This window comes from Streptomyces sp. NPDC046759 (assembly GCF_040645475.1).
In the GTDB taxonomy this organism is placed as follows: Bacteria; Actinomycetota; Actinomycetes; order Streptomycetales; family Streptomycetaceae; genus Streptomyces.
The window spans coordinates 111,834-225,411 of record NZ_JBEYYJ010000009.1; the positions used below are offsets into that span (position 1 = coordinate 111,834).

99 protein-coding genes and 10 pseudogenes (2 of these 109 only partly in view) are annotated in these 113,578 nt (G+C 72.2%); 58 read left to right on the forward strand and 51 right to left on the reverse strand.

Annotated features, from left to right (window positions below; genetic code table 11):
- Positions 1-525 carry the 3' portion of a LacI family DNA-binding transcriptional regulator gene (locus ABZ919_RS14880; protein ID WP_361247612.1) on the forward strand. 525 nt of this gene lie to the left of the window's left edge, so the window shows 525 of its 1,050 coding nt (coding positions 526-1,050); its start codon lies off the left edge, out of view; it ends in the stop codon at positions 523-525.
- A 100-nt stretch (positions 526-625) separates the two neighbouring features.
- Here the strand turns inward: ABZ919_RS14880 and ABZ919_RS14885 are convergent, their stop codons facing one another.
- The 6 genes from ABZ919_RS14885 to ABZ919_RS14910 all read right to left on the reverse strand — a co-directional run bounded on the left by ABZ919_RS14885 (position 626) and on the right by ABZ919_RS14910 (position 5,258).
- Positions 626-1,924, reverse strand: a complete 1,299-nt coding sequence (locus tag ABZ919_RS14885; RefSeq protein WP_361247390.1) for an aldolase — start codon at positions 1,922-1,924, stop codon at positions 626-628.
- 184 nt (positions 1,925-2,108) lie between these two features.
- Positions 2,109-3,071, reverse strand: coding sequence for an electron transfer flavoprotein subunit alpha/FixB family protein (locus ABZ919_RS14890; protein ID WP_361247393.1), 963 nt, complete (start codon positions 3,069-3,071; stop codon positions 2,109-2,111).
- A 53-nt stretch (positions 3,072-3,124) separates the two neighbouring features.
- Complete coding sequence (locus ABZ919_RS14895) at positions 3,125-3,910, reverse strand: electron transfer flavoprotein subunit beta/FixA family protein (protein WP_361247396.1); 786 nt, start codon at positions 3,908-3,910, stop codon at positions 3,125-3,127.
- Between the two features lie 217 nt (positions 3,911-4,127).
- Entirely contained in the window at positions 4,128-4,637 is a 510-nt protein-coding gene (locus ABZ919_RS14900) for a flavin reductase family protein (protein ID WP_361247399.1), read from the reverse strand.
- 44 nt (positions 4,638-4,681) lie between these two features.
- On the reverse strand, positions 4,682-4,762 hold the full coding sequence (locus ABZ919_RS14905; RefSeq protein WP_361247614.1) for a putative leader peptide: 81 nt from the start codon (positions 4,760-4,762) through the stop codon (positions 4,682-4,684).
- Positions 4,763-4,844: 82 nt separating this feature from the next.
- Positions 4,845-5,258, reverse strand: coding sequence for a thioredoxin family protein (locus ABZ919_RS14910; protein ID WP_361247616.1), 414 nt, complete (start codon positions 5,256-5,258; stop codon positions 4,845-4,847).
- A gap of 75 nt (positions 5,259-5,333) precedes the next feature.
- Here ABZ919_RS14910 and ABZ919_RS14915 point away from each other — a divergent pair, with 75 nt between their 5' ends.
- Together ABZ919_RS14915 and ABZ919_RS14920 are read left to right on the forward strand one after the other, a co-directional pair.
- Entirely contained in the window at positions 5,334-5,750 is a 417-nt protein-coding gene (locus ABZ919_RS14915; protein WP_361247402.1) for a DUF4395 domain-containing protein, read from the forward strand.
- 190 nt (positions 5,751-5,940) lie between these two features.
- Complete coding sequence (locus tag ABZ919_RS14920; protein WP_361247405.1) at positions 5,941-6,669, forward strand: lysophospholipid acyltransferase family protein; 729 nt, start codon at positions 5,941-5,943, stop codon at positions 6,667-6,669.
- A gap of 64 nt (positions 6,670-6,733) precedes the next feature.
- Here ABZ919_RS14920 and ABZ919_RS14925 read toward each other — a convergent pair whose 3' ends face one another.
- From ABZ919_RS14925 to ABZ919_RS14940, 4 genes are all read right to left on the reverse strand, one after another.
- A complete protein-coding gene (locus ABZ919_RS14925; protein ID WP_361247407.1) occupies positions 6,734-7,327 on the reverse strand; it encodes a transglutaminase family protein in 594 nt (197 codons plus the stop codon).
- Between the two features lie 78 nt (positions 7,328-7,405).
- Positions 7,406-8,476: a low specificity L-threonine aldolase gene (locus ABZ919_RS14930; RefSeq protein ID WP_361247410.1), complete on the reverse strand. Its 1,071-nt coding sequence runs from the start codon at positions 8,474-8,476 to the stop codon at positions 7,406-7,408.
- A complete protein-coding gene (locus tag ABZ919_RS14935; RefSeq protein ID WP_361247617.1) occupies positions 8,473-9,219 on the reverse strand; it encodes an SDR family oxidoreductase in 747 nt (248 codons plus the stop codon). Before ABZ919_RS14935 ends, ABZ919_RS14930 begins: the two co-directional genes overlap by 4 nt.
- A gap of 44 nt (positions 9,220-9,263) precedes the next feature.
- Positions 9,264-10,661: a DUF6421 family protein gene (locus ABZ919_RS14940; protein WP_361247413.1), complete on the reverse strand. Its 1,398-nt coding sequence runs from the start codon at positions 10,659-10,661 to the stop codon at positions 9,264-9,266.
- 390 nt (positions 10,662-11,051) lie between these two features.
- On the opposite strand from ABZ919_RS14940, the gene ABZ919_RS14945 reads away from it, so the two are divergent.
- A complete protein-coding gene (locus ABZ919_RS14945) occupies positions 11,052-11,735 on the forward strand; it encodes a glycerophosphodiester phosphodiesterase family protein (protein ID WP_361247416.1) in 684 nt (227 codons plus the stop codon).
- A 17-nt stretch (positions 11,736-11,752) separates the two neighbouring features.
- Here the strand turns inward: ABZ919_RS14945 and ABZ919_RS14950 are convergent, their stop codons facing one another.
- Positions 11,753-12,292 carry a GNAT family N-acetyltransferase gene (locus tag ABZ919_RS14950; RefSeq protein WP_361247419.1) on the reverse strand — a complete coding sequence of 180 codons (540 nt, stop codon included), beginning with the start codon at positions 12,290-12,292 and terminating at the stop codon, positions 11,753-11,755.
- A 70-nt stretch (positions 12,293-12,362) separates the two neighbouring features.
- Between ABZ919_RS14950 and ABZ919_RS14955 the strand changes: the two genes are divergently transcribed.
- On the forward strand, positions 12,363-12,755 hold the full coding sequence (locus ABZ919_RS14955; RefSeq protein WP_361247422.1) for a VOC family protein: 393 nt from the start codon (positions 12,363-12,365) through the stop codon (positions 12,753-12,755).
- Between the two features lie 349 nt (positions 12,756-13,104).
- Here the strand turns inward: ABZ919_RS14955 and ABZ919_RS14960 are convergent.
- A pseudogene (locus ABZ919_RS14960) lies at positions 13,105-13,386 on the reverse strand (transposase); the annotation flags it as partial.
- A 161-nt stretch (positions 13,387-13,547) separates the two neighbouring features.
- On the opposite strand from ABZ919_RS14960, the gene ABZ919_RS14965 reads away from it, so the two are divergent.
- Complete coding sequence (locus ABZ919_RS14965) at positions 13,548-14,246, forward strand: SDR family oxidoreductase (protein WP_361247425.1); 699 nt, start codon at positions 13,548-13,550, stop codon at positions 14,244-14,246.
- A gap of 18 nt (positions 14,247-14,264) precedes the next feature.
- On the opposite strand, the gene ABZ919_RS14970 is transcribed toward ABZ919_RS14965, so the two are convergent.
- The 3 genes from ABZ919_RS14970 to ABZ919_RS14980 form a co-directional block, all read right to left on the reverse strand.
- Positions 14,265-14,390, reverse strand: coding sequence for a hypothetical protein (locus ABZ919_RS14970; RefSeq protein WP_361247428.1), 126 nt, complete (start codon positions 14,388-14,390; stop codon positions 14,265-14,267).
- 60 nt (positions 14,391-14,450) lie between these two features.
- A complete protein-coding gene (locus tag ABZ919_RS14975) occupies positions 14,451-15,014 on the reverse strand; it encodes a MarR family transcriptional regulator (protein ID WP_361247619.1) in 564 nt (187 codons plus the stop codon).
- 515 nt (positions 15,015-15,529) lie between these two features.
- Positions 15,530-17,200, reverse strand: coding sequence for an FUSC family protein (locus ABZ919_RS14980; RefSeq protein WP_361247430.1), 1,671 nt, complete (start codon positions 17,198-17,200; stop codon positions 15,530-15,532).
- Positions 17,201-17,376: 176 nt separating this feature from the next.
- Between ABZ919_RS14980 and ABZ919_RS14985 the strand changes: the two genes are divergently transcribed.
- The 4 genes from ABZ919_RS14985 to ABZ919_RS15000 all read left to right on the forward strand — a co-directional run bounded on the left by ABZ919_RS14985 (position 17,377) and on the right by ABZ919_RS15000 (position 21,134).
- Positions 17,377-17,958 carry a DUF5134 domain-containing protein gene (locus ABZ919_RS14985; protein WP_361247432.1) on the forward strand — a complete coding sequence of 194 codons (582 nt, stop codon included), beginning with the start codon at positions 17,377-17,379 and terminating at the stop codon, positions 17,956-17,958.
- An 87-nt stretch (positions 17,959-18,045) separates the two neighbouring features.
- A complete protein-coding gene (locus ABZ919_RS14990; protein WP_361247434.1) occupies positions 18,046-18,981 on the forward strand; it encodes a M56 family metallopeptidase in 936 nt (311 codons plus the stop codon).
- 470 nt (positions 18,982-19,451) lie between these two features.
- Positions 19,452-20,141 carry an HAD-IA family hydrolase gene (locus ABZ919_RS14995; RefSeq protein WP_361247436.1) on the forward strand — a complete coding sequence of 230 codons (690 nt, stop codon included), beginning with the start codon at positions 19,452-19,454 and terminating at the stop codon, positions 20,139-20,141.
- Between the two features lie 324 nt (positions 20,142-20,465).
- Positions 20,466-21,134 (forward strand): helix-turn-helix domain-containing protein, encoded by a 669-nt coding sequence (locus ABZ919_RS15000; RefSeq protein WP_361247438.1) that lies wholly within the window; start codon positions 20,466-20,468, stop codon positions 21,132-21,134.
- Positions 21,135-21,163: 29 nt separating this feature from the next.
- On the opposite strand, the pseudogene ABZ919_RS15005 reads toward ABZ919_RS15000, so the two are convergent.
- Positions 21,164-21,376, reverse strand: a pseudogene (locus tag ABZ919_RS15005) (DUF6214 family protein); the annotation flags it as partial.
- Between the two features lie 276 nt (positions 21,377-21,652).
- Positions 21,653-21,925, reverse strand: a pseudogene (locus ABZ919_RS15010) (DUF6214 family protein); the annotation flags it as partial.
- 188 nt (positions 21,926-22,113) lie between these two features.
- On the opposite strand from ABZ919_RS15010, the gene ABZ919_RS15015 reads away from it, so the two are divergent.
- Both ABZ919_RS15015 and ABZ919_RS15020 read left to right on the forward strand, forming a co-directional pair.
- Entirely contained in the window at positions 22,114-23,448 is a 1,335-nt protein-coding gene (locus tag ABZ919_RS15015; RefSeq protein WP_361247440.1) for an FAD-dependent oxidoreductase, read from the forward strand.
- A 140-nt stretch (positions 23,449-23,588) separates the two neighbouring features.
- Entirely contained in the window at positions 23,589-24,923 is a 1,335-nt protein-coding gene (locus ABZ919_RS15020) for a nucleobase:cation symporter-2 family protein (protein WP_361247441.1), read from the forward strand.
- Here ABZ919_RS15020 and ABZ919_RS15025 read toward each other — a convergent pair.
- The gene (locus ABZ919_RS15025) at positions 24,897-25,250 is read right to left on the reverse strand and encodes a helix-turn-helix domain-containing protein (protein ID WP_361247443.1); all 354 of its coding nucleotides are present in this window, start codon (positions 25,248-25,250) and stop codon (positions 24,897-24,899) included. The two genes, ABZ919_RS15020 and ABZ919_RS15025, sit on opposite strands and share 27 nt — an antisense overlap.
- A gap of 132 nt (positions 25,251-25,382) precedes the next feature.
- Here ABZ919_RS15025 and ABZ919_RS15030 point away from each other — a divergent pair, with 132 nt between their 5' ends.
- Positions 25,383-26,462 carry an NADH:flavin oxidoreductase/NADH oxidase gene (locus ABZ919_RS15030; RefSeq protein WP_361247444.1) on the forward strand — a complete coding sequence of 360 codons (1,080 nt, stop codon included), beginning with the start codon at positions 25,383-25,385 and terminating at the stop codon, positions 26,460-26,462.
- A gap of 9 nt (positions 26,463-26,471) precedes the next feature.
- On the opposite strand, the gene ABZ919_RS15035 is transcribed toward ABZ919_RS15030, so the two are convergent.
- The 5 genes and pseudogenes from ABZ919_RS15035 to ABZ919_RS15055 form a co-directional block, all read right to left on the reverse strand.
- Positions 26,472-30,791, reverse strand: a complete 4,320-nt coding sequence (locus tag ABZ919_RS15035; RefSeq protein WP_361247621.1) for a cation-translocating P-type ATPase — start codon at positions 30,789-30,791, stop codon at positions 26,472-26,474.
- A 502-nt stretch (positions 30,792-31,293) separates the two neighbouring features.
- A pseudogene (locus ABZ919_RS15040) lies at positions 31,294-31,545 on the reverse strand (hypothetical protein); the annotation flags it as partial.
- 357 nt (positions 31,546-31,902) lie between these two features.
- A complete protein-coding gene (locus ABZ919_RS15045; protein ID WP_361247623.1) occupies positions 31,903-32,115 on the reverse strand; it encodes a DUF6221 family protein in 213 nt (70 codons plus the stop codon).
- Positions 32,036-32,323 (reverse strand): annotated as a pseudogene (locus ABZ919_RS15050) (DUF6221 family protein); the annotation flags it as partial. The gene ABZ919_RS15045 and the pseudogene ABZ919_RS15050, both read right to left, overlap by 80 nt.
- The gene (locus tag ABZ919_RS15055) at positions 32,320-33,078 is read right to left on the reverse strand and encodes a PaaX family transcriptional regulator C-terminal domain-containing protein (RefSeq protein WP_361247446.1); all 759 of its coding nucleotides are present in this window, start codon (positions 33,076-33,078) and stop codon (positions 32,320-32,322) included. The pseudogene ABZ919_RS15050 and the gene ABZ919_RS15055, both read right to left, overlap by 4 nt.
- 72 nt (positions 33,079-33,150) lie before the next feature.
- Between ABZ919_RS15055 and ABZ919_RS15060 the strand changes: the two genes are divergently transcribed.
- Complete coding sequence (locus ABZ919_RS15060; protein ID WP_361247448.1) at positions 33,151-34,848, forward strand: DNA alkylation response protein; 1,698 nt, start codon at positions 33,151-33,153, stop codon at positions 34,846-34,848.
- Positions 34,849-35,025: 177 nt separating this feature from the next.
- Complete coding sequence (locus ABZ919_RS15065) at positions 35,026-36,999, forward strand: HEAT repeat domain-containing protein (protein WP_361247450.1); 1,974 nt, start codon at positions 35,026-35,028, stop codon at positions 36,997-36,999.
- Between the two features lie 792 nt (positions 37,000-37,791).
- Here the strand turns inward: ABZ919_RS15065 and ABZ919_RS15070 are convergent.
- Positions 37,792-38,382, reverse strand: a complete 591-nt coding sequence (locus tag ABZ919_RS15070; RefSeq protein ID WP_361247452.1) for a hypothetical protein — start codon at positions 38,380-38,382, stop codon at positions 37,792-37,794.
- Between the two features lie 288 nt (positions 38,383-38,670).
- On the opposite strand from ABZ919_RS15070, the gene ABZ919_RS15075 reads away from it, so the two are divergent.
- Both ABZ919_RS15075 and ABZ919_RS15080 read left to right on the forward strand, forming a co-directional pair.
- Entirely contained in the window at positions 38,671-39,759 is a 1,089-nt protein-coding gene (locus tag ABZ919_RS15075) for a sialidase family protein (RefSeq protein ID WP_361247454.1), read from the forward strand.
- 597 nt (positions 39,760-40,356) lie between these two features.
- Positions 40,357-42,363, forward strand: coding sequence for a hypothetical protein (locus ABZ919_RS15080; RefSeq protein WP_361247456.1), 2,007 nt, complete (start codon positions 40,357-40,359; stop codon positions 42,361-42,363).
- A gap of 56 nt (positions 42,364-42,419) precedes the next feature.
- Here the strand turns inward: ABZ919_RS15080 and ABZ919_RS15085 are convergent, their stop codons facing one another.
- Positions 42,420-43,064 carry an SMI1/KNR4 family protein gene (locus ABZ919_RS15085; protein ID WP_361247457.1) on the reverse strand — a complete coding sequence of 215 codons (645 nt, stop codon included), beginning with the start codon at positions 43,062-43,064 and terminating at the stop codon, positions 42,420-42,422.
- A gap of 214 nt (positions 43,065-43,278) precedes the next feature.
- Positions 43,279-43,956, reverse strand: coding sequence for a uracil-DNA glycosylase (locus tag ABZ919_RS15090; protein ID WP_361247459.1), 678 nt, complete (start codon positions 43,954-43,956; stop codon positions 43,279-43,281).
- Between the two features lie 245 nt (positions 43,957-44,201).
- Between ABZ919_RS15090 and ABZ919_RS15095 the strand changes: the two are divergent.
- The 3 genes and pseudogenes from ABZ919_RS15095 to ABZ919_RS15105 form a co-directional block, all read left to right on the forward strand.
- Positions 44,202-44,546, forward strand: a pseudogene (locus tag ABZ919_RS15095) (hypothetical protein); the annotation flags it as partial.
- Entirely contained in the window at positions 44,543-45,517 is a 975-nt protein-coding gene (locus ABZ919_RS15100) for a BadF/BadG/BcrA/BcrD ATPase family protein (protein WP_361247461.1), read from the forward strand. The pseudogene ABZ919_RS15095 and the gene ABZ919_RS15100, both read left to right, overlap by 4 nt.
- 175 nt (positions 45,518-45,692) lie before the next feature.
- On the forward strand, positions 45,693-46,619 hold the full coding sequence (locus ABZ919_RS15105) for a hypothetical protein (RefSeq protein ID WP_361247463.1): 927 nt from the start codon (positions 45,693-45,695) through the stop codon (positions 46,617-46,619).
- Between the two features lie 103 nt (positions 46,620-46,722).
- Here ABZ919_RS15105 and ABZ919_RS15110 read toward each other — a convergent pair whose 3' ends face one another.
- Both ABZ919_RS15110 and ABZ919_RS15115 read right to left on the reverse strand, forming a co-directional pair.
- Positions 46,723-47,769, reverse strand: coding sequence for a lactonase family protein (locus ABZ919_RS15110; protein ID WP_361247465.1), 1,047 nt, complete (start codon positions 47,767-47,769; stop codon positions 46,723-46,725).
- Between the two features lie 171 nt (positions 47,770-47,940).
- Complete coding sequence (locus ABZ919_RS15115; protein ID WP_361247467.1) at positions 47,941-49,470, reverse strand: FUSC family protein; 1,530 nt, start codon at positions 49,468-49,470, stop codon at positions 47,941-47,943.
- 230 nt (positions 49,471-49,700) lie between these two features.
- On the opposite strand from ABZ919_RS15115, the gene ABZ919_RS15120 reads away from it, so the two are divergent.
- The 3 genes from ABZ919_RS15120 to ABZ919_RS15130 all read left to right on the forward strand — a co-directional run bounded on the left by ABZ919_RS15120 (position 49,701) and on the right by ABZ919_RS15130 (position 52,655).
- Entirely contained in the window at positions 49,701-50,177 is a 477-nt protein-coding gene (locus ABZ919_RS15120; protein WP_361247468.1) for an Lrp/AsnC family transcriptional regulator, read from the forward strand.
- Positions 50,178-50,197: 20 nt separating this feature from the next.
- Complete coding sequence (locus ABZ919_RS15125) at positions 50,198-50,893, forward strand: HAD family phosphatase (protein WP_361247470.1); 696 nt, start codon at positions 50,198-50,200, stop codon at positions 50,891-50,893.
- A 298-nt stretch (positions 50,894-51,191) separates the two neighbouring features.
- On the forward strand, positions 51,192-52,655 hold the full coding sequence (locus tag ABZ919_RS15130; RefSeq protein ID WP_361247472.1) for an MFS transporter: 1,464 nt from the start codon (positions 51,192-51,194) through the stop codon (positions 52,653-52,655).
- Between the two features lie 103 nt (positions 52,656-52,758).
- Here the strand turns inward: ABZ919_RS15130 and ABZ919_RS15135 are convergent, their stop codons facing one another.
- Positions 52,759-53,556 (reverse strand): LysR family substrate-binding domain-containing protein, encoded by a 798-nt coding sequence (locus ABZ919_RS15135; RefSeq protein ID WP_361247474.1) that lies wholly within the window; start codon positions 53,554-53,556, stop codon positions 52,759-52,761.
- 82 nt (positions 53,557-53,638) lie between these two features.
- Here ABZ919_RS15135 and ABZ919_RS15140 point away from each other — a divergent pair, with 82 nt between their 5' ends.
- From ABZ919_RS15140 to ABZ919_RS15160, 5 genes and pseudogenes are all read left to right on the forward strand, one after another.
- Positions 53,639-54,049, forward strand: a complete 411-nt coding sequence (locus tag ABZ919_RS15140; RefSeq protein ID WP_361247475.1) for a DUF5997 family protein — start codon at positions 53,639-53,641, stop codon at positions 54,047-54,049.
- A gap of 299 nt (positions 54,050-54,348) precedes the next feature.
- Positions 54,349-55,113 (forward strand): LuxR C-terminal-related transcriptional regulator, encoded by a 765-nt coding sequence (locus ABZ919_RS15145; RefSeq protein ID WP_361247624.1) that lies wholly within the window; start codon positions 54,349-54,351, stop codon positions 55,111-55,113.
- A gap of 272 nt (positions 55,114-55,385) precedes the next feature.
- Positions 55,386-56,483 carry a hypothetical protein gene (locus ABZ919_RS15150; RefSeq protein ID WP_361247477.1) on the forward strand — a complete coding sequence of 366 codons (1,098 nt, stop codon included), beginning with the start codon at positions 55,386-55,388 and terminating at the stop codon, positions 56,481-56,483.
- 130 nt (positions 56,484-56,613) lie between these two features.
- Positions 56,614-56,880, forward strand: a pseudogene (locus ABZ919_RS15155) (hypothetical protein); the annotation flags it as partial.
- Between the two features lie 91 nt (positions 56,881-56,971).
- Positions 56,972-57,616 (forward strand): protein-L-isoaspartate(D-aspartate) O-methyltransferase, encoded by a 645-nt coding sequence (locus ABZ919_RS15160; protein ID WP_361247478.1) that lies wholly within the window; start codon positions 56,972-56,974, stop codon positions 57,614-57,616.
- Between the two features lie 5 nt (positions 57,617-57,621).
- Here ABZ919_RS15160 and ABZ919_RS15165 read toward each other — a convergent pair.
- Positions 57,622-57,881, reverse strand: a pseudogene (locus ABZ919_RS15165) (hypothetical protein); the annotation flags it as partial.
- Positions 57,882-58,011: 130 nt separating this feature from the next.
- Between ABZ919_RS15165 and ABZ919_RS15170 the strand changes: the two are divergent.
- The 4 genes from ABZ919_RS15170 to ABZ919_RS15185 all read left to right on the forward strand — a co-directional run bounded on the left by ABZ919_RS15170 (position 58,012) and on the right by ABZ919_RS15185 (position 62,755).
- A complete protein-coding gene (locus ABZ919_RS15170) occupies positions 58,012-58,572 on the forward strand; it encodes a nucleoside-triphosphatase (protein WP_361247480.1) in 561 nt (186 codons plus the stop codon).
- A gap of 572 nt (positions 58,573-59,144) precedes the next feature.
- Positions 59,145-60,014, forward strand: a complete 870-nt coding sequence (locus ABZ919_RS15175) for an arpA protein (protein WP_361247481.1) — start codon at positions 59,145-59,147, stop codon at positions 60,012-60,014.
- A gap of 69 nt (positions 60,015-60,083) precedes the next feature.
- On the forward strand, positions 60,084-60,929 hold the full coding sequence (locus ABZ919_RS15180) for a class I SAM-dependent methyltransferase (RefSeq protein ID WP_361247483.1): 846 nt from the start codon (positions 60,084-60,086) through the stop codon (positions 60,927-60,929).
- Between the two features lie 59 nt (positions 60,930-60,988).
- Entirely contained in the window at positions 60,989-62,755 is a 1,767-nt protein-coding gene (locus tag ABZ919_RS15185; RefSeq protein ID WP_361247485.1) for a choline/carnitine O-acyltransferase, read from the forward strand.
- A gap of 173 nt (positions 62,756-62,928) precedes the next feature.
- On the opposite strand, the gene ABZ919_RS15190 is transcribed toward ABZ919_RS15185, so the two are convergent.
- The gene (locus tag ABZ919_RS15190) at positions 62,929-63,351 is read right to left on the reverse strand and encodes a YjbQ family protein (protein ID WP_361247487.1); all 423 of its coding nucleotides are present in this window, start codon (positions 63,349-63,351) and stop codon (positions 62,929-62,931) included.
- 511 nt (positions 63,352-63,862) lie between these two features.
- Here ABZ919_RS15190 and ABZ919_RS15195 point away from each other — a divergent pair.
- From ABZ919_RS15195 to ABZ919_RS15215, 5 genes are read left to right on the forward strand one after another with little or no spacing between them, the layout of a single operon-like run.
- Complete coding sequence (locus ABZ919_RS15195; RefSeq protein ID WP_361247489.1) at positions 63,863-65,791, forward strand: maleylacetate reductase and hydroxyquinol 1,2-dioxygenase domain-containing protein; 1,929 nt, start codon at positions 63,863-63,865, stop codon at positions 65,789-65,791.
- Positions 65,792-65,808: 17 nt separating this feature from the next.
- Positions 65,809-67,581 (forward strand): FAD-dependent monooxygenase, encoded by a 1,773-nt coding sequence (locus ABZ919_RS15200; protein WP_361247491.1) that lies wholly within the window; start codon positions 65,809-65,811, stop codon positions 67,579-67,581.
- A gap of 12 nt (positions 67,582-67,593) precedes the next feature.
- Positions 67,594-68,352, forward strand: a complete 759-nt coding sequence (locus ABZ919_RS15205; RefSeq protein WP_361247493.1) for a CoA transferase subunit A — start codon at positions 67,594-67,596, stop codon at positions 68,350-68,352.
- Complete coding sequence (locus ABZ919_RS15210; RefSeq protein WP_361247495.1) at positions 68,349-68,993, forward strand: CoA transferase subunit B; 645 nt, start codon at positions 68,349-68,351, stop codon at positions 68,991-68,993. Before ABZ919_RS15205 ends, ABZ919_RS15210 begins: the two co-directional genes overlap by 4 nt.
- Positions 68,990-70,180, forward strand: coding sequence for an acetyl-CoA C-acyltransferase (locus ABZ919_RS15215; RefSeq protein ID WP_361247497.1), 1,191 nt, complete (start codon positions 68,990-68,992; stop codon positions 70,178-70,180). Before ABZ919_RS15210 ends, ABZ919_RS15215 begins: the two co-directional genes overlap by 4 nt.
- Positions 70,181-70,237: 57 nt before the next feature.
- Here the strand turns inward: ABZ919_RS15215 and ABZ919_RS15220 are convergent, their stop codons facing one another.
- A complete protein-coding gene (locus ABZ919_RS15220; RefSeq protein ID WP_361247499.1) occupies positions 70,238-71,107 on the reverse strand; it encodes a helix-turn-helix domain-containing protein in 870 nt (289 codons plus the stop codon).
- A gap of 180 nt (positions 71,108-71,287) precedes the next feature.
- Entirely contained in the window at positions 71,288-71,416 is a 129-nt protein-coding gene (locus ABZ919_RS15225) for a hypothetical protein (RefSeq protein ID WP_361247500.1), read from the reverse strand.
- Between the two features lie 56 nt (positions 71,417-71,472).
- Here ABZ919_RS15225 and ABZ919_RS15230 point away from each other — a divergent pair, with 56 nt between their 5' ends.
- The gene (locus tag ABZ919_RS15230; RefSeq protein WP_361247501.1) at positions 71,473-72,552 is read left to right on the forward strand and encodes an NAD(P)-binding domain-containing protein; all 1,080 of its coding nucleotides are present in this window, start codon (positions 71,473-71,475) and stop codon (positions 72,550-72,552) included.
- 12 nt (positions 72,553-72,564) lie between these two features.
- Here the strand turns inward: ABZ919_RS15230 and mltG are convergent, their stop codons facing one another.
- Entirely contained in the window at positions 72,565-73,449 is an 885-nt protein-coding gene (mltG, locus tag ABZ919_RS15235; protein ID WP_361247503.1) for an endolytic transglycosylase MltG, read from the reverse strand.
- Positions 73,450-73,524: 75 nt separating this feature from the next.
- Positions 73,525-75,333 (reverse strand): ABC transporter ATP-binding protein, encoded by a 1,809-nt coding sequence (locus ABZ919_RS15240; RefSeq protein WP_361247505.1) that lies wholly within the window; start codon positions 75,331-75,333, stop codon positions 73,525-73,527.
- Between the two features lie 114 nt (positions 75,334-75,447).
- On the opposite strand from ABZ919_RS15240, the gene ABZ919_RS15245 reads away from it, so the two are divergent.
- The gene (locus ABZ919_RS15245) at positions 75,448-75,897 is read left to right on the forward strand and encodes a MarR family transcriptional regulator (RefSeq protein WP_361247506.1); all 450 of its coding nucleotides are present in this window, start codon (positions 75,448-75,450) and stop codon (positions 75,895-75,897) included.
- A 100-nt stretch (positions 75,898-75,997) separates the two neighbouring features.
- Here the strand turns inward: ABZ919_RS15245 and ABZ919_RS15250 are convergent, their stop codons facing one another.
- On the reverse strand, positions 75,998-77,608 hold the full coding sequence (locus tag ABZ919_RS15250; protein WP_361247508.1) for a peptide-N4-asparagine amidase: 1,611 nt from the start codon (positions 77,606-77,608) through the stop codon (positions 75,998-76,000).
- A gap of 123 nt (positions 77,609-77,731) precedes the next feature.
- Complete coding sequence (locus tag ABZ919_RS15255; RefSeq protein ID WP_361247626.1) at positions 77,732-78,496, reverse strand: L,D-transpeptidase family protein; 765 nt, start codon at positions 78,494-78,496, stop codon at positions 77,732-77,734.
- A 349-nt stretch (positions 78,497-78,845) separates the two neighbouring features.
- On the opposite strand from ABZ919_RS15255, the gene ABZ919_RS15260 reads away from it, so the two are divergent.
- The 4 genes from ABZ919_RS15260 to ABZ919_RS15275 all read left to right on the forward strand — a co-directional run bounded on the left by ABZ919_RS15260 (position 78,846) and on the right by ABZ919_RS15275 (position 83,851).
- The gene (locus tag ABZ919_RS15260; RefSeq protein ID WP_361247510.1) at positions 78,846-80,651 is read left to right on the forward strand and encodes an ABC transporter ATP-binding protein; all 1,806 of its coding nucleotides are present in this window, start codon (positions 78,846-78,848) and stop codon (positions 80,649-80,651) included.
- On the forward strand, positions 80,648-82,429 hold the full coding sequence (locus ABZ919_RS15265) for an ABC transporter ATP-binding protein (protein ID WP_361247512.1): 1,782 nt from the start codon (positions 80,648-80,650) through the stop codon (positions 82,427-82,429). Before ABZ919_RS15260 ends, ABZ919_RS15265 begins: the two co-directional genes overlap by 4 nt.
- 630 nt (positions 82,430-83,059) lie before the next feature.
- Positions 83,060-83,530, forward strand: a complete 471-nt coding sequence (locus tag ABZ919_RS15270; protein ID WP_361247513.1) for a DUF5709 domain-containing protein — start codon at positions 83,060-83,062, stop codon at positions 83,528-83,530.
- Positions 83,531-83,572: 42 nt separating this feature from the next.
- A complete protein-coding gene (locus ABZ919_RS15275; RefSeq protein ID WP_361247515.1) occupies positions 83,573-83,851 on the forward strand; it encodes a type B 50S ribosomal protein L31 in 279 nt (92 codons plus the stop codon).
- Positions 83,852-83,904: 53 nt separating this feature from the next.
- Here the strand turns inward: ABZ919_RS15275 and ABZ919_RS15280 are convergent, their stop codons facing one another.
- The gene (locus ABZ919_RS15280; protein ID WP_361247517.1) at positions 83,905-84,699 is read right to left on the reverse strand and encodes a metal-dependent hydrolase; all 795 of its coding nucleotides are present in this window, start codon (positions 84,697-84,699) and stop codon (positions 83,905-83,907) included.
- Positions 84,700-84,844: 145 nt separating this feature from the next.
- Here ABZ919_RS15280 and ABZ919_RS15285 point away from each other — a divergent pair, with 145 nt between their 5' ends.
- Together ABZ919_RS15285 and ABZ919_RS15290 are read left to right on the forward strand one after the other, a co-directional pair.
- A complete protein-coding gene (locus ABZ919_RS15285; RefSeq protein ID WP_361247518.1) occupies positions 84,845-87,358 on the forward strand; it encodes a DUF3516 domain-containing protein in 2,514 nt (837 codons plus the stop codon).
- 40 nt (positions 87,359-87,398) lie between these two features.
- Positions 87,399-88,268, forward strand: coding sequence for an acyl-CoA thioesterase II (locus ABZ919_RS15290; protein WP_361247520.1), 870 nt, complete (start codon positions 87,399-87,401; stop codon positions 88,266-88,268).
- Between the two features lie 493 nt (positions 88,269-88,761).
- On the opposite strand, the pseudogene ABZ919_RS15295 reads toward ABZ919_RS15290, so the two are convergent.
- Both ABZ919_RS15295 and ABZ919_RS15300 read right to left on the reverse strand, forming a co-directional pair.
- Positions 88,762-89,547 (reverse strand): annotated as a pseudogene (locus tag ABZ919_RS15295) (DUF6397 family protein); the annotation flags it as partial.
- 125 nt (positions 89,548-89,672) lie between these two features.
- Complete coding sequence (locus ABZ919_RS15300) at positions 89,673-90,086, reverse strand: roadblock/LC7 domain-containing protein (protein WP_361247522.1); 414 nt, start codon at positions 90,084-90,086, stop codon at positions 89,673-89,675.
- Positions 90,087-90,176: 90 nt separating this feature from the next.
- Between ABZ919_RS15300 and ABZ919_RS15305 the strand changes: the two genes are divergently transcribed.
- Positions 90,177-90,605, forward strand: coding sequence for a PPOX class F420-dependent oxidoreductase (locus ABZ919_RS15305; protein WP_361247524.1), 429 nt, complete (start codon positions 90,177-90,179; stop codon positions 90,603-90,605).
- Positions 90,606-90,614: 9 nt separating this feature from the next.
- Here the strand turns inward: ABZ919_RS15305 and ABZ919_RS15310 are convergent, their stop codons facing one another.
- The 5 genes from ABZ919_RS15310 to ABZ919_RS15330 form a co-directional block, all read right to left on the reverse strand.
- The gene (locus tag ABZ919_RS15310; RefSeq protein WP_361247526.1) at positions 90,615-91,217 is read right to left on the reverse strand and encodes an ATP/GTP-binding protein; all 603 of its coding nucleotides are present in this window, start codon (positions 91,215-91,217) and stop codon (positions 90,615-90,617) included.
- Positions 91,218-91,434: 217 nt separating this feature from the next.
- Positions 91,435-91,848, reverse strand: a complete 414-nt coding sequence (locus tag ABZ919_RS15315) for a DUF742 domain-containing protein (RefSeq protein ID WP_361247527.1) — start codon at positions 91,846-91,848, stop codon at positions 91,435-91,437.
- A gap of 19 nt (positions 91,849-91,867) precedes the next feature.
- On the reverse strand, positions 91,868-92,305 hold the full coding sequence (locus ABZ919_RS15320; protein ID WP_361247529.1) for a roadblock/LC7 domain-containing protein: 438 nt from the start codon (positions 92,303-92,305) through the stop codon (positions 91,868-91,870).
- Positions 92,302-94,842: a nitrate- and nitrite sensing domain-containing protein gene (locus ABZ919_RS15325; protein WP_361247531.1), complete on the reverse strand. Its 2,541-nt coding sequence runs from the start codon at positions 94,840-94,842 to the stop codon at positions 92,302-92,304. The genes ABZ919_RS15320 and ABZ919_RS15325 overlap by 4 nt, the downstream gene beginning before the upstream one ends.
- Positions 94,843-94,890: 48 nt before the next feature.
- Positions 94,891-95,664: an MHYT domain-containing protein gene (locus tag ABZ919_RS15330; RefSeq protein ID WP_361247533.1), complete on the reverse strand. Its 774-nt coding sequence runs from the start codon at positions 95,662-95,664 to the stop codon at positions 94,891-94,893.
- Between the two features lie 160 nt (positions 95,665-95,824).
- Between ABZ919_RS15330 and ABZ919_RS15335 the strand changes: the two genes are divergently transcribed.
- Positions 95,825-96,424: a class I SAM-dependent methyltransferase gene (locus tag ABZ919_RS15335; RefSeq protein ID WP_361247535.1), complete on the forward strand. Its 600-nt coding sequence runs from the start codon at positions 95,825-95,827 to the stop codon at positions 96,422-96,424.
- A gap of 25 nt (positions 96,425-96,449) precedes the next feature.
- Here the strand turns inward: ABZ919_RS15335 and ABZ919_RS15340 are convergent, their stop codons facing one another.
- Complete coding sequence (locus ABZ919_RS15340; RefSeq protein WP_361247537.1) at positions 96,450-97,205, reverse strand: alpha/beta hydrolase; 756 nt, start codon at positions 97,203-97,205, stop codon at positions 96,450-96,452.
- A 119-nt stretch (positions 97,206-97,324) separates the two neighbouring features.
- Here ABZ919_RS15340 and ABZ919_RS15345 point away from each other — a divergent pair, with 119 nt between their 5' ends.
- The 3 genes from ABZ919_RS15345 to ABZ919_RS15355 all read left to right on the forward strand — a co-directional run bounded on the left by ABZ919_RS15345 (position 97,325) and on the right by ABZ919_RS15355 (position 99,324).
- Positions 97,325-97,858, forward strand: a complete 534-nt coding sequence (locus ABZ919_RS15345; RefSeq protein WP_361247628.1) for a PadR family transcriptional regulator — start codon at positions 97,325-97,327, stop codon at positions 97,856-97,858.
- Between the two features lie 157 nt (positions 97,859-98,015).
- Entirely contained in the window at positions 98,016-98,312 is a 297-nt protein-coding gene (locus ABZ919_RS15350) for a hypothetical protein (protein WP_361247538.1), read from the forward strand.
- Between the two features lie 139 nt (positions 98,313-98,451).
- A complete protein-coding gene (locus ABZ919_RS15355; protein WP_361247540.1) occupies positions 98,452-99,324 on the forward strand; it encodes a hypothetical protein in 873 nt (290 codons plus the stop codon).
- A 552-nt stretch (positions 99,325-99,876) separates the two neighbouring features.
- Here ABZ919_RS15355 and ABZ919_RS15360 read toward each other — a convergent pair.
- Together ABZ919_RS15360 and xylA are read right to left on the reverse strand one after the other, a co-directional pair.
- Entirely contained in the window at positions 99,877-100,059 is a 183-nt protein-coding gene (locus ABZ919_RS15360) for a hypothetical protein (RefSeq protein WP_361247542.1), read from the reverse strand.
- A gap of 284 nt (positions 100,060-100,343) precedes the next feature.
- The gene (gene xylA / locus ABZ919_RS15365; protein WP_361247543.1) at positions 100,344-101,510 is read right to left on the reverse strand and encodes a xylose isomerase; all 1,167 of its coding nucleotides are present in this window, start codon (positions 101,508-101,510) and stop codon (positions 100,344-100,346) included.
- 133 nt (positions 101,511-101,643) lie between these two features.
- Here xylA and xylB point away from each other — a divergent pair, with 133 nt between their 5' ends.
- The 8 genes from xylB (at position 101,644) to adh (ending at position 111,603) form a co-directional block, all read left to right on the forward strand.
- Positions 101,644-103,095 (forward strand): xylulokinase, encoded by a 1,452-nt coding sequence (gene xylB / locus ABZ919_RS15370; protein WP_361247545.1) that lies wholly within the window; start codon positions 101,644-101,646, stop codon positions 103,093-103,095.
- Positions 103,096-103,130: 35 nt separating this feature from the next.
- The gene (locus ABZ919_RS15375) at positions 103,131-104,339 is read left to right on the forward strand and encodes an ROK family transcriptional regulator (RefSeq protein ID WP_361247547.1); all 1,209 of its coding nucleotides are present in this window, start codon (positions 103,131-103,133) and stop codon (positions 104,337-104,339) included.
- Positions 104,340-104,523: 184 nt separating this feature from the next.
- Positions 104,524-104,712 (forward strand): NUDIX domain-containing protein, encoded by a 189-nt coding sequence (locus tag ABZ919_RS15380; protein WP_361247549.1) that lies wholly within the window; start codon positions 104,524-104,526, stop codon positions 104,710-104,712.
- A gap of 388 nt (positions 104,713-105,100) precedes the next feature.
- Positions 105,101-106,585 (forward strand): APC family permease, encoded by a 1,485-nt coding sequence (locus ABZ919_RS15385; protein ID WP_361247550.1) that lies wholly within the window; start codon positions 105,101-105,103, stop codon positions 106,583-106,585.
- A 181-nt stretch (positions 106,586-106,766) separates the two neighbouring features.
- On the forward strand, positions 106,767-107,780 hold the full coding sequence (locus ABZ919_RS15390) for an acetamidase/formamidase family protein (RefSeq protein WP_361247552.1): 1,014 nt from the start codon (positions 106,767-106,769) through the stop codon (positions 107,778-107,780).
- A gap of 242 nt (positions 107,781-108,022) precedes the next feature.
- Positions 108,023-108,658, forward strand: coding sequence for an N-acetylmuramoyl-L-alanine amidase (locus ABZ919_RS15395; RefSeq protein WP_361247629.1), 636 nt, complete (start codon positions 108,023-108,025; stop codon positions 108,656-108,658).
- A 60-nt stretch (positions 108,659-108,718) separates the two neighbouring features.
- Positions 108,719-110,023 (forward strand): GAF domain-containing protein, encoded by a 1,305-nt coding sequence (locus tag ABZ919_RS15400; protein WP_361247554.1) that lies wholly within the window; start codon positions 108,719-108,721, stop codon positions 110,021-110,023.
- A gap of 56 nt (positions 110,024-110,079) precedes the next feature.
- Entirely contained in the window at positions 110,080-111,603 is a 1,524-nt protein-coding gene (adh, locus tag ABZ919_RS15405; RefSeq protein WP_361247556.1) for an aldehyde dehydrogenase, read from the forward strand.
- A 93-nt stretch (positions 111,604-111,696) separates the two neighbouring features.
- Here the strand turns inward: adh and ABZ919_RS15410 are convergent.
- The 3 genes and pseudogenes from ABZ919_RS15410 to ABZ919_RS15420 form a co-directional block, all read right to left on the reverse strand.
- Positions 111,697-112,428, reverse strand: a pseudogene (locus ABZ919_RS15410) (IS3 family transposase); the annotation flags it as partial.
- A 70-nt stretch (positions 112,429-112,498) separates the two neighbouring features.
- Positions 112,499-112,801, reverse strand: a complete 303-nt coding sequence (locus tag ABZ919_RS15415) for a transposase (RefSeq protein ID WP_361247557.1) — start codon at positions 112,799-112,801, stop codon at positions 112,499-112,501.
- Positions 112,802-113,022: 221 nt separating this feature from the next.
- On the reverse strand, positions 113,023-113,578 hold the 3' portion of the coding sequence (locus ABZ919_RS15420) for an MFS transporter (RefSeq protein WP_361247559.1). The gene runs 539 nt beyond the window's last position; only the last 556 of its 1,095 coding nucleotides appear in the window; the start codon falls outside the window, past its right edge; the stop codon is at positions 113,023-113,025.

Here is a 113,578-nt window from a genome sequence, read left to right on the forward strand (position 1 = left end):
TCCGACAACTACGGCGGCGCCCGGGGCGGCGTCGCCCATCTCATCGCGCACGGCCACCGCCGGATCGGGTTCATCGGGGACATGCCCCGCATCCACACCGCCGCGGAGCGGCTGCGCGGCTACCGGGCGGCCATGGAGGATGCGGGGATACCGGTCGAGGACGCCTGGATGTCGCTCGGGGTGACCAGTCCGGATCGCGTGCGCCGGGCGGCGGAGGAGATGCTCTCCGGGCCCGCGCCCGTCACCGCGATCTTCGCGGGCAACAACCGGGTGACGGTCACCGTGATCCGGGTCCTCGCCGAGCACTCCCGCCCGGTCGCCCTGGTCGGCTTCGACGACATCGAGCTGGCCGATCTCCTCCAGCCGGGCGTCACGGTCGTCGCCCAGGACGCGGCCGCGCTCGGCCGCACCGCCGCCGAGCGCCTCTTCCGGCAGCTGGACGGCGAACTCGTGGCCCCGGAACGCATCGAGCTGCCCACCCGGCTGATCACCCGCGGCTCGGGCGAGCTGCCACCGGCCGACTGAGCCACCGGACCCGCCACGCCCGGGAACACCGGGGGCCGCGCGGGGCGAGCGGTGCCGGCCCGGTCCGCCGGCCGGCGGGCCGTGACCGGTCCCGCGACCTCTACTTCGCGGAGGCGGTGAGGTCGCCGCGCCGGGGCGTGGCGAAGCCCTCCAGGGCGGAGCGTGTCAGACCGGTGAGGCGGGCGACCTCGGCGATGTCGAGTGCGCCGCAGTCCAGGCCGCGCAGCAGATACCCGCTGAGGGCCTTGGCGGTGGCGGGCTCGTCCATGACGTCGCCACCGGTGCGGTTGGCGTAGCGGGCGAGGCGGGCGGCGGCCTGCTCGAATCCCTCGCGGTAGAAGGCGAAGACGGCGGCGTAGCGGGTCGGGATGTGGCCGGGGTGCATGTCCCAGCCCTGGTAGTAGGCGCGGGCGAGGGCGCGGCGGGTGAGGCCGTAGTGCAGGCGCCAGGCCTCGTGGACCTTGGCGGTCGGGCCGACCGGGAGGACGTTGGTCGAGCCGTCCGAGACCCGTACGCCGGTGCCCGCCGCCGCGACCTGCATGACCGCCTTGGCGTGGTCGGCGGCCGGGTGGTCGCCGGCCTGGTAGGCGGCGGAGACGCCGAGGCAGGCGCTGTAGTCGAAGGTGCCGTAGTGCAGGCCGGTGGCGCGGCCCCCGGCGGCCTGGATCATACGGGCGACGGTGGCGGTGCCGTCGGTGGCGAGGATGGACTGGCTGGTCTCGATCTGGATCTCGAATCCGAGACGTCCGGCGTCCAGGCCGTGGACCTTCTCGAAGGCCTCCAGGAGGCGGACGAAGGCGCCCACCTGCTCGGGGTAGGTGACCTTCGGCAGGGTGAGGACCAGGCCGCCGGGCAGGCCGCCGGCCTCCATCAGACCGGTGAGGAAGACGTCGAGGGTGCGGATGCCCCGGTCGCGCACCGCCGCTTCCATGCACTTCATGCGGATGCCCATGTACGGCGCCGCCGTGCCGTTGTCGTACGCCTGCGCGATCAGCCGGGCCGCACGAGCCGCCGTCTCGTCCTCCTCGGCGTCCGGGCGGGGGCCGTAGCCGTCCTCGAAGTCGACGCGCAGGTCTTCGATCGGCTCGCGTTCCAGCTTGGCGCGGACGCGGGAGTAGACCGGCTCGGCGAGCTCGTCGCACAGGCCGAGGACCGCGGCGAAGGAGGCGGCGTCGGGGGCGTGTTCGTCGAGGGCGGCGAGGGCCTGGTCGCCCCAGGAGCGGATGGTGTCGGCGGCGAAGGCGTCACCGGGGACGTAGACGGTGTGGACGGGCTGCCGGGTGCCGGGGTCCCCGGGGTAGCGGCGCTCCAGCTCCGCGTCGACCGGCGCGAGGGAGGCGCTGATCTCCTCGCGCACGGCACCCGCGAGGCTCGTCGCCACCTTCTCCTGCTGACCCATCCCACACCCTCCAGTTTTCCGCTCTACGGAATCAACAATCCGTAGAATGAAGTTATCCGTGCGGTTGTCCGATGGTCAACACCCGTCCGGTCCCCGGTCGGCCTTCGACGGATCGCCACCAGGATGCACCGAGGCCCCGGTGACCGCGCGGGTCGCCGGGGCCTCGGAGGGGCCTGGGCCGGGATCAGCCCTTGCGGGCCTTGATCTCCTCGGTCAGCTGCGGGACGACGTCGAACAGGTCGCCGACGACGCCGTAGTCGACCAGCTCGAAGATCGGGGCCTCGGCGTCCTTGTTGACGGCCACGATCGTCTTGGAGGTCTGCATACCGGCGCGGTGCTGGATGGCGCCGGAGATGCCGTTGGCGATGTACAGCTGCGGCGAGACCGACTTGCCGGTCTGGCCGACCTGGTTGGTGTGCGGGTACCAGCCGGCGTCGACGGCGGCACGCGAGGCGCCGACGGCCGCGCCGAGGGAGTCGGCGAGCGCCTCGATGATCGAGAAGTTCTCCGCGCCGTTGACGCCACGGCCACCGGAGACCACGATCGCGGCCTCGGTCAGCTCCGGACGCCCGGTGGACTCACGCGGCGTACGGCCGGTGATCTTCGTGCCCGTCGCCTTCTCGGAGAACGACACGGACAGGGCCTCGACGCTGCCGGCGGCAGGAGCTGCCTCCACGGCCGCGCTGTTGGGCTTGACCGTGATGACCGGGGTGCCCTTGATGACGCGGGACTTGGTGGTGAAGGACGCGGCGAACACCGACTGGGTGGCCACCGGACCCTCGTCGCCGGCCTCCAGGTCGACGGCGTCGGTGATGATGCCGGAGCCGATGCGCAGCGCCAGACGCGCGGCGATCTCCTTGCCCTCGGCGGAGGACGGGACCAGGACGGCGGCCGGGGAAACGGCCTCGTAGGCGGCCTGCAGGGCGTCCACCTTCGGCACGACCAGGTACTCGGCGTACTCGGTCGCGTCGTGGGTGAGGACCTTCACCGCGCCGTGCTCGGCGAGCGTGGCGGCGGTGTCGGCGGCGCCGTTGCCGAGGGCGACGGCGACGGGCTCGCCGATGCGGCGGGCCAGGGTCAGCAGCTCCAGGGTGGGCTTGCGGACGGCACCGTCCACGTGGTCGACGTAGACGAGGACTTCAGCCATGGGATTGCTCTCCTGCGTAACGAAGTTGAGGGGCGGTCAGCGGGTGCGAGCCCTTAGATGAACTTCTGGCTCGCGAGGAACTCAGCGAGCTGCTTGCCGCCCTCGCCCTCGTCCTTGACGATGGTGCCGGCCGTGCGCGCCGGGCGCTCGTTCGCGGCCTCGACCTTGGTGAACGCCCCGTCCAGGCCGACCTCTTCGGCCTCGATGTCCAGGTCGGACAGGTCCCAGGACTCCACCGGCTTCTTCTTGGCCGCCATGATGCCCTTGAAGGACGGGTAACGGGCCTCGCCCGACTGGTCGGTGACGGAGACGAGCGCCGGGAGCGAAGCCTCGAGCTGCTCGGAGGCGGCGTCGCCGTCGCGGCGGCCCTTGACCACGCCGTCCTCGACCGAGACCTCGGACAGCAGGGTGACCTGCGGGACGCCCAGACGCTCGGCGACCAGCGCGGGGACGACACCCATGGTGCCGTCGGTGGAGGCCATGCCGGAGACGACCAGGTCGAAGCCGGCCTTCTCGATCGCCTTGGCCAGCACCAGCGAGGTGCCGATGGCGTCGGTGCCGTGCAGGTCGTCGTCCTCGACGTGGATGGCCTTGTCGGCACCCATGGACAGCGCCTTGCGCAGCGCGTCCTTGGCGTCCTCCGGGCCGATGGTCAGGACGGTGACCTCGGCGTCGTCCGCGTCCTCCGCGATCTGCAGCGCCTGCTCCACCGCATACTCGTCCAGCTCGGAGAGCAGACCGTCCACGTCGTCGCGGTCGACGGTCAGGTCATCGGCGAAGTGCCGGTCGCCAGTGGCGTCGGGCACGTACTTCACAGTGACAACGATCCTCAAGCTCACGCCGGCTCTCCTACTGCATCGTCATTTCCGGGCTGCCTCTTGCACGCAGCATAGGCGCCTCAAGCGGCCGATCCCGGTCGGGGCGTCCGCGCGCTCCGACCGAAATATTACTCGTCAGTACACCCAGTTCATGCCCGCTAAGCAAGCGCTTTGAACTGTGACCTTCGCAACGCAGCGTAACCGGAACTCGACGCGCGCGCAGGAGACGGCGGCGTGATCAATCCCGCAGGCCGTTGAAGCGCCCCTGGTGGTAGAGGAGCGGGCGGCCGGAGCCGGAAGGGTCACCCAGAACGACCTCGGCGAGCACGATCCGGTGATCACCGGCCGGGACCCGGGCGACGATCCGGCAGACCAGCCAGGCGAGCACGTCGTCGAGCACCGGTACGCCTTCCGGGCCCTCCCGCCAGGTGGTGGGCGCGCCGAAGCGGTCGGCGCCGCTGCGGGCGAAGGTGGCGGCCAGTTCGCTCTGGTGCTCGCCGAGTATGTGGACGCCGATGTGGTCCGTCTCGGCCACCGCGGGCCAGCTGGAGGCGCCCGTGCCGATGCCGAAGGAGATGAGCGGGGGCTCTGCGGAGACGGAGGTGAGCGAGGTGGCGGTGAAGCCGACCGGGCCGGAGTCACCGCGCGCGGTGATCACCGCCACACCGGCGGCGTGCCGGCGGAAGGTGGAGCGCAAGAGGTCGGGGGAGGCGAGCTGAACGGTGCCGAGGTCGGGCGAGGCCGTCATGGAGTTGTCCTTCTGCTGGAGGTCGCGAGCTGGTCCGTCGGTGCTCAACAGTCCGGACAGGTGGCGCTCGCGGTGCGGGCGAGGTCCACGTGGGCCCGCCCGTAGAGAAGGAGATCGATCGGCATACGGTCAGGCTGACGATACGTGGTGCGCCCAGTCAAGTACGGTCCGGCATCTGGGAGCAGGCTCACCCTTCCTGACACCCCCTCATACGGCCTCCCCCAGCGCCGCGATGACGTCGGCCTTGCGGGGCTGCCCCGTGGCGCGCCGCACCACCCGGCCACCGGAGTCGAGGACCAGCACGGTGGGCGTCTTCAGGATGTCCAGTGCGCGTACGAGGTCCAGACGGGCCTCGGCGTCGATCTCGACGTGGGTCACCCCCGGAACCATCTCGGCGACCTCGCCGAGCACGCGCCGGGTGGCCCGGCAGGGCGCGCAGAAGGCGCTGGAGAACTGGACCAGCGTTGCCCGCTCACCGAGGTCGCCGCCCAGTTCGGCCGGCCCCAGCCGCTTGCCCTCGTCCCGCCCGCGCACCCGTACTCTCCCGCTCCGCCGCTTGTGCAGCACTCCCGCGGCGCTCGCCACGACGAGCACCGCCACACACACCACCAGTCCCGTCATGATGTGCACAAGCATTCACGAGACTGCAAAGATTCCCGCCTCCCGCGGGAGTTCCCGTTGCGGAATGCTTGATTCATGGACATCGACGCGAGGGGGCCGCGCTTCGGGGCGGCCGTGACGACGGTCGTTCTGGCCGTGGCACTGAGCCTGGACAACGCCTGGGTGCTGGGCTGGCAGACGCTGGCGTTCGCACTGGGCGCGGTCGCGGGTGTGCAACGGTCGCCGTACGGATGGGCGTTCCGCACGGCCGTGCGGCCGCGACTGGAGCCGCCCCGGGAGTTCGAGCCGCCGGAGCCGCCACGGTTCGCGCAGGCGGTGGGCCTGGTCTTCGCGGGGCTGGGGCTGGTCGGGTACACCGTGGGACCGCAGTGGCTGGGGCCGGCCGCGACGGGTGCCGCGCTCGCCGCCGCGTTCCTGAACGCGGCGTTCGGCTACTGCCTGGGGTGCGAGATGTTCCTGCTTCTGAAGAGAGCCACAGTACGGTCGGAGTAAAGGCAGGTTAAAGATCCGAGGTCGGGTATGGGCCGACGTGACGAGGATCTCGCCTTGGCGGGGCACCAGGACTGGCTACCGTTCCGTTCTTCGGGCACGATCTGCGATACGCCGTATACCTACGGCTGCGTAACTTTCCCGCCGGGAGCCCCCCCTTTCCCGAGCAGAGCAGAAAGGGTCCACCCCGCCCATGGCAGATCTGGTCTACCGTCCCGTCATCGGTTTCGCCAAGACGCTGTTCAAGGTCTGGGACCTGAAGATCGACTGCCAGGGGTCGGAGAACATCCCGCGTTCGGGCGGCGCCGTGCTGGTGAGCAATCACATCAGCTATCTGGACTTCGTCTTCAGCGGCCTGGCGGCCCTGCCCCAGAAGCGCCTGGTGCGCTTCATGGCCAAGGACTCCGTCTTCCGTCACAGGATCTCCGGCCCCCTGATGCGCGGCATGAAGCACATACCGGTGGACCGCGAGCAGGGTGAGGCGGCCTACGCGCACGCACTGGACTCGCTGCGCTCCGGTGAGGTCGTCGGGGTCTTCCCCGAGGCCACCATCTCGCAGTCGTTCACGCTGAAGAGCTTCAAGTCCGGTGCGGCCCGCCTCGCCCAGGACGCCGGCGTCCCGCTGATCCCGATGGCGGTCTGGGGGACCCAGCGGCTGTGGACGAAGGGCCACCCGCGCAACTTCAAGCGCAACCACCTGCCCGTCACCATCCGCGTCGGCGAGGCGGTCGAGGCTCCCCGCGACCAGTACGCGGGCGCGATCACCCGCCGGCTGCGCGAGCGCGTCCAGGAGCTGCTGGAGGCCGCCCAGCGCGCCTACCCGGGCCGCCCCAAGGGCCCCGAGGACTCCTGGTGGCTGCCCGCCCACCTGGGGGGTACGGCACCGACGCTGGAGCAGCTGCGGGCGGCCGAGACGCACTGACCTGCGGCGCCCCGGCCGGGTGGGGCCGGCGTCGGCGGTTCACGCCGGGTACCAGACGGTCTTCTCAGAGGGTGCCGGGCAGCGTCTTCCACAGATGCCGGCGGTCAGGGGCCGTCTTCAGCGCGTTCAGTACGGCCGGGTGGGGTGCGGCGTACAGGACCGGGTGGTCCAGCTCGCCGGCATCCGGATCGGGGATCCAGGCCAGTCGCTCGCCTTCCAGGGAGAACCGGGCGTCCACGCCCGGCTTGTTCCCGCGCGGGTCCTGCCGGTGCCAGGCGCCGCGGAAGCGGACGGCGACCAGGCCGTGCAGGCAGTGCCCGCTGCCCTCGTCGTGCGTCAGCCGCTGGTAGCACAGAGCCGTGGGGATGTCCTCCGCGCGCAACAGGGCGGCCAGCGCATGAGCCTTGGCATGGCAGATGCCCGTCCCCAGGATCAGCACGTCGGAGGCGCGCCAGGTGACGCGCGGGTCCCCGGCGTCCTGGGAGTGCGGGATGGTGTCGCGTACGAAGTCGAAGGCGGCGCGCGCATAGGCATACGAGTCGGCTGCTCCCGCGGCGAGCCGCTCCGCAGTCTGCCGGACCACGGGATGGTGATGGTCGATCACCTCGTCCGCGGCCAAATATGCGGACAGGTCAGCGGTGGCCTGAATCAGCTCCATGCCCGCAGAGCATAGGAATGCGATCACTCGAGCGTCAATGACTTTTCGAGTGACCGCATACCTATGCATATTCGGGGGCTAGCGCGCCATCTCCTCCTTGAGCGCGGCCACGAAGGTGTCGACGTCCTCCTCCGTGGTGTCGAAGGAGCACATCCAGCGCACCACTCCGGCGGCCTCGTCCCAGAAGTAGAACCGGAAGCGCTTCTGCAGGCGCTCGGAGACGTCGTGCGGGAGCCGGGCGAAGACGCCGTTGGCCTGCACGGGGTAGAGGATCTCCACGCCGTGCACGGCACGCACGCCCTCGGCGAGCCGCTGCGCCATCTCGTTGGCGTGCCGGGCGTTGCGCAGCCACAGGTCCTTCGACAGCAGCGCCTCCAGCTGCACCGAGACGAAGCGCATCTTCGAGGCCAGCTGCATCGACATCTTCCGCAGGTGCTTCATCCGCCGCACCGCGTCCTGGTTGAGGACCACGACCGCCTCGCCGAGGACGGCGCCGTTCTTGGTCCCGCCCAGCGAGAGGATGTCGACGCCGACCGCGCTGGTGAACGTCCGCATGGGCACGTTCAGCGAGGCGGCCGCGTTGGATATCCGGGAGCCGTCCAGGTGCACCCTCATGCCGCGCGCGTGGGCGTGCTCGCAGATCGCGCGGATCTCGTCCGGCGTGTAGAGGGTGCCCAGCTCCGTGCTCTGGGTGATCGAGACGACCTGAGGCATGGCGCGGTGCTCGTCCTCCCAGCCCCAGGCCTGCCGGTCGATCAGCTCGGGGGTGAGCTTGCCGTCGGGCGTGGGGATGGTGAGCAGCTTCAGGCCGCCCATGCGCTCGGGCGCGCCGCCCTCGTCGACGTTGATGTGCGCGCTCTCGGCGCAGATCACCGCGCCCCAGCGGTCGGTGACCGCCTGGAGTGCGACGACGTTCGCGCCCGTGCCGTTGAAGACCGGGAAGGCCTCCGCGCCGGCCCCGAAGTGGCTGCGGATGATCCGCTGGAGGTTCTCGGTGTACTCGTCCTCGCCGTACGCCACCTGGTGGCCGCCGTTGGCCAGGGCCAGGGCGGCCAGCACCTCCGGGTGGGCTCCGGCGTAGTTGTCACTGGCGAAACCGCGGACCTGCGGGTCGTGATGGCGACGCGCGTCGGTCTTGGGAGGGTTCACGGCTTCTCGGTCAGCCACAGGCGGTGTCCGTTCACTTCGGCGGCGGTCTTGCTCCAGACGCCCTCGATGGCCTCGGCGAGGTCCTTGACGTCCGTGAAGCCCGCGAACTTCGCGTTGGGGCGTTCGGCGCGCATCGCGTCGTGCACCAGCGCCTTCACCACCAGGATCGTAGCCGCCGCGTGCGGTCCCGCCTCACCCCCGGCCTTGCGGAACCCGTCGGCCATCGCGAGCGTCCAGGCCTCGGCGGCTGCCTTGGCCGCGGAGTACGCCGCGTTGCCCGCGGTCGGCTTCGAGGCGCCGGCGGCACTGATCAGCACGTAACGGCCGCGGTCGCTGCGCTGCAGAGCGTCGTGGAAGGCCAGGGAGGTGTGCTGCACGGTGCGGATCAGCAGCTTCTCCAGCAGGTCCCAGTCGCCGAGGTCGCTCTCGGCGAAGGTCGCGCTGCCGCGCCAGCCGCCGACCAGGTGGACCAGGCCGTCGACGCGGCCGTGGTCCTTCTCGATGCGCGCGGCCCAGTCACGGGTCGAGCCCAGGTCGAGCAGATCGACCTTCTCGCCGGTGACCGTGGCGCCGCCGCGCGCGTAGCGGGCCGCGTCCACGGCCTCGGCCAGGCGCTCCGGGTTGTTGTCCGAACCGACGACGGTCGCGCCGGCCTCGGCGAGCCGGATCAGCGCGGCGCGTCCCGCGGGTCCGCCCGCACCGGCGACCGCGATCACCGCGCCACTGAGAGCCCCGTTCCCCACCATGATGTTCCCCTCTTCAGCAGTGTTCCGGATGAGGCGGCCGCTCACGCGGCGACCGGCTCGGCGCTGTCCGCCGTGATGCCCTTGGTGGAAGCGATCACATTCTTCAGCTTCTTGGACAGGGCCTCGTAGAACATGCTCAGCGGAAACTCGTCCGGAAGCACGTCGTCCACGAGCTTGCGCGGCGGCTGGGTCAGGTCCAGGGCGTCCGGGCCCTTGGCCCACCGGGAGCCGGGGTGCGGGGCGAGGTAGGCGGAGACCAGCTCGTAGCCGGCGAACCAGTGCACCAGCTTCGGGCGGTCGATGCCGTCCTTGTAGAGCTTCTCGATCTCGGCGCACAGCTCGTTGGTGACCTGCGGGGCGCGTTCCCAGTCGATGGAGAGCTTGTTGTCGGTCCAGCGGACGACGTCGTGCTTGTGCAGGTAGGCGAAGAGCAGCTGGCCGCCGAGGCCGTCGTAGTTGCGGTTGCGGTCGCCGGTGACCGGGAAGCGGAACATCCGGTCGAAGAGCACCGCGTACTGCACGTCACGGGCCTGCGGGACGCCGTCGGCCTGGAGCTTCACGGCCTCCTTGAAGGCGGTGAGGTCGCAGCGCAGCTCCTCCAGGCCGTACATCCAGAACGGCTGACGCTGCTTGATCATGAACGGGTCGAACGGCAGGTCACCGTGGCTGTGGGTGCGGTCGTGGACCATGTCCCAGAGCACGAAGGCCTCTTCGCAGCGCTTCTGGTCGTGGACCATCGCGGCGATGTCCTCGGGCAGCTGAAGGCCCAGGATGTCGACGGCGGCCTCGGTGACCCGGCGGAAGCGGGCGGCCTCGCGGTCGCAGAAGATGCCACCCCAGGAGAAACGTTCCGGCGCCTGACGGACGGCAATGGTCTCCGGGAAGAGGACGGCCGAGTTGGTGTCGTAGCCGGAGGTGAAGTCCTCGAAGGTGATGCCGCAGAACAGCGGGTTGTCGTAGCGGGTGCGCTCCAGCTCGGCCAGCCACTCGGGCCAGACCATGCGCAGCACGACCGCCTCCAGGTTGCGGTCGGGGTTGCCGTTCTGCGTGTACATCGGGAAGACGACCAGGTGCTGCAGACCGTCCGCGCGGTTCGCGGCGGGCTGGAAGGCCAGCAGGGAGTCCAGGAAGTCGGGCACCTGGAAGCCACCCTCGGCCCAGCGGTGCAGGTCCTTCACCAGGGCCTGGTGGTAGGCATCGTCGTGCGGGAGCAGCGGGGACAGCTCCTCGACCGCGTCGACGACACGCCGCACGGCGGCCTCCGCGTCGGTCCTGGCCGGGGCACCCTCGGCCTCGAAGTCGATCGATCCGTCCTTGGACTGCCATGGCCGGATCTGCTCCACGGCATCCTTGAGCACGGGCCAGGCCGGGTGCTCAATCACCCTGGTCGACGAAGGAATCTGCTCCTCCACACCCGCCTGCACAAGAATTTCCGTCATGTCCCATCCTCCACGGGAGAAGCTCGCGTAAGGACACCGTATGCATACCCCGTTTCAGCCAGCAAGAGGGTCCTCGGGAAAATATTCCGTCCGACCCCTTGGTCACCGATGTTTTTCCTGCTGTAAACCGTGACGACGCTCACTTTCGCCGGGGATGGCCCCTGCTCGCGCGTGGACGCCGCGCGGTCAAGAGTGCGGAGACGCGCCCACGGGAGGGTGAGCGCGGGGGCGGATACCGGCCAGCTGACGGCCGCCACGCACCCGGATGCCTCATGCACGTGCGGGTTCATCGCGGGGCCCGGCCGTTAGGCTGCGACTCTGCCCGCGCGGACGACGGCGTCCGCCCGTTCCGCGCGCGCCGAGCCGCCGTCGACGGAACGGAGTCGAACCTTGAACTTCCTTACCATCGGTCACCGCGGGGTCATGGGTGTCGAGCCCGAGAACACCGTTCGTTCCTTCGTCGCCGCGCAGGACGCCGGCCTCGACGTCATCGAACTCGATCTGCATCTGAGCAAGGACGGCGCCCTCGTCGTCATGCACGACGCGGAGGTGGACCGCACGACCGACGGCACCGGGCCGATCGCCGACAAGACGCTCGCCGAGCTGCGCGCCCTGGACGCGGGGCACGGGGAGCGGGTACCGGTGTTCGAGGAGGTCGTGGTCGCGGTGCACACGCCGCTGCAGGCCGAGATCAAGGACGTCGCGGCAGCCCGGGCGCTCGCGGCGGTGATGCACGAGCGCGACCTGGTCGGGCGCGTGGAGGTGTCCTCCTTCCACGACGAGGCGATCGCCGAGATCGCCCGGCTGGTCCCGGGCGTGCGTACCGTGCTGGTCGCCAGTCGCTACGGCACCGACGTGGTGGAGCGGGCGGTGGCCGTGGGCGCGGCGACCGTCTCCCTCAACATCCGCCGGCTCACCCTGGAGGTGGTGGAGCACGCGCGCAAGTCCGGGCTGCGGATCATCGGCTGGGTCGTCAACACCCAGGATCATCTGCGGCTGGTGCGCGCCCTGGAGCTGGACGGCGCCACGACCGACTTTCCGGAGATCAAGCGCACGGGGCGCTTCACCGCGTAGGGGTCACGCGCACATGGTCATGCGAGCTTCTTGACCAGCAGCTCGAACTGCAGGTCGTCGCGCTGCGGGATGCCGAAGCGCTCGTCGCCGTACGGGAAGGGCGACATCTTTCCCGTACGGCGGTAGCCGCGGCGCTCGTACCAGGCGATCAGGTCGTCCCGGACGGAGATCACGGTCATGTGCATCTCGGTGACGCCCCACGTCTCGCGGACCTGCCGCTCGGCCTCCGCCATCACCGTCTTGCCCAGGCCCGCTCCCTGCAGCGTGGGGCTGACCGCGAACATGCCGAAGTAGGCGTGGTCGCCACGGTGTTCGAGCTGGCAGCAGGCGATGATCCGGCCGTCCCGCTCGACGGTCAGCAGCCGGCTGTCGGGCGACTTGATCACCTCCAGCACACCCTCGGGATCCGTCCGCCGGCCCTCCAGGATGTCCGCCTCGGTGGTCCAGCCGGCCCGGCTGGCCTCCCCGCGGTACGCCGACTCGATCAGCGCGACCAGCTCGTCGACATCGGCGTCGGTGGCTGCGCGGAAGGTGGGGCCGGTGGCGGGGGTTTCCATGAAGCGCTCTCCGATCTCGGGCGTGGCTGAGCCAGGGTCGAGGGTAACCCTGCCGCTAGGCTCCGCCTGCATGGTGCACGTACTCAGCAGCCGGACGCTGCTCACCCCCACCGACCCCGAGCGCTCCCGGGCCTTCTACGGCGAGCGGCTGGGGCTGTCCGTCTACCGCGAGTTCGGTACGGGGCCCGAACGCGGGACGGTGTACTTCCTCGGCGGCGGCTTCCTGGAGGTCTCCGGGAGGTCCGAGACACCGCCGTCGCTCGCGATCCGCCTGTGGCTGCAGGTCGACGACGTGACGGCCGCGCACGAGGAGCTGCGGGCCGCGGGAGTGGACATCCTCCGGCCGCCGGTCAAAGAGCCGTGGGGTCTGGTCGAGATGTGGATCGCCGACCCGGACGGCATCCGCATCGCACTGGTGGAGGTCCCGGCGGACCATCCGCTGCGCTACCGGCCGGGCATCTAGGGGCCTCGTCCCTTTCGGCTCCGGTCGGCTCCGGTCGACGCCGCCTCGCGGCGGACGAGCGGGGACCGGACGACGACGGTGCGGGAGAGGCCTGCGCCGGACAGGGCCGCCGCCGCACGGGCCCGACGGCGCACGGGCCCGACGGCGCACGGCCCGACGGCGCACGGCCCGACGGCGCGATCCGGCGACGAGGTCCGGGCGCACCCGGCCTGTCCGTGGGCCCGGCTCCGGCCGCGCGCATGCGGCTGCGGATGCCGAGCGGCTAGGTCCGGGCCTCGGCCTGCCGCTGAGGCGGAGCGAGGAGAGCATGGTCCGCCCTGTCGCACCGCCGCCGGGACCTGCGCGCGGCCCAGTCGATGTCGCCGGCCGCGTCAGCCTCGGCCTGGACGCGCTGGAGGAGCAACTCCCAGGTGCCGTCCGCTGGCCAGCGGCGATGCCGCTCGTGCACCGTCTTCCACGGACCGTAGCGTTCCGGCAGATCGCGCCACTGCACGCCTGTCCGGATCCGGTACAGCACTCCGTTGATTACCTGCCGATGGTCCCGCCATCGGCCACAGCGTCGGCTGCTCACCGGCAGGAGCAGCTCAAGTCGCTTCAACTGGGCGTCAGTCGGATCACCCCTATGTCCCACAGTCCTATCAACGACTCAACTGATCGGCAGGGCACTGCCTAACTCCTGATCCACAGTCAGGGAGCAGAGCCGTCGGAGAAGGCCAGGAGCGAGCGTCGAAGATCGCTGGGTATAGTGCAGGCGCTTTGCCCCGATGACTCCGTCGCCGAGGAGGCCGTCCCATGGACCCCGTCACGCTGATCACCGGTGGCTCGACCGGAATCGGCGCCGCCACCGCCCGCGCCCTGCTCAAGCAGGGCCACCGCGTGGCCGTCACCGGACGCGACGCGGGCAAGCTGGCCGCCTTCGCCACCACCGCGGGGGCGGGCGAGCGGCTGCTGACGATCAGCGGCGACGCCGGCGAAGCGGATGACGTCGCCGCTGCCGTCCGCCATGTGCTGGACACCTGGGGCCAGCTGGACAACGTCATAGCCAACGCTGGTTTCTCCCTGCCCGGCAACCTGGAGACCCACGCCCCTGAGGACATGCGCGCCATGATCCTCACCAACGTCCTGGGCCCCGCCCTGCTGATCCAGGAGACCCTGCCCCACCTGAGGACCTCCAAGGGCCGAATCGTGATCATCGGCTCGGTCGCCGGCGTCCGCCACACCCCCGGCAACCTCTACTCCGTCACCAAGTGGGCCGCCCACGCCCTCGCCGAGAACACCCGCCTCCTGGTCGGCCAGGACGGAGTCGGCGTCACCGTTGTCGCCCCCGGCGTCGTGGACACCCCCTTCTGGCACGCCCGCGGCGGCACCCCCGAGGCAGCCGCCACGATGACCGCCGAGCAGATCGCGGACACGATCGTGTTCGCCGTCAACCAGCCAGCGGGCGTGGACATCAACCACATCACGATGCGGCCGACGGGGCAGGTTGGCTGAGGCAGAAGATCAAGTCGCTCACATTCCGCTGGGAGGGGCAAGGGCCCGGTCAAGCGCCTCAAATATGCCGCTGGCCTCGGCATCGACGACGTAATCCCCGTCCGTGATCTTCTGCACCAGTGCGACGGCGGTTTCGGGTGCCATCACCGCCTCCTTCGAGAAGAAGTGGCAGCTTAGCGACTTACGTGATCGACCGGACAACCCCTAGGCCCGCAGCGCGCCCATGCGGCCTTCCAGGCGACCGAGCAACTCGGCGAGCAGACCGGCGAGTTCGCCCTGCCCCTCGGAGGCCAGAACGGACAGTACGGCGCTCTCGTAGGCGAGTTGCTCCGGGAGGATGCCGTCGACGAGGTCACGGCCGGCGTCGGTGAGGCGGAGGTGGGCGACGCGGCGGTCACGGGTGTCGCCACGCCGCTCGACCAGTCCCCGTTCGGTCAGCTGCTTGAGCCGCTTGGTGACGGCGGCCCCCGAGGAGAAGGTCTCCCGGGCCAGTTCTCCCGGCGTCAGCTCATGGCCGGTACGGCGCAGAGCACCCAGCAGATCGAACTCGGGACGGCTGAGCCCGGCCCGGCGCAACGGCGCGTCCTCCGCCTGCTGGAGCAGCGCGGCACAGCGGTTGATCCGGCCGATGACCTCCATCGGTCCGGTGTCCAGCCCGGGGTGCACGGCCCGCCACTGCCGGACGACGGCGGCGACGGTGTCGTGCCGCGCGGCGGAGTCGGAGTCCGGCCGGGTCTCGGATCCGTCCTCCGGCGGCCCGGGGTCGATGGGATCGGCCCCAGCCGGGCCACCGGTGTCCGGGCCGGGACGGGATTCGCCCTCGGGCGGACCCACATCCCGGCTGCGCGTCGTCGAGCCGACGCGCGCCGTGCCCGGATCGGCCGCGGCCCGGCCGCCGGTGCCCCCGCCTGGCCGCGATCCGCCCTCCTGACCACCCGCAGTGGCCCCGGGTGCCGACGAACCACCGCGCCGCACTCGCGGACCGGCCGCGGGCCGGCCGCCGGTGTCCGGGGCGGCGGGCGGTTCGGGTGGCCGCACGCCAGGGTTGATCGCGGTGCCGGTGCTCGGGGCCGGGGGCGCGGGAGAGTCGCTGTGCCGCGCTCCCGCGCCGGGCGTGGTGTCGCTGCTCTCCGGGCGCAGGCCGCCCTCCGGCGTCTCTCCGTCGGGTCGTGGGCCGACGGGACCGCGGCCGTCCGCCGGTTCCGCGCCGGCAGGCCCGTGGCCGCTCGCGCGGCCCGCGCCGGCCGAGTCGTCCGCCCGCGCGTGTCCGCCGTTCGTCGCCGTCATGGCCGTATGTCCTCCGTCGTCCTGCCCGGCTCCTGGTTCTGGTGCTGCGGCACGAAGCCCAGGGCGCGTACCGTCGCCGCGAGCGTACGGTGTCCGGACTGCTCGGTGAGGACGACCCGCTCCTCGGGCAGGGCGCGCTGCCACCACTCCCCGGACGCGGCGTCGGCCGTGACGCGCAGGTCGACCAGGGCGGCGGCGAGGGTGCGGCGGGCGGCTTCCAGGGCGCGGGGCGCCGGGTGCGGCTCGGCCAGCAGCCGGGCGGCGTTCTCGCGGGCGCGTTCCGCGGCGGTCAGCGCCTGTTCGAGACGGTCCCCCGCGCGCCGGTTGGTGACGGCGACGGCCGCGACGAAGCCGACCAGGGCGCCGACGAGGGTGTCGGCGACCCGCTCGGTGATCAGCTCGGCGGGGTTCTGGGCGCGGGCGACCTCGGTGATGAGCAGCGCCATCGGGGTGACGCAGACGGTGCCGAGCCAGTAGTTGCGGCCGATCAGCGCCTCGGCGCCGAAGTTGAGGGCGACGGTGCACAACACGAGCGCGACCGGATGGAGATGGGTGAGCGGGGCGAGGGCGGCGAAGAGCAGGACACCGAGCAGGTTGCCGACGACACGCTGGATGCCACGGCTCCAGGTGAGAGTGACGTTGGCCTGGTAGAGGGAGGCCGCGGTGACGAGCGCCCAGTACGGGCGGCCCACCCCGAACGCGAGGGAGGCGTAACCGGCGAGGGCGCAGCCGATCGCGGTGCGCGCGGCGATCGGCGCGAGGGCGGTCAGGCGGTGGCGCAACGGCCGTGCCGGCAGGGCGAGTTCGACGTCCACACCGAGGAGTTCGTCGGCCGACTCGGGCGTGGATCCGACGGGCGGTATCCGCCCGGTGCCGCGCAGTTCGCGGGCCCAGGCTCGCAGCCGTGCCGGGTCGGCGTCGGCGGGGGCGGCGAGGGCGACCTCGGCGCGGACCAGGAGCCGTTCGAGGCCCTGGCGGGTGCGGTCGGGGCGGGAGCCGGCGGCGAGCAGCGACTGCCAGGCGGCGTGGATCGCGGCGGCGCTCGCGGCACGCGCCCGGACGTGACCGTCGGCGGTGCCGCGGGTGTCGGCGTACGCGGCGGCCGCGGCCAGGGCCTGGGCGGTGGCGCGGCGCTCCGGGCCGTGCGGGCGGAGCAGTCCGGGCGCCATGCCGACCAGCCAGGCCCAGACACCGGCCGCCAGGGCCAGCCCGACGTGACCCGGCACCTGGCCGAGGGTCTGCGGGACGAACAGTGAGGCGGAGCTGATGAAGGTCAGGACCACGTTCGCGGGCGGCCCGAGCCGGGTGGCGTCGCTCAGGGTCTTCTGGACGGCCGCCATGACGGCGCCGACGGTGACCAGGAGGACGGCGTCGCCGGTGAGCGACGCGGCGAGCAGGGACAGGGCGAGTCCCGCGACCATGCCGAGCACCACCCAGGCCAGGACGCGGGCGCGGGCGACGTAGGGCCGGCTGTGGCCGTACAGCGCGCACAGCGACCCCGCCATCGTGTACATCGCCAGGTCGAGGCGGCCGAGCGACAGCAGGATCAGGTTGGGCGGGGCGACCGCGGCGACCACGCTCAGCGCGGGCTTGAACCAGATGTCGGAGGGCCGCCCGAGGCGGAGCACTCCGGCAAGGGGAAGTCGGTGGGGGATCGCACTGCTCATACCACCAATTTAGCATGTGTTTTACTTGTAAATTTTCTCCAGGCTCACTCCACCCGAGGGCGCGTTCACGTGCCGTGCTCCACCGAATGCTCCCCGTGTACACCCTTGCGCTCGCGTGCGCTCCGCATGACGCGGGCATCGCATCCTTCGACCGACCGTCGAACGGGGAGGTACGCGTGCACGGACCGGTGTCGGCGGCGTGGCTGCTGGTCGCCCTGTGCGCGGCGACCGGGGCCTATTGCCTGCTGCGGATGCGCAGCGCCGTTGAGGAGCAGCGCCGGGCCGCGGGCGGCGAGGCACTGATGGGCTTCGGCATGGCCGTGATGGCCGTACCGGCGGCGGTGTTCACGCCGCCGCAGTGGGCGTGGCCGGTGTACGCGGCCGTGTTCGGCGCGGCGGCGCTGCGCGCGCTGTGGGCCGCACGCGTCACCCCCAACCACCTCCACCATCTGGTGGGCACGTCCGCGATGGTCTACATGGCGGTGGCGATGGCCGCGACCCCGCCCGGCGCGCACCATGAGCACGGCGGCGCCGGGCTGCCGTTGCTGACCGGTGCGCTGCTGCTGTACTTCGCGGGCTACGTGCTGCGCGCCGGCGCCCGTCTGCTGCCGGCCGCCGTCGCGGCGTCCGGAGCCGGGGCCGGGGCTGGGGCCGGGGTCGCCGCCGGCTCGGTCCGTTGGGGCGACCGGCCGGAGCTGGCGCGGGCCTGCCGGCTGTCGATGGGGATCGGCATGCTCGCCATGCTGCTGACCATGTGAGCAGGACCCAGGCGGGTGCGTTGTCTGCGTCACTTCGGTGACGCGGGCCGTACCCCTGAGCACCCTGGCGCTCATAGGGTGCTGCTCATGATGGTCCCCGTGACCCTGCTGCTGCTCGGCGCCCTGACCTCCGTGGTCGCCCCGCGGCTGCTCGCCCGGGCCGAGTGGCCGGACCGCGAACCTGTCGTCGCCCTCTGGGTGTGGCAGTGCGTCGTGACGGCCGTCCTGCTGTGCTGCGCCCTGTCGATGACGCTCAGCGCGTCGGCGGCCTGGCTGGCGGTGCGCGGGCATGTGTTCGCGCAGGCCCCGCGCGCGGTCGTGGACGCGTACGCCCTCGGCACGGCCGGCCCCTGGGCGGCGCCGACCGCCGTTCTGCTCGCCTCCGGCGGCCTGTGGAGCCTGGCGATGCTGGTGCGCGAAGTCGTCCGGGCCCGCGCCCGGCGTCGTGCGCGACGGGGTGAACTCGCGGTGAGCGCCCCGCTGTTGCCGGGAGAAAGGCCCACAAGCGGGCGGCTGGTGGTGCTGGAGGCCGAGCGTCCGGACGCCTGGTGGCTGCCCGGTGCCGCGCCCCTGCTGGTCATCACGACGGCTGCACTGCGCCGCCTGAAAGGGCGTCAACTGGACGCGCTCCTCGCCCATGAGCAGGGCCACGCACAGGCCCGGCACGACTGGCTGCTGCACTGCTCGGCGGCGCTCGCGACCGGGTTCCCGCAGGTACCGGTGTTCGCCGCGTTCCGCGACGAGATGCACCGGCTGGTCGAACTGGCTGCCGACGACATGGCTTCCCGCCGCTTCGGCCGCCTGACGACCGCGCTCGCCCTGGTCGAACTCAATGAGGAGCGGGGCGTGTTCGGCCCCTGCCCCACCCCGCAGGCCCATGTGCCACAGCGCGTGCACCGGCTGCTGACTCCCCCGGACCGGCTCCCCGCGCTGCGCCGCCTGCGCCTGACGGCGGTGGCGGCGCTGGTGCCGGTGATCCCCCTGCTGGTGGCCCTGGTTCCGGGCCTGCGGGCGCTCGGCTGACCATCGACGGCCGCCGGGTGACGGCCCACGGGACGCCGCACGGCTCGGCCGGATGCGCCTCCCGGCCGACCGACCGCACGGACCACGGCATGCACCGCAGCACCGCCGCGCCCCGAGCCCGCCCGGCACCCGCTGCTCACCGCGGACGGCGCCCACTCCCACACCCCGTGGCGCTACGGCGCCTCAGGGCCGGCGTGGTGGCCGGCGGTCACGGTGGCCCTGGCGGCCGTCGTGCGGCAGGCGGTGAAGAGCGCCGGCGGCCGGCCCCGCCGGTTCCGGCCGGCCCCCGTCGACTCCGGCCACCACGCCGCCTTCCTGTCCGGGCGCCCCGCGCCGGCTCCCCTGGTCGCCCCACCGGGCGTGGCCCGCACCGAAGTGGTACGGCAGCCACGGCGGCAGGGCGCAGACGAACGGCGGGCGGCCCCTTCACGCCGCCACCGCGTGGCGCCGACCTCGATAGGGTCGGCCGCATGACTGCCGTGCTGTTCGACTTCTCCGGGACGCTCTTCCGCGTCGAGTCCACCGAATCCTGGCTGCGTGCGGTGCTGGCCGAGACGGGGCACGCCCTGCCCGAACCGGAACTGAAGGCGGCCGCAAGGGCCTTGGAGGAGGCGGGAGCACTGGCGGGCGGTGCGCAGCCGGTGGAGCTGCCGGCGGACCTGGCCGGGGCGTGGGCGGTGCGGGACGAGAGCGCGGAGTTGCACCGGGCGGCCTACACGGGCCTGTCCCGGCGCGTGCCGCTGCCCGACCCGGGGCTGCACGACGCGCTGTACGAACGGCACATGACGCCGGTCGCCTGGGCCCCGTACCCGGACGCCGCCGAGGTGCTGCGCACGCTGCGCGAGCGCGGGATCGGGGTGGGCGTGGTCAGCAACATCGGCTGGGATCTGCGCCCGGTGTTCCGCGAGCACGGACTCGACCGGTATGTGGACGCGTACGTCCTGTCGTACGAGCACGGCGTGCAGAAGCCGGACCCGAGGCTGTTCTCGGTCGCCTGCGCGGCGCTGGGCGCCGATCCGCGGGAGGTGGTGATGGTGGGCGACAGCAAGGAGGCGGACGGTGGCGCGGCCGCGCTGGGTTGCCGGGTGCACTTCGTCGACCACCTGCCGGTGACGGACCGGCCCGACGCGCTGCTGCCGGTGCTGGATCTGGTGGGCTGACCCCTTGTCGGCAGCCCGTCGGCGGCCGGGCCGCGAACCGGCCGGCCCGCGCCGACAGCGCCGCGAGCACGCCACCGACGAGGGCGCACAGCACCCGGAAGACGCCGCCGAGAAGTGCGGACAGCGGCGGACGGCACCGGGAACACGCCGTCGAGAACGCGGACAGGACCGCTGAGAAAGGTTCGCCGCCCGCGCCGTCCGCCTGAGACGATCCCCCGCGTCGCCCCAGGCGGGCGGCAGCCCTGGGCTGGGCAACCCGCGCAGAGCGGTGCCCGTCGCGTTGAGTATAGTTGGCTGGCAGCCAGTCAACGCAGGAGTTACAGGATGTCCCCGCGCAGCGCCTCGGTCAATGAAGAGTTGCGGCGGCGTTCCCGGGAGCGGTTGCTGCAGGCCGCGGTGGAACTGGTCGACGAGCGCGGGTTCGAGGCCGCCACCCTGGGCGACATCGCGGACCGGGCCGGATCGGCGCGCGGACTGGTGTCGTACTACTTCCCCGGCAAGCGCCAGTTGGTGCAGTCCGCCGTGCACCGGCTGATGCACCGCACGCTGGAGGAGGCACTGGAGCGCGAACCGCCCACCGAGGACGGCCGGGAGCGGCTGGCCCGGGCCATCGACGCGATCCTGGGCCTGGCGCGCGACCGGCCGGTGCTGATGCGGCAGCACATGGCGGGGCTGCTGCAGGCGGAGGGCTTCGTGCAGTGCCCGGAACAGCGCCGGCTGTCGGAACTGCTCGGCGACACCGTGGCCCGGTACGGCTCGGAGAACGTCATTGCCGACTATCCGATGCTGCGGGCCCTGCTGATGGGTGCGGTGTACGCGGCGCTGGTGCCGGGGGTGCCGATGGCCGTTCCGGCGCTGCGGGCGGAGCTGTTCCAGCGGTACGGACTCGACTGGGAGTCGGGCGTGCCGCCGGAGACCGAGACGGGCAAGGAGGCGCGGGAGCAGGATCTGTCGCGGTTCTTCGCCACCGACGAGCGCCTGAGCAGTCCCTGAGATGTGCGCGGGCTGCCGGGCAACCGGCCTCAGTCGCGGCGTGCGTGACGGGGTGCCAGGAAACCGGCGTCCCGCGCCTGGGCGATCAGTCTGAGGGAGCGGCGCCGGCTGTGTCCGGTCGCGCTCATCACGGCGAGCACCGGGTCGGCGCCGGCCTCCTGTGCGGCGCGGTACTCCCGCGCGACGAGCCGGCGCCCCTCGATGCCGCGCGGCCAGACCGGACGGGCGCGCCGCGGTCCCGAACCGAGCACTCCTTCCACGCCGTCCTGCACTTCCCGTTCCCCGTCCCGCGCCTCCCGTACGCCTTCCTGGACCCACTCCCCGCCCCGCTCCTCCCGTACGCCTTCCTGGGCCCACTCCCCGTCCCCCTCCTCCCGTAGGCCTTCCTGGGGCCACTCCCCTTCCGGCGCTTGCTGTACGTCCTCCGGGACCTCCCGTGGCCCGTCCCGGCCCTCCCCTCCCTCACCCCCTCCTTCGTCACCTCCCTCTTCCTCGCGCTCTGCGTCGCCTTCCGGTTCCCGCCGCGCCTGCGGCTGCTGTGCGGCGTCGCCCCGGGCCGGCCGCTCCACCCCGCACGACGAGAAGAGCGGGCCCTCGATCCAGTCCGCGAGGACCGTCAGATCGGCGAGGGAGAGGGCCGGCTGGGCCCGGACGTCCTCGATGGAGACGCAACCCCGGTGCACGACGGCCAGCGCGTCGACGCAGGCGCCGTCGGGAAAGGCCAACCGGACATGGAACCAGGACGTGGCGTCCCCGGGCTCCCGCACCTCCCACGCGGGCCACACGGACACCGCGCCGTCCTCCGCGTCCCGATCCGAGAGATCGAGAAAGGATGCTTCTGGCACACACGCAACGTAACCGTGTGATCGCACACCGCGCGAACGGACACGCCTCGCGGGTCACCCCGCCGGCCCCTGCCGCCGCGAGCCCGGGGGTGCCATGCTGGAGAACACCACCTCCTTCACCGGGGAGCATCGCTGTGCTGCGTGTCGCCGTCGTCGGTTCGGGGCCGAGCGGGTGTTACACCGCCCAGAGCCTGGTTCAGCTGGATCCCGAGGTGTGCGTGGACGTCCTGGACCGGCTGCCGTGCCCGTACGGCCTGGTCCGTTATGGCGTCGCTCCCGACCACGAGAAGATCAAGTCACTGCAGGGCAGCCTCCGCGGGGTGCTGGAGCACGAGCGGGTGCGGTTCCTCGGCGGGGTGCGGGTGGGCGGCCCCGGCGGGCTGCCGGCGGGGCGGCTGCGGGAGCTGTACCACGCGGTGGTGTACTGCGTCGGCGCCGCCACGGACCGCCGGCTCGGGATTCCCGGAGAGGAGCTGCTGGGCAGCTGGTCGGCGACCGACTTCGTGGCCTGGTACAGCGCGCATCCGGACGCGGTCGACGCGGGCTTTCTGCGCGGAGTGCGGTCGGCCGTCGTGATCGGCGTGGGCAATGTCGCGGTGGACGTCACCCGCATGCTGGCCCGGGGTGCCGCGGAACTGCGCGCGACCGACATTCCGCAGGCGGCGCTGGAGGCGCTGTCGGCCAGCGGGATCAGCGAGGTGCACATGGTGGGCCGGCGCGGCCCCGCCCAGGCCCGCTTCACCACCAAGGAACTGCGCGAGCTGGGCGGACTGCCCGGCACCGGAATCGGCGTCGACCCGGCCGACCTGGCGCTCGACCCGGCCGATCCCGCCGCGCTGCCTGCCGTGCACCGCCGCAATGTGGAGGTACTGCGCGGCTGGGCCGCCGGGCCCGCGGCCGCTGCGCCTCGGCGGATCCACCTGCGGTTCTTCCTGCGTCCCGTGGAACTGCTCGCGCACGAAGGCCGGGTGGGCGCCGTCCGCTTCGAGCGGACGGCGCCGGACGGGCACGGCGGGGTGACGGGCACCGGCCGGTTCGAGGACGTGCCCGCCCAGCTGGTGCTCCGTTCGGTGGGCTATCGCGGTATTCCGCTGGACGGCCTGCCGTTCGACGCGGCGAGCGGCACGGTGCCGAACACGGCGGGACGCGTCGTACGCGACGGTGCCCCGTCCCCCGGCGAGTACGTCGCCGGATGGATCAAGCGCGGTCCGACGGGTGTCATCGGCACCAACCGGCCCTGCGCCAAGGAGACGGTCGTCTCCCTGCTCGCGGACGCCCCCGGGCTGCAGCGCCGTCAGGTGCCCGAGGACCCGGTGTCCGCGCTGCGCGCGGCCGGGATCGAGCCCGTGCCCTGGACGGGATGGCTGGCGATCGAGCGGGCCGAGGCCGCACTGGGCGCGCGGCTCGGGCGGAGTGTGGTCAAGCTGGCCGACTGGGACGCGCTGCTCACGGCGGCCCGGTCGGCGTGAGCGTGGTGGCCGGGGGTTCCCCGCCGGCCGGGCGGGCAGGACACACAGCGGCAACAGACCGGAAATCAACAAACTGTTCAACACGCTTACGGTCTCGTGCTGTTCGGATGTCCCTTCCCCTCGGCACCGCTGGAGTCCCCATGACCACCGCCGCAGACGTCCATCCCGTCGACGAGACGCCCCCGGTACGGCACCTGGCGGCCTTCGGGACGCAGCACGTGCTGGCGATGTACGCCGGTGCGGTGGCCGTGCCGCTGATCGTGGGCGGGGCGATGCATCTGTCGCCCGCCGACCTGGCGTATCTGATCACCGCCGACCTGCTGGTGTGCGGGATCGCCACGCTGATCCAGTGCGTCGGGTTCTGGCGGTTCGGCGTCCGGCTGCCGATCATGCAGGGGTGCACGTTCGCCGCCGTGTCGCCGATGGTGCTCATCGGGACGACGGGGGGCGGACTGCCCGCGATCTACGGCTCGGTGATCGTGGCGGGTCTGGCGATCATGCTGCTCGCGCCGGTCTTCGGCAGGCTGCTGCGGTTCTTTCCGCCCCTGGTGACCGGCACGGTGATCCTGATCATCGGGGTCTCGCTGCTGCCGGTCGCGGGCAACTGGGCGGCGGGCGGTGCCGGCGCCGGGGACTTCGGGGAGCCCAAGAACCTGGCGCTGGCGGCGTTCGTGCTGGTGGTGGTGCTGGCCGTGCAGCGGTTCGCGCCCGCGCCGGTCGCCCGGATCGCCGTCCTGATTGGCATCGCGGTGGGCCTGGCGGTCGCCGTGCCGTTCGGGTTCACCGACTTCAGCGGGGTCGGCGACGCCGACTGGGTGGGCATCAGCACGCCGTTCCACTTCGGGGCGCCGCGGTTCAGGGCGTCCGCGATCGTGTCCATGCTGGTGGTGGCCCTGGTCACGATGACCGAGACGACCGGTGACCTGATCGCCGTCGGCGAGCTGACCGGGCGGAAGGTCGAGCCGCGCTCACTCGCCGACGGGCTGCGCGCGGACGGTCTGTCGACGGTGCTGGGCGGGGTGTTCAACACCTTCCCGTACACGGCCTACGCGCAGAACGTGGGCCTGGTCGGGATGACCCGGGTACGCAGCCGCTGGGTGGTCGCGGCGGCAGGCGGGATCCTGGTGCTGCTCGGCCTGCTGCCGAAGCTGGGCGCGGTGGTCGCGGCGATCCCGGCACCGGTGCTGGGCGGCGCCGGGCTGGTCATGTTCGGCACGGTCGCGGCGAGCGGGCTGCGGACGCTGGCCCGGGTCGACTTCCACGGCAGCGGCAATCTGACCGTGGTGGCCGTGTCGGTGGCGATCGGCCTGCTTCCGGTGGGCGTGCCGACGGTCTACGAGAAGTTCCCCCACTGGTTCCAGACCGTGATGAACAGCGGCATCAGCGCGGGCAGCCTGTCCGCGATCGCACTCAATCTGCTCTTCAACCACCTTCCGGGGAAGACGGGTTCAGCCGTCCTCACCGAGGCGGACTGACTGCCGGTCCGCGGCGGCGAGGAGACTGTCGAGCAGCCCCGGGAAGAGACCGTCCAGGTCGTCCCGGCGCAGGCCGTTCATCTTGGCCGTGCCCCGGTAGACCTGCCGGACGACCCCGCTCTCCCGCAGTACCCGGAAGTGGTGCGTGGTGGTGGATTTGGTCACCGGCAGGTCGAACTGCGAGCAGGTCAACTCCGCTTCCCGAGCGGCGAGTTCGCGCACGATCCGCAGCCGCATCGGATCGCAGAGGGCATGCAGCACGGCCTCCAGGCGGATCTCCTCCCGCTCCGGATGCGGCAGCGCACGGCCGGCGGCGGTCTCGGTCACGGCGGCTGCCCTTCGTTCGGGAACTCCTCGACTGGGAGCATTGTACGAGAGTCATCGTAGTTTGACATCTCTCGTAGTACGAGGTCTATCGTACGAAGCGGCCAAGAGTCCCGTGACGGAACGGAGTCTGTCGTGAGCGCGCTCTTCGAGAGCATCACTTTGCGTGGAGTGACCATCCCGAACCGGGTGTGGATGCCCCCGATGTGCCAGTACTCGGCGGAGCCGGAGGGTCCGCTGGCGGGGGCCCCGCACGACTGGCACTTCGCTCACTACGCGGCGCGCGCCACGGGCGGCACCGGCCTGATCGTCGTCGAGGCCACCGCGGTCTCGCCGGAGGGCCGTATCTCGCCCTACGACCTGGGGCTGTGGAACGACACACAGGTGGAGGCCTTCCGGCGGGTCACCCGCTTCCTCACCGCCCAGGGCACCGTGCCTGGCATCCAGCTCGCGCACGGCGGCCGCAAGGCGTCCACCGACCAGCCCTGGAAGGGCGGCGCGCCGCTCGGGCCCAAGGCGCACGGCTGGCAGCCGGTCGCCCCGAGCGCGGTGCCCTTCGACCGGCGTCACCCCGTTCCCACAGAGCTGACCGTGGATCAGATACAGGTGATCGTCGGTCAGTTCGCCGCCGCGGCCCGCCGGGCGCTCGCCGCCGGCTTCGAGGTCGTCGAGATCCACGGCGCCCACGGGTACCTGATCAACGAGTTCCTCTCCCCGCACTCCAACCACCGCACCGACGCCTACGGCGGCTCGTACGAGAACCGCACCCGGTTCGCGCTCCAGGTCGTGGACGCCGTACGGGCCCTCTGGCCGGACAACAAGCCGGTCTTCTTCCGCGTCTCGGCCACCGACTGGCTGCAGGACGGCGGCTGGACCACGGAGGACACGGTCCGCTTCGCTCACGACCTGCACGCCCACGGCGTCGACCTGCTCGACGTCTCCACCGGCGGCAACGCCTCCGGCGTCACCATCCCGGCCGGGCCCGGCTACCAGGTGCCGTTCGCCGCCCGGGTCAGGGCCGAGACGCCGCTGACCGTCGCCGCCGTAGGGCTGATCACCGAGGCCGGGCAGGCCGAGAAGATCCTCACCAACGGCGAGGCGGACGCCGTCCTGCTCGGCCGCGAGCTGCTGCGCAACCCCTCCTGGGCCCGGCACGCCGCCCGGGAGCTGGGCGGCGAGGTCAGGGTGCCCGACCAGTACCACCGCTCGGTCTGAGCCCCGGAGTCAGCCCGGCAGCAGCCGGCCGACCGTCTCCTCCAGGCGGGGCAGCGCCCGCTGTCCCGCCAGGGCCAGAGCGATCGCCACCACCACCCCGGTCCAGGCCACCGGACCCAGCGGAGTGCACCCGACGGCGTGGCTCACGCCCGGGATCTGCACCGCAGCGATCAGCGCCGCGGCGGAGCCCAGGCAGGTGATCTGCACCAGCCGGCTGTCGCGCCGGTCCAGCCAGGTCTGCACGAGCTGGGTGCCGACCACCCCGCACAGCGCCATCGTGCCCGAGCGTCGGGCGGTGCCGGGCGTGAAGCGGCCGAACAGCCATGCCGTCACCGCGCCCAGGCAGGTGGTCAGCGCCCGGTGCCGGATCTGCCGCAGCAGGGGCTCGCCGAGAACGGCGGAGGCGTCCTCCGGTGATCCGCTGCGGGCGCGTGCGGTGCCGGGCCCGCCGTCCTCGGGCACCGTGTCGTGGCCCGGCATCCTGCCGGGCTCGCCGTCCTTCTCGGTCACCGCCACCGCCATCGACGGGAACAGGTCGGTGAAGAGGTTCACCATGAGCATCTGCCGGGTGGACAGCGGTGCCCGGCCGGACAGCAGCGTGCCGAGGATGCCGAACCCCACCTCGCCGGCGTTGCCGCCGATCAGGATGGCGATGGCGTCGGCCACGCTGTGCCACAGGGCCCGGCCCTCGCCGATCGCGTCGATCAGGACCGTCAGGTCGTCGTCGGTGAGGACGATGTCGGCGGCGTTGCGCGCGGCGGCCGAACCGCGCGCGTTGATGCCGACGCCGATGTCTGCGGCGCGGATGGCCGCGGCGTCGTTGGCGCCGTCGCCGACCATGCCGACGACGCGACCCGCGTCCCGCAGCGCCTCCACGACCTGGAGTTTCTGCTCGGGCGCCACCCGCGCGACGACGCCCGCGTCCCGCAGCATCCGGGCCCTGGCCGCCCGGTCCGCCGCCGCCAGCTCGTCCCCGGTGACCACCACGGTGTCCTCCGGCCAGCCCAGATCCGCGGCGATGGCCCGCGCGGTCTGCGGATGGTCGCCGGTGAGCATGACCGGCCGTACGCCCGCCTTGTTCAGCCCGGCCACGAGCGCCGTGGACGTCTCACGCGGCACGTCGGACAGCGCCAGCAGTCCGGTGAAGTCCAGCTCCCGCAGCGGCTGTTCCAGGACGTCGGCCGGATCCTCGTCCGCGCCGAGCCGCCGTTCGGCCACCGCCAGCACCCTGAGGCCGTTGCCGGCCAGCGTGTGCGCCGCCTCGGAGGCGTGCTCCGCATGCCCGGAGCAGGCGGGCAGCACGGTCTCCGGAGCGCCCTTGACCACGAGCACCGCCGGGCCGTCGCCGGTGCGGCCGACGGCGGCGGCGTATCCGCGCGCGGCCTCGAACGGCAGGTCCGCGAGCTGTGTCCAGTCCGGGTCCGGACCGGACGCGGCCAGCACGGCCTCGTCGGTGGCGTGCACCGGCCGGTCGCTGCCGCCGTTGAACTGCGGGCAGGCACGCGCGGCGGCGCGGACGGTTCCGGCGGATCCGGGGTCGTCGACCGCGCGGACCGTGCCCTCGGCGTCGGATGTGCGCACCAGGCGCAGCCGGTTCTCGGTGAGCGTGCCGGTCTTGTCGAAGCAGAAGGTGTCCATGCGGCCCAGCGCCTCCAGGGTGCGCGGGGTGCGGACGAGGACTCCGCCGCGGCTCAGCCGCCGGGCGGCAGCGAGCTGCGCGACCGTGGCGACCAGCGGCAGCCCCTCCGGTACGGCCGCCACGGCCACCGCCACCCCACCGCTGACCGCCTCCCTGATGGGGGTGCCGCGCACCAGCGCCAGACCCGTCACCGCGGCGCCGCCCGCCAGGGTCAACGGCAGTGCCTTGCGGGTGAGTTCCTGCAGCCGGGCCTGAACGCCGCCGGCCGGGGGCGTACGGGCGGCCAGGTGGACGGCGCGGGCGGCCTCGGTGCGGTCACCGATGTCGACGACCACGGCCTGGGCCTGGCCCGCCACCACGGTCGTGCCCTCGAAGACCATGCAGCGCCGGTCGGCGACCGGGGCGTGCGGGGTCGGGTCCGTCTGCTTCTCCACCGGCAGCGACTCGCCGGTCAGGGCGGACTCGTCGACCTCCAGGCCCTCCTGCCACAGCAGCCGGGCGTCGGCGGGCACGACGTCGTCCGCCTTCAGCTGGATCACATCGCCCGGATGCAGCTTGCCGGCCTCCACGGTGCGGGTGCCGCCGGCCGGCGCCTCGGCCTCCGGCGGCACGAGCCGCGCCTTCTGTTTCTGCTCGGCGAGCAGTCCGGACAGGGCTCGCTCGGCGCGCAGCCGCTGGAAGCCACCGACCAGGGCGTTCAGGTCCAGGGCGCCGACGACGAGCAGGGCGTCCACGACCGAGCCGAGGATCGCGGACGCCGCCGACCCCACCGCGAGGACCGGGGTGAGCGGGTCGTGGAGTTCGCCGCGCACGGCCCGGCCTAGCCGGTAGGACCAGCGCACGGGTGCGGCCGCGGGATGCTTGAAAACACCGGCTACGGCCTTGCGGGCGTGGTCGGTGAGCCCCTCGAACGCGGTGCTCTCGGCGACGGGTTCGCGCTCCAGCCGCTCCCGGGCCTGCTCCGGGTCCAGCTCGTGCCAGTGCACGCGCGGACGCGGGTGCGGGGGCCGGGCCGTGGCCACACCGAGCGCGGCCCTGGCCCCGGAGAAGAGGGCCGACACGGCGGCGGCGTCGACGGGAGCGTGCCGCAGTCCCGGCAGGGCGGCGAGGCGTCCTCGGCCGCCGCGCGACTCGCCGACGGCCACGAGGAGCCCGGAGAGGGCGGCACCGGAGCGGGCCAGGGTCTGGGCGTGCCGGCCGACCGTGCGGGCGGCCGGGATGGCGGTCAGCACCCGCCACACGTCGGGCAGTCCGTTCAGGGCCAGGATGTCCGCGCCCCAGACCACGGCGCCGTCCTGGTCGGTGAGGGCGACGGCGATGTCCGCGGCCCGCAGCCCGGCCAGGAGGTCGTGCTCGTCGGCCGAGCGCACCCGGGCGACGGCGAGCACGGGGTCCCTGTCGCGGCGCGCCTCGTACACCACGTCGTCCAGTGGCCGCCGCGCGTCGACGACCTGATCGGCGAGGCCGGTGAAGTCCTCGAGGGCGGGGTCGTCCACGAGCACCACCCTCAGGCCCGCCCGGCGGGCCGCGTCCAGCACCGGTTCGGCCCACGGATCGGCCTCGCCCTCGCCGGTGCGCAGCACGCTGGGGTGCAGGACGACCGTGCCGGCCATCTCCAGCCGGCGCAGCCGGTCCGGGTCGCGCACCAGGACGCCCGTGCCGGCGAGCGCGGCGCTCAGGATGGCGTGGAAGGCGGCGGGGCCGTAACGAGCGGCCTTCGGCGAGCCGGCCAGGACCGCCTCCGCCGCCTCGGCTCCGTCGTGCTTGACCAGAAGGGTGGCCGCGGCGCCGATCAGGCTGCCCGCGGAGGCGTGCTCGGCGTACTCCTGGGCCGGGGACTCCCGCAGTGGCGGCCGGGGGGCGCCGTCCGCGGGGAGGCTGAGGCGGCCGGGCGCGACCAGCTGGTCGTGCACCGCGTCGAAGGCGGCGGCCCGGGCCACCGTCTCGGTCACCTGGCAGGCCCGCACGGCGCCGTCGAGCACGAGCGAGGTGGGGGTCTGCCCGGCGCTGTGGACGGCGGCGTTCACGCCGGCGAGGACGAGGTCCATGCGGGTGTCTCCCAGCCGGGCGCGCAGCCAGCCGCGAAAGCGCGGGTTCTCCCGCAGCAGCGTCACCACCGCGGTCGCCAGGCGGGGGGAGGGCGGCAGCCGGAGCGAATAGGCGGTGATCCCGGCGGCGATGCCCACCGCGTCGGCGGCGAGCGTGGCCGCGGCCGCGCGCACGCCGGCCGGGTCCGCGGGGTGCGTGGTTTCCTCCACGTCTCCGGCGGACAGGGCCAGTCCGTTTCGCTCGGCCAGCTCCGCGGCCTTGGCGACGACCTGGTCGGAGGCCTCTCCCTCGGTCGCGGTCACCACCAGACGCGCGAGTCCCTCGTCCCAGTACGCGAAGAGCACGTCCGGCCGCTCCGCCAGCGTCTCGGCCACCCGGCGCGCCAGGTGCGCGGTGCCTCCCGCGCTCCGCACGTGTTCCTTGTCCACGGGCCGCAGCGCCAGGTGGGCGCGGGCGCCGGCCCGCCAGTGGTCACCGGCGCCGGGCAGGGCGTTGCGCGCGACCCGGGCCACCCGTACGGCGGCGTCCGCGCCGCGCACTCCGGCGCGCACCGTTCCCGCGGCGGCACCGGCGGCCACCCCGACCGCCGGCGCGAGCAGCCGCGGGGCGGAGGGCAGCGCCCGTAGGGCTGCCGAGGGCATCGTCAGCACTCCGAGCACGAAACCCTCCTCAGAGCGTGGTGCGGTCGGGCCGCGCCGTGGGACCGAGCGGCCCGCTGGACGGCTTGACCGCCGGTCCCTCGGTGCCGCGCGTGGTTTGGGCGCCGCCGGAGATCCTGGTGTTCCCGGCTCCTGTGGCGTCGTCCGGCTGCCCGCTGCTTCCGGGCGTAGGGCTGCTTCGCGAGACGGTGGCGCCGGGTTGTCCGGTGTCGCCGGTTGCCCGGCTCGCTCCCGAGGCCTCCGCATCGCCGGGAGCCCGGGCCACGGGGCCGGGGCCGCCGGTCGCCGCAGCCCCGCCGGGCGCCTCGGTCCGGCCCTCGTCGGCCGCCGCCGCGCCCGTACCGCCGGCCTCGCCCCCCGCTGCCGCCGACGACACGCCACCCGTGCCGACGCCGCCATGGCCGGACCTCAGGGCCGCGGCGCCGAGATCGCGGGCGGGCTCGGGACGCTGCCCGGCCGCGGGCCCACCGCCCGCCGGATGAGCGGGCCGGGGCTGGGTGAGCCAGGCCACGGCGGCGCCGGTGAGGGCCACGGGCCACTCCACCACGCCCGCGGCACCGAGTACTCCGGCCCCCGCGTACACCGCGATGCGCCGGCCGCGGGGCGAGACCGCGCCGACCTTGTCCAGTGTTTCCTCCGCGGCCCTGCTCACGGTTCCGGCGCCGGGCACTTTGCGCAGTACCGAGGCTGCGCCGCGCAGGGGCGCCGTGAGGACCGACGACTTCTGCTCAGCCATGACTCTCCTCGGGTGAGATCGTCTGGTGCCCCACCGAGTGCCCGCCTCCGCGCAGGTCATCCCCCATCTCTCCCGGGGAACGGTGCTCTTCCCAGGGAACGCCCTGGAGCGCGCCCGCGCCACCCGCGCGGCGCGGGTCCCCGCTCCACGGACCGCAGCGACCGGCGTCCGCTCCGCGGGCCTCGGCGGCCGCCGCGGAGGCGTCCGTCGGAGACGGGGACGGGGACGGGGACGGCCGGGACGAGGGCCCGGTGGCCCCTGGGGTTCAGGTGCGGCCGGTTCCCGGCGTGCAGGGCGGGCAGCACCCGGTCCGGTGCCGAGGAATCGAATGGCCGCGCGGGCGCCGAGCCGCGCCGGCTAGGGGCGCCACGACTCCCTGTACGCGGGATGGCCGGCGAACGGCAGGGCGAGGAGACGGAGGGTGGCGCAGGGGGCCGGTCGCCCGGCCGCTTCCGCCGGTTGCCGCGCAGGTGCGGCCCCGGCCGTCGTCCGCCGGCCGGTGCTCCGCCGGCAGCGCCCGCCGCGCCTCGACGCCGCGCAGGAGGCGCGCCGGGTCGTGACGCGCCACATGGGTCAGCAGCAGCACCGGGTCCTTGGCACCGAACTGCACCATGGGCGTGTGCGTGACACCGTCTTTCCGGGAGGTGAGCACCTGCTCGATCTCGTCGGCCATGACGCCCCGGACGGCGCCGGGCGCCCCGGTGATCGCATCCCGGGCCACCCGCTCCTCCTCCTGGAACCGGGCCCACAGAAACCCTTCGAGGGCAGCGGCGGTCATGCGGCGCGCTCCCTTCGCCCCACCGACGCTGCCAGCTCCCGCTGGTAGCCGGCGTACGCCGTGCGCAGGGCCTCTCCCGGCCAGTCGGCCGGGAGGAGGCCGGGCGGCAGGACGGGGTCGGTGAGCAGGTGCCGCACGGCCGCGGCATAGGCGGTGAGGCGGGCCGCAGGGCTCCGGGCCGCAGCGGCGTGGGCGAGCAGCCGCCGCGCGGTGGCCGCCCAGGTGTCCAGCGGCCACAGCCGGGCGACGAGGTCGTGCGGGGGCTCATCGGGGCGCGCCGTGTACGTCCGGGCGACGGAGCCCAGCGTCCCGGGCAGCGCCCGGTCGAGGTTGGCCGGGCGCAGCCACACGCCTTCGCGCAGTTCGGCCAGGCGCAGTGCGGTCAACCGGGCGCGCAGGTCGGCGCGTTCGGCGGGGCCGCGGCCGGTCGCCGTGATCACCACCATCTCCCAGTCGCCGTCCCACGCGCGCGTGGTGGGCCGCAGCGCGTCGTCCTGACGTCGCTGGCGCGCCAGCAGCCGGTCGCTGAGCCGGTAGACGGCGTCGGTGCGGCGCAGGTCGCCCGCGGTCACCATCCGGCTCAGTGCGGCCCGCAGCGTGGCTCCGCCGACGCCGAAGGGTTCCACCAGCCGGACGAGGTCCTTCACCGGCAGCTCCGCCGGGTGCGCGCCGAGGAGCAGGCTCAGCACGACCGACCGCGCGGACAGCGGCCGCAGACCTGCCGCCTCCGGATCGGGCGAGTCGTTCATGCGCATGAGCACGTACTGTACGTGCGCCTCCGTTGTTGCACTATTGCTACAGTCGCACAGATAATGCAACATGCTGCCATGGTCTCGAATCCCGCGCAGCCGCCCTCGCCCTCACCCTCGCACTCGTCCTCGCAGCCCGGGCCGCAGTACGCCACGCACGACGTCACCAACCAGCCCCCGTCCCTGGCTCCGTACGACGCCTCCGACGACCCGGCCCTGCTGGAGGGGCTGCGCCGGGAGGGTGCCGCGTGGGCCGAGGACGGCATCCGGCGCCTCGGGGTGCGCGCCGGCAGCGCGGAGGCGCAGGAGTGGGGTGAGCTGGCCAACCGTCACGAGCCGGTCCTGCGCACCCACGACCGCTACGGCCACCGCGTCGACGAGGTGGAGTTCCACCCCAGTTGGCACCACCTGATGCGCACGGCGGTCGCCGAGGGCCTGGCCGGCGCCCCCTGGGCGGACGAGCGGCCCGGCGCCCACGTGGCACGTACCGCGGGCGGCCTGGTGTGGGGACACACGGAGGCCGGGCACGGCTGCCCGACCTCGATGACGTACGCCGCCGTGCCCGCGCTGCGCGCGCAGCCGGATCTGGCCAAGGTCTACGAACCGCTGCTGACCAGCCGGGAGTACGACCCCCGGCTGCGCGTGCCGACCGAGAAGCCCGGACTCCTCGCGGGCATGGGCATGACGGAGAAGCAGGGCGGGTCGGACGTCCGGACGAACACCACGGTGGCCACGCCCACCGGCGAGACCGGCGTGTACACGCTGCGCGGCCACAAGTGGTTCACGTCGGCGCCGATGTGCGACGTCTTCCTCGTGCTGGCGCAGGCCCCGGGAGGTCTGTCGTGCTTCCTGGTGCCGCGCGTGCTGCCGGACGGCAGCCGCAACACCTTCCGCATCCAGCGCCTGAAGGACAAGCTGGGCAACCGCTCCAACGCCTCCTCGGAGCCGGAGTTCGACGGGACCGTGGCCTGGCTGGTGGGGCCCGAGGGGCGAGGTGTGAAGACCATCATCGAGATGGTCAACTGCACCCGGCTGGACTGTGTGATGTCCTCGGCGACGCTGATGCGCAGGACGCTCGTCGAGGCGGGCCACCACGCCCGGCACCGCAGTGCGTTCGGCGCCCGGCTGATCGACCAGCCGCTGATGCGCAACGTCCTGGCCGACCTGGCGCTGGAGTCGGAGGCGGCGACGACGCTCACGCTGCGGCTGGCCGGCGCGGCCGACCGCGCGGTGCGCGGGGACGCCGGGGAGCGGGCCTTGCGGCGGATCGCCACGGCCGTCGGCAAGTACTGGGTCACCAAGCGGGGCCCGGCCTTCACCGCGGAGGCGCTGGAGTGCCTGGGCGGCAACGGCTACGTCGAGGACTCAGGGATGCCCCGGCACTACCGGGAGGCGCCGCTGCTGTCGATCTGGGAGGGCTCGGGCAACGTCAACGCGCTCGACGTACTGCGCGCCCTCGGCCGTGAACCGGACACCGCCGAGACCCTGTTCGGCGAACTCGCGCTCGCGCGGGGGGCGGACGCCCGTCTGGATGCCGCCGTCGCCGCGCTCAAGGACCAGTTGGCCGAAACCGACCAGGTGGGTGCCCGCCGGCTGGTCGAGCGGATGGCACTGGCCCTCCAGGCCTCCCTGCTGGTCCGGTACGCCCCGCACCCGGTGGCCGACGCCTTCTGCGCGAGCCGGCTGGGCGGCGACTGGGGTCACGCGTTCGGCACGCTGCCCGCCGGGGCCGGGCTCGACGCGATCCTCGACAGGGCGCTGCCCGGCCTGAACTGACCCCTCCCCCGGGCCTGTACGGCCCGTTCGCGGTCCTCCCCCCGGGCGCGTACGTGCCGCTCGCGCCCTGGCCGGTGACAGCCGACGAATCGCACACAGTCAGCGCGCAACTCCGGACCGTTGTCAGTGCCGTGGTGCACACTCGCGATCAGGTGACACTCGTCTGGGGAGGACAACGTGTTCACGGGGATCGACGAGGTCGACTGGGCCTCGCTGCAGCACGCGTACGGCAGCGCGGAGGACGTGCCCGGGTGGTTACGGGCGCTGGCCTCCGCCGACACCGTCGAGCGATCGACCGCCCTCGACGGGATGTACGGCGCACTGCAGGGATGTGTGTACGACTCGACGCTGGCCTGCGTGCCGTTCCTGCTCTCGCTCGCGGGCCGCGAGGAGGTCCCGGACCGCAGCGGCATCGTGGAACTGCTGGTGGGCATCGGCGCGGAGAGCCCGGACGGGGACCGGCGTGCCCGGGAGGCGGTGTGCGCGGGCGCCGAGGTCTTCGTCCAGCTCACCGGGGACCCGGACCCGGCGGTGCGCGGGGCGGCCGCCGGGGCCCTCGTCCGCTTCCTGGGCCCGCCCGCCCGCGTCCTGGAACTGTTACGGCAGCGGCTGCGGGCCGAGCGGGACGACCGTGTCCTGCTCGCCCTTGCGGAGGCACTCGGGCTGTTCGTCCAGCGGTACCCCGCGCACGCCGACACCGCGGTGGACCTGCTGGCCGAGCACAGCGCGCCGCCGTACGCCCCCGGGCTGCGGCTCGCCGCCCTCGGGCAGCTCGCCTCGGTCGCGCCCGCCCGGTCGCCCGCGGACCTGGTCCCGACGGCCGTCCGGCTGCTTCGGGAGCGCTCCGGGCATCGTGCCCGGGTCCCCGAGCCCGTCGCTGCCCACTCCCTCGTCGGACGGCTACGGCGGCTGCGCCCGTACGACGAGGAGGGCTCCCGTCTGCTGCGCACCCTGCACACCGCGCTCGGTGACCGCGTGGCGGACCGGAGCGCGCTCCTTTGGGGCCAGCTGACCAGTCCGGACCCGGTGGACCGGTGCACCGGTGTGTGGCTGGCCGCGGCGCTGCTGCGCGGCTGGCGCGGCGACCACGGCGACACGGTCCGACTGCTCGGCGCCCAACTGGACGCCGAGCAGGACTCGTTGCGGGATGCGGCGGTCTGCGTGCTGTCGGAGCTGTTCGGGCTGGCGGTACCCGCCGCGGACGACCTGTACGCGCTGGTGTGGGCCCGGCCCGACCTGTGGACGGATCGCTTCGAACGCGACGCCCCCACGCTGGGCGCTCCGCTCAAGGCACTGGCCAGGAGCGGCGATCCGCGCGCCGTCCCGGCTCTGGCCCATCTCCTGGCAGGCCCTGCGGCGCCGGTGGACCTTGGGTTCGAACTGGCCCACCTCGGCGCGGCCGCGGCCCCGCTCGCACCGGCGGTGCGGCACCTGCTCCGCCGGGTGCCCCCGGCGTCCCCCTCGACCGCCAGGCTCGCCGCGCCACTGCTGGCGGCGGTGGGCGCCCTCGGAGACCAGGACGCCGTTCCGGAGGTGCTGAGGCTGCTGGGGGCGCCCGGCGGACCCAAGGCGCAGGAAGCCGTCGCGGGCCAAGTCATCGAGACGTTGGAGACCCTGGGCGCCTCCGCATGGGCGGTAGGCCACCTCCGCGCGCTCCTGCACACCCGGCACGCCGCCGCAGCGGCCGGTGCTCTCTGGTCGGCCCAGCGCGACGCCTGCACCGTACTCCCCATACTGCTGCGGGAGTTGATTCAGGGGGATCCGGCGAGCCGGTGCCAGGCCGCCCGGCAGCTAGGCAGACTGGGTCCCGCCGCGCGCGACGCGCTGCCCGCGCTGCGCCGGGCGGCCCGGTCACGACTCACCCGGGAACGGGCTACTGCCGCGAGCGCGCTCTGGCACATCGCCGCGGATCCGGAGCCGGTCCTGCCGGTGTTCCGTGAGGCATGGGCGGAGGACCCGCGCACCCGCCTTCCGATCGCCCGATGCCTCTCCGCGATGGGCCCGGCCGCCGCGCCGCTGCGGCACCTGGCGGCGGGCGAACTGGCCGCCCGGCGCCGCCACATGGCCCACGTGGGCGGCAACGGCGGCCCGCGCATACCGCAGGACGAGGCCCTGCTGACCGCGTGCCGGGAGGTGCTGGCGGCGGTGTAGGGGCGAGCGTCGGGGTGGACGCCTGCCCGAGGCCGCGATTCCGGGACGCCGCTGTCCGCATCCTCGTCGGGGGGGACGGCCCAACGAGGGGGGAGACATGTCGGTGACAGGGCGTAGGGCGGGCAAGGCTGGTACGGCCACGTGGACTTCGGTGGACAGGACGGGCGCACGCCGGACGTGGACGGGCAGGACAGCCACCCGGACGTCACCCCACACGACAGGCGCACGCCACACGGGCAAGGCTGATACGGCCACGTGGACTTCGGTGGACAGGACGGGCGCACGCCAGACCGGCCGGACTCGGACACCCACCCGCACGTGGACCCGCACGACAGGCGCACGCCAGACGCCAGACCGGCCGGACTCGGACCGCCACTCGGACGTCGGCCGACAGGACGGGCGCGCGCCGAGCGCACACGGGATCGGATGCCCCCGGACGTCTACCGACACGAGGGGCGCACACCAGACCGGCGAGGGATCGGGCGGTCACCGGGACGTCGACCGACAGGACGGCACATGCCGGAAGGCCACGGCATCTCGCGACCCACCCGGAGGTGGACCCGCACGACAGGCGCGCGGAGCCTCTCGCCGCTCCGTGCGCCCGGTTGCCGGCCACGCCCGCGCTGCGGTCCGTCCCGGCGACATCCACACCCGCCCGCCGTCCATCCCGAACGTCGGGGGTGCGACGTGGGAGCCGTGGCTGAGAGACCCGGGGAAACGTGCGAGGGGTCGATCCCGACTGCCTCGCGGGCACGCCGGATGCGCTGCCCCGTGCCCGCGCGCCGACCGTGATCAGACCATCCGCCCCCACTGCGGTCCGAGCCGCGCCCACTCCGTGTCCCAGGCCTTCATGCGGCGGCGTTCCAGACGGCCGCGCAGGGCGAGACCGCCGACGAAGGGGACGGCCGCGGCACTCACCCCCACCAGACATCCGATCAGACCGCCCCGGAAGGCGGACTCGGCGGCGGAGGTGGGGCGGCTGACGAGACGGCCCTGCGGGTCGGTCCACACGGTGACCGGTGTCCCGGCCTTGCTGCCGGGTTCCACCCGGACCTGACCGGTGTGTGCGGAGCCGTCGGGCACGGTCCAGCGCACCTTGGCCCAGACCCGGTCACCCGCCGCGGCGTGGTTGTGCAAGCGGGTGGTTCCGGGCGCCCGTCCCACGACCTGAGCCACCGCGGGGCGCCAGGTCGCCCGCTCCCGCGCGAGTCCGTTCTCCACCACCCGGTCCGCCACGAGGCCGGCCACGACCCCCGCGAGGACGGTCAACAGCCAGGCACCGAGCAGCACCCAGGCCTCCAGCACGTCGGCCCGGCGTTTGAGCGGGTTGCGCCGCCAGCGCCACAGCCACACCTTCGGACCACGGAACGCCTTCAAAGGCATCCTCCTCACGAGCGCACCGACCGGCCGGACCGCCCTCCCATACGCGGGAGATCGCTCCGATGCTCACGACGAGCCGTCTCCCCGACGGTCGCACGAGACGCCCCTCCCGCGCAGGCGCATGCCGCAACGGGCCCCGACGGATCTCCGTCACCGGCCGACGACACCGCTGTGACCTGCTGGGATCCACGCGTCAGGGGGGAGTGTCAGTGGTGGGGTGCAGACTGGCCGATAACTGACGACGAGCTGTCTCACGACTACCTGGACGAAGGCGTCCCGGAGGTGATCGGCATGACCGAGGTACTGCTGGCAGTGGGCACCCGCAAAGGCCTGTTCATCGGGCGGCGCAAGAGCGGCGGCGCCTGGAGGTTCGACGACGATCCGTATTTCAACGCGCAGGCGGTCTACTCGGTCGCGATCGACACCCGCGGGGACCGGCCGCGGCTGCTCGCGGGCGGCGACAGCGCGCACTGGGGTCCATCGGTGTTCCACTCCGACGACCTGGGCCGCTCCTGGACCGAACCGCCGCAGCCGGCCGTCAAGTTCCCCAAGGACACCGGTGCCTCCCTGGAGCGCGTCTGGCAACTGCACCCGGCCGCAGCCGAGTCCGCAGTGGTGTACGCAGGCACGGAACCGGCGGCGCTGTACCGCTCGGAGGACCGCGGCGAGAGCTTCGAGCTGGTCCGGCCGCTGTGGGAGCATCCGACCCGTTCCCGGTGGGTGCCGGGCGGCGGAGGTGAGGGCCTGCACACCGTGGTGACCGACGCCCGTGACGCCCGCGCGGTGACCGTCGCGGTCTCGACGGCCGGGGTGTTCCGCTCCACCGACGGCGGCGCGAGCTGGGCACCGTCCAACTCCGGCGTGTCGGCGGTGTTCCTGCCGGATCCGAATCCGGAGTTCGGCCAGTGCGTGCACAAGATCGCCAAGGACGCCGGCGACCCGGACCGGCTGTATCTGCAGAACCACTGGGGCGTCTACCGAAGCGACGACGCGGGCGCGCACTGGACCGACATCGGCGCGGACCTGCCGTCCACGTTCGGCTTCGCGGTGACCGCTCATCCGCACCGGGCCGGCACGGCGTACGTCTTTCCGATCAACGCCGACGCCGACCGGGTCCCCGCGGAGCACCGCTGCCGGGTCTTCCGCACCGCGGACGCGGGCCGGAGCTGGGAGCCGCTGTCCAAGGGCCTGCCGGAGCAGGATCACTACGGCACGGTGCTGCGGGACGCCCTGTGCACCGACGACGCCGACCCGGCGGGCGTCTACTTCGGCAACCGCAACGGCGAGGTGTTCGCCTCGGCCGATGACGGCGACAGCTGGCAGCAACTGGCGGCTCATCTGCCGGACGTACTCTGCGTGCGGGCGGCGGTGATCGGCTGAGACATCCGCGATCGGACCGCCAGGAGCGCAAGGGGAGCATCGCCGCCGGGCTTCGGCCACTGGTGATCGGCTGTCGGTTTACGGGCAGTCGGGTAGCGCCCGGTGGCGCCACGACTGACTGCCGGCTCTGCCTTCGGGGTACCGGTCCCAGAAACGACGAAGCCCCGTCGGCAGGAACGGCCGGCGAGGGCTTCGGGCGTGGGTCAGGGGTGACAGGTGCTGCAGTCCTTGCGCGGGTCGTTGTCCGAACACGTCGCCGGCGAGGGCCCGAAGCTACGCCCTCCATGACCCGATGGCACGGTCACCGCGTACGGTGGCGGTCGCCGGAGGCGAGTACGGGTGAGTTCCTGCGCGCGAGGGTGCTGACCGCGCTTCGCTGGCCTGATCACTGAACCAATCCGACCGCCTCCCGCCGTCCGCCACCAAAGTGGGGTGCTTCGCCCACTCCACACAGCCGGCTCACGGTAGGTGACCAAAAACTGCCTTCAGCCGCCCCGATCTTCCCCGTATGGTCTTCGACTTGAGCACGATTCGCACAAGTGTTTGAAGATCCTACGGGGAAGGACACGAGTCTTCGTGCAACAAAGCGAACGGTGGTTGACCAGCCACCGCTTCATATCCCGCGCCGTTCTCGGGGCGGCACTCCTCGCGATCGTCCCGTTCGGCGCGACCACCCCCGCCTCCGCCCGGACCGCCCCGCCCGACCCTGCCGACGCCTCAGCGGTGATCCACGCCGCCGGGCCCGAACGGACGGGGCTGCGTGCCGACCAGCGCCCCTCCTCGGGCAAGAACCTCGCCGCGGGCCCGCAGTTCAAGAAGGATGACAAGATGTGGCGCGTCATCGCGCCCGAGGTCATCCTGCGCAACACCGTCAGCGACCCCGACGGCGACAAGGCCAACCTCACCTTCCAGGTCTACACCGCCAAGCCGGACGGCACCCCCGACAAGCCCGTCAAGCTGACCGACGACAACCAGTGGGGCGTCCTGGTGTCCCCCTACGTCGCCTCCGGCAAGACCGCCCAGGTCCAGGTCGACTACGGCCGCCTCAAGCCCGGCATCAACTACCTGTTCCGCACCAACGCCTACGACGGAAGCCTGTACGAGCAGGGATGGTCGGCCTGGGAGCCGTTCCACATCCTGCCTTACCTGTCCTTCCCCGCCCCGCAGGCGTCCTCCACGGTCGATGAGACGACCCAGCAGAACACCACCTTCACCCGCACCGATCCGGGGCCAGCCCTGCCGACGCTGCGCGCCGACGGCACCATCGCCGAGCAGCCGACGAGGAAACGCTCCTGCGGCGCACCCGACGCCCAGGGCCACCGGCTGTGTATCGAGCTGAACCCGCCGAAGCAGACCACTCGCCTGAAAGCCGCTCCCCACCGGCCGGCTGCCGCACCGAAAGCCGAACTGGTCGACTGGTGCTACGGCGCCCCCACCGGCCAGGACTACATGAACCGGCAGGAAGCCTGCCTGAAGAGCATCGGCACCGGAAAGCTGATCTTCACCGACACCGATCCCGACAAACCCGCCATCGGCTACGCCAACTTCGAGTTCGAACAGCGCATCAAGGCGTACCCCACCAAGAGCGAGTCCGGATCCGACTTCGCCGAGTTCGACCAGCAGATCCGTGTCAAGCCCACGTACATCGACCCTCAGCTCCAAGGCGTCCACATGGACTGGAAGGTGGCCAGTTCCTGCAACGACCAGTGCATCCAGACCCCCACCAAGTGGGTCGATGACAACAACAACTACACCGGCTCCAAGGCATACTGGCTGCCCGGCACCCCGACGCAGTACGACCCCCTGTGGGGCAACGTCCAGATCCGCTGGGTCGGCACCGGCAAACAGCGCATCGACCTCGGATGGTCCGTCACCGCCTCCGTCGACGCGGGTGGGAACGACGCCACCGCCGACTTCGGCACCTCCGGCATCCAGCAGGTCCGTGAACTCGCCCCCCGCTGCGACGACCTCGTAGGGGGCACGGCTCCCGGGTGCACGCTGCCGTACTTCAAGCCCACGTTCACCCTCGACACCAACCTCTACCCGGCAGCGGGCGCCTACTACTGGCTCATGCAGGAACGCATGCCCGACCACGCCGGCGCCCGCCGCTGGGACTCGCTCCTGCACTACCTCGGCCCTGACACCACCGCGAAGGGACCCGACGGAAAGCCCTGGACGTCCAAGAAGAGCCGCGACATCGTCTGTGACGACACGTGGAGCCTGCACCCCACGGACAACGCGGTCGGCTCCATGGACTGCGACGAATACGCCATGGCCTCCACCCACGAATCCGGCGGCTTCCCCGGCGGCGTCAACCAGGTCAGCAGCGGCAGCGCGTGCGCCCAGCTCTATACCGACCGTTACCTGACGGACACCGTGGAATTCGGTCTCTTCGCCGACATCCGCACCGCGAAGAACGGTCCCTCCGGCAAGGAACGCTGCGGACGCGCCGGAATCAGCAGCAAGCAGAACCAGGGCGCCTTCCACGACCTGCCTGTGAAGAACTGGCGGCTCCTCGACGGTGACGGCTACTTCGTCACCAACCCCGGATACGAACACTGCAAGGGCGTCGCCCAGATCTGCGTCTGGCGCAAAATCAGCTGACGCCTGAAAACCGAAGAGGGGGCCCGCGACAGGGCCCCCTCTCCCATATCCCCGTACTACCCCAACGGCTGGAACCGTCGTTGCTCGTCCTCGTTCATCCGCTGTCCGAGCCACACAAGACGGCCATCCAGGAGGCCCGGACGGAACTCCGTTGCCAGGCCCGGCGTCTCAAGGCTGTCGGCGATCTCCTCCAGCAGCGTCACGATGGAGTGCTGCACGTCATCGTGGCGCGGTGGCTCGTACTCGAAGGTGTCCCACCGCCACAACAGACCTGTCTCCGCGTTCAGGAACGTCCCGTACGCGCTGTCGTACTCCCGCGAGGAGAACACCGGGATCCACGTTTTCCCCCACACACGCGGGCTGCCGTCGTCCAGCACCGCCGCTGTGCCCGCCTTGTCGTCCAGTTCCTGCTGCAACTCGCGTTTCAGCCGGTACTGGGACACCACATCGTCAAGGCGCATCAGAACATCGCCCTCGGGCCACGGACCACGGCCCTGAACCGTCCCCCCGGAAACCAGAGTCCACAGCGTCCGGAGCTCAACCGGAACCGCGAACCCCAGCCCCTCCTCCACTGCCGCGATCTCACCCTCCGACGCCCCCGGCCCCAGCGCCGCATGAGTCACCGGTGCGTTCTCCCGAAGCCACCCCTCGATCCGCGCCCAGGCGTCAGTCACCTGACGTACCGCTGTCTCGTCACTCATACCGGCCACCGTAGCGAACCGGTCCGGGCAGGCGCCTTCGCGGCCGGATCGCGGATCGTCACAGGCTTCGCATGGTGCGTCATCGAGAATATGTCGACGGCCCTCTGAGGCACGGTCGGTGAGGACTCCCACTCGACCAGAGCTCATCCAGCGAGAGTTCGGCCCCCAGAGGCAGGAGGCCACGGCCCTCCAGGCCGTCCCTGCGCACCGTGCACTACGGCAGCCGCCAGTCCACCGGCTGCGCACCCTGCTGCAGCAGCAGATCGTTGGCCCGGCTGAACGGACGCGAGCCGAAGAAGCCCCGGTCCGCCGACATCGGGGACGGGTGCGCGGATTCGATCGCCGGAAGGTCCCCCAGCAACGGCCGCAGATTGCGCGCGTCACGCCCCCAGAGGATGGACACCAGCGGCTTCCCGCGCCCGGCCAGCGCCCGGATGGCCTGCTCGGTGACCTCCTCCCACCCCTTGCCCCGGTGCGCCGCGGGCTTGCGCGGGGCGGTCGTAAGCGCCCTGTTGAGCAGCAGCACACCCTGCTGCGTCCACGGCGTCAGATCGCCGTTCGACGGCCTGGGCAACCCGAGGTCGGAGTGCATCTCCCGGAAGATGTTCTCCAGACTTCCCGGCAACGAACGCACTTCAGGCGAGACCGCGAAACTCAGTCCGATGGCCATCCCGGGTGTGGGGTAGGGATCCTGTCCCACGATCAGGACACGGACGTCATCGAAAGGCTGCTGGAAGGCCCGCAGGACATTCGCCCCGGAGGGAAGGTAGGTCCGGCCGGCCGCTATCTCGGCTCGGAGGAAGTCCCCCATGGCCGCGATGCGTTCGGCCACAGGCTCGAGAGCTTTCGCCCAGCCTGCTTCAACAAGTTCATGCAACGGTCGAGGTGCCACGGCGCGTCACTCTACTGGTACGCGCCGTGCCGCGGCACGGACACGGACGCCCTCACGCACGGCCGCCGGTCGGGGCGCTACCCTTCCTCCTCGTCGAGATCTTCGAACCGGTCGAGCAGATCACGCAGCCGGCCACCGGGAAGGAGGGGAGCCTGTTGCATCCAGTGACCGAGCCACTCCGCCACAGCGATCACGCCTGGTCAGCCCCTCATGCTCGATACGCAGCTCCCGAAACCTCCGCCAACCTGCTGCTCAACGGGGCGCCGGCCCCGGCTGAGCGCAGTCCGGGCGCGCACCGGGGCAAGGGCGGGGAGGAGGCCACCGAGCAGGCGCTCCGCACCCTCGCGGCACGCGGCAAGCCGCTGGTTTGCGTCCTGCGGGGCCGGGACGCCCGCGATCTGCGTCCGCTGCCGGGCGGCCTGCCGGCCGTGGAGTCGGCGCACCCTTCGCCGATGTCGGCCGACCGCGGCTTCTTCGGCCCGCGGCCGATGTCGGCCGACCGCCGGTTCTTCGGCTCGCGTTCCTTCGGCCGGGCCGACGACCTGCCGATCCAGCAGGGCGGGCAGCCGGTGGACCGGCGACTGCCGTGACCGTCCGCGGCTACCTGGCGGTGGACTCCGGAGGCTCCGGTCTGCGGGTCGCCGTCGGTGTGCTGGGCCGGGAGCCCGCCGCCCTGCGGGAGTCGCGGGAACCGGTCCGCACTGGCGAGCGGGGCATCGATCCGGGCCATCTGATGGCCGAGCTGGCTCCGCTGGCCCGCGCGTCGGCCGCCGAGGCAGGGGTGGGCGAGCTGGGCACGGCCGTGGTGGGCGCCGCCGGGTTCGCCACTCTGGGCGACGCCCTGCGAGCCGAACTTCCGGGCGCGCTCGCCCGGGAGCTGGGCGTCCGGCACGTGGCGCTCGCCGCCGATGCCGTCGCCGCCTACGTCGGTGCCCTCGGGCCGCGTCCCGGCGCGGTGCTCGCCGCGGGCACCGGGCTGATCGCGGTCGGCACCGATCTGAAGGCCTGGCGGCGGGCCGACGGCTGGGGCCATCTGCTCGGTGACTGCGGCAGCGGCGCCTGGATCGGGCGGGCCGGCCTGGAGGCGGCGCTGCGCGCGCACGACGGCCGGGACGGCGGCTCGGCGCCGCTGCTGGCCTGTGCCGAGGAGCAGTTCGGGCCGGTGAGCAAACTGCCGGGCCGGCTCTATCCCCGCTCCGACCGGCCCGCCGTACTGGCTTCCTTCGCGCCCCGGGTGGCGACGTGCGCCGCGCACGACCCGGTCGCCGCGGGCATCCTGCGTACCGCGGCCCGGCACATGGCGGAGTCCGCCGCGGCCGTGTGCCCGGCGGACCCGGCTCCGCGAGTGGCGTTCACCGGCGGCCTGTTCCGGCTGGGCGAGCCCCTCCTCACACCGCTGCGCGAGGAGTTGGCGAGCAGGCTTCCGCACGCCCGTCAGGTGCCGGCCGAAGGCGATCCTCTGCACGGCTCGGTGCGGATCGCGAACGACCTCGCGGCCGGACGGCTCACTCTGCCGGGTGAACCGACCATGTTCTTGGCGGTCTCCGGTCCAGGCGAATGAGGTTCCGGCAAAAGCGGATTGTCCGTCTTGCCGTCTCTTTGTCGGTGCATGTCCCCGGCACGTGCCCGAAACATGTGTCCTTGGCCCGTAACTCATCAGACAAAAGCGGACGGATACCGCTCACCTGCACCCTCCCCGAACGGAGGAACCCCCGAAGCCAGTAACATGCGGCGCCATGAGCACCCCCACTGGGCCCGCGTCCGGCCTGCCCGTACGAATGCCGCGACCCCGCCAGCCCGGACGGCACCGCCGACCGGAACCCCTGGCGGCTCCCGAGGGCGCGCCCGCGCTCGCCCTCGCGGTTCCCGGTGTGCCCAGCGCCGCCGCGCGCACCCTCGCCGAGGAGGTCGTGAGCATCGCCCGCTCCGAGCTGCCCGGCCTGGACGCCCGCATCGGATACCTGGAAGGGGACGACGCCGAGTTCCCCACGCTCCGGTCCGTGCTGGTGCGCGCGGCCGAGGAGCGCACGGCCCGTTACGAGCAGGCCGTCGCCGCCGGGGTCGAGGGGGCCAAGGAGCCCGACGGCCCGGTCGCCGTCGTCGTGCCGCTGCTTGCCGGTCCGGACAGCGCGCTGCTGCGGCAGATCCGCCAGTCCGTGATGGACAGCCGGGTCGCCGCCGATCTGACCGATGTGCTCGGTCCGCACCCGCTGCTCGCGGAGGCGCTGCACGTGCGGCTGTCCGAGGCGGGCCTGGCCCGTGCCGACCGGGCGCGCCTGTTCACCGTGGCCACCGCCGCGGACGGGATCATCCTGGCGTCCGTGGGTGGTGAGGAGGCCGTGCAGGCGGCCGGGATCACCGGCATGCTGCTCGCCGCCCGCCTGGCCGTGCCGGTGATGGCGGCGGCCCTGGACCAGGAGGGCTCGATCTCCTCCGTCGCCGAGCAGCTGCGTTCCTCGGGCTCGCAGCAGCTGGCCCTGGCACCGTACCTGATCGGCCCGGAGATCGACCCCGGGCTGCTGTCTGCCGCCGCCGAGGAGGCGGGCTGCGCCACGGCCGAGGCGCTCGGGGCGTATCCGGCGATCGGCAAGCTCGCCCTCGCCAAGTACACGACGGCGCTGGGCATCGCCCCGCAGCAGCCGCAGGGCATGCCGGTCCGCTGACCCGCACCGGCGCCGCGCGACACCGTACGACACGGGGCCCGCTCCACACCCCGGAGCGGGCCCTTCGCCTTGTGCGGACATCCTGCTCGGGCGGCCTCGGCGCTCATGGGCTGCAGCCGAAGACGATGCAGGAGGCCGCGGGAATGGGCACCGAGCCGTCGTAGCAGGGCAGCCCCGTCCGCTCGTCCAGGGCGAACCACGTCACGTTCCCGGAGCGCTCGTTGGCCGCGTAGAGGAATCCCTCGTGCTCGGCGAGCGCGCGGGGCCAGTGCCCGCCGCAGGGCACCGTGCCGATGAGCCGCAGCGCCTCGCCCTCCACGGCGAGGATCGACAGGACGTCCTCGCCGCGGGTGGCGGTCCACACGAATCGGCCATCGGGCGAGACCACGATCCCGGAGGGGTGGGCGTCGCCGGCCGGGACACCGAGCAGCACGGGGACCTCGGTCAGCGGCCTGAGGGAGCCGGCCTCGGGGTCCCAGCGGCAGACGGTCACCGTGGGGGTGAGCTCGTTGACGACGTAGGCGAGCGCGCCACCCGGGTGGAAGGCCAGGTGGCGGGGGCCGGAGCCGGGGCGCAGGGCGAACTCGCGGTGCAGGACGGGAGCGCCGTCGGCGAGGGTGCAGACCCGGACGGAATCCGTCCCGAGGTCGACACTGACGGCCCACCGGCCGCTCGGATCGGGCTGCACCTGGTGGGCGTGCGGACCGCGCTGCCGCCGTTCGTGCGGGCCTGCGCCGGTGTGCTGGAGCCGGCCGGAGGGCTTCGCAGCGAGAGAACCGTCCGGGTGCACCGGTACGGCGGTGACGCTGCCGCAGCCGTAGTTGGCGGTCAGCACATGCCCGGCGTGCAGACAGAGGTGGGTCGGTCCGCTGCCCTCGACGGGCACGGGCGGACCGGCGAGCTTCGGCCGGTCGCCGTCCACGCGGTAGGCGGCGAGGGTGCCGTCGGCCGTCTCGCTGACCGCGTAGAGCATCTGCCCGTCCGGCGAGAGGGCCAGATAGGACGGGTCGGGCACATCGTTCACGACGGAGCCCAGGACGAGGGCGCCGCTGTCCGGTGCGACGTCGGCGGCGACCAGGCCGGGGCCGCCCGCCGCCGTGAACGAGCCGATGAACGCCCTGCAACCGCCGGCCCTGCCGTCCTGTGCCACCGCTGTCCCCTCTCGGTCGAGCCCGTCCGGGGCCGACGGTAGCCGATCACGGCCGGTCTAGACCAAGAGACGGGCGCCGTCGGCGGTTCTTGGCCTCGAGGGCTCCCCGCCCGTCGGCGACCCCGGGCAGACCCCGCCGGCAACACCCGTGCGATCGGCGCCGCCACCGGCTCAGGCCCCCACCAGCCGCGACCCCGTCGGTTCCCGCAGGGGCTCGGCCAGATCGGCGAGGGCGCGCTCCAGGCCGTGCAGGTGGGCCAGGGCGGGCTCTGCGGGCGCCTCGGCGGTGCTGCGGAGGGGCTCCGGGCGACCTGCCGTGAGTGCCTCCACAGCGGCTTCCACGCGCCAGCAGGCCGCGGCCAGACGGGCATCGTGGGAGGCCTCGGGATCGGCGGCGACCGCCACCAGGCCACGGACCTCGCGGGCGCAGTCGTCGAGGAGGGCGAGGACGCGACGGGCGCGCCGCTTGCGGGCCGGCATCGGGTTCAGCGGGTGCACCAGCGGGGCCACGGCGAGCCGGACCCGGCCGAGCAGCTGCTCCAGTTCGGCCACAAGGGGTGCCGGGTCCGCCGTGCCGGAGCCCGCGAGCCGGGCCGCGGCCTGTGCCGTGCAGGCGTGTACGCACCGCAGCGCGCGCTGGATCCAGACGTCGGTGACGGCATGGGTGGTGACGGGCAGGACGAACAGCACCGCGAGCGCGGCACCGAGCGCCCCGACGCCCGTCTCGGCGGCGCGCAGCGCCAGCAGGCCGGGGCCGAGGACGCCGAGGAGGCCGTAGAGGAGTTCGGCGAGCACGGTCACCCAGAGCATCATCCAGGTGTAGGAGAGGGCGGCCGTGTAGAAGATGCCGAAGACGGCCACGGCGACCAGGACGGCCGTCGGCGCCGGCGCGCCCTCCAGGGGGACGGCGACGAGGAAGCCCAGGCAGATGCCGAGCACCGTGCCGAGGATCCGGCGGAAGCCGCGTACCAGCGTCTCTCCGCGCGAGGCGGTGTTGACGAAGATCCACCAGGTGGCGCCGACGGCCCAGTACCAGCGCTGTCCGGACACCAGCTGGCCCACGACCAGCGCGAACCCCGCGCCCGCGGTCGCCTGGACGGCCTGCCGCGTGGTCACCCGGACCAGGCCGCGTTCGGCGGGCGCTTGGGGTCCCCCCGCTCGAACGAAGCCAAGTGGAGTGGGGGAGGGCACGACGGCCGGGGGCAGCCGGCGCTCGTAGCACCACACGCCGAAACGCACCACGGCCGCGCTGAGCAAGGAGAGCAGGACGGCGGCGTACAGCTCGGGCAGCTGTGCCGGGGTGGCGTGCAGGAACTGGGCCACGAAGAAGGTCATGAAGGCGAACACGCCGAGGCTGTGCCCGCGCGGCCCCCAGCGGCGCGCATACACTCCGGCACCCACGACGGCGAGGAAGGCCAGGTCGCGAGCGACGGGGCAGGCGTGCAGCTCGGCCGCGGCGGCGAGCACCGGCACGCCCACCGCGGGCAGCAGCGCCGTGGTGACCGCCTGTCCGCGCACGCTCGGGTCGGCGACGGTGAACAGGGCGAGGAGGGCCGCGAGGCCGCCGGCGACCGCACCGGCGAGGGACTGCCCGGCGAGCAGGCAGACGACGACCGCGAGGCCGATGCCGAGGACGGCCCGTGCGGCGAAGCGCAATCGCGCCCGCCCCGGGTCCGGAGCCACGAACATCCTCTTCAGCACTGCTGCCCTCCCCGAGCGAAAACCGGCACAGAAAAGGCGCCGCGGGATCCGCAGCGCCATCGACGCCTCCATGAGAGCATCCCCGAGGACAGTGGCTCAAGTGCGGTCCGAATCGCTGGTCCATTGGCTTGGTGAGGGCGCCATACGCACGTCCACCGGAATACCAACGGACCAGGTCGGGCGCCATACTCGGGGGTGCGCCCGTTGAGCCATTGGTACAGTCGTGCTTCATGGCCGTGGACGAACTCGACACCCGTATCCTGCGGCTGCTCCTGGAGCAGCCGCGCACCAGCGTGCGCGAGTACTCCCGCATCCTCGGCATCGCCCGAGGCACGCTCCAGGCCCGCCTGGACCGCATGGAGCGCGACGGTGTGATCACCGGCAGCGGCCCCTCCCTCTCCCCCGCCGCCCTGGGTCTTCCGGTGCTGGCGTTCGTGCACATCGAGGTCACCCAGGGCCATCTGGACGACGTCGGGGACGCGCTGGCCGCCGTGCCGGAGATCGTGGAGGCGTTCTCGATCACCGGCGGCGGGGATCTTCTCGCCCGGGTGGTGGGCCGGGACAACGCCCATCTGGAGGACGTCATCCAGAAGCTGATCAGCCTGCCGGGCGTGGTGCGCACGCGTACCGAGGTGGCGCTGCGCGAGCGCGTCCCGCACCGGCTGCTGCCCCTGGTGGAGTCGATCGGCCGGGCGGCCCGCACCTGACGCTTGGCATGCTGGAGCGCATGAGCGATCTCGGCGCCCTCTCGGTCATCTTCGATCTCGACGGAACGCTGGTGGACAGCGAGCCGAACTACTACGAGGCGAGTCGGCTGACCCTGGCCGAGCACGGCGTCCCCGGCTTCACCTGGGCGGACCACGAGAGCTACGTCGGCATCAGCACCCTGGAGACGGTGACCCTCTGGCGGGAGCGCTACGGCCTCTCCGCCTCGGTGGACGAACTCCTGGACGCAATGAACCGGCGCTATCTGGGGCTGGCCCGCACAGGCACGCGCGCGTACCCGGAGATGCGCAAGTTCGTGGAGCTGCTGGCCGCCGAGGGCGTGCCGACGGCGGTCGCCTCGGGCTCGTCGCTCGAAGCCATCGACGCGATCCTGGCGGGCACGGGGCTGGACGCGTACCTGCGCACCGTGGTCTCGGCCGACGACGTCACGCGGGGCAAGCCCGCCCCCGACATCTTCCTGGAGGCGGCCCGCAGGCTCGGCACGGACCCCGCCGACTGCGTGGTCCTGGAGGACGCGGCACCGGGGGCGGCCGCCGCCCACGCGGCGGGCATGCGCTGCATCGCGATCCCGTATGTGGCCGCCCAGGCGGACGCCCCCGGATTCGCCACCGCGGCCCTGCTGCTGCGCGGTGGCCAGACGGAGTTCACGGCGCAGTCGGCGTACGCCTGGCTCCGAGCCGCGGCACCGGCCTGCTGAGCAACACCCGCACCCGTCGGTGCGTCGATGCCCGGCCCGACGTGACGGCACCACGCTGCTCGACGCGGTGTGGGCCGGGGCACCCTTCCGGAGCAAGGGGGCGCTGCTCACGCACAGCGGGGCCGTCGTGCACGCACGGGCGGTGGACGGCCTGCCGGAGCGGGCGGCCGGCACGGCGGTGCTGCGCTCGTCACGGGCGGCGTCGTACGGGGCCCGAGGGGCGGCGGGTCCGGCCGGAGGGGGTGCGGCAGGGTCACTCCGCCGTGCGCGGCGGGCAGCGGCTCCTTAGCGTGATCCCATGACCACAGAGCAGGCCGAACCGGCCCGGCACGACCGACGGTGGAAAGCGCTCGCCGTCTGTCTGACCGCGGCCTTCATGACCTTGCTGGACACGTCGATCGTGAACGTGGCGCTCCCTTCGGTGGAGCGCGGGCTGCGGGCCAGCACGGCCGACCTGTCGTGGGTGATGTCCGGCTACGCCCTCACCTTCGGACTGGCCCTGGTCCCGGCGGGGCGGCTCGGCGACCTGCGGGGGCGGCGTCAGACCTTCCTGGCCGGGCTCGCTCTGTTCACGCTCGCCTCGGCGGCCTGCGGGCTCTCCTCCGACGCGACCTGGCTGGTGCTGTTCCGGCTGGTCCAGGGAGCGTCGGCGGGCATGATCGCACCACAGACCTCGGCGTTGATCCAGCAGATGTTCCAGGGCCCGGAGCGGGCCCGGGCGTTCGGCATGATGGGCAGCACCATCGGCATCTCCACGGCGGTCGGCCCGCTGGCCGGCGGCCTGCTGATCCAGGCGTCCGGCGGCGTCGACGGCTGGCGCTGGGTTTTCTACGTCAACCTGCCCATCGGCGTGGCCGTCTTCTGCGCGGCGCTGAAGCTGCTGCCCCGCTCCCTCGCCTCGCCGGGCAGATCCGAGGGCTTCGACGTGCCGGGCGTGCTGCTCCTCGGCACGGGTGTCCTCGCCCTCATGCTGCCGCTGGTCCAGGAACAGCAGTGGCAGGGACACCTGAAGTGGGCCCTGCTCCCGGTGAGCGCCGGACTGCTGGCGGCGTTCTGGGCGTGGGAGCGGCACCAGGGGCGGCACGGCCGGGCTCCCCTGGTCGACCTGCGGCTCTTCTCCCTGCGGTCCTTCTCGCTCGGCGCACTGCTGAGCCTGGTCTACTTCGGCGGCTTCACCACGCTGTTCTTCGTCTACACCCTGTTCCTGCAGAACGGCATGGGCTACGGCGCGCTGGCGGCGGGCCTGTCCTCCATGCCCTTCGCGGCCGGGTCGGCCGCGGGTGCGGCGGCGGGGGGCCGGCTGGTGGTGCGCTTCGGACGCAAGCTGGTCATCGCCGGGCTGTGCACGGTGGCGGTGGGGATGCTCGGGGTCGCCGCTGCCGTGCACTGGGTGCCGGGGCGGGGCGTGGCCTGGGCGGCCGCGCTTCCCTTGCTCGCCGCCGGCATCGGGTCCGGTCTGACCATCTCGCCCAACACCACCCTCACCCTTTCCCTCGTGCCCGTCCGCCGTGGCGGGGCGGCGGGCGGGGTGCTGCAGACGGGCCAGCGCATCGGCTCGGCGGCCGGTGTCGCCGCGGTGGGTTCGGTGTACTTCGCCCACCTGGCCCACCCCGGCAACCCCGCCACCGCACTTCAGTACGGCCTGCTCACCGCCATCGCCATCATCCTGCTCGCCCTCGCCCTGGCCTTCGCGGACCTGCGGGAACGCCGGGTCCGTCCGCAGCGGGAGGAGAAACGGGAGGCGGCGCGGGAGAGCGTGTAGGGGGCGGTCGTACGGCAGGACTCCTGCGGCACGCGACGCGACTGCGCCGTACGGCCCGAGCTGTACGACAGACGGCGCGAGACCCGGCGTCACGCCGCCGCCCTCACGACCTCCGGCGCGGCTTGCCCCGCTTGGGGGTCTGCTTGGTTCCCGCTGTGCGCGTGTTGCCCCCGGCCGCGCGGGTGCGCGGGTTGCGGCCCGTGGACTTCGGCGTCGGCTTCTGCCGGGTACCGCTCGGTTCGGAACGCTTCTGCTCGGAACGCTTCTGCTGCTGCTCGACCGGAGGCCGCGACCGGCCCCGGGTGCTGTTGACCGTGCGGCCGCGGACGATGCCGATGAGGTCCTCCACCAGATCGGTGGTGGCCTCCTCCGGCCAGGACAGGGCGATGCTCGACTGGGGGGCGTCGGTGACCGGGCGGTAGGTGAGGTCCTTGCGGTGGTACAGGCGGGCCAGGGACTGCGGAACGACGACGAGGCCGACGTTCGCGGCCACCAGCTCGATCGCGTCCGGTGTCGTCGCGGGACGCTCGAAGGCGGCCTCGCCCGGCGGGCTTTCCCAGTCGAAGACGTCGTCCAGGGGGTGGAAGAGCACCTCGTCGGAGAGATCGGCGAGGGTCACCTCGTCCACGGCCGCGATCAGGTGATCCTTGGGTACGACGACCACCGAGGTCTCGGTGTAGAGGGGGATCGCGCTGAAGAACGTACGGTCCATGGGGAGCCGTACGAAGCCCGCGTCGGCCTCGCCCGCGCGCAGCGTCTCGGGTGCCTGCGCGGCCGGGACCTGGATGAGGGTGAGCGGGACGTCCGGCAGGCGCTCGTTCCAGATCCTCACCCATTTGGCGGGCGTCACTCCGGGTACGTACGCGAGCCGGAACGACGGTGGTTCCTCCGAGCCTGTCACCAGGCCAGGTTACCGGCCGTGGCCCGTCCCCCGTCACCGGCCGTGGTCGGCGGCCGGGCACGCGGCCGATACGCTTGACCGCATGAGTTCGCAGCAGAGCACCCAGACGATGAAGCCCGCGACCGCGGCGAAGAAGCTGGGTGTGTACCTCCCCGCCACCCCCGCGTCGTTCCAGGAGGGCGTCATCTCGCGCGCCGAGCTGAACGAGCTGCAGGCGAACCCGCCGGAGTGGCTGAGTGAGCTGCGGCGCAACGGCCCGCACCCGCGTCCGGTGGTCGCCGCGAAGCTCGGCGTGTCCATCGCCGGCCTCGCCCGCGGCGGGGTCACCGAGCCGCTGACCACCGAGCAGATCGAGGCGCTGAAGCAGGAGCAGCCCGACTGGCTGGAGAAGGAGCGCGCCACGCAGGCCGGGGTCCGCAAGGAGGCCGCGCGGATCAAGCAGGCGAAGAAGGAGAAGCAGGAGAAGCAGGAGCGCCCCGCCGGACGCGGCTGATCCCCCTTCCGCTTCCCGAGAACCGTTTTTCCACAACGCCCTCGGCCTCCGGAGGGGCCAGGAGCTGGGTCCGAGGGTGCGGGGCCGGGGTCAGCCGGAGGGTACGACACCGGACGGGCCGCCGTTCCCCCGTGCCGGCGGCCCGCCGGAGCTGCCTCCGCGCGGCCGGTGTCGACGGGTTGCAGTGTGCGACAGCCCGGTGCCGCCGGGGTATGCGTACAAGTACGTACGCGGACGGGAGGGCGGACCGCGAGGTGACCGGAGACCGGCAGGCGGGGCTGGACAGGGCCTACGAACGCATGACGGCGGTCGCCGTGGCGGCGCTGCACGAGCGCGAGCCGACACGCCTGTGGCCGATGCTCGCCGGCGCCCTGGCGGACCTGTGCGGCGGCGAGGCGGTCATCCACAAACTGGACGACTGGACCGAGCACGCGGGCACGATCGGCGCGGCGCCCGACGCCGCAGCCGCCGAGCTGGAGCGGCTCGGCGGCGCGGATCTGGCCCTGCTCCGGGCGGGCTACCCCTTCGCCCGCCACTACGCGAGCAGGACCGACCGGATGCCGGTCACCGCGCAGCAGGCGGCGGGCCGCGGCTGGCCGGGCAGTCCCACGGCCCGGCTGCTCGGCGACGCGCTGGACGTCGACCATGTGCTGGGCGTGCCGCTCCCCGGCAGCACCACGCCGGTCACCGGGTGCCTGGTCTATCGCGCCGGTGCGGACTTCACCGCCGACCATCTCGACATGGCGGAGCGGGCGCAGCCGCTGCTCGTGGCCGTCGAGCGGCAACGGCAGTTGCTGGAGCAGTGGCGGCGGGCACTGGGCCCGGCCGGACCGCCGGACGAGCGAGCGACGGAATCGGCGCTGACGCCGCGCGAGACGACCGTCCTGCTGCTGCTCGCGGACGCGCTCACCGCCGAGTCCATAGGCCGCCGCCTCGGCATCTCGGTCCGCACCGTGCACAAGCACGTCGAGAACATCTACCGCAAGCTGGGCACCCGCGACCGCCTGGGCACCGTACTGCGCGCCCAGCAACTCGGTCTGGTGCCGCCCCACGCCCGACGCTGAGCCCGTCCCACCGGTCCGGCGCCACCGGTGCAGGCGTGGTCTGCAAGCGGTCTGCAATGGGTGGTCCCATGGTGGCGGCGACCAGAACGTCCAGCACCGCCGAGCCACGGGCCGGGACAGCAACCCGCTGAGCAGCCGGGTCCTGGAGCGGATGAAGGAAGAGTCTGCACGGGAGCACCAGACGGTGGCGGTCACCGCTTTGCGCTCGTCGAGCTCCATCGCCCCCGGGGCGCGCATCATCAAAGGAGGGAGACCAACGACGGGGAGTGGCGATGCGGCTGTCGTTCCTTGAACCCCTCTACGCGGAGCCGGGCCCGTTCGCCTCCGTGTACCTGGACACCTCCCGAGACGTCGAGCGTCCCGATCGGGCGATCGCGATGCGCTGGCAGCGGCTGCGCGAGAGTCTGTCCCGTCAGGGCTCGGACCGGGCGCTTCTGAACGTACTGGAGGAGGCGGTCGGCGCCGACACAAGCGTGCCGGGGGCGCACGGTCAGGCCATCTTCGCCGCCCACGGCACGCTCGTCATGGACGGGGAGCTGCCCAGGCCGCCCAAGCAGGACTCCGCGCGCTACAGCACCCTGCCGGACGCGATGCCCCTGGTCACCCAGCACCTTCCGGAGATCCCCTACATGGCCGTGGTCGTCCACTACGGCGGCCTTCCGACCGCCGAGACCCACGGCTGGGTAACCGTGGAGGCGGAGACCGGTACCTGGCCCGCGTCCACCGTCACCCCGGGTGAGCGGCTGCACCACAGGGTCGCGGTGGCGACCTGGCACCGCACCTCCCTCCGGCTCGGTCACCGGCTGGACGAACGGGCGCGGCGCGCCCATGCCGACGCCGTCGTCGTGGGCGGGGACGAGTGGGCGTGCAACGTACTGGTCCGCCGCCTGCCGCACACCCTGCGGGACAAGGTCGTACGCGTGGGCGGCCGGACCCCCACCGACACCGGACGCGCCCTGTTGGAGCCGCAGCTCGACAGCGTCTTCCACGGCCGCATGGCAGCGCACGACCGGGAACTCGTGGACATCTTCATCGGCCGGCGTGCCCTGGACGGACCCATGGCGGACGGCCTGGCCGCCACCGTCGCCGCCCTTCAGCGCGGCCAGGTCGCGGCACTGCTGCTGAACCGGCCGCCAGAGTCTTCGCTGCGGCTCTGGGTGGGTTCCCAGCCCACTCAGCTCGCCCTGACCGAGGCGGAGCTGGTGTCCTTCGGCGTGCGGGCCCCGCGCGAGGAACGCGCCGCCGAGGCCCTCATCCGGTCCCTCGTCGGCACCGGTGCCGAGCTGGTCGTCGTACCGGAGAGCGTGCTGAAGCTGTACGAGGGCGTGGGCGCCCTGCTGCGGTACGCCGACCCGGGGACCCCGCCCTGACGCCGGCGTGCTGTGCCTCCCGGATGACGGGTCTCCCCTTGCGTCCCACCGCCTCGGATCGCGCCGCGCGCGGAACATGCCGACACTGGGCTGGAGCGGCAGCGCGGCGTATGAGCGGCGGATGGGGCACATGGACAGGAGCAGGAGCGGCGCGGACGGGACGGACGTTTCGATCACCCCGCCCAAGAGCCGGGCAGTAGGCGTGCCGGCGGTCGTCAACCCGCTGCAGTATTCCCTGGAGCAGACGACGGTCCGCCGTACGGCGCCGACGCTGCTCGACCTCGACCAGACCGAGGGCTTCGACTGCCCGGGCTGCGCCTGGCCGGAACCGGACCCGGCTCACCCGCACCGCAACGAGAACTGCGAGAACGGCGCCGAGCACGTGAGCAACGAGGCACCGGCGTGCGGCCGGCACGACCACGCCGTGCGGCTTCTGGAACGCACCACGACCGGGGCCGCCGGCGCCACCGCCACGGCCCCGCGGTCCGATGGCCCGTGAAGGGACCCCCGAGGACCTGGTCCGCGCGGCCCACGCCGTGGGCGTGACCGACGCCCGTCTCCTGGACGCCGTACGGAGCATCCCCCGGGCGGAATTCGTCCCCGCGGACGAGGTGGCATCCGCGTACCGGGACACGCCCGTGCCGCTCCCCCACGGGCAGGTGACCACCCAGCCCTCGCTGATCGCCATGATGGTCTCCGCCCTGGGCCTCACCGGAGACGAACAGGTCTTGGAGGTCGGGACCGGATACGGCTGGCAGACCGCGTTGCTGGCCCGCTTGGCCGCGTACGTCGTCAGCGTCGAGCGCTGGCCCGACCTGGTCGACGAGGCCCGCCTGCGGCTGGCCGGCCAGGGCGTCGGCAATGCCGAGGTCGTACTCGGCGACGGGACCCTGGGGATGCCGGCCCGTGCCCCGTACGACGCAGTCATCGTCTGCGCGGCCTTCCCGCGCGTGCCTGAGCCGCTCGTGGATCAGCTCCGCACCGGTGGCCGGCTCGTCCAGCCGATCGGGCAGGGCGGGCAGGAGCGCGTCGAGCTGTACGAGCGGCGGGCCGACAACCTGGTGCACCGCAGGGAGGTCACCGCAGCCCGGTTCGTCCGGCTGTACGGTGCCCATGGCTACGACCAGCGGTGACGCGCTCAGCGCTGATAGGTCCCGACCCGGGTGCCAGAGGCCAGGTCCCCGCCCTTCAGGGCACGGTGCACGTCCCCGGCGCCCGGGTGATCGTGCAGCGGCAGCGGCAGCGGCTCGGACAGGGCATACAGGTGGAATCGGACAGGGCGTACAGGCGGAAGAAGTAGCGGTGCGGCCCGTGTCCCGGTGGAGGCATCGGCCCTCCCCAGCCCACGCGGCCGGAGCCGTTCGGCCACGGCAGGCCACCCTGGGGCTTCTGCCCCTCCGTCCGTCCCGGTGGTCCCCGGAAGCGCCGCCATGCCCGCAACGGCGACACCGGCACCGGTCCGCACCCAAAACCCCGCTCGGCCGAACCCACCCGGGCCGCCTCGGGAAGCGGGGGTGAAGATGGCAGTGTGCCGACAAGGATCCTGCTCGAGGGCCGCCCCGGCGCGGGCAAGACGACCGCCCTGCGTCGGCTCGCCGCGCTGCTGTCCACCCACGCGGCCAGCGGCTTCACCACGGAGGAGATCCGGGAATCCGGCGCCCGCGTCGGATTCGTCCTTGAGACCCTGGCGGGCCGACGGGAAGTGCTCGCCCATGTCGACCTGCCCGGTCCGCCACGGGTAGGGAAATACGGAGTCGACCCGGGCGTCATGGAACGACTGGCGCTGCCGTCGCTCCGGCCGGCAGCAACCGAGGAGGCAACAGGACGGCTGGTGCTCATCGACGAGCTGGGACGGATGGAACTGACGTGCACGGCGTTCCGGCACGCGGTCGACGCGCTGTTCGCCGCAGACGTCGACGTCGTCGCCACGGTCCACACGCACCGCGATCCGTTCACCGACGCCCTCAAGCGGCGCACCGACGTCGAGGTCGTCCAGCTCACCCCGGCAAACCGGGACGTCCTGCCGGAGGAGCTCGCGGCCCGGCTGCAGCAGCTGCGGACGCACGGAAGACCTGCCTCTCACGGATGAGAGACGAACCTCCGGCCTGCTGAAAACGGAGTCGGGGCGACGGATGACGTGCGAGAGATGGACGGGCACCTGGCCACGGAGGCCGGCCGGGTCGGCGGGCGAGTCCCGTTCGGGCGGCACCCTGCGCAACGGCTACGGGCCAGGAAGGTCATGGCGGAGGTCGGTGCGGTCACGGTGCGGGTCGCCGGGACCGGCTGGGTGTGTTCCGGCCCCGGCTGCTGCCCTCGTACGTGGGCCGCACGGGCGCGCTGGACGACATGGTGATCTCACTGACCGCGAAGGGCTCGATCGGCCACTGCGACTCCAGCGTGGCGGTCGGCGCGTGCCGAACCCGCGAAGGCTTGCAGCTGGAACGCAGAGTCGGGCAGTGTGACGCGTCGCATACAGACAACACTGCATCACTGTGGGAACTTCAAGTGCCCTTTCGTGTCAGCCGAGTTACTGAAATGCCAAGGGCGAGGTCCGGCCGACCGCACGGATCGCGTCGCTCATCCCATGTGTGCGTAGGAGGCGGAGCCGCCGGCCGGCGGGGGAACCGGCGAGAGGGGCGGCCCGCCTGCGGAGAGGATCGAATGCGCTCTTTCGAAGCCCTGACGCTTGATCAGCTGGTCGACACGGCCCGCTATCCCCTGTCGGAACTCGCGAGCGCCCGGGGACAGGCCCTGGTTTCCTGTGCCCGGCGCGACCTGTTGACTCTCGGATGCACCGTGCTGCCGGACTTCATTCGCCCGTCGCTGCGCGACGTGCTGCGGCAGGAGTGCTCGGCCATCGCCCCCCGGGCGCACCACGACACCGAGACGGTGAACGTCTACAACATCGCAGTGGACTCGGCACTGCCGGAGAACCATCCGGGCCGGAAGACCTTCGAGCGGGGTAACGCGTTCGTCGCGCGGGACCGCATTCCCTCGGACTCCCTCATCAGCCGGCTCTACTCCGACATGGCGTTCCGCCACTTCATCGCCCACTGCTTCGAACTGCCGGAGCTGCACGAGCTGGCGGACCCGCTCTCCGGGCTGGTTCTCAACGTCATCGCGCCGGGCATGGAGCACCCCTGGCACTTCGACACCAACGAGTTCACCGTGAGCATGGTCACCCAGCAAGCGCAGGCCGGCGGCGTCTTCGAGTACTGCCCGAACATTCGGACCGCGCAGGACGAGAATTTCGACGACGTCCGGGACGTAGTGGACGGCCGGGGCGAGCGGTTGACCCGGAGCCTCCCCCTGCAACCTGGTGACCTGCAGTTGTTCAAAGGCCGCTACTCGCTGCACCGAGTGAGCCCGGTGCGCGGCGAGGTCGCACGCCACTCCGCGATATTCGCCTACAGCGAGCGCCCCGGCGTCATCGGGAGCGTGGAACGGACCCGGCAGCTCTTCGGCCGGGTGCTGCCCGAGCACGTGGCGGCCGAGGGACGGGCCGTCCGCGGCGACCGGCTCCTGGACTAGCGGGCGGCGAGAACACGTAGTCGCCGTAGGCCGTTTCCCCCTGCGCGATCCCACGGAGGAGTAAGCCCTGTGCGTTTCGACGTGACCGGAAAAGTCTCACTCGACCACATCTACGACCAGCCCGATCCGCGAACCTACTTCAGGGTGCTGCGCCCGCTCGACTACTGCGTTCCGCAGCAGGCCAAGCCCTACTTCGCCAAGATCATCACGGAGTACCGGGAGTCCCGGCACGTCACGGTGCCGAAGGTGCTGGACATCGGCTGCTCGTACGGGATCAACGCCGCCCTGCTGAAGTACGACGCGACCATGGACGAGCTGTACGCACGCTACGGCGACGAGAGGCGTGCGGGTGAGAGCCGCGAGGCTCTGCTGGCCCGCGACCGGGAGCTGACTCGGTCGCGCCAACCCCCGCAAGCGATCCGCTTCGTCGGCCTCGACACCTCCGGCAGCGCGCTGTCCTACGGTCTCGAGGCCGGGTTCCTCGACGACGCGGTGCGAGCCGACCTGGAGGAGCACGAGCCCACACCGCGACAGCGCGACCAGCTCTCGGGTACGGACCTGGTGATCTCGACGGGCTGCGTCGGCTACGTCACCGAGCGGACGCTCACGCGAGTCGTCCGGGCACAGGGCACCCGCCGGCCCTGGATGGCGCACTTCGTGCTGCGGATGTTCCCGTTCGACCCCGTCGAACGCGCATTGGCGAGTCTGGGCTACCGGACCATACGCGTCGACGAGGTGTTCAGACAGCGGCGGTTCGCCTCCCCGCAGGAGCAGGCGCTCGTGCTCCACAACATGTCGGCCGCAGGGGTGGATGCACGGGGCCTGGAGGCGGAAGGCTGGCTGTACGCACAGCTCTATCTTTCCCGGCCGTACGACATCGCAGGTCCCAACGATCCGAAGCGAGACCAGAGTTGAAGATCAGTCAGGATGCATCAGCCAATGCGACCTTCGCCCAGGAGGACAGCCTCCCGCGCGTGCCGCTGCCTACGCTGGAGGCGAGCTGCGAGAGGTTTCTCGCCTGGTGCACGCCGCTGCTGACCGCCGAGGAGCGGTCGGCGACCGAGGCGGAGGTCACCGCCTTCCTCCGGCCCGACGGCCCCGGCCGGGTGCTGCATGCTGCACTGGAGGAGTACGACGCCACGAAGGGTGTGCACAGCTGGCTCGACACCTTCTGGCCATACCGATACCTGGGCCGCCGGGACCGGATCGCGCTCAACGCCAACTTCTTCTTCCTGTTCCAGGACGCCGACCAGGCGCAGGTGGAGCGGGCGGCCGGGCTCGTCGCCGGGGCCCTCAACTACAAGCGGCGGCTCGATCAAGGACTCATTCCACCGGTGGTGCAGCGCGGAGCGCCCCAATCGATGGTGCAGAACAGGTTTCTGTTCTCCACCACACGTATCCCCGGCGCGCAGCAGGACACCGTCCGCGCGCCCTACACCGAGGAGTGGCCGGGCCCGTCCGAGGCCCGGCACATCGTGGTGTTCTTCCGGGGCAGCATGTTCCGGCTGGACGTGCTGGGGCCGGACGGTGTCCCGCACAGCCTGGATGACATCGAGGCGGGACTGCGCGCCGTGATGAAGGCCGGCGCCGACCCGGCCGGCGCGGGCACCTCGGTGGGCCACCTCACCACCATGGCCCGCGCGGAGTGGGCGGCCGCCCGGAAGTCCCTGCTCGCCTGCCACCCCCGCAACGCCGACGCCCTTGACGATGTCGAGACCGCGCTGTTCTGCGTCGCTCTGGAGGACTTCGCTCCCGCGGACGTCCAGGACGCCTGTGACCAGCTGCTGTACGGCGACCGCGGCAACCGCTGGTTCGACAAGGCCTTGTCCTTCGTCGTCTTCGCCGATGGACGGGCGGGCATCAACGTCGAGCACTGTGAGTTGGACGGGACCACGATCCTCAACTTCACCGACGCCCTGCTCAACACTCCGGCCGAAGAGCAGTCCCGGCAGTCCGGAGCCCGCTCCCAGGGGCTGCCGGCGCTGGGGCCGATCGTGTTCGAACTGGACGGCGCGCTGCGGGCCCAGGTGCGCTCCGCCGCCGACGCGTTCGCGGCGTACGGGGAGAACACCGCGACCAGCACGTTGTCGTTCGCGGACTTCGGCAGCAGCGCGGCCAAGGCGTTGGGAGTCTCGCCGGACGCGTTCGTCCAGGCCGCTTACCAGCTCGCCCATCAGCGCGCCAAGGGCCACCTGGGCGCCACGTACGAGTCGATCGCCACCCGGCAGTACCGGCACGGGCGGACCGAGGCGATGCGCGTCGTCACCACCGAGATGGTGGCTTTCGTGGCGGCGATGGAGGACCCGGCAGTGGACGCGGACGCCCGGCGCGCCGCGTTCCGGGCAGCCACCGACGCTCATGTGGCGCGCGCGAAGGCGTGCCAGGCCGGGCAGGCGCCGGAGCAGCACCTGTGGGAACTGGAGCTGATCCAGCGCCGGCGCGGGGCCGAGCTCGGGGTGACCGAGCAGCCCGCGCTGTACCGGACACCGGGCTGGTTGACCATGCGGGACGACTACCTGAGCACGAGCTCCGCGCCGTCCGTCAATATCCAGTACTTCGGCTTCGGGTCGACCAGCAGCCAGTGCATCGGTGTCGCCTATGTGCTGCTTCCCGGGCGGTTCAACCTCTACCTGAGCACGCCGATGGCGGTCGCTGCGCAGATGCGGACGTTCGCCGACCGGCTCCGGGAGGCGATGGACGAACTCCGTGAGCTGCTGGCGTCCGAGCGGCCTGAGGACTGAACGGAGCCCACCGCCGGACCGGAACTCCCGGTCGGGGACCACGGTCCGGCAGCCCCTCCTCTGCGGCGATCGCGACGTCAGAGCCGCAGTCCCCACCGCCACGGCCGAGGCCGGAGAACGCCGCTCCCCGTTACGTACTGCGACGTGGCGGCCACACCCCGGGACGATCTTGCTCAGCCCAGGAAGCTCAGTCGAACCTGACGGTTGGCATTGTCTTTGTTGGTGTCGACCAGACAGACCGACTGCCATGTGCCCAGCTCGAGGCTGCCGCCGAGCACCGGGAGGGTCGCGTGGGGCGGGATCATCGCCGGGAGGACGTGGTCGCGGCCGTGACCGGGGCTGCCGTGGCGGTGCTGCCAGCGGTCGTCGGCGGGGAGCAGGGTGTGCAGGGCGGCGAGGAGGTCGTCGTCGCTGCCTGCGCCCGTCTCGATGACGGCGATTCCGGCGGTGGCATGCGGAACGAAGATGTTGAGCAGTCCGTCGCGGCCGTCCGCCGCCTCGCGCAGGAAGTCCTCGCAGTCGGCGGTGATGTCGACGACCCGTTCCTGCGAGCCGGTGGAGACGTTCAGCGTGCTGGTGGTGAAGGCATGTGACATGCCCTCATCCTGACCGATACGCCGGGTCTCACACGGCGCGGACGCAAGCGCGTCCTGCCGTGTTGCCGGCCTCCAGCGGCTGGCCGGGCACGACTGCCCGTACTGCCGCCGAACCAGGGCTTCCTGTTCCTGGTCCGCGACCAGCCCGCTGAGGCCTTCGCCGGTGACCTGGCTCGCACCCAGGCCGGGTCATGGCCGACTGGCGGGCCCCCTGGCACGTGGACGCCACCAGGGCGAGGACACGGCCCAGGCCATTTCCCGGACAGCGGCCGCCCTCGTCCTGCCGGTCGCCCGGCCGATCGGTGTCGCGCCGATCTCACGCGGCTGCTCCACGCCTTCTCGGCAATCCCCCGCCATTTTACTTGAATCTTTAACTAAATGACAAGTGCGCGACCGCCCGCGTGTTTCGTGCAGAACGGCGCGCGGATCGTGCAGGAGTTCACGCGGATGCCCTTCGCATACTCGGGGGCTCAAGGGACCGCACGACCGGATGACACGCGGAGGCAGTTCGATGCGGACGTTCGTCTACACATCCCACCCCTCACGGGTGGTCTTCGGTGCCGGCACGGTCGGGCGCCTCGGCGAGGAGGTCGAGCGGCTCGGCTGCTCCCGGGTGATGCTGCTGTCCAGCGGGCCCCTCGCGACAGCCTCGGGCCGGGTCCGCCAGGCGCTCGGCGGCCTGGTGGCGGCGGAGTTCGGCGGCGCGGCCATGCACACACCGGTCGAGGTGACCGAACAGGCTCTCGGCGTGCTCAGGGAGGCCTCCGTGGACGGCATCGTCGCCGTCGGGGGCGGTTCGACCACGGGCCTGTCGAAGGCGCTGGCCCTGCGCACGGGACTGCCGCAGCTGATCCTGCCGACCACGTACGCCGGCTCCGAGGTCACCCCCGTGCTCGGCGAGACGCAGAACGGACGCAAGGTCACCCGGTCGTCACCGGAGATCCTGCCCGAGACCGTCGTCTACGACGTCGACTTCACCTTGACCCTGCCGCTCTCCCTGACCATCACGAGCGGCGTCAACGCGCTCGCCCACGCCGTCGAAGCCCTGTACTCCGCCGACGCCGACCCCGTCACCGACCAGCAGGCCCTGGACGCGATCTCCCGCATCGCCCGGGCGCTGCCGCGTCTGGCCGCCGACCCGGCCGACCTCGAGGCGCGCGCCGACCTGCTGCACGCGGCCTGGCTGGCCGGAAGGTGCCTCGCCACGGTGGGCATGGGCCTGCACCACAAGTTGTGCCACACCCTCGGCGGGAGCTTCGATCTGCCGCACGCCGAGACACACACGGTCGTCCTGCCGCACGCCATGGCCTACAACGCGCCCGCGGTGCCCGGCGTGATGCGCCGCATCGCCGACGCCCTGGGCGTACCCGACGCCCCCAGCGGCGTCCACGACCTGGTCGCCTCCCTGGGCGGCCCCACCTCGCTGCGTGACCTCGGCATGCCGGAGTCCGGCCTGGCCCGCGCGGCGGAGCTGGCCACCTCCACGCCGTACCCGAACCCGCGCGAGCTGACCACCGAGGGCATCGCGGAGGTGCTGGCCGGCGCCTGGCACGGACGCCGTCCCGCAGGTCCCCCGTCCACGGAGGCCAAGCTGGCCCGTCTCACCGAACAGGTCGTGGCGAGCTTCGCGCAGGCCCCCGACCCGCGCGTCCGTACGCTGCTGAGCGAACTGGTCCGGCATCTGCACGCCTTCGTCGCCGGGAACGACGTCACCGACAGCGAATGGCAGTACGCCGTCGACTTCCTCACCCGCACCGGTGAGAGCTGCAGCCCGACCCGTCAGGAGTTCGTGCTGCTGTCCGACACGCTGGGTGTCTCCAGCGCCGTGGACCTGCTCACCAACTCCCGTACGCCCCACACCACTCCCTCGGCGGTACTCGGTCCCTTCTACACGGAGGGTCCGCCCGACACGCCGCACGGCGGCGACATCTCCGGCGGGCTGCCGGGCACCCCGCTCTGGGTGGACGTGCGCGTCACGGACACCGGCGGTGAGCCGGTCGGAGACGCGGTCGTGGACGTGTGGCAGTCCAACGAGGACGGCTTCTACGACGTCCAGCTCCCGGACCTGGAGGGACCGGTGCTCCGTGGGCGGCTGCGCACCGACGCCGAGGGGCGGATCTGCTTCTGGTCCATCCTGCCCTCGGAGTACCCGATCCCCGAGGACGGGCCGGTCGGGCAGATGCTCAAGGCGACCGGACGCCATCCCTACCGGGCTCCGCACCTCCACTTCATGATCGACGCGCCCGGCCACCACCGGCTCGTCACCCAGCTGTTCGTGTCGGGCGGCGCCTACCTCGACAGCGACACCGTCTTCGGCGTCAAGGACGAGCTCGTCGTCGACTTCACCCCGCAGTCCGGTCCCGCCCCCGACGGCCGCCGGGCCGACAGCGAGTGGCGCCGGCTCGACTACATCTTCCGCCTCGCCCCCCTGGCCGGATGACCGAGGAGCGTTCACCCATGACCATCACCCCTGCGCACGACACGTACGACACCGACGTCCTCGTCGTCGGCAGCGGCCCCGCCGGTGGTTCCGCCGCATTGCTGCTGGCCACCTACGGCATCCGCACCCTGCTGGTGACGAAGTACGGCTGGCTGGCCAACACCCCGCGGGCGCACATCACCAACCAACGCACCATGGAGGTCCTGCGCGACCTCGGCGTGGAGTCCGAGGCACTGGCCGCCGGCAGCCCGTCCCACCTCATGGGTGACACGGTGCTGTGCACTTCGCTGACCGGGCACGAGATCGGCCGCATCCGCACCTGGGGCACCGGTCCGGCTACGGTCAGCGAATACGCGGCCAAGAGCCCCTGCGAGATGATCGACCTGCCGCAGACCTACCTGGAGCCGATCCTCGTCAAGAACGCGGCGGCCCGCGGCGCCAAGGTCCGCTTCGACACCGAGTTCCTCAGCTTCACCCAGGACGACAGCGGCGTCACCGCGCGGCTGCGCGACCGGGTCCGGGGCGACGAGTTCACCGTACGGGCCCGCTACCTGATCGGCGCGGACGGCGGGCGCAGCACCGTCGCAGAGCAGCTCGGCCTGCCCTTCGACGGCCGTATGGCCAAGGCCGGCAGCATGAACATCGTCTTCAAGGCCGACCTCACCCAGTACTGCGCCCACCGGCCGAGCGTCCTGTACTGGGTGCTGCAGCCCGGGGCCGAGACCGGCGGAATCGGCATGGGGCTGGTCCGCATGGTCCGTCCGTGGAACGAGTGGCTGCTGGTGTGGGGGTACGACATCGAGCAGCCGCCGCCTCAGGTGGACGACGAGTCTGCGCGGCAGATCGTGCGCGACCTGATCGGTGACCCCGACCTGCCGGTGGAGATCACCTCCACCTCGCTGTGGACCGTCAACCACGCCTACGCCTCGGCCTTTTCGTCCGGGAGGGTCTTCTGCGCCGGTGACGCGGTGCACCGTCACCCGCCGTCCAACGGGCTCGGCTCCAACACCTCCGTACAGGACTCGTACAACCTGGCCTGGAAGCTCGCGATGGTGATCCGCGGCGAGGCCGGCCCGGAGCTGCTCGACACCTACTCCGCGGAACGGGCCCCCGTCGGGCGGCAGATCGTCGAACGGGCCAACCTCAGCCGTGACCAGTTCGGCCCGATCTTCGAGGTGCTCGGCATCGGCGGTGGCGCCGGCCACGAGGACATCGCCGAGGGGCTCGCGGCCATGAACGCGCCGACACCCGAGGGCGCCAAGAAGCGGCGCCTGCTCGAAGAGGCGATCCAGCTCAAGAACTACGAGTTCAACGCGCACGGTGTCGAGATGAACCAGCGCTACGTCTCCTCCGCAGTCTCTCCCGATGACGCCTCCGCCGAAGTCTGGGAACAGGACCGTGAGTTGGTGGCCAAACCGACCACCCGCCCCGGCGCGAAGCTGCCGCACGCGTGGCTGGTCGACGCCCAGGGTGAGCGTCTGTCCACGCTGGACGTCGTCGGCGACGGCACCTTCACCGTGCTGACCGGCCTGTCGGGCGGCGTCTGGGACACCGCCGCGGCCGCCTGCCGGACAGACCTCGGCGTCCCGCTGCGGGTGGTGCGCATCGGCGACGACAACGTCCGGGACGCGTACGGCGACTGGAGTCGCGTCAGCGAGATGGCCGAGGACGGCGTACTGCTCGTGCGCCCCGACGGCCACGTCGCCTGGCGCCGCGCCACCGCACCCGAGAGCGCGCAGCAGGCGCGGCACGAGTTGCTCGGCGCGCTGCGCCAGGTGCTGTCCAGGTAGGAGAGAAGCAGGATGGACAAGGTGATGGCCACGGCCCGGGAGGCCCTGGCGGACGTGACGGACGGACGGTCGTTCGCCGTCGGCGGCTTCGGGCTGAGCGGTGTCCCCGAGGTGCTCATCGGCGCCCTGTACGAGAGCGGGGCGGGCGGTCTGACGGTGGTGTCGAACAACTGCGGCGTCGACGGCCGCGGCCTCGGCATCCTGCTGGCCGCGGGCCGGATCACCCGGGTCACGGGCTCGTACATCGGCGAGAACAAGGAGTTCGCCCGCCAGTACCTCGCGGGCGAGTTGGAAGTCGAACTGACGCCGCAGGGCACGCTCGCCGAGCGACTGCGGGCGGGCGGCTCGGGGATCCCCGCCTTCTACACGACGGCCGGCGTCGGCACCCAGGTGGCCGAGGGTGGACTGCCGTGGCGCTACGCGGCGGACGGTTCGGTCGCCGTGGCCTCGCCGGCCAAGGAGGTGCGCGCCTTCGGCGGCGTGGACCACATCCTGGAGCACGCCATCACCACGGACTACGCGCTGGTCAGGGCGGCGCGCGGGGACCGCCACGGCAACCTCGTCTTCCGCCGCGCGGCCCGCAACTTCAACCCGCTGGCCGCCATGGCCGGGCGCATCACGATCGCCGAGGTGGAGGAGCTGGTCGAGCCGGGCGTACTCGAACCCGACGAGATCCATCTCCCCGGGGTCTTCGTGCAGCGTGTCGTGGCACTGACCCCCGCGCAGGCGGCCGACAAGGGAATCGAGAAGAGGACGGTGCGCGAGCGATGAGCTGGACCAGGGACGAGATGGCGGCGCGCGCGGCGAGCGAGTTGCGGGACGGTGACTACGTCAACCTGGGCATCGGTCTGCCCACCCGGGTCGCCGACTTCCTGCCGCCGGGTGTCGACGTCGTCCTGCACTCGGAGAACGGGCTGCTCGGCGTCGGACCGTACCCGTCGCCCGACGAGGTCGACGCCGACCTGATCAACGCGGGCAAGGAGACCGTGACCGTACGGCCGGGAGCGTCCTTCTTCGACTCCGCGCTCTCCTTCGGAATGATCCGCGGCGGCCACATCGACACCGCCGTCCTGGGGGCGCTCCAGGTGTCGGTCCGCGGGGACCTCGCCAACTGGGCGGTCCCCGGAAAAATGATCAAAGGGATGGGTGGTGCGATGGATCTCGTCCACGGGGCCGGTCGGGTGGTCGTCCTCATGGAGCACCTGACGAAGGACGGCACCTCCAAGATCGTCCAGGAGTGCACGCTGCCCCTCACCGGACGCGCCTGCGTGGACCGGATCATCACCGACCTGTGCGTCCTCGACGTCACACCCGACGGACTCGAACTCGTCGAGACCGCCCCGCATGTGACGGTCCACCAGGTGGCCGCCCATACCCCGTTCCTCGTCAATCCTGCTGGGAGCCACCGATGATCGAGCGACCCCGTGACGTGTACGTCGTCGACGCCGTCCGTACCCCCTTCGGCCGCTACGGCGGTGCCCTGGCGGGCGTGCGCCCCGACGACCTCGCTGCCGGCGTGCTGCGCGCCCTGCTCGACCGCAGCCCCGGCCTGGACCCCGCGCGCATCGACGACGTACTGCTCGGCAACGCGAACGGCGCGGGCGAGGACAACCGTGACGTGGCCCGTATGGCCGTGCTGCTCGCCGGACTCCCGGTCACCGTGCCCGGCGCCACGGTCAACCGGCTGTGCGGATCCGGTATGGAGGCAGTCGTCCAGGCGGCCCGTGCCATCGCGCTCGGCGACGCGTCCGTCGCGGTAGCCGGCGGTGTGGAGTCCATGAGCCGCGCGCCCTGGGTGCTGCCGAAACCGGAGCGGGCCTTCCCGGCGAAGGACCAGCAGCTGTACTCGACGACGCTCGGCTGGCGGATGGTGAACCCCCGGATGCCCGCCGAGTGGACCATCCCGCTCGGCGAGAGTGCGGAACTCGTCGGCGCCAAGTACGCCGTCACCCGGGAGGCACAGGACGCGTTCGCCCTGGCGAGCCACCGCAACGCGGCCCGCGCCTGGCGCGAGGGCGAGTACGCCGGGGAGGTCGTCGCCGTGGAGGGCGTGGACCTTCCCCGTGACGAGGGCATCCGGGACAACACCTCCCTGGAGGCCCTCGCCCGGCTGAAGCCGGCCTTCACCGCGGACGGCACCATCACGGCCGGCAACGCCTCGCCGCTCAACGACGGGGCGGCCGCGCTGCTGCTCGCCGACGAGGACGGGCTCGCCGCGATCGGGCGCGAGCCCCTGGCCCGGGTGCGGGCCGCGGCCGTGACGGGCATCGAGCCGCAGCACTTCGGGCTGGGCCCGGTCGACGCCGTCCGCAAGGTGCTCGCCAAGGCCGCCGTCGCCCCCGGCGATCTGCACACGATCGAGCTGAACGAGGCCTACGCCGCCCAGGCGCTGGCGTGCCTGGCCGCGCTGCCGGAACTCGACCCGGAGGTGGTCAACCCGCGCGGCGGCGCCATCGCGATCGGCCACCCGCTGGGCGCGTCGGGCGCCCGTATCACCGGAGCGGTCGCGCACCAGCTGGCCGCCGCGGGCACCGGCACGGGTCTGGCGGCGCTGTGCATCGGGGTGGGCCAGGCGCTGGCCCTGGTGCTCGAACGCTGAGGCGAGGCCGTGGGGGCCTCCTCATCGGGCCGGCGCAGGAGGTTGTGCGGGACCTCCTCAGCCGGACCGGCGCAGCGCGGCCGGGGTGGTGCCCAATCGCGCGCGCATCACCCGCGTGAGGTGCTCCTGATGGGAGAACCCGCAGGTGACGGCCACGTCCGCGATCGGGGTGGAGCCGGTGCGCAGCAGCCGGCACGCGGCCTCCAGACGCAGGCGGAGCAGGAACTGGTGGGGCGACTGGCCGGTGCTCGCCCGGAACCTCCGAGTGAACTGGCTCGGGCTCAGCGAGGCCGCGCCGGCGAGGTCGGTGATCGGCAGCGGTTCGTCGAGGCGCTGTTCCATGAGCTCGCGGACGGCGGCCAGCTGCCGGTCGGAGAGCCCGGACCGGTCGGGCGGGGACGCGGTCGCGCGGGCACCGTGGCGGCGTACGAGCTGCGCGGCCAGCATCCCGGTCAGGTGGTCCGTGTACGTGCGGGCCGACGGCTCCCAGGAGCGGAGCGTGCTCTCCAGCGCGAGCATCAGCTGTTCGGTGAGTGGATCACTGGTCCCGAGGGCCTCGGACAGCTCCACGGGCCGCCCGTCGTTCGCGTCGCGCAGAGCGGCGTCAGTGAGGTAGGCGTGGATCGTGTCCAGCCGCCCGCCGAGCTCGACGGCGAGACTCCGGCCGGCCGGCTGCAGGAAGAGCCCACCCGCCGGGATCGTCCGTGACCGCTGGTCGGACCCTCGCCCCCGCCGTACGGTGACGGGTCCGCTGAGGTGCAGGATCACCAGATGGGTGGGGGCGGGGTCGAAGGCCGCGCGGTAGGGCTGCTCCTCCTGCATGGAGAGGTAGAGCCGGTCCCAGCCGAGCCCTGAGCTGGTGTGATGTGTACGCACGCCGGGCTGTCGCAGCATGCCGACCGTGTCGGCCAGTCCGAGTTCCGTCATGGTGCGACCTCCTCACGGCCCCATATAGTTGAATAGTAAATGAGATGGCGGGTATCGAGAAGCGCCTGGATCGCGGACGCGGGCGGGGTCGCACTCGGTGCCGGCTTCGGTGGCTGCGTGGCCGCCGTCCGCGCCGACGTCAGGTGCCACCGTGCCGTGGTGGTGCCCGGCACCGGGCCCTCAGAGCGCCACGAGCGCGGCGGCTGCGGCGAGTGCGGCCGCCACCAGTCCGGCGAGCATGGCCGACCGGTCGCTGCGGGCCAGGTTCACCCCCTCGAACTGGTGGTATGCGGGCGCCCTGGAAGGCACGACCCACGGCCCGGATCCCCGGGAAGATCCAAGCCCGGATCGCGGTTGGCAGACGCGTGAACGAATCACGTGCGGTCGAGGTCGTGGTCATCGGCGCCGGTCAGGCCGGGCTGTCCAGCGCCTACCATCTGCAGCGCGCCGCCTTCTCGCCGGACCGCGATTTCGTGGTCCTCGACCACTCCCCCGCGCCGGGCGGTGCCTGGCAGTTCCGGTGGCCGTCCCTGACGTACGGCAAGGTGCACGGGATGCACGCGCTGCCCGGCATGGAGCTGACGGGCGCCGATCCGGGGCGGCCCTCGTCGGTGGTGATCGGCGAGTACTTCGACCGGTACGAGCGGGCCTTCGGCCTGCGCGTGCGACGCCCCGTCGACGTACGGGCCGTACGGGAAGGCGACGGTGGCCGGCTGCGCGTGGAGTCCTCGGACGGCATCTGGTCGACACGGGCGCTGATCAACGCGACGGGCACCTGGGACCGGCCGTTCTGGCCGCGCTATCCGGGCCAGGAGACCTTCAGCGGACGGCAACTGCACACCGCGCAGTACGCCGGTCCGGAGGAGTTCGCCGGTCGGCGGGTCGTGGTCGTCGGCGGCGGCGCCTCCGGGACCCAGCACCTGCTGGAAGTGGCACCGTACGCGGCCGCGACCACGTGGGTGACCCGGCGGCCTCCGGTGTTCCGCGAGGGGCCGTTCGACCAGGAGGCCGGCCGCGCCGCCGTCGCGCTGGTGGAGGAGCGCGTGCGCCAGGGGCTGCCGCCGCGGAGCGTGGTCTCGGTCACCGGGCTGCCCCTCAACGACGCCGTCCGGCAGGGCCTCGCGGACGGCGTCCTGGACCGGCAGCCCATGTTCGACCGGATCACGCCGGACGGCGTGGCCTGGAGCGACGGACGGCACGTCACCGCCGATGTGATCCTCTGGGCGACCGGATTCCGGGCCGCGCTCGACCACCTCCGTCCGCTGCGGCTGCGCGAGCCGGGCGGCGGGATCCGGGTCGAGGGCACCCGGGCGGTGGCGGATCCACGCGTCCACCTCGTCGGTTACGGCCCCTCGGCCAGCACCGTCGGCGCCAACCGGGCCGGCCGCGCGGCCGTCCGGGACATCAGGCGGCTGCTGGCGGAGGAACAGCCGGTCGCCGCGTGACGTGCCGTCCGCTCATCGGGCCGGTGACTGCGGGGAAGCCGGACGCGGGCCGGGGATCTGCCCCTGGTCCGTGCCCTGGTGCAGGGCGTTGAAGTCCGCGACGTTGCGCATGTGCGTCAGGTAGTCGGAGGCGAAACGGGTGTCCCCCGGCTTGACCGTGACGAAGTACAGCCAGTCGCCCGGCGTCGGGTTGAGTGCGGCGTGCATCGCTTCCTCTCCGGGGTTGTCGATGGGCGTAGGCGGCAGGCCCATGCGCTGATACGAGTTGTACGGGCTCTCGATGCGGGTGTCGTCCTGGCTGGGGTGAGCAGTGCTCTGGTGCAGCGCGTAGTTGATCGTCGAGTCCATCTGCAGCGGCATCCCGCGCTCCAGCCGGTTGAGGACGACCCGGGCGACCTTGCCCATGTCCGCCTTCGTGGCGGCTTCGGCCTGGACGATGCTGGCGACGGTGACGAGCTGGTAGACGTTCAGCGCGTTGTGCTGCGCCCCGGCCGCGACCGGCGCCGCGTCGAACTTGTTCTTGGCCGTGTCGACCATGGCGCGCAGCAGGGACTCGGGCGTCGCTCCCTTCCGGAAGGCGTAGGTCGCCGGGAAGAGAAAGCCCTCTGGATTACCTCCGGCTTCGCGCGGCAGCTTCAGTGCGGCCTTCCCGATGGATCGGTGCGTGCTTCCCGCAGGCAGCTCGAGGGCCTTGTCGATCGCGGCGTAGACCTGGCCGGAGCGCCAGCCCTCCGGGACGACCAGCGCGGAGGGCGGTGCCTCCTCAGGGCCGCCGTTCAGCGTCAGCAGCGGCACCGCCACGGCGGTGCCGACCAGGGCGGCGCCGGCCACGACGAGGACGAGCCTGCCCCGGCGCGTCAGTCGAATCGTGCTCCGCGGCGGAAGTTTCGTCTGCATGCGGGCACGGTATTACGCGAACCGCTATAAACCCGGCATATGTTCAGTTTGTCGATCGCGGCGTCAGTCTCGCGTTCAGCTCGCCGGTTCGAGTTGCGCGTCCCGGCGCACCAGCGCGGCGTACCGCCCGTCCCGTTCCAGCAGTTCTTCGTGGCTGCCGCGCTCGGCGACCCGTCCGGAGTCGAGGACCACGATCTGGTCGGCGCTGCGGATCGTGGACAGCCGGTGGGCGATGGTGATCGTCGTCCGGTCCGCGGAGAGGGCGTCGATCGCCTCCTGCACAGCGGCCTCCGTGCGGGTGTCGAGCGCGCTGGTCGCCTCGTCGAGGATGAGGACCGGCGGATCGCGCAGGATCGTGCGCGCTATCGCGAGGCGCTGCTTCTCACCGCCGGAGAAGCGGTGCCCGCGTTCGCCGACGACCGTGTCGTAGCCGTCGGGCAGCGCGGCTATGTGGTCGTGTATCTGCGCCGCCCCGGCCGCCGCCCGCAGTTCCTCGTCCGTGGCGTCCGGCTTGGCGAATCGGAGGTTGTCCGCGACGGAGGCGTGGAAGAGGTACGTCTCCTGGGAGACGACCCCGACCGCACGGGCGAGGGTGTCGAAGTCGAGGTCCCGGACGTCGACGCCGTCCAGGGTGACGCGGCCGCCGGTGACGTCGTAGAGCCTGGGCACCAGATAGCCCAGCGTGGACTTGCCGGCGCCGGTCGGGCCGACGACGGCGAGGCTGCCGCCCGCGGGCACCGCGACGTCGATGCCGTCGAGGACGGGGCGGGTCTTGTCGTGGCCGTCGTAGCGGAACTCCACGCCCTCGAAGCGCACTTCGCCCTTGATCTGGTCGAGGTGGACGGGCTGCTCCCGCTCGGTGATGTCGATCGGCAGGTCCAGGTACTCGAAGATGCGCTGGAAGAGCGCCAGGGAGGTCTGGATCTGGACGCCGGTGGCGAGCAGGCTCACGGCCGGGCGGAAGAGGCCCTGCTGGAGCGAGACGAACGCGACGATGGTGCCGAGCGAGACCTTGGGTCCGCCGAACTGGAGGGCCAGGCCCGCGGTCCAGTAGATGACGGCGGGCATCGCGGCCATGACGATCGTGATCACGGCCATGCGCCAGCGCCCTGCCATGTTCGCTCTCACCTCGAGGTCGACGAGGCGCTCGGACTCCTCAGCGAACGAGGCGGTGAGCGAGTCGGAGCGGCCCATGGTGCGGCCGAGGAGAATGCCGCTGACCGAGAGCGACTCGGTGACGGTGGCCGCCATCGCGGCCATCTGCTTCTGCCGCCGGGTGGTGATCTTCTTGCGTTCGTTGCCGACCCGGCGGCTGATCCACACAAACACCGGCAGCAGGAGCAGCGAGACGACGGTGAGCCGCCAGTCGAGCGCGACCATCGCGACGATCGTGGCGACGACGCTGGTGGCGTTGGAGACCAGGGAGGTCGCGGTGGAGGTGACGGTGGCCTGCATGCCGCCGATGTCGTTGGCGATCCGGGACTGCACCTCGCCGGTGCGCGTGCGCGTGAAGAAGGCGAGCGACATGCGCTGCAGGCGGCCGTAGACGGCGGTGCGCAGGTCGTGCATGACGCGCTGGCCGACGGTGGTCGAGATCAGCGTCTGGAGCACGCCGAACACGCTGGAGAGGACCGCGCTGAGGATCATGCCGAGCGCGAGCAGGCTCAGCAGACCGGTGCGGCCCCGGGGGATCGCGACGTCCAGGGTCTCCTTGAGCAGGAACGGCGTGGCCACCGAGACCAGCGAGGAGGCGCCGACCAGCAGGCCGACGATCGCGAGCCGGCCGCGGTAGGGACGGAAGAGCTTCAGGATGCGGCGCACCTGCCGGGGCTGGTCCTTGGCGTCGGCAGGTGGGGTCCAGGACGGTTCATGGTCGGGATGCATGGGCTCCTACGGAGGTGGACGGGCGTCCGGCCGTGACCGGCCGACGCTGACGAACGGATCGCAGCTCATTGTTACCTATACTCACAATGAACGGCATCCTGATATTGTTCCCGCATGACCACCCCCGACCCCGACGGCCTGCTCGCCGAGCAGTTGCTGCGGCTGACCCGCCGGGTGCACCGCATCCAGAAGCGCCATCTGGAACGGCACGAACTGGGCGTCACCCCGGCCCAGTCCCGGCTGCTGCGCACCCTGGCGCACTACGCCTCGCCCCCGCGCATGGCCGACCTGGCCGAGCGCCTGGAGGTGGTGCCGCGCGCGGTGACGACCCTGGTCGACGGGCTGGAGGCGAACGGGAAGGTACGCCGGATGCCGGATCCGGCGAACCGGCGCGTGACCCGGATCGAGCTGACGGACGAGGGGCGCACGACCCTGCGCGAGCTGCGCGGCGCACGCCGCTCGGCGGCCGAGGAAATCCTCGCTCCGCTGACGGAGAAGGAACGCCAGGTACTCGGCGTCCTGCTGGACACCCTGATCGAGGGGGACGGCGGCAACCGCTGCTGAGCGACAGGACACCGAGGCCGGCGCACAGCGCTGCGGGCCGCACACCGCCCCGGTGCACGGCCCGCCGGCCTGCCGTCGGGCTCGCCGCCCAGCGCCGCGCTCAACAGCGCTCGCGGTCCTCCGTCAGCACACCCTGAACCGTGGCCAGCGAACGGTCGTAACATCCGCCGGATCCATACTGCCGATAGCGCTCGCTCGACGTGCCGACCGCGTGCCGCTGGTCGCGCGGGACGTCGATCGTGTACGCCGCGTCGCCGCGGTACGTGTCGTCGAGCCACGTCCACGCGGTGCGCCGGCCGTCCCGCGCTTCCACGACCGAGGCGCGGTCACCGAGCGTCAGCACGGTGCGCAGCCGGCCGTCCGCGCCGATGGTCGTCGCGCCGTTCATGGCGTACGTGCGGTGGGTGTGCGTCGTCCGCGCGGTGCCGTGTCCACCGACGGTCACCGTCTGGTCGTCGGACCAGGTCGCGTCCAGCCCGTCCGTGTTCTCGCCCTCGGTCCAGCGGTGGACGGAGGTGTTGGCGAGTGTCCGGGTGACGGTCGTGCTCACGCGGCCGTGGGAGGTGTCGAGGTATCCGGCCACGGCGAGCCGGTGCCCCGCCTCGGTGTTCACTCGGTTCTCCGAGCCGGGGGTGTAGGTGGAGGAATTGGCGAGGTCGGTCACCCTGTGCTCGGTCACGGCTCCGGTGACGTGGGCGCGGTGGGCGTCCTGCCAGACCAGGACGTTCACGGGTGCGCTCCAGCCCGTCCGCCCCTCGGGCACACCGACGACGGAGACCTCGACGTGGTGCGGACGGCCGTCGTCGAGCAGGCCCGCGAAGGGCGTGAGGTCGTATTCGATCGGCCGGACGTCGAAGGCGTGCGGCGCCGGGACGACGTACCAGAGGAAGGGGTTGGACCAGCCGCCGGTCCAGACGTTGGGGAACGGCGCGGCGATTCCGGCGAGTTGGCCGTCGACCTTGATCTGCACCTCGCGGTAGGGGCCGAGATCGGCCTTGCAGGAGTACGACGCCGGGTCGGCCACGGTCAGGTACCAGAACTCCTCGCATCCGCCGCCCGAACCCGTCGCGTAGACCTCGGCAACGATCCGCTCGCTGTTGCGCGGTGCGGTGAGGGTCGTGCCGCCGGACGTGTCGGCGAGGGGGAGCACGCGGTCGGGGGTCCGCTGCGCGGGGCGGCCCGCGTAGAAGGTCAGGGTGACGTGTACGCCGATGACGCCGGTGTAGGTGTCGTCCACGACATTGCCGATCAGCATCTCGACGTCCTGCGGACTGCGGAACGTGTCGCTGTAGCGGGTGACGTCCTTCTCGACGTGCCATGCGATGCCGTCCGGGGAGGGCTCCGGAGTCGAGGTGCGCAGGATCTCCACCCCTCCGACGTGCAGATAGCCGAGGCGGTCGTACTGACGGCCCTTCACCTTGCCGTCGAGCCGCAGGACGACCTTGCTCCAGCGGTCGCTGCAGCCGCGGGGCGGCGTGTACGCGCCCCGGTACGGCGTGAAGTCACGGAACTGGGCGTCGGCGAGGGTGACCTGGCACGACTTGGCGTGCGGCCGTTCCACGGGCGGGGCGGCGGTGACCGGGTCGTGCCAGTCGGTACCGAACTCGGTGGGGACCTCGGCCGCTTGGGCCACGCCGGCTCCGCTGCCGAAGAACGCGCTCACCAGGAGGGTCGCTCCGGCGAGCATGGACATGACTATCCGTCTACTCATGGCCGGTGTTCTACGGGGAGTCGGGCCGGCTCGCAATGACACCTCGGGAAGAACGGCGCGATAGCGCCCCGGACGCTTCGGTCGGCGCAGGGGGAAGAGCACGCCACGGTGTGCCCCGGCGCGTCAGGCGCGCAGTTCCGTCCGGTCCCCCATCACCATCACCGGACGACGGGCCGGATCGAGCGTGCGCAGCAGGAACGCCATGGCCTCTTTGGACACGCTGACGCAGCCGGACGTGCCGTCGCCATGGTCGAGGTGCAGCCAGATGCTGCCGCCCTTGTCGTCACCCTCCGGGCGCGTGGGGTCGTTCGGCGGGGTGCCCGGGAGGCGGTTGTAGTCGATGGCGATGACGTAGTCGAAGTCGTGCTGGTGTGCCTCGTCCCAGGCGTTCGGAGGCGCGTAGGCTCCCTCGTCCCGGTCGTACGGCAGCCTGGTGCCGGGGTCGGCGAGCACACCGCCCGCGTCGGAGAGACCGAACACACCGACGGGACTGCGCTCGTCGCCCATGTGATGGTCCGTGGTCCACCCTCTCCGGCCGTTGTGCGCCGGCCAGCCGGCCACCTCCCGCCACTCCGGACCCTCACGTGTGTACAGCACGGCCGTGGAGTCGGCCGAGTCCTCGCCCTCGCCGTAGACCACGACGACCTGCCCGGAGTCGTCCGGGATCCGCCGGAACAGCTGGTCACCGACGCCAGGGAGGCGGCCTCGGTCGATCGTGGGGGCGGCGGTCGACACCGTCGGGCTCTTCACGGCCCGACCGCTGGGGCCCGCCGCCCTGTCGGCGCGAGCGGGGCCTGACCCGTCGGCGCCGCACGCCGACAGGGTCGCCAGAAGAGTTCCAAGAGCCGTCAAGCCAACCGTCATTCGCCGCACACCGTGGATCTTCACGGGACCATCGTCGCTCACGTACCGGCTCATTGTGTGATCTTCCAGACATTCGGGTGACGGCATCATGCGTGTGGTTCACCGGCTGAACGCCTGACCAGTGACGTCGGCCGGGGCACCGACCGCGTCGGGCCCGGTGACCAGTGGCCGGAAGCCGGTGGATTTCGGTGCCCCTCAGGAAAACCGTTTGAAATCAACCACGCGACGACGCGAACCTTTCACGGTCCGTCACCGCTCCTCGCCGGCTCCCCTTCCCGCTTCCCTCCCCTCCCGGCGCCCCCTCCCCTCTCGGCGCCCCTCCTCCCCCGTTCCCTCGTTGCCTCCCCCACCTGACACGAACCACTGGGACGTCATGCAGATTCAAGACCTTCCGTACGCCGATCCGGGCGTCCCGGACGCACGCTCGGGCCCCCGATTCCTGAGGTGGCTGTGGCGGAACCAGCTGGGCGGACAGCTGAAGTCGCTCGCCTGGGGCCTGCTGCACTTCGTCTCCGTCTCGGCCCTGCCCTTCTGCGTCGGACTCGCCGTCCAGGCGGTCGTCGACCGCTCCGGCACCCGCCTCGCCCTGACGGGTGGTCTGATGCTGCTGTGCGGCGCCGGCATCGCCCTCGGCGACACCTTCCTGCACCGGACAGCCGTCACGAACTGGATCACGGCTGCCGCCCGCGTCCAGCAACTGCTGGCACGCCAGGCCGCCCAGCTCGGCTCCGCGCTGACCCGGCGGGTCGCCGCGGGCGAGGTGGTGGCCGTCTCCACCGGCGACGTCGAGAAGATCGGCTGGTTCGTCGAGGCGGTCTCCCGGTTCACCGCGGCCGCGCTGACGGTCGTGGTGGTCTGCGTCGGCCTCCTCGTCTACCAGCCCGCCCTGGGCGGCGTCGTCGCCGTCGGACTGCCCGTCGTGGCACTCGCGGTGCTGCCCCTGCTGCCCCGGGCGACGCGCCGCGCCGACGTGCAGCGCGAGAAGGCGGGCCGGGCCACCGAGCTGGCCTCGGACACGGTCGCCGGGCTGCGGGTGCTGCGCGGAATCGGCGGTGAGGAGCTGTTCCTCGACCGCTACCGCCGCGCCTCCCAGGAGGTACGGCAGGCTGCGGTGCGCAGCGCCCGGATGTGGTCGCTGATCTCCGCCATCCAGGTGCTGCTGCCCGGGCTGCTGCTCATCGCCGTCGTCTGGCACGGCATCCACCTCGCCCGCCAGGGACGGATCACCGTCGGTGAACTCGTCACCGTCTACAGCGCGGTCATGGTCCTCAACTATCCGCTGCGGCACTTCGAGGAGATCGCCATGGCGTACTCCTTCTCCCGCCCCTCGGCCAAACGCGCGGCACGTGTGCTGTCGCTGGAACGGTCCACCGCCGCCGAGGGCATCCGCGAGGCGGCGGCGCCCCGGGGCGATCTGTACGACCCCGGCACCGGTCTGCTCGCTCCCGCCGGCCGTCTCACCGCCGTGGTCTGCGGCGACCCGGACGCGGCGGGCCGGCTCGCGGAGCGGCTGGGAGGCCATCCGACCGAGCCGGTCCGCTCGGCGCTGCTCGGCGGTGTCGCTCTGGACGAGCTCCCGCTGGACAGCGCCCGGAGCGCCGTCCTCGTGCAGGACAAGGATCCGGTGCTGCTCTCCGGCACACTACGGGAGCTGCTCGACGTGCCCGCCTCGGGAGCCGTACGGGCCGCCGACGCGCTGGCAGCGGCGCAGTGCGACGACGTCCTGGACGCGCTCGTCCAGGGGTCCCTCGACGCCACCGACCCGATGGACGCCCGCATCACCGAGCGCGGGCGGTCCCTGTCCGGCGGCCAGCGCCAGCGGCTCGCGCTGGCCCGGTCACTGATCACCGACCCGGAGGTACTGGTGCTGGACGAGCCGACCTCCGCGGTCGACTCCCACACCGAGGCACGGATCGCGGACGGACTGAGCCGGCTGCGCTCGGGACGCACGACCGTGGTGTTCACCTCCTCGCCGCTGCTGCTCGACCGCGCGGACCGGGTCGCCCTGGTCCACGAGGGCGAGGTCGTGGCGGTCGGCGTGCACCGCGAACTGATCAGCAGTGAGCCGCGATACCGGGCCGTGGTCACCCGGGAGACGGACGACGAACTGGCCGCGGCCGACAAGGGCGCCCTGGTGGGCGCGCGCCAGGAAACGGAAGACATCGAGGAGAGCGCATGATCGGCGTTGCGCCGCCGGCGTACGACCCCGCGGCACCCACGACCGCCACCACCCTGCCCGTCGGCGCCGCCGCGACCGTGCGCGCTTATGTCGCGGAGCTGTTCCGCCGGCACCGCCGGGCCTTTCTGCTGCTCATCGGCGTCAACACCGTGGCCGTGATCGCTTCCATGGTGGGCCCGTACCTGCTCGGCGACCTCGTCGAGCGGGTGTCCGACCGGTCGCGGGAGCTGCATCTGGGCCTGACCGCCGGCCTGTTCGTGCTCGCGCTGGTCGTGCAGTCCGCCTTCACCCGGCAGGTACGGCTGCGGGGCGCGATGCTCGGCGAGCGGATGCTGGCCGACCTGCGCGAGGACTTCCTGGTCCGATCGGTCGGCCTGCCACCGGGCGTATTGGAACGGGCCGGCACCGGCGACCTGCTCTCCCGCATCACCACCGACATCGACCGCCTGGCCAACGCGATGCGTGAGGCCGTGCCGCAGCTGGCGATCGGTGTCGTGTGGGCCCTGCTGCTGCTCGGCGGGCTCGTCGTCACGGCTCCGCCTCTGGCGGCCGCCGTGCTGATCGCCGTGCCGGTGCTGGTGGCCGGGTGCCGCTGGTACTTCAGACGGGCACCCGCCGGTTACCGCTCCGAGGCCGCCGGGTACGCGGCCGTCGCCGCCGTGCTCGCCGAGACGGTGGACGCGGGCCACACCATCGAGGCGCACCGGCTGGGCGACCGCCGCATCGCCCTGTCGGACCGGCGGATCAAGGAGTGGACCGCCTGGGAGCGCTACACGCTGTGGCTGCGGTCCGTGCTCTTCCCCGTCATCAACGCCGTCCATGTCATCGTGCTCGGCTCGGTCCTCATGGTCGGTGGGACGTTCGTCCTCAACGGCTGGATCGGGGTGGGGCAGCTGACCACCGGTGCCCTCGTCGCGCAGATGCTCGTCGACCCGGTGAACCTGATCCTGCGCTGGTACGACGAGGTGCAGGTCGCCCAGGTGTCGCTGGCCCGCCTGGTCGGCGTGCGGGACATCGCGCCGGACGTCGCAGACGCCTCGCTGGCGCCCGGCGGGCGGGACGTGCAGGCCGACCGGGTGCACTTCGGCTACCGCGAGGGGGTCGACGTGCTCCGCAGCGTGTCCCTGCAGGTCGCTCCTGGCACCCGGCTGGCCCTGGTCGGTCCCTCGGGGGCGGGCAAGTCCACGCTGGGGAGGCTGCTCGCCGGTATCTACGCACCCCGCGACGGCCGGATCACGCTGGGCGGCGCGGAGCTGGCCCGGATGCCTGCAGAACGCGTCCGCTCGCACGTCGCCCTGGTCAACCAGGAGCACCACGTGTTCGTGGGTTCCCTGCGCGACAACCTCCTGCTGGCCCGCACCGGCGCCACGGACGCCGAGCTGTGGGCGGCGCTGGGCGCGGTCGACGCGGACGGCTGGGCACGGGCCCTGGACGACGGTCTGGACACCGAGGTCGGCTCCGGCGGTCTTGCCCTGACCCCGGCGCAGGCCCAGCAGATCGCACTGGCCCGGCTCGTGCTCGCCGATCCGCACACGCTGGTCCTGGACGAGGCGACCTCGCTGCTCGATCCGCGCGCGGCCCGGCACCTCGAGCGCTCCCTGGCCCGCGTCCTCGACGGCCGCACCGTGGTCGCCATCGCCCACCGCCTGCACACCGCCCACGACGCCGACGTGATCGCCGTCGTGGAGAACGGCCGTATCAGCGAGCTGGGCAGCCACGACGATCTGGTCGCGGCCGACGGCGCGTACGCGGCGCTCTGGCGGTCGTGGCACGGCTGAGGATCCGCCGAACGACCGGATGACCGGTACGGCGGCGCAGACCCCGCCGGCCGTGCCGGTCACCGCGACCAAGGCGGCACCGCACGCTCCGGCCGCGACCCCGCCGCCAAGTGCCACGGCGACGACCGGCAGCAGCCGGGGCAGCGGGGGCAGCGGGGGCAACCAGGGCCCGACGAGTACCCGCACAGCCGGGGCTGCCGGCACCACGGACCGCCGCACCGCGCTGAGCAGCCCCGTGGCGAGCAGCCCCGCTGCGAGGTCCATCGGCACCAGAGACGACCGGGGCACATCAGGTGAGCGCACAGGCGAACCTGCCGGCACTTCCGGCAGCCGGACCACAGCGCGCCCGGCATCCGCATGCCCCGGCCCGCCGGCGCTGGCAGCGGGCCGGACGACGGTGAGGGGGCGGGTCATGGGGCCGGTGTGGTGCCGGTAACCGGGCACCGGTGCCGACCCGTGCTCGTGCCGTTGCGCGGTCCCGACCGGGGGTGGAAGTCTGGAGAACGGCACCGGCTCGGGGAACGCCCCGGACCCACCCGGCTCGCGGCGTGTGCCACCCGTGCCGCGCGTGCCGGCGGCCCGCCGCCCGTTGCGGTGGCACACGGCCGTCCTCACCATCTGGAGGTACTCGTGGACAGCGCCGACGGCTGGGGGGACGACGTCTACCAGCCCGATTCCTCGGAGATCCGGGAGGATTCTGGGGTGCTCGACGTCGAGGACACACTGGACTTCGACGGCGTCGACGACCCGCTCGACCGTGGCTGGTCCCCTCCCGAGCGTCCCTGGGCGGTGGAGCACCGGGGGGTGACAGCGGCCGAACGACAGGCGGGCGAGACCCTCGACCAGCGGCTCGCCGAGGAGCAGCCCGATCTGGCCGCACCGGACGGCGACGATCTCGGTGACTGCTCGGGGACCGACGGGGAGCTCCTGGACAACGAGGTCGGCAACCTCCGCTCCGGCCGGCTGGTGGCCCCCGACGAGGGAGTTCACGAGGACGAGGAGGCCGCCCTCGTCGCCACCGACGTCGGTATCGACGGCGCCGGCGCCTCCGCCGAGGAGGCCGCGGTGCACGTCGTCGACGAGGAGTCCCTGCCCGGCTGACCCACACGTCTCCTGCCCGACCTCCCCGTAGGAGGAGCCGCCATGCAGCAGGACAAGCACCCCGATTATCACCCGGTGGTCTTCCGGGACCGGGCCGCCGGCTACGCGTTCCTGACCCGCTCGACGGCTCAGAGCGAGCAGACGATCGAGTGGGACGACGGCCGGACCTACCCGGTGATCGACGTGGAGATCTCCTCGGAGAGCCACCCCTTCTACACGGGCAAGGCCCGCACGGTCGACACCGAGGGCCGCGTCGCCCGTTTCGAGCGCCGGTACGGCGGTGCGGAGGGCGCAGAGGCGGGGGGCGACGAGGCGATCTGATTCCGAGGCCCGGCCCATGTCCGGTCCCGGGTTCCTCGGAGGGGCGGGGCGCCTCAGATCACATTGAGGGCCGCCGCGCAACCGACTCCGCCGAGCAGCATGAACACGGGCATCAGCACCTTCAGCTCCACCCAGCTTCCGGCCCGGAACCGCATCACCTTCGGCGGCCCCACGGGGTACCAGCGCTTGCGGCCCAGCGGGATCGGCCACAGGATCGGGCAGCCGGACACGGTCAGTGCGTCCCCGATGTCGTGCACCAGCGCGCCGAGCACGATCGGAAGCCCCAGCCACAGGTACTCCTGGCCCGGCGCGGTGAAGAGCCAGTTCGAGCCGTTGCCGGGCTTGTCCAGGACGCCCGCGAGGATCCATGCGGTGGTCGCCGCCAGCAGCCAGACCAGGACATCGCTGCTGGAACCCCGCGCCGCCCGCCACAGCAGGCCCTCGATGGCCAGCACCATGTGCACGAACAGGAGCGCCAGCACCGCCCAGCGGCCCCCCGCGATCGCCGCCGCCGAGCACCCGGCACCGATCAGCACCGCCCACAGCCAGGTGTGCGTCAGCGTACGGTGGCCTCCCGAGCGCCGTGTGTCGCCCTTCATCCTGGTCGCCTTGTAGACGGCGTACGACAACTTGTCCACGATCTCGCAGATCCAGCGGGAGATCGGTCCGAAGGCCCGGGAGATCGTGGCCGCCTTGTGGTCGAGGTCCGGTGCGAGCGCGGCGCCGGCGCAGATCAGGGCGCCGCACAGGAGCACCGGCCAGGGCATCGGATGCCCTGCCGCCGCGGCGGCCGCTCCGACGCCGAGCCAGGCCGCGGCCCCCGACAGTGAGTGTGCTGGTCCCATCATGGCCGCTTCCCGCCCCATTCCTCGTGTGCCGCTGTCCAGTTGACCCGGTGCGCTGATGCGTCGTCGGCGACACAGCGTAGCGGCCATGATCTTCGTGCCCACAGCCGATTCCCCTCTGGGGCAGAAGGCCAGGCAAGATGGGGGCGTGACACTCATCGATCAGCTGCCGCCGACCGCCGACCCCGACGCCCTGTACGAAGCCTTCGAGTCGTGGGCGCAGGAGCGCGGCCTCACCCTCTATCCCCACCAGGAGGAGGCGCTGATCGAGGTTGTCTCCGGGGCGAACGTGATCGTCTCGACACCCACCGGCTCCGGCAAGAGCATGATCGCCGCGGGTGCGCACTTCGCCGCACTGGCCCGGGACGAGGTCACTTTCTACACGGCCCCGATCAAGGCGCTGGTGTCGGAGAAGTTCTTCGAGCTGTGCAAGCTGTTCGGCACCGAGAACGTGGGCATGCTCACCGGCGACGCCTCCGTGAACGCCGACGCTCCCGTGATCTGCTGCACCGCCGAGGTGCTGGCATCGATCGCGCTGCGCGACGGCAAGGACGCGGACATCGGCCAGGTCGTCATGGACGAGTTCCACTTCTACGCCGAGGGCGACCGCGGCTGGGCCTGGCAGATCCCTCTGCTGGAGCTCCCCCAGGCGCAATTCATCCTGATGTCGGCCACTTTGGGTGATGTGTCCTTCTTCGAGAAGGATCTCGCCCGTCGCACCGACCGCCCCACGTCGGTGGTCCGCTCGGCGACCCGCCCGGTGCCCCTCTCCTACGAGTACAAGCTCACTCCGCTCACCGAGACGCTCACCGACCTGCTGGAGAGCAGGCAGGCCCCGGTGTACATCGTGCACTTCACGCAGGCGCAGGCCGTGGAGCGGGCGCAGGCGCTGATGAGCATCAACATGTGCTCGCGCGAGGAGAAGGACCAGATCGCCGAGCTGATCGGCAACTTCCGCTTCACCACCAAGTTCGGTCGCAATCTCTCCCGTTACGTCCGGCACGGCATCGGCGTCCACCACGCCGGCATGCTGCCCAAGTACCGCCGCCTGGTGGAGAAGCTCGCCCAGGCAGGTCTGCTGAAGGTCATCTGCGGCACCGACACGCTCGGGGTCGGCGTCAACGTGCCCATCCGGACGGTGCTGTTCACGGCCCTCACGAAGTACGACGGCAGCCGCGTGCGCACGCTGCGCGCCCGGGAGTTCCACCAGATCGCGGGCCGGGCGGGCCGGGCCGGTTTCGACACGGCGGGGCTCGTCGTGGCGCAGGCGCCGGAGCACGTCATCGAGAACGAGAAGGCGCTGGCGAAGGCGGGCGACGACCCCAAGAAGCGGCGCAAGGTGGTGCGCAAGAAGGCGCCGGAGGGCTTCGTCGGCTGGACGGAGAACACCTTCCAGAAGCTGATCGAGTCGGAACCGGAGCCACTGACCTCGCGTTTCCGGGTGACGCACACGATGCTGCTGTCGGTGATCGCCCGTCCTGGCAACGCCTTCGACGCGATGCGTCACCTCCTCGAGGACAACCACGAGCCGCGCAAGCAGCAGCTGCGCCACATCCGCCGGGCGATCGCGATCTACCGCTCGCTGCTGGACGGCGGCATCGTGGAGAAGCTCGACAAGCCCGACGCCGAAGGCCGCATCGTCCGCCTCACCGTCGACCTCCAGCAGGACTTCGCGCTCAACCAGCCGCTGTCCACGTTCGCGCTCGCCTCGTTCGAACTCCTCGACCCCGAGTCGCCGTCCTACGCTCTCGACATGGTCTCCGTCGTCGAGTCCACCCTCGACGACCCTCGGCAGATCCTCGTCGCCCAGCAGAACAAGGCGCGCGGCGAGGCCGTGGCCGCGATGAAGGCGGACGGCGTCGAGTACGAGGAGCGCATGGAGCGCCTCCAGGACATCACGTACCCGAAGCCGCTGGAGGAACTGCTCTTTCACGCGTACAACACCTACCGCAAGAGCCACCCGTGGGTCGGTGACCACCCGCTGTCGCCGAAATCCGTCATCCGGGACATGTACGAACGAGCTCTCACCTTCACCGAGTTGGTGTCCTTCTACGAGCTGGCCCGCACCGAGGGCATCGTGCTGCGCTACCTCGCCAGCGCCTACAAGACCCTCGACCACACCATCCCCGACGACCTCAAGTCCGAGGATCTGCAGGACCTGATCGAGTGGCTCGGCGAGATGGTGCGCCAGGTGGACTCCAGCCTGCTGGACGAGTGGGAGCAGCTGGCGAACCCGGAGGAGATGACCGCCGAGGAAGCCCAGGAGAAGGCCGACGAGGTCAAGCCGGTCACCGCCAACGCACGCGCCTTCCGGGTCCTGGTGCGTAACGCCATGTTCCGCCGCGTGGAACTGGCCGCCCTCGACCAGGTCGAGGAACTCGGCGAGATCGACGCCGAGTCCGGCTGGGACGCCGACGCGTGGGGCGAGGCGATGGACAAGTACTGGGACGAGTACGACGACCTGGGCACCGGTCCCGACGCCCGCGGTCCCAAGCTGCTCGTCATCAACGAGGAGCGGGAGAACGGAATCTGGCGCGTCCGCCAGATCTTCGACGATCCGAACGGCGACCACGACTGGGGCATCAGCGCGGAGATCGACCTCGCCGCCTCGGACGCCGAGGGCCGCGCGGTCGTGCGCGTCACCGATGTCGGGCAGCTGTGAGCCCTTGTCGACCAGTCGTGAGCCCAGGAGAATCCCCCCGATGACGACGAACCCGGCCGAGAGACTGGTCGACCTGCTCGACCTGGAGCAGATCGAGGTCAACATCTTCCGTGGCCGGAGCCCGCAGGAGTCCCTGCAGCGGGTCTTCGGCGGCCAGGTGGCGGGCCAGGCACTGGTCGCCGCCGGCCGTACCACGGACGGCGACCGCCCGGTGCACTCGCTGCACGCGTACTTCCTGCGCCCGGGCCGCCCCGGTGTGCCGATCGTGTACCAGGTCGAGCGGGTCCGCGACGGACTGTCCTTCACCACGCGCCGGGTGACCGCCGTACAACAGGGCCGCACGATCTTCAATCTGACCGCCTCCTTTCACAAACCTGAGGAAGGACCGTTCGAGCACCAGTTGGCGCCGGCCCGCGAGGTGCCTGACCCGGAGTCGCTGCCGACGGTCTCCGAGGAGATCCGCAAGCATCTGGGCGCCCTGCCGGAGCAACTGGAGCGGATGGCGCGCCGCCAGCCCTTCGACATCCGTTATGTCGACCGGCTTCGCTGGAACGCCGACGAGATCGACGGGGCCGAGCCGCGCAGTGCCGTGTGGATGCGCGCGGTCGGTCCGCTCGGTGACGACCCGCTGGTGCACACGTGCGCGCTGACCTACGCCAGTGACATGACTCTCCTGGACGCGGTCCGCATCCCGGTCGAACCCCTCTGGGGCCCGCGGAACTTCGACATGGCCTCGCTGGACCACGCCATGTGGTTCCACCGGCCGTTCCGCGCGGACGAGTGGTTCCTGTACGACCAGGAGTCGCCGATCGCCACCGGCGGTCGAGGCCTGGCTCGTGGCCGCATCTACGACCTGCAGGGGCGTCTGCTGGTCTCGGTCGTGCAGGAGGGCCTGTTCAGGTCCCTGTAGCGAGCGCACACGGGGGGGCCTGCGGCCAGGTGGCTCAGGCCCGCGCGCTGCGGGTGCTTCTCCTGCGGAGCCACGCGCGCAGGCCGCGGTGGGGCCGCACCGCGGTGTGTTCACCCCGGCGGTGACTTCGGCGGGCCGGCGAGGGAGCAGGCGTTCGCACCACCGGCGTGCCGTGCCACTGGAACGCGCGGATCGCGTGCTCGTACTCCGGCTCGAGCAGCCCCGGCAGCCGTCCGTGGTTCGTCGCGGACGGCTCCGGCACCGGCACCGGAAGGGGCACGGGCACGGGTTCACAGGGAGGCCCCGACGCCCCCGCCGGTGACCCGCCCTCCGATTCCGGCTGCTCCCCCAGCGACTCCGCTGCAGGCGTAGCGGCCGGCCGTCCGACGGACTCCGGGACCGCCTGCACCATGGGCTCCGCGGACCGTGTGACCGTTCGGGCCATGGGCGGGATCGGCCGTGCGACCGCCCGCAGGCCCGCTGCGGTGCGGCGGGTGGCAGGACGCGGGGCCGGTGAGAGGAGGCGGGCCTCCGCGATCACCTGGGTCAGTTCGCTGCGCAGCCACTCGATTTCGTCCGCATCCTGCGCGGTCGCGATCCGCTCGGCGAGGTGGGCGGCCGGCGATCCCGGAGCGCCCCGACCGGATGGCGCAGGTCGGAACCGGTTGAGACAGGCACGGTCGTGGGGATCCTTGACCACGTCGGCGATCTCGACGGGTGAGAGGAAGGCGGCGACGGCGCCTGCCCGGGCCCACGGCTCCCCGGCCTGGTGCAGCAGAAACCCGAGATGGCGTCCCCGCCAGTTGCGGGCGCGCAGATCCACCCCGGCCTCGAGGCGGCCGCGCAGGTGCTCGGGCGTACGCCCCTTGAGCAGGTGCGCGTTCTTGGCGTCGGAGGTGAAGTTCAGCAGGTCTTCGGCCAGATAGAGCCAGACCACGGCTCGGTAGCGGTTCAGGTACCACTTCACCGGCACGATCAGTCCCAGGCGCGCGAGGCGGGTGAACCGGCCGGCCGGGATCTCCATCAGTGCCGCGCCCTCGGTCGTGCCCACCACCCGCACGCGCTCCTGCAGGGCGGCCGGGTAGTCCTCCTGCGCGCGAAGGCGGTCGATCTCCGCGCGCTCCACCCTGCGTCCTCCCCCGCCCTCGTCGGGCACGGTCCGGATGTGGCCGAGATGCACGGCGAGGTCGAATTCGCCTCGTTCGAGGCCCAGCTCACGGGCGGCATGGCTCGGGGTGCAGGTGGCAGGACGGTGCAGGGTGAAGGTGCTTGCCGACATGATCGTACTCCCCCGTGGAGTCGGTGGCTCACGCTCCATGCGCGTGCCGTGCACACACCGTAGCCAATGCGGCGCAGTGCGTGGCGACCCTGTGGACAACTTCGCGCGAGGGGACAACCCGCAGGTCAAGCGTCCGTGTTGGGGGCTCGCTCCGGTTGCCTGGCATCCACTCCGAGGTGTTCGCCGACCCTGTTGACGAGCCGGGTCATCTCGTAGGCGATCTGGCCGATGTCAGCCTCCGCGCCGCTGAGCACGCACAGACAGCTGCCGGTGCCGGCCGCGGTCACGAACAGCACGGCGTCGTCGTACTCGATCATGGTCTGGCGTACCCCGCCGGTCCCGAAGTGGCGGCCCGATCCCTTGGCCAGGCTGTGCAGTCCGGACGCCACGGCGGCCAGATGCTCCGCGTCCTCACGGCGCAGGCCCGTGCTCGCGCCCGTGACGAGCCCGTCGTTCGACAGGACCAGCGCGTGCCGCACATGGTCCACTCGCTCGGTCAGATCATCCAGGAGCCAGTCGAGCCCCGGGTTCTGAGCCATCTCCGTCTCCCCGTGTGATGTCTCCCCCTGGCTGGAGGAACCCCCGCCAGCCTTCCCCACGACCGGCGTCCGGGCAAGCAGGATGGGGGCATGGCACAGAAGATGACCGACGACGAATGGCGGGCCTTCGTCTCGCACGGCACCCGGACCGGCAAGCTGTCCACCGTTCGTGCCGATGGGAGCCCTCATGTGGCACCGATCTGGTTCTTGCTGGACGGGGACGAACTGGTCTTCAACACCGGCAGGGACACCGTGAAGGGGCGCAATCTCGCCCGCGACGGACGGATCTCACTGTGTGTGGACGACGATCGGCCGCCGTTCCACTACGTGGTGCTCAACGGCCGCGCACGGCTGTCGGAGAACCTGGACGAGGTGCGCCGTTGGGCCACCCGGATCGCCGCCCGGTACATGGGCGAGGAACGCGCCGAGGAGTACGGCGCCCGCAACGGCGTTCCCGGCGAGCTGCTGGTCCGCGTCGCCATCGACAAGGTGATCACGGTCAAGGGCGTGTCGGCCTGAGCGACGTGGTCAGCCGACCGAGTTCAGGAGCCGGGCGGTGTGCATCCGCCCGGCGTACTCGACGAGCCGGATCAGGACCTCCTTGCCGGAGTCCCGGTCCCGTGCGTCGCACAGCACCACGGGGGTGCCGCGGTCGAGGTCGAGGGCGCGGGAGACGTCGTGGGCGCCGTAGGTGCGGGCGCCCGAGAAACAGTTGACGGCCACCACGAACGGGATGTGCCGGTGCTCGAAGTAGTCGACGGCGGGGAAGCAGTCCTCAAGGCGCCGGGTGTCCGCGAGGACGACGGCTCCGAGGGCGCCCTGGGACAACTCGTCCCACAGGAACCAGAAGCGGTCCTGGCCCGGTGTGCCGAACAGGTACAGGGACAGGCCAGAGCGGATGGTGATGCGCCCGAAGTCCATGGCGACGGTGGTCGTGACCTTGTGGTCCACTCCGTCGGTGTCGTCCACCATCTGCCCGGCCTCGCTGAGGAGTTCCTCGGTGCGCAACGGCCGGATCTCGCTGACGGCGCCGACAAGGGTCGTCTTGCCGACGCCGAACCCGCCGGCGACCAGTATCTTCAGTGCCAGGGCGGAGGTGTCGCCGACGGCGTCGGAGTGCTCGGTGACCATGATCACTTCTCTCGGGAGGACCGGTTGCGGTCGGCGTCCGTCCGCTGCGGGCGTGAAGTCAGCATCATGACAACGGACTCGCTCCATCGGGCGGTTGGACCGAAATACACCTGATGTGACCGGCCCGCGTCCGGTCGGAGGCGGAACGCGTCCGGATCGGGCTGCGACACCTACGCCGAGGGGGCCGCCCGGCGTACGGTGGCTTCGCGACGTTCATCTACAGCGCTCGCAATCCCTCGATGACCTCGCGCAGGATCCGCTCGTCGGGCAGGAGTGCCGGTGGCACGGGCCGGCTGATGACCACACAGCCGAGTTCCAGGAGGTCGCCGAGGAGCACCCTGACGACACCGACGGGGAGATCGGCATCGGCCGCGAGTTCGGCGACGGACTGTGTCTCGGCGCGGCACAGCTCGATCAGAGTCCGGTGTTCGGGGCCGAGCAGGGCGGCCTCGTCGAGCGTCGGTGCCGCGGGGTCGAGGGTGACGAGGGCGATCAGGTCGAAACGCACCCCTGTGGGGCCCGGCTGGGTGCGCCCGCCCGTCATCGCGTAGGGGCGCACCAGTGGTCCGGCCTCGCCGTCGTACCACTGACTGCCCGGCTCCCACGGCCCGCCGCTCTGGATCCCGGTCATCTGCGCCGCCTTCGCGGGGTCATCCGGCTGCGGGCGGCTGTGCGCCGACACGTGGCGCGGTGTACAGGTGCTCCCCGACCCGCTTGACCAGGCGCGCCATCTCGTAGGCGACCAGTCCGATGTCGGCGGTGGCGGCCGTGAGCACGGCCAGGCATGAACCCTCCCCGGCGGCGGCGACGAAGAGGAACGCGTCGTCCATCTCGACCATGGTCTGCCGCACGCCGCCCGCTCCGAAGTGCCGTCCCGCCCCCTTGGCCAGACTGTTGAAGCCCGAGGCGACGGCGGCGAGGTGCTCGGCGTCCTCGCGCGGAAGCCCGCTGGAGACGCCGACGGCCAGCCCGTCGTTGGAGAGCACGACGGCGTGGCGCACCTCGGGCACGCGCACCACCAGGTCGTCGAGCAACCAGTCCAGTTCGCCGGAGCGCTGACCGGCCCTCGTGTTGGAATCCTGGATCATGCCGGGTCTCCTTCGCTGCTGTCACTGCCCGTTTCGGGTTCCGGGGCGGCGCCGAGGCCGGGCAGTCTGCCGCCGCCTCGCGCCCAGCCGTCGCGGTAGGCCGCCATACGGTCCCGTACGAGTTCGGGGGTACGCCGTTCGTCGCCGGGCCGCGGGGTCTGCGGCGACGGCGCCTCGGGGCGCCGCTGACGGAGTTGCGGGGCGAGGCTCGCCTGGCGCACGCGGCGCGGCAGGTCGTCCGAGCTCTCGGAGTCGTCCGGCGGTCGGTGCAGCCTCAAGGCGGTGACTCCGGGGGGCGGGGCTTCGTCGACGGTTCGGTGCGGGCTCGGCTCGTCGGCGGTGGTGTGCGGGCCGGGAGCGGTGGCCGCGAGGGCGGCCCGGTCCGACCGTGTGGAGACGGACTTCTGGTGCGGGTTGGTGCCCGGCACGCGCGCGTACTCGCGTTCCTGCTCGGAACGGACCTGCTCACCCTGGTGGAAGGTGCGTTCCGGCGCGCCGCCGTGCAGCAGGGAGGTGGGCAGCAGGACGACGGCGGTGGTGCCTCCGTAAGGAGAGGTCCGCAGATGCACCTTGACGTCGTGCCGGACGGCGAGCCGGCTGACCACGAAGAGTCCGAGCCGGTCGCTGTCGAACAGGTCCAGGGCCTCGGACTGTTCGATGCGGCGATTGGCCTCCGCGAGGGTGTCGGGCCCCATGCCGAGCCCTCGGTCCTCGATCTCCAGGGCGTATCCGTTGCCGACGGGTTCGCCGGTGACGCGCACGCGCGTGTGGGGAGGTGAGAACTGCGCGGCGTTCTCGACGAGTTCGGCGAGCAGATGGGTGAGGTCGGCGACGGCGGCGCCGATCACATGTGCCTCGGGGAGCTGGCGCACCTCCACACGCGCGTAGTCCTCGACTTCGGACACGGCGGCCCGTACGACGTTGGTCAGCGACACCGGCATGCGCCAGGCCCGGCCGGGTGCGGCACCGGAGAGGATGATCAGGCTTTCGGCGTGCCGCCGCATACGCGTGGTGAGGTGGTCGAGGCGGAAGAGGTCGCTCAGCTCGTTGGGATCCTCCGAGCGGCGCTCCATGCTGTCCAGCAGGCTGAGCTGGCGGTGGACCAGTACCTGGCTGCGGCGGGCCAGGTTGACGAAGACGCCGGAGATTCCGCTGGCGAGTTCGGCGCGTTCCACGGCGGCGCGCAGGGCGGCACGGTGGACGGTGGTCAGCGCCTCCGAGACCTGGCCGGTCTCGTCCTCGGAAGGTGGTCCGGCCGGCGCTTCCGCCTGGATGTCGATCTCCTCCCCCGCGCGCAGCCGGCGCATCGCTTCGGGGAGTTTGCGACGGGCGATCTCCAGGGCGTCGTTGCGTAGGCTCACGAGCTCGATCACGAGACCGCGGCCGATGCGGACGGAAATGACGAGGGAGGCCAAGACGGCGGCCAGACCGAAGAGCACGGCCGCGCCCGCGGGGCTGAGCAGGCCGCGCGTGAACGGGTCGGCACGGCCTGCGACGGCTCGTGCGGTGTCGGCGGCGATGCCCCGCATTCCGTCCTGCACGCGCGCGTGGGCGGCGTTCCAACCGGCCTGCGGTGCCGTGTCGGCCGGCCCGGCGCCGGGTCCGGCGGCGAGGATCTTGTCCTCCGCTGCACCGAGGGCGCTGTAGGAGCCGCTGCCGGCCAGGTCCTGCCAGGCGGCGCGCTCGTGAACGGGCAGATCGTCGACGGCGACGTCGGTGAGTGTACGGCGTGCGGCGACGGCGGCGCCGAACAGCCGTAGCCGCTCGCCCTGCAGTTGCCCGGCCGTGCGCGCGCTGCCCAGGAGGGCGTCCTCCTGGGCCAGGGCCTCGGCGGCGCGGCTGAATTCGAGCAGCACGCGCGCGTCGGAGCCCACGTCGGCCCGCTGGATGCCGGTGAGGGCGCCGTCCACGTCGAGGGCCGCGCCGATGGTCTTCGTGTACTGCGTGTACACCGTGTCCCATCCGGCCTTGTGGTCGAATACGGCGGTACGCAGGGCGCGCAGGTGCTCGGCTCCGCTGACGAAGGCTTCGAGGCGCCCGGAGACCCCGGCGGGCAGTTCCTCCCCGTCGGCGACGGTGCTGTTGCCGCCGAGCCGCAGCGCGGCCACGGCCCGGTCGGTGCGTGCGGCCAGACTCTGCAGGTCGCTGTCGTCGCCCGCGCCCGGTGCGGTCGCTTGGCGCACGGCCGCGGCGCGCTCGGTCTGGAGGGCGGTGACGGCCGCCGCCACGGGGGTGCGCAGTTCGGCGTCGACCTGCTGGGACTGCCGCAGCCGGGCGACGTCCTGGGCGGTGCTGACGGTGGCGTACGCCCACAGGGCGAGCAGGGAGACGACGGGAACCATCAGGAGGCTGACCACCTTGGCACGCACGGTGCGGGGACGCAGGTGCCGGCGGCTTGCCGTCGTGCCTGTCCTGGCCGGTGGCGTGCCGAGCGGGCGGTCGGCACCCTCGTCCGCGGGCGGTCCGGCGTGCGCGCGGCGGCCGCGCGGCGGGGGCGCCGGGGTGCCGGCCTTCGGAGTGGTACGGGGTGGGCGCATGGCCTCCTCGCTCGGGACGTGGGTCGGGGCACTCGGACCGGGCTCGCGCTAACGGGCGATGTTTTCGACGGGACGTTGGGCGGAGGCGGATGCCTCTCGCTCGTCGGCCGTGGGCGAGAGGGCGACGAACGCGGAGGTGATGAAGAGGTAGGACCCGAGGCCGACGGCGAGGGGGAAGATGAACTGCATCGCCGTGGCCCCGGGCAGGGCCTCGCCGGAGGGGTCCACACGCACGCTCACCGCGAACATCCCGGTGTAGTGCATGCTGCTGACGGCCGCTCCCATGACGAGGGAGGCGACGGTGACCGCGAGGGGCGACTTGATGTTGAGGCCGGCCCACAGGGCCGCGGTCGCCGCCACGACGGCGATCAGCACCGACACTCCGACGAGGACGGGGTCGTACCTGATGTCGCCGTGCAGCCGGACCGCCGCCATGCCCAGGTAGTGCATGCTGGCGACGCCCAGCCCGGTGGTCAGACCGCCGAGAAGCAGCGCGCGGGTACGGTCACGGCTGTATCCGACGGCGAAGACGCCGGCGCAGACGACGACCATGGCGACGAGGAGACTGAGGATGGTCAACGGCACGTCGTACCGGATGTCGGTACCGCTGACACGGAAGCCGAGCATGGCCACGAAGTGCATGGTCCAGATGCCCGTTCCGATGGCGGAGGCCGCGGTGACAAGCCAGTTGCGGCGCGAGCGGCCGGTGGTGGCGAGCGCGCGCACGGTGCAGCGCAGTCCGAGTGCGGCGCCGGTGCAGGCCATGACGTACGACAGCACGGGGGTCAGCCAGCCGAAGGCGGCGTGGTCCAGGTGTCCCATGGCCCAGGGACGCTAGAGGGGCACGGGCGCACGGAGGGGGCGCATTTCGAAAGCTGTTGGAATATGACACCCGAATGCGACGGAACGATCGAGTCCGGCCCGAACATGTGCACCTACGTATCCCCCACGACGGTGAGGAAACAGAGAAACCATGCGGAGCATGAGCGACGACCACACACATGTGCAGGAGTTCTTCAGCGCCCGTGCGGCCGACTGGGACAGCCGGTTCCCCGACGACGGCCCCGCGTACGCGGACGCCGTCGCCGGTCTCGGGCTGCGGTCGGGCGACCGCGTGCTGGACGCGGGCTGCGGCACGGGGCGCGCCCTGCCGCCGCTGCGGGCCGCCGTGGGCCCGTCCGGAGTGGTGCTGGGCGCCGACCTGACGCCCGCGATGCTCGAGGCCGCCGTGCGGGCCGGCCGGGACCGGGACGCGCGGCTGCTGCTCACGGACGTCGCCGCACTGCCGCTGCGGTCGGGGGCGCTGGACGCCGTGTTCGCGGCCGGGCTGATCGCCCATCTGCCGCGCCCGCAGGAGAACCTGCGGGAGCTGGCCCGTGTGGTGCGGCCCGACGGCATGCTCGCGCTGTTCCATCCCATCGGGCGCGCGGCCCTGGCCGCGCGTCAGGGTCGGCAGATCACCCCCGACGACCTGCGCGACGAAGTCAACCTGCGTCCGCTGCTGACCCGTTCGGGGTGGAGCATGACGTCGTACGTCGACGAGGACGCCCGTTTCCTCACGCTCGCGGTACGCGGGAACTGAACGTCATCACCGAGGGCCGGGCGGATCAGTGTGTTCCGGCCACGGCCGCCGCGAAGGCGTCGGGGTTGTCGAACATGACGTTGTGCCCGGCGCCGGGCACCGTCACGACGCGTACCCCGGCGGCTTCCAGGCTCTTGCGGCCCGCCAGTTCGCCGCTGCGCTCGCCCTGGAGATAGACCCGCTCGACGGACAGTTGCTCAAGGATCGTGCGCATCACCGGATTCGAGCCCTGGCGCAGCCCCACGGCGCTGCGGTGCAGGGCGCGCGGGTCGGCCAGCCGCATGGTGGCCGCCCAGAGCGGACCGACGGCCTCCAGCACGCGCGCGTGCTGCTCTGCGACGAAGTCGTCCTCGTCGTAGGAGGCGATTCCGCTGCTGCCGGCCGTCGGCCGCGGAGGAGCGTCGAGGTTGGCTTCCGTGAGGACCAGCCGGGAGACGAGGTCGGGGCGCCGGTGGGCGAGCACGATGGCCACGGAGCCGCCCATGCTGTGCGCGATCAACTCGGCGAGAGTGACTCCGGCTTGGTCCAGCGCGACCGCCGCCGCGTCGGCGTGCTCCTCCAGCGTGTATCCGAACGTGCCCGGCCGGTCACTGAGCCCGTGACCCGGCAGATCCACGAAGAGACTGCGCCGACCCGCGAGTTCCGCCCGGGCCGCGATGTGCGCGTGATAGACCGCCGACATCGAGCCGAGACCGTGCAGATACACCCGCGCGGGCTCCTCCCCCGGCACCTCGGTCCAGCGGATCCGACTGCCCTCACCGTCGAACACGGCCTGCTTCATGACGCACCCTCCCTGACGTCCGTCTCCTTCGACCCCCGGCAATATACATCGTCACCGATGCATAGAAGACGCGCAGTATCGAGGTGGCGAGGTACAGCGCCGTACGCGACAATGCGGCCGTGCTCGAACTCGCCATCCTCGGATTCCTCCATGACGCCCCGCTGCACGGCTACGTCCTGCGCCGGCACATCGCGGCCCTCACCGGCCATGTGCGGCCCGTCGCCGAGAGCACCCTGTACCCGGCGATCAAACGACTGGAGAAAGCGGGCCTGCTGGTGCGGGCCACCGAGCCCGGCGCCGTGGCCGCACCGCGCCATGTGCTGAGGCTGACGGAAGCGGGCGGACGCGAGCTGAAGCGCCGGCTCGCCGAGCCCTCACAGCGCGAGATCACCGACGAGAACAACTGGTTCACGCTGCTCGCGTTCCTGCGGCATCTGGAGGACCCCGCCGCCCAGGCGGCCGTGCTGCGGCGCCGACTGGCCTTCCTCGAGGAACCGGCGAGCTTCTTCTACGACGGCGACCGGCCGCTGCGCGCCGAGGAACTGGACGACCCCTTCCGGCGCGGCGTCCTCACCATCGCACGCGCCACGAGCCGGGCCGAACTCGCCTGGCTGCGCGACACCCTCGCGACGCTGGACGCCGCCCGTCACTGAAGGTGTGCCGGTGGCGCACCGGGTCGGGAGCGGCGCCGGGCGCCCAGCCGGCGACCGCCTCGCCGTCGCCCCTCTTCTGCCACGGACAGTCCAACTCTAGTTTGAAGAACGGCAGATGAACGATCGACGACGACCCCGTTCGGGGAGGGTGGTCCCTGTGTTCGGCCGGATACGCACCTACGCCGCCAGACTCCGCACTTCCGCGCCCGCGCAGCCGGCGGGCGCCCGGGGCACGCGTGCACACAACTTGTTCGAGGCAGCGGCCGCCTATGTGGTGGCCCGTGCGGAGGACGATCAGGACCGGATCGAGGAGGCGGCGGCCTGGGTGTCGCCGGAGGCGCTGTCGTTCGGGGTGAGCGAACTCGCCTGCCGGGCGGTCGTGGCTCTGGCCCGGGAGCGTGACGAATCGCCCGCCGCGGTGGCCCGCATCCTGCTCGGACTGCCCAAGGGCTGAGGAAACCCTCGGTCCACCGCGGTCGTTTCGCCCCCGTCCAGGCGGAAACCTGCAGGTCCGCGTGGTGTGAGCAGTCGTGACAAGCGGCTTCCCGTCGCACTAGGGTGCGCGCCGTTGGACGAACCACTGGGAGGCAGGGATGGCGGGGATCGACGACGAGGCCGTCGCCGCCGCGGACGATGCGCTGTACGTACTGACGGCGGTGCTGCTGACGCCGGCACAGTTTCCGAGCGTCCTGGGCGACGACTATCCGGAGGCGTGCGCGGCGCTGGGACTCGCGCCGCTCGCCGACGGCTACGGCCTGGTGCTGGGCCAGGACGGCGACGGCGCACGCTGGACGGTCGTGATCGACGACGTCTCGCTGGTCGCCGTGGCGATCGCGTCCTGGGACTGCGGCATGGAGTACGAGCTGTCGCCGGACGAGCGCGCTGTCGTGGCCGCCCTGCCGGGCTGGCCCTTGGCGGTCGCCGTCGCCGCTCCCGGGGTTCCGGCGCCCCACGACCCCGGTCCCGAGGTGGCGGACCGGCCTGCGCTCAGCCCGCCGGACACCAGCTCCTGGGGACCGGCCCAGCGCCGCCTGGGTGCCGACGAGATAGCGCTGCAGTGGGCGACGTGGCGGCAGCAGATCAACGACGAGGAATTCTCCGCGCCGGACGGCCGGCAGACCCCGGACGGACAGCGGGACGCGCGGGGGACGGCCGGGGAGCAGTCGCCGAAGGGCGGGCAGGACGGGCCTCAGAGCGGCCACCGCGGAGTCAGGCGGGTGCTCGCGGAGGTGCGCGCCTACGTCGACTCCCCGCCGCCGCTGGGCCGCGTGCGCTCGTCGTTCGCCCCGGGCGACGCCCGCACGTTGCGCGCGGACGGCCCCGGCTGGTCGATGGTGGCCCGCACCGACGACATCGCCTTCGTCCTGCTCGACGACGAACCGGGCGAGGTCCTGCCGGTGGGCCGGGGCCCTGAGCTCCCGGGCCTGCTGGACGCACTCGACAAGATCGCCGTGCGGCCCATCTGACACCGAGGCCGCAAGGCCCGTCCGACACCGAGGCCGTAAGGCCCGTCCGACACCGATTCGTTCGGGCCACCTGAGACGGATCACCGTGCGGCCCACCTGAGACCGGACGGCACCGGGCGGCACCTCAGGACGGACGGCACTAGGGACGGCGCCTGAGACCAGCCGGCGTCGGCGCCGGTCCCCGAGGCCGGACGACACCGGACCCGCCACCCGAGACGGACGACGCCGGATCCGGCCCCTGAGACCGGACGACACCGGCGTCCACCCCCGAGGCCGGACGACGACCACACGGCCCTCGGGGGGCCGGCGACCGGGGGCGCTGCCGACCCGCCGGGGGCAGCCACAGGCCATGCGGGGCCGCGCGACCCCGCCGCCTGAGCCACACGCCGTGCGAGGCTCCAGGCCGCCCACCGGCTCCGCTGAAGCTCTCAACCGCAGACGCTGCCCGCCACGGCCGGGTGCGGCCTCAGAGGAAGGCCAGGCGCGCGCCTGTGTGGCCGCCCAGGCCCGCGGCCACATCCACGCTCCTGCCTGGGAGCGTCCGCTCTCCCCTCAGCGCCCGAGCTCCTTGCGCGTGATCCTGCGGAGCCTGCGCCGCTGCGAAGGGTCCAGCGCCGCATACGCCACCACCGGAACACCGACCACGATCAGGAACGACACCCACCAGGGCAGCCAGATCAGCAGGATCAGTCCGATCGCCACACCACCGACGGCGATCTTCGCGTTGTTGGACATGAGCGTCGCCTCCTTCGCGGCCACTGCCGCTCTCTGATGGGAGAACGGCGCCCCGCTCCCCACGGTTCCGGATCCCGCCCCCGAGACATCCCTGAGACCCGCCCCTAGTGGACAGGGCTCGCTCCCGGCGGGCTCCAGTCGAACAGATTGTGAAGTGTCCCGGATCACCAAGTCAGCACTCGCCCGGATCCGGGGACAGCGCCGCCTGCGGACCACCCCGGTGCGGGCGTGCTGACGGAGGGCCGGGACGGCGGCATTGCGCCGCGCCGCGGCCCTCCTCGCGTTCAGCCTCGCGCGCCCAGCAAGTGGTCCATCGCGAGCTGGTCGAGCCGCTCGAAGGCCATTCCGCGCGCGGCGGCGGCCTCGACGTCGAACTCCTCGAAGGCGCCGCGGTCCGCGAGCAGGCCCTGCAGCCCGTCCGCCGCGGTCGGCTGTACGAGCTGGTCCAGGCGCGAGGAGCGCAGCGCTTCCTGAACCTCCGGGTCGGCACGGAAGGCGGCGGCGCGCTCCTTCAGGATGAGGTAGTTGCGCATGCAGCCCGCCGCCGAGGCCCACACGCCGGCCAGGTCCTCGGTCCGCGGCGGCTTGAAGTCGAAGTGGCGCGGGCCGTCGTAACCGGCGCTCTCCAGCAGGTCGACGAGCCAGAACGCGGCTCGCAGGTCGCCGGCGCCGAAACGCAGGTCCTGGTCGTACTTGATGCCGGACTGGCCGTTGAGGTCGATGTGGAACAGCTTGCCCGCCCAGAGCGCCTGCGCGATGCCGTGCGGGAAGTTCAGGCCGGCCATCTGCTCGTGCCCGACCTCCGGGTTGACGCCGTAGAGCTCGGGGCGCTCCAGGCGCTCGATGAAGGCCAGCGCGTGGCCGACGGTGGGCAGCAGGATGTCCCCGCGAGGCTCGTTCGGCTTGGGCTCGATGGCGAACCGGATGTCGTAGCCCTGGGCGGTGACGTACTCGCCGAGCAGGTCGAAGGCCTCCTTCATGCGGTCCAGAGCGGCCCGTACGTCCTTGGCCGCGCCGGACTCCGCGCCCTCACGGCCGCCCCAGGCGACGTAGGTCCTGGCGCCCAGTTCGACCGCCAGGTCGATGTTGCGGATGGTCTTGCGCAGCGCGTAGCGGCGCACGTCGCGGTCGTTGGCGGTGAACGCGCCGTCCTTGAAGACCGGGTGCGTGAACAGGTTGGTGGTGGCCATCGGCACGGTCATGCCGGTGGCGTCCAGGGCCTGACGGAACCGCTTGATGTGCGACTCGCGCTCGGTGTCCGAGGAGCCGAAGGGGATCAGGTCGTCGTCGTGGAAGGTCACTCCGTGGGCGCCGAGCTCGGCCAGGCGCTGCACCGTCTCGACAGGGTCGAGGGCTCGGCGGGTCGCGTCACCGAACGGGTCCCTTCCCTGCCAGCCGACGGTCCACAGGCCGAAGGTGAACCTGTCCTCGGGGGTGGGCTGGTAGCTCATTCCGCCGCTCCTTGCTGTCGTACGACTATTTCGTCATCGCTGTTTACAAATTAGTATGCGCTCGCACCGCTGGGAAGAGACAAGATGTCTTTGTCCCGCAAAGTCGCGAAGATCGCGGAAAAGGGAGAGTCCGATGTCAGCAGCCGAGGGTCCGCTCGTCGTCGGCGTGGACACATCCACCCAGTCCACGAAGGCACTGGTCGTCGACGCGGCCACCGGCCAGGTGGTGGCGAGCGGCCAGGCGCCGCACACCGTGTCCTCGGGGGCGGGACGCGAGAGCGATCCGCGTCAGTGGTGGGACGCCCTGTGCGAGGCGCTCAGCCAGTGCGGTGAGGCGGCGCACGAGGCGGCGGCGGTGTCGATCGGCGGTCAGCAGCACGGCCTGGTCACCCTGGACGAGCGCGGCGAGCCGGTACGTCCGGCGCTGCTGTGGAACGACGTCCGCTCGGCGCCGCAGGCCCGCCGGCTGGTGGAGGAACTGGGCGGGCCCAAGGCCTGGGCGGAGCGCACCGGCAGCGTGCCCGGCGCGTCCTTCACGGTCACGAAGTGGGCGTGGCTGGCCGAGCACGAGCCCGAGGCGGTCCGCGCGACCAAGGCGGTACGGCTCCCGCACGACTACCTCACCGAGCGCCTGACCGGGCAGGGCACGACCGACCGCGGGGATGCGTCGGGAACCGGCTGGTGGGCGTCCGGCACGGAGTCGTACGACACCGAGACGCTCGCGCACGTCGGCCTCGACCCGGCGCTGCTGCCCCGGGTGGTACGGCCGGGAGAGGTGGCCGGCACCGTACGCGACAGCCACGACCTGCCGTTCTCCAAGGGCACGCTGGTCGCCCCCGGCACCGGCGACAATGCGGCGGCGGCGCTGGGTCTCGGCCTGCGGCCCGGCACCCCGGTGCTCAGCCTCGGCACATCCGGCACGGTGTACGCCGTCTCCCGGCGCCGCCCGGCCGATCCGACCGGCACGGTGGCGGGGTTCGCCGACGCGCACGGGGACTGGCTGCCCCTGGCCTGCACCCTGAACTGCACGCTCGCCGTGGACCGCGTCGCGGCGCTGCTGGGCCTGGACCGCGAGGCGGTGGATCCCGGGGGCTCGGTGACCCTGCTGCCGTACCTGGACGGCGAGCGCACCCCCAACCTGCCGAACGCCACCGGTCTGCTGCACGGCCTGCGCCATGACACGACCGCCGGGCAACTGCTGCAGGCCGCGTACGACGGTGCCGTGCACGCGCTGCTCGGCGCGCTCGACCTGGTCCTGGACGAGGACGCGGACCGCAGCACCCCGCTGCTCCTGATCGGCGGCGGAGCGCGGGGAACGGCCTGGCAGCAGACGGTACGGCGGCTGTCGGGGCGGCCGGTCCAGGTTCCGGAGGCCAGGGAGCTGGTGGCGCTCGGGGCCGCGGCTCAGGCCGCCGGGCTGCTGACCGGCGAGGACCCGGGCGCGGTGGCCCGCCGCTGGAACACGGCCGCCGGTCCGGTGCTGGACGCCGTGGAGCAGGACCGGGAGACGCTGCAGCGGATCACCGGGGTACTCTCCGACGCGGCCCCACTGCTGGAGCGGGGGACGGAGAGCACGCCGCACTGAGACCGGGCGACAGACATCGAGGACTGACTTCAGGCATGACCGCACCGCTGCACGAGGCGCGCCCACAGGGCGGCGGGCGCGCCCTGCCGGACACCCAGCAGGGCATGCGCCGGCGCAACCTGGCCCGCGTGATGCACGCCGTCAGCGTCGAGGGATCGCTGTCACGGGCCGCGGTCGCCTCACGCATCGGGCTGACGCGCGCGGCCGTGTCGACGCTGGTGGACGAGCTGATCCGGTGGGGTCTGCTGGAGGAGCTGGGCCCGGAGCGGCCGGGCCGGGTGGGCCGGCCGGGGTCGGCGCTCGCCGTGAGCGGCCGCGGTCCGGCCGGGATCGGCGCGGAGATCGGCGTCGACCACCTCGCGGTCTGCGTGGTCGACCTGCGCGGCGAGGTCCGCGCGCGGGCCGCGCGGCACGGAGCGAACCGGGGCCGGGCCCCCGCCCGCGTGGGGGAGGAACTGACCGAGCTGGTGCGCCGCGTCGTCGCGGAGGCGGAGCAGCAGGCGCTGTGGCCCGCGGGGCTCGCGGTCGCCGTGCCCGGACTCGTGGCACGGGACGGCCGTACCGTCGTGCGCGCTCCGAACCTCGACTGGCACGACACCGGCCTCGGCGCCCTGCTGCCCGGCGAGTGGCCGCTGACCGTGGACAACGAGGCCAACTTCGGTGCGCTCGCGGAGTTGTGGCTCGGCGACGGCACCCCGCGCGACTTCCTGCATGTGTCGGCCGAGATCGGCATCGGTGCCGCGGTCGTCGTGGACGGTGGCCTGCTGCGCGGCATCCGCGGCTTCGCGGGCGAGCTGGGCCATGTGCCGGTATGGCCGGACGGGCCGCCCTGCCCGTGCGGCGGCCGCGGCTGTCTGGAGCAGTACGCGGGCGAGGAGGCGGTGCTGCGCGCGGCGGGGCTGGAGCAGGGCGAGGACCTGGTGGGCCTGCTCGCCGACCGCGCCGAGCAGGGTGACGACAGGGTGCGGGCGGCCCTGCGGGACGCCGGTACGGCTCTCGGCATCGCCCTGACCGGTGCGGTGAACCTCCTCGACCCCGAGACGGTGGTTCTCGGCGGCGCCCTGGCCGGCCTCTCCCCCTGGCTGCTGCCGTCGCTGGAGACGGAGCTGACGAGCCGCACGGCGGGGCCGCCCTGCCCGGTGACGGTGTCCCGACTGGGCCCGGAGGGACCCCTGCTGGGCGCGGCGCATTCCGTCGTCCGACGCGTACTGGACGACCCGGCGGTCGTGGCGGAACGATCCTGACATCCCCGTGGGCCGTGAGCGGAGGTCGAGCGAGGGACCGGGTGCCGCGAGCGGAACGGGTCAGGACACCGCCACAGGCACTGCTCGCCTCGTGCGTGCTGATGCTCGACCGGCGGGCCCGAGTCCTGCTGCTCCGCTACGGTACGGGCAACCCGAACTCCGGGTCGTGGTGGTTGCCGGGGGCATGCTGGACCACGGTGAGGACCCCTGGGCTGCGGCGCGGCGGGAGATGCGCGAGGAGACCGGCATCGCGATCGGCCCGGAGCCGGTCCTGGTCGGCATCGACCACCGGGTGGACGTGCTCGGCAGCGGTCCGGTACTCGGCTGCTTCTTCGACGGCGGCACCCTCACGACGCCGGCCGGGTGCGGCTGAGTGCGGAGCACGACCGACATGGACTGTTCTCGCTCGACGAGCCGGACGGTCTGCGGCTCACCGCGCGGCCTGCCACACTCAGAGCCTTGCACACGGCGGTGCCTGACGGCGGCGTGGCGTACCTCCGGGGGGATCTGCCCGTGTGCTGAGGCCGGCCTGAAGAGGTCCGGAGACGGCCGGTGTTCACCCGGTGGGGTGGCCGAGTTTTCCACAAGCGGGTGCTTCTCCACAGAACCGGTGTGCGCTCTTCTGCCCAACCTGCCCGCCCCGTACCGTGATTCACGCGAGGCACCGGTCGACGAGCGGCCAGTCTCGGCCTGTGCAGGAGGATTGACGGTATTTCACACGCGCCGGGTGGCAGCTGGCTGACAGGCATCGGGGGACGGACATGCACGAGGAGACGACCGGGGCGCTGCGGCGCGACGCCGTCGGATTGCGCGAGGTGCTGTTCCAGAGCGTCACGGCGATGGCTCCGGCCGCCGCGGTGGCCGCGTCGATTCCGGCCGGTGCCGCCTTCGTGGGCGGCAGTCTGCCGCTGGCGGTGCTGATCGCCCTGGTGTCCTGCCTGTTCACCGCGTCCTGCGTGGCGGAGCTCGCCCGGGAACTGCCGGCCGCCGGCTCGGTGGCCACGTATGCGGCGCGGGGGCTGCACCCCGCCGTCGGCTTTCTCGTCGGCTGGGGTTACGTCTTCGTGGAGATGCTGGTCCCACCCCTGCTGCTCCTGCAGCTGGGGTTCACGGCAGCGGGCACGCTGCACGAGGAATGGCCCTCGTATCCGGCGGACCTGTGGTGGCCGTGGTCCCTGGCCGGTGCCGGGGTGATCGCCGTGGCCGGTTACCTGGGCGTCAGCGCCTCGGCCCGGTTCGGCACGGTCCTCGGCATCTTCGAGATCCTCGTCTTCCTGGTGTTCGCGTTCCTGCTCATCGGCAAGGTGGGCAGCGCAAACACCCTGTCGGTCTTCGGTACTTCGCACACCGCCGACGGTTACGCCGGAATCAGTGGCGTGTTCGCCGGATCCGTGTACACGGTCCTGGCGTTCGCGGGGTTCGAGGCGGCGGCACCGCTCGCCGAGGAGACGCGCGATCCCCGGCGCACGATGCACCGCGCGGTCCTCGGAGCGGCTCTGGGCATCGGCCTGTTCTACGTGATCACGACCTACGCGATGACCGTCTACTTCGGCCCGGACCGCTTCGCGAAGTTCGGCGCCTCGGGCGCGGCCTCCTGGGACGGCGTGGCCCGGTCCGCCTTCGGCCTCTTCTGGGTGTTCGTCTTCCTGGCGGTGATCAACTCCACGATCGCCAACGCCAACGCGTGTGCCAACGTCTCGACCCGTACGGCCTTCGCCCTGGCCCGTATCCGGGTCCTGCCCCGCCTGCTCGCCACGCTCCCCCCCCGGAACCGCTCGCCCGTGGCCGGTATCGCCCTGCAGACCCTGGTGGCGGTAGGGGCGGTCCTGGGACTCGGTTTCGGTTACGACCCCGTGACCGGGTTCCTGCTGCTCGCCACCGTGATCGTCACGGTCGTCGCCGGGGTCTACATCGTCGTGAACCTCGCCTGTGCCGGCTACTGCCTCCGGGCCGGCCGGGCCGTCCTGAAGCCGGTACGGCATCTGCTGTTCCCGGTGCTCGGCATCGCGGCCTTCGTCCCCGCCCTGCTGACGGCCGCCGGCCTCCCGGCCTTCGACTTCGTCACCGAACTGACGGCCCCGGTGTCCTACGCCGGCCCGATCGTCGGTGTCTGGACGGCGGTGGGTGTGGTGGTGGTGCTCCTGCTGATACGGCGTCACCCCGAGCGCATAGCCGAGACGGCGCGGGTGCACCTCGAGACGTACGACCTCGCCGACCACCGGCGGGACGGGACCGTGCCCCGCTGAGCTGCCGGCGAACTGCCGGGAACTTCCCGCAGATCCGCCCGGCCGCCCGCTCTTGCACACGGTCACCCCCGCCGACCTGCCGATGTCATGTGAAATCCCTGCCGCGACCCGGCGCCTCAGAACCCGCACCCGCGCAAGCCCGGTCGCCCGACCGCCCCGTCCAGAAGGGACCACCTCCACGATGACCGACCCCCGGATCCTCACCGTGCGCCCGGAACCGGGCGAGTACGCCTGGACGTTCGGCGGTGCCCCGCCGGTGGCCCGGATCGCGCCCGGCACGGTGCTCGACCTGTACACGGAGGACTGCTTCGCCGGCCGGGTGCGCTCGGAGAAGGACCTTGTCTCCGAGGTCTGCGAGTTCCCGTTCCTCAATCCGCAGACCGGCCCCTTCCACATCGAGGGCGCCGAGCCCGGCGACACCGTGGCCGTGCACTTCGTGTCCATCGAACCGGCCCGCGACTGGGCCGCGTCCACCACCGTCCCGCTCTTCGGCGCGCTCACCTCCACGCACACCACGGCCACGCTGCAACCGCCGCTGCGGGAACGCGTCTGGATCTGGCAGCTGGACCGTGCGCGGCGCACCGCCCTGTTCCAGGCGCAGGACAGCGCCATCGAACTGGAGCTGCCCATGGACCCCATGCACGGCACGGTGGGCGTGGCCCCCGCCAACCTGGAGGTGCGCTCGGCCCTGGTCCCCGTCGCGCACGGCGGGAACATGGACACCCCTGAGATGCGGGCCGGCGTCACCTGCTACCTGGGTGTCAACGTCGAGGGCGCCCTGCTCAGCCTCGGCGACGGGCACGCCCGGCAGGGCGAGGGCGAGACCTGCGGGGTGGCCGTGGAATGCGCCATGAACACGGTCGTCGTCGTGGACCTGCTGAAGGGGGTCGCCACGCCGTGGCCGCGGCTGGAGTCGGACACGCACATCATCTCCACCGGCTCGGCCCGCCCGCTGGAGGACGCGTTCCGGATATCGCAACTCGACCTGGTGCAGTGGCTGGCCCGCGACTACGGGTTCAGTGAGCCGGACGCGTACCAATTCGCAACCCAGGCGGTCGAATCCCCGTTGGCCAACGTGTGCGACACGAACTACACGTGCGTGGCCAAACTCCGCAAGGCGTGGCTGCCGGCACGTGAGACGTACCGCGGGGTTCACGCGCGGCTGCGGGAAACCGCGCGAGCCCTGCGGAACTGACGCCGAGCGGGTCCCCGGTGGGTGCCCCACACCCTGGGCTCCGGCATCCCCGGCACCCGACACGACCCCGACGCCCCACAACTCCGAAGGCGGCACAACCCGGACATCCAACCGCGAAGGGCCTAATGACTCCGGGGCACCCCACGACCTCCGGGCGCCGCAGAACTCCGGGGCCCCCTCCGCCGGACGCTGCTTGAACTCTGACGCCCCCCACACTCCCGAAAGGCAACCCGCCGATGGACATGGACCCGACCGTCCCCGCGCGGCGAAGAGAGCCGGCGAGCCCGGCCACGCCGCGCCTGAGCAGGCGACGGCTGCTGCAGGGAGCGGCACTCGCCGCCGTCCCCTATACGCTGCTCCCCGACCCACGAGCCGGTGCGCGGCCCGAGGCCGTCGACTACCCGCCCGCCGAATGGCAACCGGCGAGCCCGTCCAACTACACCGCGTCCGACCGCCCCGCCGGTTACCTCATCGACCGAGTGATCATCCACGTCACTCAGGAGACGTACGCGAAGACGCTGGCGATCTTCGCCAACCCGCAGAAGAAGGTGTCCGCGCATTATCTGGTCCGATCAGCGGACGGCCGCGTCGCCCAGTGCGTGCACGAGGCGGACATCGCCTGGCACGCGGGCAACTGGGACTACAACACCCGCAGCATCGGCATCGAGCACGAAGGGTGGGTGGACCAGCCCTCGTATTTCACCGACGCCCTCTACGAGGAGTCGGCGAAGCTCACGGCGGCGATCTGCGACACGTACGGCATCCCCAAGGACAGGGAGCACATCATCGGCCACTACCAGGTGCCCGGAACCGATCACACGGACCCGGGCCCGAACTGGGACTGGGTCCGCTACGTGAGACTGGTCAACTTCGCCTAGCCGGAAGACGATGGTCGCAGGACCGGCATCGCCGTTTCACCGTCCGGGGAGGAGGGCGTCGTGACCGATCCGTGGGTGGCCCTGGAGGCGGGGGCCGACCCCGCCGAGCGGGTCCGTGTGCTGCGCCGGGCACACGAGACGTTCACTACGGCTGGCACGATGCCGGGCCCGGTGCGGTCGGTGGTGGCGGAGTCGTGGCGGCGCAGCGCGCGGGCCGGAGTCGGTCCCGACGGCACCGCGAGCGTGGAGCTCACCGACGGCGACCTCGGTGCCTACCGGGCGGACCATCCGCTCGCCCGGGTGATGCCGCTGTTCCGGGAGCTGATGGGCACGTTCGCCGCCGACGGCGAGCATCTGCTGGCGGTGTGCGACGCGCACGGCAGGCTGCTGTGGGTCGAGGGGCATCCGGCGACCCGGCGCCGCGCGGACGGAATGAACTTCGTACCGGGGGCACGCTGGGCTGAGAGCGCGGTCGGCACCAACGCCCCGGGAACCGCGGTCGCCGTGGACCGGCCGGTGCAGGTGTTCGCCGCGGAGCACTTCATACGCCGGGTACAACCGTGGACGTGCGCGGCGGCCCCGGTGCACGATCCTCGCACCGGCCGGGTCCTGGGCGCCGTGGACATCACCGGCGGGGACGGACTGGCACACCCGCACAGCCTCGGGTTCGTCCAGGCGGTGGCGCGGGCCGCGGAGGCACAGCTCGCGCTGCTCGCGCCGCCTAGCACCCCGGACACGCCGCTGCTCGGCGCGCTCGGCCGGGACGAGGCCGAACTCGTCCTGGACGGCAACCGGATCCGGCTCAGCCGCCGGCACAGCGAGATACTCGTGCTTCTCGCGCGGCATCCCGAGGGGCTGAGCGGTGACGAGCTGCTGTGCGCGCTGTACGCGGACGAGTCGGTGACACCGGTCACTCTGCGAGCCGAACTCGCCCGGCTGCGCAGGCTGTTGGGACCCGGACTGCTCGCCTCGCGGCCGTACCGGCTCACGGCCGCGGTCGAGTCGGACGTGACCGTGGTGGAGCGGCGCCTGCGGGCGGGGGCGGTCACGGCGGCGGCGAAGACGTACGCCGGTCCGCTGCTGCCGGGATCGCAGGCACCGGCGATCGTACGACTGCGGGAGCGGCTCACCGGAGAGCTGCGGACGGCACTCGTCGCGCACCACGACCCGGATCTGCTGGCGGACTGGGCGCACGCGCCCTGGGGCGAGGACGATCTCGAGGTGTGGCGCGCGCTCGCAGCGGTGCGGCCCACGGCGCCGGTGCGAGCCCGGCTCGCCTCGCTGGAGGCCGAGCTGACGGCCCCCTCCGGCGGGACGTCGGGACACGGCCGCGGCGCAACGTGGTTGCAACGTCCGCGCGTCTAGCCTCGCGCCGACAGCTGCCCAACGGCGGGCAGCGCTGCACCGGGAGGCAGACCAGCATGACTCGTTACGCGGCGCCGGGCACCGAAGGCGCGATCGTCTCCTACCAGGCGCGCTACGACCACTTCATCGGCGGCGAGTACGTGCCGCCGCTGCGCGGGCAGTACTTCGAGAATCCGTCGCCGGTCAACGGACAGCCGTTCACGGAGATCGCGCGGGGCACCGCGGAGGATGTCGAGCGCGCGCTGGACGCGGCGCACGAGGCCGCGCCCGCGTGGGGCCGTGCGTCGGCGGCCGAGCGCAGCGACATCCTGCTGAAGATCGCCGACCGCATGCAGGCCAACCTCGAAGCCCTCGCCGTGGCGGAGAGCTGGGAGAACGGCAAGCCGGTGCGGGAGACGCTGGCGGCCGACATCCCGCTCGCGATCGACCACTTCCGCTACTTCGCCGGGGCCATCCGGGCGCAGGAGGGGTCGCTGAGCCAGATCGACGACGACACGGTGGCCTACCACTTCCATGAGCCGCTCGGGGTCGTGGCGCAGATCATCCCGTGGAACTTCCCGATCCTGATGGCGGCATGGAAGCTGGCTCCGGCGCTCGCCGCGGGCAACGCCGTCGTCCTCAAGCCGGCCGAGCAGACCCCGGCCTCCATCCACTACTGGGTCGGTCTGATCGCGGACCTGCTGCCGCCCGGAGTGCTGAACATCGTCAACGGTTTCGGCGTGGAGGCGGGCAAGCCGTTGGCGTCGAGCCCGCGCGTGGCGAAGGTCGCGTTCACCGGAGAGACCACGACCGGGCGGCTGATCATGCAGTACGCCTCCGAGAACATCAAGCCGGTCACCCTGGAGCTCGGCGGCAAATCGCCGAACCTCTTCTTCGACGACGTGTGGGCGCACGACGACGACTTCCGGGACAAGGCGCTCGAGGGCTTCACCATGTTCGCGCTCAACCAGGGGGAGGTCTGCACGTGCCCGTCCCGCGCGCTGATCCAGCGCGGCCACTACACGGAGTTCCTCCAGGCGGCGGTCGAACGCACCGAGCGGATCAAGCCGGGGCACCCGCTCGACACCGACACCATGATCGGCGCCCAGGCCTCCAACGACCAGCTGGAGAAGATCCTCTCCTACCTGGACATCGGCCGGCAGGAGGGCGCCAAGGTCCTCACCGGCGGTGAACGCATCGAGTACGACGGCGAGCTGAAGGGCGGCTACTACGTCCAGCCGACCATCTTCGAGGGCGACAACCGCATGCGGATCTTCCAGGAGGAGATCTTCGGCCCGGTCGTCTCGGTGGCCTCCTTCGCCGACTTCGACGACGCCATCAAGATCGCCAACGACACGCTGTACGGCCTCGGCGCGGGCGTCTGGACCCGGGACGCCACCACGGCCTACCGCGCGGGCCGCGCGATCCAGGCGGGTCGCGTGTGGACCAACTGCTACCACGCCTACCCGGCACACGCTGCTTTCGGCGGCTACAAGCAGTCCGGGATCGGCCGCGAGACGCACAAGATGATGCTGGATCACTACCAGCAGACGAAGAACATTCTTTGTTCTTACAGCCCCCAGAAGCTCGGCTTCTTCTAGAGCCTGAAACGGGTTGCCTGGAGGCTTCGTTGCGCTCCAGGCAACCTGGAAATACCTGAACCGCTCCGGGGTTGTCCTGAGTTCGAAGTCGATGGGTGTGAGCATGCCGAGTGCGGAGTGTCGACGTTGCCGGTTGTGGAAGATCTCGAGGTATTCGAAGATCGCGTTGGCCAGTTCCAGGCGGGTGCGCCCTCGACGGCGGTTGAGCAACTCGGTCTGCATCCCGCCCCGGAACGATTCGATCATGGTGTTGTCGTAGCAGTCGCCGATCGTGCCCATCGAGGGGACCAGGCCGGAGGCCCGGGCCCGTTCGGTGAAGGCCCAGGACGTGAACTGGACTCCGTGGTCGGAGTGGATCACCGTCCCAGCAGTCGGCCGGCGATTGCTGATCGCCATATTCAGGGCGCTGGTGACGAGGGCGGAGGTCTGGGTGGAGTCGATGGACCAGCCGACCACCCGGCGCGAGTAGGTGTCCAGGACGACCGCGCAGTACACCTTGCCCTCCCGGGTGGGGTGCTCGGTGATGTCGGTGACCCACAGCTTGTCTGGGGAGGTTCTGGCGAAGTTCCGGTCGACCAGGTCGGCGGCTGTGGGGGTGTCGTGCCGCGGCCGTCGGCGGCGGTTGCCGGGCAGGCCCTTGAGACCGGCCCGCTGCATGAGCGGCATGACGGTGCCGTGGCTGATGGAAATGCCGTGCCCGAGCTGGAGCTCTGCGTGGACGCGGCGGATCCCGTAGGAGCCGTGCGAGGCGGTGTGGATGGTGGTGATGGCCTCGGTCAGCCCCGAGTGCCGCAGGGAACGAGGTGAGGGTGGACGGGAGCGCAGGCGTAGTAGCCGGACTCGGAGACGTTGAGCACTCTCGTCGCCGTCTGCACGGACATGCCCTCGCCGGCCATCACCGCGACGGCCTCGAAGTGTCCTTTGGGGGCATCACCTTGCCTATGAGCTCGGCTGCCCGGCGGTGGACGGCCAGTTCCGCCTCCAGTTCGGCGATCCGTCGTCGGGCTACCACCAGCTCGGCCTGGTCCTCGCTGGTCGGCCCAGGCAGTCGACCCGTGTCGATGAGGCGCTGACGACGCCAGACATAAATCGTCTGCTCGCTGACGCCGAGGTCGTGAGCAATCTGCCGGATCGGCCGGCCGGCTCCGACGAGATCGAGGACCTTGCGCCGGAACTCAGCCGGGTAACTACGGGGCACAGAAGCCTCCTTGAGTCTGGAGCATCATCTGTCCAGCAAGATGACTCCACCAGACCCGGGGCACATCAGAGCCTCTGGCAAACCCGGAGCGGTTCAGTCCACGGGGTCTGGAAGGTATGGCGGCATCTGCACGCGAGCGCATAGCCGTGGCCCTCCTTTGGTCCCGGGGGCGGGGCTGCCACGGGTCGCGACCAGGTCCTCGACGGACCGGGCGCTGCGCCCTACTGGCTCCGGGCGGCCTTGGCCGCGTCCGGGTGGGAAGGGCTGACGGTGTCCAGGGCCTCGGAAGAGGCCAGTGCCGCCAAGGGCCTGGCTGCGCGCCTGCGGACGGCGGCTCCGGCGACCGCCAGCAGTGCCAGCACAATCACCATGGCGCCGTACCACATCGTCGTGACGCGCAGGCCGAGAGACGGGATGGCGAGCCCGGCCACCACGGCGGGGAGGCTGAAGGCGAGGTAGCTGACGACGTAGACGGAGGCGAACAGCTTCGCCCGTTCGGTGGGACAGGCCAGTGCCGCAAGCGAGCCGAAGGAGCCCAGGAGGGAGCTGCCCCAGCCGACGCCGGCGAGGGCGGTTCCGAGGAAGAACAGCGGCGTCGAGGGTCCGACGAGGGCGAGCAGGGTCAGAGCGGTCCCCGCGGCGAGGGCCACGCACCCGGCGGCCATCACCCGCTGCGGCGCCAGGTTGCGCCCCAGCAGTGAGGCGACGGTTCCCGCGCTGTAGAACGTGGCCAGCGCCAGGGCACCGACCAGATGGCTGCCGATGTGCAGGACCCCT

Coding starts and splice junctions, on each gene's coding strand:
- ABZ919_RS15330 (WP_361247533.1), bottom strand. CDS start 95,664: ATGGGACACCTGGACCACGCCGCCTTCGGCTGGCTGACCCCCGTGCTG.
- ABZ919_RS15390 (WP_361247552.1), top strand. CDS start 106,767: ATGACCGACCCCCGGATCCTCACCGTGCGCCCGGAACCGGGCGAGTAC.
- ABZ919_RS15035 (WP_361247621.1), bottom strand. CDS start 30,791: ATGCCCTCGGCAGCCCTACGGGCGCTGCCCTCCGCCCCGCGGCTGCTC.
- ABZ919_RS15260 (WP_361247510.1), top strand. CDS start 78,846: ATGCAGATTCAAGACCTTCCGTACGCCGATCCGGGCGTCCCGGACGCA.
- ABZ919_RS15335 (WP_361247535.1), top strand. CDS start 95,825: ATGAGCGACGACCACACACATGTGCAGGAGTTCTTCAGCGCCCGTGCG.
- ABZ919_RS15020 (WP_361247441.1), top strand. CDS start 23,589: ATGACCACCGCCGCAGACGTCCATCCCGTCGACGAGACGCCCCCGGTA.
- ABZ919_RS14905 (WP_361247614.1), bottom strand. CDS start 4,762: ATGCCGATCGATCTCCTTCTCTACGGGCGGGCCCACGTGGACCTCGCC.
- mltG (WP_361247503.1), bottom strand. CDS start 73,449: ATGCAGACGAAACTTCCGCCGCGGAGCACGATTCGACTGACGCGCCGG.
- ABZ919_RS14920 (WP_361247405.1), top strand. CDS start 5,941: ATGGCAGATCTGGTCTACCGTCCCGTCATCGGTTTCGCCAAGACGCTG.
- ABZ919_RS15280 (WP_361247517.1), bottom strand. CDS start 84,699: ATGATGGGACCAGCACACTCACTGTCGGGGGCCGCGGCCTGGCTCGGC.
- adh (WP_361247556.1), top strand. CDS start 110,080: ATGACTCGTTACGCGGCGCCGGGCACCGAAGGCGCGATCGTCTCCTAC.
- ABZ919_RS14995 (WP_361247436.1), top strand. CDS start 19,452: ATGACTGCCGTGCTGTTCGACTTCTCCGGGACGCTCTTCCGCGTCGAG.
- ABZ919_RS15075 (WP_361247454.1), top strand. CDS start 38,671: ATGACCGAGGTACTGCTGGCAGTGGGCACCCGCAAAGGCCTGTTCATC.
- ABZ919_RS15200 (WP_361247491.1), top strand. CDS start 65,809: ATGACCATCACCCCTGCGCACGACACGTACGACACCGACGTCCTCGTC.
- ABZ919_RS15145 (WP_361247624.1), top strand. CDS start 54,349: ATGACGGCGGTCGCCGTGGCGGCGCTGCACGAGCGCGAGCCGACACGC.
- ABZ919_RS14940 (WP_361247413.1), bottom strand. CDS start 10,661: ATGACGGAAATTCTTGTGCAGGCGGGTGTGGAGGAGCAGATTCCTTCG.
- ABZ919_RS14970 (WP_361247428.1), bottom strand. CDS start 14,390: ATGGCACCCGAAACCGCCGTCGCACTGGTGCAGAAGATCACGGACGGG.
- ABZ919_RS14915 (WP_361247402.1), top strand. CDS start 5,334: ATGGACATCGACGCGAGGGGGCCGCGCTTCGGGGCGGCCGTGACGACG.
- ABZ919_RS15310 (WP_361247526.1), bottom strand. CDS start 91,217: ATGGTCACCGAGCACTCCGACGCCGTCGGCGACACCTCCGCCCTGGCA.
- ABZ919_RS15375 (WP_361247547.1), top strand. CDS start 103,131: ATGACCGCACCGCTGCACGAGGCGCGCCCACAGGGCGGCGGGCGCGCC.
- ABZ919_RS14925 (WP_361247407.1), bottom strand. CDS start 7,327: ATGGAGCTGATTCAGGCCACCGCTGACCTGTCCGCATATTTGGCCGCG.
- ABZ919_RS15395 (WP_361247629.1), top strand. CDS start 108,023: ATGGACCCGACCGTCCCCGCGCGGCGAAGAGAGCCGGCGAGCCCGGCC.
- ABZ919_RS15265 (WP_361247512.1), top strand. CDS start 80,648: ATGATCGGCGTTGCGCCGCCGGCGTACGACCCCGCGGCACCCACGACC.
- ABZ919_RS15055 (WP_361247446.1), bottom strand. CDS start 33,078: ATGCGCATGAACGACTCGCCCGATCCGGAGGCGGCAGGTCTGCGGCCG.
- ABZ919_RS15140 (WP_361247475.1), top strand. CDS start 53,639: ATGAGTTCGCAGCAGAGCACCCAGACGATGAAGCCCGCGACCGCGGCG.
- ABZ919_RS15215 (WP_361247497.1), top strand. CDS start 68,990: ATGATCGAGCGACCCCGTGACGTGTACGTCGTCGACGCCGTCCGTACC.
- ABZ919_RS15085 (WP_361247457.1), bottom strand. CDS start 43,064: ATGAGTGACGAGACAGCGGTACGTCAGGTGACTGACGCCTGGGCGCGG.
- ABZ919_RS14885 (WP_361247390.1), bottom strand. CDS start 1,924: ATGGGTCAGCAGGAGAAGGTGGCGACGAGCCTCGCGGGTGCCGTGCGC.
- ABZ919_RS14980 (WP_361247430.1), bottom strand. CDS start 17,200: ATGAGCAGTGCGATCCCCCACCGACTTCCCCTTGCCGGAGTGCTCCGC.
- ABZ919_RS15325 (WP_361247531.1), bottom strand. CDS start 94,842: ATGCGCCCACCCCGTACCACTCCGAAGGCCGGCACCCCGGCGCCCCCG.
- ABZ919_RS15000 (WP_361247438.1), top strand. CDS start 20,466: ATGTCCCCGCGCAGCGCCTCGGTCAATGAAGAGTTGCGGCGGCGTTCC.
- ABZ919_RS15315 (WP_361247527.1), bottom strand. CDS start 91,848: ATGACCGGGATCCAGAGCGGCGGGCCGTGGGAGCCGGGCAGTCAGTGG.
- ABZ919_RS15320 (WP_361247529.1), bottom strand. CDS start 92,305: ATGATCCAGGATTCCAACACGAGGGCCGGTCAGCGCTCCGGCGAACTG.
- ABZ919_RS15250 (WP_361247508.1), bottom strand. CDS start 77,608: ATGAGTAGACGGATAGTCATGTCCATGCTCGCCGGAGCGACCCTCCTG.
- xylA (WP_361247543.1), bottom strand. CDS start 101,510: ATGAGCTACCAGCCCACCCCCGAGGACAGGTTCACCTTCGGCCTGTGG.
- ABZ919_RS15305 (WP_361247524.1), top strand. CDS start 90,177: ATGGCACAGAAGATGACCGACGACGAATGGCGGGCCTTCGTCTCGCAC.
- ABZ919_RS15190 (WP_361247487.1), bottom strand. CDS start 63,351: ATGTCACATGCCTTCACCACCAGCACGCTGAACGTCTCCACCGGCTCG.
- ABZ919_RS15045 (WP_361247623.1), bottom strand. CDS start 32,115: ATGTGGCGCGTCACGACCCGGCGCGCCTCCTGCGCGGCGTCGAGGCGC.
- ABZ919_RS15125 (WP_361247470.1), top strand. CDS start 50,198: ATGAGCGATCTCGGCGCCCTCTCGGTCATCTTCGATCTCGACGGAACG.
- ABZ919_RS14910 (WP_361247616.1), bottom strand. CDS start 5,258: ATGACGGGACTGGTGGTGTGTGTGGCGGTGCTCGTCGTGGCGAGCGCC.
- ABZ919_RS15340 (WP_361247537.1), bottom strand. CDS start 97,205: ATGAAGCAGGCCGTGTTCGACGGTGAGGGCAGTCGGATCCGCTGGACC.
- ABZ919_RS14950 (WP_361247419.1), bottom strand. CDS start 12,292: ATGGAAACCCCCGCCACCGGCCCCACCTTCCGCGCAGCCACCGACGCC.
- ABZ919_RS15220 (WP_361247499.1), bottom strand. CDS start 71,107: ATGACGGAACTCGGACTGGCCGACACGGTCGGCATGCTGCGACAGCCC.
- ABZ919_RS15275 (WP_361247515.1), top strand. CDS start 83,573: ATGCAGCAGGACAAGCACCCCGATTATCACCCGGTGGTCTTCCGGGAC.
- ABZ919_RS15240 (WP_361247505.1), bottom strand. CDS start 75,333: ATGCATCCCGACCATGAACCGTCCTGGACCCCACCTGCCGACGCCAAG.
- ABZ919_RS14990 (WP_361247434.1), top strand. CDS start 18,046: ATGATGGTCCCCGTGACCCTGCTGCTGCTCGGCGCCCTGACCTCCGTG.
- ABZ919_RS15205 (WP_361247493.1), top strand. CDS start 67,594: ATGGACAAGGTGATGGCCACGGCCCGGGAGGCCCTGGCGGACGTGACG.
- ABZ919_RS15160 (WP_361247478.1), top strand. CDS start 56,972: ATGGCCCGTGAAGGGACCCCCGAGGACCTGGTCCGCGCGGCCCACGCC.
- ABZ919_RS14955 (WP_361247422.1), top strand. CDS start 12,363: ATGGTGCACGTACTCAGCAGCCGGACGCTGCTCACCCCCACCGACCCC.
- ABZ919_RS15245 (WP_361247506.1), top strand. CDS start 75,448: ATGACCACCCCCGACCCCGACGGCCTGCTCGCCGAGCAGTTGCTGCGG.
- ABZ919_RS15105 (WP_361247463.1), top strand. CDS start 45,693: ATGAGCACCCCCACTGGGCCCGCGTCCGGCCTGCCCGTACGAATGCCG.
- ABZ919_RS15195 (WP_361247489.1), top strand. CDS start 63,863: ATGCGGACGTTCGTCTACACATCCCACCCCTCACGGGTGGTCTTCGGT.
- ABZ919_RS14900 (WP_361247399.1), bottom strand. CDS start 4,637: ATGACGGCCTCGCCCGACCTCGGCACCGTTCAGCTCGCCTCCCCCGAC.
- ABZ919_RS15300 (WP_361247522.1), bottom strand. CDS start 90,086: ATGGCTCAGAACCCGGGGCTCGACTGGCTCCTGGATGATCTGACCGAG.
- ABZ919_RS15385 (WP_361247550.1), top strand. CDS start 105,101: ATGCACGAGGAGACGACCGGGGCGCTGCGGCGCGACGCCGTCGGATTG.
- ABZ919_RS15355 (WP_361247540.1), top strand. CDS start 98,452: ATGGCGGGGATCGACGACGAGGCCGTCGCCGCCGCGGACGATGCGCTG.
- ABZ919_RS15130 (WP_361247472.1), top strand. CDS start 51,192: ATGACCACAGAGCAGGCCGAACCGGCCCGGCACGACCGACGGTGGAAA.
- ABZ919_RS15120 (WP_361247468.1), top strand. CDS start 49,701: ATGGCCGTGGACGAACTCGACACCCGTATCCTGCGGCTGCTCCTGGAG.
- ABZ919_RS15360 (WP_361247542.1), bottom strand. CDS start 100,059: ATGTCCAACAACGCGAAGATCGCCGTCGGTGGTGTGGCGATCGGACTG.
- ABZ919_RS15150 (WP_361247477.1), top strand. CDS start 55,386: ATGCGGCTGTCGTTCCTTGAACCCCTCTACGCGGAGCCGGGCCCGTTC.
- ABZ919_RS15290 (WP_361247520.1), top strand. CDS start 87,399: ATGACGACGAACCCGGCCGAGAGACTGGTCGACCTGCTCGACCTGGAG.
- xylB (WP_361247545.1), top strand. CDS start 101,644: ATGTCAGCAGCCGAGGGTCCGCTCGTCGTCGGCGTGGACACATCCACC.
- ABZ919_RS14965 (WP_361247425.1), top strand. CDS start 13,548: ATGGACCCCGTCACGCTGATCACCGGTGGCTCGACCGGAATCGGCGCC.
- ABZ919_RS14890 (WP_361247393.1), bottom strand. CDS start 3,071: ATGGCTGAAGTCCTCGTCTACGTCGACCACGTGGACGGTGCCGTCCGC.
- ABZ919_RS15070 (WP_361247452.1), bottom strand. CDS start 38,382: ATGCCTTTGAAGGCGTTCCGTGGTCCGAAGGTGTGGCTGTGGCGCTGG.
- ABZ919_RS15175 (WP_361247481.1), top strand. CDS start 59,145: ATGCGCTCTTTCGAAGCCCTGACGCTTGATCAGCTGGTCGACACGGCC.
- ABZ919_RS15060 (WP_361247448.1), top strand. CDS start 33,151: ATGGTCTCGAATCCCGCGCAGCCGCCCTCGCCCTCACCCTCGCACTCG.
- ABZ919_RS15380 (WP_361247549.1), top strand. CDS start 104,524: ATGCTGGACCACGGTGAGGACCCCTGGGCTGCGGCGCGGCGGGAGATG.
- ABZ919_RS15210 (WP_361247495.1), top strand. CDS start 68,349: ATGAGCTGGACCAGGGACGAGATGGCGGCGCGCGCGGCGAGCGAGTTG.